Source organism: Acuticoccus yangtzensis, assembly GCF_001927245.1.
GTDB classification, from domain to species: domain Bacteria; phylum Pseudomonadota; class Alphaproteobacteria; order Rhizobiales; family Amorphaceae; genus Acuticoccus; species Acuticoccus yangtzensis.
In genome coordinates, this window is sequence record NZ_MJUX01000002.1 from 230,282 (window position 1) to 345,624 (window position 115,343).

The 115,343-nt window shown below is 68.7% G+C and carries 99 protein-coding genes and 1 tRNA gene (2 of these 100 running past the window's edge); 55 read left to right on the top strand and 45 right to left on the bottom strand.

Annotated features, from left to right (window positions below; translation table 11 throughout):
* The 3 genes from mmsB to chvE all read right to left on the bottom strand — a co-directional run.
* Positions 1-64 carry the 5' end (the start) of a multiple monosaccharide ABC transporter permease gene (gene mmsB, locus BIX52_RS07245; RefSeq protein ID WP_075220376.1) on the bottom strand. 1,163 nt of this gene lie to the left of the window's left edge, so 64 of the gene's 1,227 nt are visible here — the first part of the coding sequence; the start codon lies at positions 62-64; its stop codon lies beyond the left edge, outside the window.
* Positions 61-1,608, bottom strand: coding sequence for a multiple monosaccharide ABC transporter ATP-binding protein (mmsA, locus tag BIX52_RS07250; RefSeq protein WP_075220377.1), 1,548 nt, complete (start codon positions 1,606-1,608; stop codon positions 61-63). Before mmsA ends, mmsB begins: the two co-directional genes overlap by 4 nt.
* A 93-nt stretch (positions 1,609-1,701) precedes the next feature.
* Positions 1,702-2,778 (bottom strand): multiple monosaccharide ABC transporter substrate-binding protein, encoded by a 1,077-nt coding sequence (chvE, locus tag BIX52_RS07255; protein WP_075220378.1) that lies wholly within the window; start codon positions 2,776-2,778, stop codon positions 1,702-1,704.
* Between the two features lie 148 nt (positions 2,779-2,926).
* On the opposite strand from chvE, the gene BIX52_RS07260 reads away from it, so the two are divergent.
* The 3 genes from BIX52_RS07260 to BIX52_RS07270 all read left to right on the top strand — a co-directional run bounded on the left by BIX52_RS07260 (position 2,927) and on the right by BIX52_RS07270 (position 5,939).
* On the top strand, positions 2,927-3,916 hold the full coding sequence (locus BIX52_RS07260) for a LysR family transcriptional regulator (protein WP_075220379.1): 990 nt from the start codon (positions 2,927-2,929) through the stop codon (positions 3,914-3,916).
* 27 nt (positions 3,917-3,943) lie between these two features.
* Positions 3,944-4,360 (top strand): hypothetical protein, encoded by a 417-nt coding sequence (locus BIX52_RS07265; protein ID WP_139312730.1) that lies wholly within the window; start codon positions 3,944-3,946, stop codon positions 4,358-4,360.
* Positions 4,361-4,505: 145 nt separating this feature from the next.
* Complete coding sequence (locus tag BIX52_RS07270; protein ID WP_075220381.1) at positions 4,506-5,939, top strand: glycosyltransferase family 39 protein; 1,434 nt, start codon at positions 4,506-4,508, stop codon at positions 5,937-5,939.
* 68 nt (positions 5,940-6,007) lie between these two features.
* On the opposite strand, the gene BIX52_RS07275 is transcribed toward BIX52_RS07270, so the two are convergent.
* Positions 6,008-6,916 (bottom strand): heme-dependent oxidative N-demethylase family protein, encoded by a 909-nt coding sequence (locus tag BIX52_RS07275; protein WP_083660097.1) that lies wholly within the window; start codon positions 6,914-6,916, stop codon positions 6,008-6,010.
* Between the two features lie 105 nt (positions 6,917-7,021).
* Complete coding sequence (locus tag BIX52_RS07280) at positions 7,022-8,884, bottom strand: M3 family oligoendopeptidase (protein ID WP_075220382.1); 1,863 nt, start codon at positions 8,882-8,884, stop codon at positions 7,022-7,024.
* A 112-nt stretch (positions 8,885-8,996) separates the two neighbouring features.
* Here BIX52_RS07280 and BIX52_RS07285 point away from each other — a divergent pair, with 112 nt between their 5' ends.
* Together BIX52_RS07285 and BIX52_RS22800 are read left to right on the top strand one after the other, a co-directional pair.
* Positions 8,997-10,679 carry a L,D-transpeptidase family protein gene (locus tag BIX52_RS07285; RefSeq protein ID WP_139312731.1) on the top strand — a complete coding sequence of 561 codons (1,683 nt, stop codon included), beginning with the start codon at positions 8,997-8,999 and terminating at the stop codon, positions 10,677-10,679.
* A gap of 229 nt (positions 10,680-10,908) precedes the next feature.
* Entirely contained in the window at positions 10,909-12,672 is a 1,764-nt protein-coding gene (locus BIX52_RS22800) for a peptidoglycan L,D-endopeptidase MepK (protein ID WP_075220384.1), read from the top strand.
* Between the two features lie 113 nt (positions 12,673-12,785).
* Here the strand turns inward: BIX52_RS22800 and BIX52_RS07295 are convergent, their stop codons facing one another.
* Positions 12,786-13,061, bottom strand: a complete 276-nt coding sequence (locus BIX52_RS07295) for a DUF2312 domain-containing protein (RefSeq protein WP_075220385.1) — start codon at positions 13,059-13,061, stop codon at positions 12,786-12,788.
* Between the two features lie 725 nt (positions 13,062-13,786).
* On the opposite strand from BIX52_RS07295, the gene BIX52_RS07300 reads away from it, so the two are divergent.
* The 3 genes from BIX52_RS07300 (at position 13,787) to BIX52_RS07310 (ending at position 17,989) form a co-directional block, all read left to right on the top strand.
* Complete coding sequence (locus tag BIX52_RS07300) at positions 13,787-14,245, top strand: DUF1036 domain-containing protein (protein ID WP_075220386.1); 459 nt, start codon at positions 13,787-13,789, stop codon at positions 14,243-14,245.
* Positions 14,242-15,672 carry a pyruvate kinase gene (gene pyk, locus BIX52_RS07305; RefSeq protein WP_075220387.1) on the top strand — a complete coding sequence of 477 codons (1,431 nt, stop codon included), beginning with the start codon at positions 14,242-14,244 and terminating at the stop codon, positions 15,670-15,672. The genes BIX52_RS07300 and pyk overlap by 4 nt, the downstream gene beginning before the upstream one ends.
* A gap of 241 nt (positions 15,673-15,913) precedes the next feature.
* Complete coding sequence (locus BIX52_RS07310) at positions 15,914-17,989, top strand: glycosyltransferase family 2 protein (RefSeq protein ID WP_075220388.1); 2,076 nt, start codon at positions 15,914-15,916, stop codon at positions 17,987-17,989.
* A gap of 16 nt (positions 17,990-18,005) precedes the next feature.
* Here BIX52_RS07310 and BIX52_RS07315 read toward each other — a convergent pair whose 3' ends face one another.
* Entirely contained in the window at positions 18,006-18,314 is a 309-nt protein-coding gene (locus tag BIX52_RS07315) for a YrhK family protein (RefSeq protein WP_245803148.1), read from the bottom strand.
* Between the two features lie 193 nt (positions 18,315-18,507).
* Between BIX52_RS07315 and BIX52_RS07320 the strand changes: the two genes are divergently transcribed.
* From BIX52_RS07320 to BIX52_RS07330, 3 genes are all read left to right on the top strand, one after another.
* Positions 18,508-18,996 (top strand): YtoQ family protein, encoded by a 489-nt coding sequence (locus BIX52_RS07320; RefSeq protein ID WP_075220389.1) that lies wholly within the window; start codon positions 18,508-18,510, stop codon positions 18,994-18,996.
* Between the two features lie 123 nt (positions 18,997-19,119).
* Positions 19,120-19,344: a hypothetical protein gene (locus tag BIX52_RS07325; protein ID WP_075220390.1), complete on the top strand. Its 225-nt coding sequence runs from the start codon at positions 19,120-19,122 to the stop codon at positions 19,342-19,344.
* A 115-nt stretch (positions 19,345-19,459) separates the two neighbouring features.
* The gene (locus tag BIX52_RS07330) at positions 19,460-20,602 is read left to right on the top strand and encodes a DUF3095 domain-containing protein (RefSeq protein WP_075220391.1); all 1,143 of its coding nucleotides are present in this window, start codon (positions 19,460-19,462) and stop codon (positions 20,600-20,602) included.
* A gap of 20 nt (positions 20,603-20,622) precedes the next feature.
* Here the strand turns inward: BIX52_RS07330 and BIX52_RS07335 are convergent, their stop codons facing one another.
* Positions 20,623-21,717, bottom strand: a complete 1,095-nt coding sequence (locus BIX52_RS07335) for a calcium-binding protein (RefSeq protein WP_075220392.1) — start codon at positions 21,715-21,717, stop codon at positions 20,623-20,625.
* Between the two features lie 314 nt (positions 21,718-22,031).
* On the opposite strand from BIX52_RS07335, the gene BIX52_RS07340 reads away from it, so the two are divergent.
* The gene (locus BIX52_RS07340) at positions 22,032-22,331 is read left to right on the top strand and encodes a hypothetical protein (protein WP_075220393.1); all 300 of its coding nucleotides are present in this window, start codon (positions 22,032-22,034) and stop codon (positions 22,329-22,331) included.
* 40 nt (positions 22,332-22,371) lie between these two features.
* Here BIX52_RS07340 and BIX52_RS07345 read toward each other — a convergent pair whose 3' ends face one another.
* The 19 genes from BIX52_RS07345 to BIX52_RS07435 form a co-directional block, all read right to left on the bottom strand.
* Positions 22,372-23,490, bottom strand: coding sequence for a pyridoxal phosphate-dependent aminotransferase (locus tag BIX52_RS07345; RefSeq protein WP_075220394.1), 1,119 nt, complete (start codon positions 23,488-23,490; stop codon positions 22,372-22,374).
* Positions 23,491-23,721: 231 nt separating this feature from the next.
* Complete coding sequence (ahcY, locus tag BIX52_RS07350; protein ID WP_075220395.1) at positions 23,722-25,134, bottom strand: adenosylhomocysteinase; 1,413 nt, start codon at positions 25,132-25,134, stop codon at positions 23,722-23,724.
* 90 nt (positions 25,135-25,224) lie between these two features.
* Positions 25,225-26,034, bottom strand: a complete 810-nt coding sequence (locus BIX52_RS07355; protein WP_083660100.1) for a class I SAM-dependent methyltransferase — start codon at positions 26,032-26,034, stop codon at positions 25,225-25,227.
* Entirely contained in the window at positions 26,031-26,873 is an 843-nt protein-coding gene (locus tag BIX52_RS07360; RefSeq protein ID WP_075220396.1) for a metal-dependent hydrolase, read from the bottom strand. Before BIX52_RS07360 ends, BIX52_RS07355 begins: the two co-directional genes overlap by 4 nt.
* A gap of 207 nt (positions 26,874-27,080) precedes the next feature.
* Positions 27,081-27,548, bottom strand: a complete 468-nt coding sequence (locus BIX52_RS07365; protein WP_075220397.1) for a hypothetical protein — start codon at positions 27,546-27,548, stop codon at positions 27,081-27,083.
* 60 nt (positions 27,549-27,608) lie between these two features.
* On the bottom strand, positions 27,609-28,001 hold the full coding sequence (locus tag BIX52_RS07370) for a F0F1 ATP synthase subunit epsilon (RefSeq protein WP_075220398.1): 393 nt from the start codon (positions 27,999-28,001) through the stop codon (positions 27,609-27,611).
* Positions 28,001-28,231, bottom strand: a complete 231-nt coding sequence (locus tag BIX52_RS07375) for a hypothetical protein (RefSeq protein WP_075220399.1) — start codon at positions 28,229-28,231, stop codon at positions 28,001-28,003. Before BIX52_RS07375 ends, BIX52_RS07370 begins: the two co-directional genes overlap by 1 nt.
* Positions 28,232-29,650, bottom strand: coding sequence for a F0F1 ATP synthase subunit beta (gene atpD / locus BIX52_RS07380; protein ID WP_075220400.1), 1,419 nt, complete (start codon positions 29,648-29,650; stop codon positions 28,232-28,234).
* A 127-nt stretch (positions 29,651-29,777) separates the two neighbouring features.
* Positions 29,778-30,533 carry an FkbM family methyltransferase gene (locus tag BIX52_RS07385; protein ID WP_075220401.1) on the bottom strand — a complete coding sequence of 252 codons (756 nt, stop codon included), beginning with the start codon at positions 30,531-30,533 and terminating at the stop codon, positions 29,778-29,780.
* Between the two features lies 1 nt (position 30,534).
* Complete coding sequence (locus BIX52_RS07390; protein ID WP_108676457.1) at positions 30,535-31,536, bottom strand: FkbM family methyltransferase; 1,002 nt, start codon at positions 31,534-31,536, stop codon at positions 30,535-30,537.
* A 252-nt stretch (positions 31,537-31,788) separates the two neighbouring features.
* Positions 31,789-32,682 carry a F0F1 ATP synthase subunit gamma gene (locus tag BIX52_RS07395; protein ID WP_075220403.1) on the bottom strand — a complete coding sequence of 298 codons (894 nt, stop codon included), beginning with the start codon at positions 32,680-32,682 and terminating at the stop codon, positions 31,789-31,791.
* 27 nt (positions 32,683-32,709) lie between these two features.
* On the bottom strand, positions 32,710-34,266 hold the full coding sequence (atpA, locus tag BIX52_RS07400; protein ID WP_075220404.1) for a F0F1 ATP synthase subunit alpha: 1,557 nt from the start codon (positions 34,264-34,266) through the stop codon (positions 32,710-32,712).
* 1 nt (position 34,267) lies between these two features.
* Entirely contained in the window at positions 34,268-34,822 is a 555-nt protein-coding gene (locus BIX52_RS07405; RefSeq protein WP_075220405.1) for a F0F1 ATP synthase subunit delta, read from the bottom strand.
* Between the two features lie 289 nt (positions 34,823-35,111).
* On the bottom strand, positions 35,112-36,815 hold the full coding sequence (locus BIX52_RS07410; RefSeq protein WP_083550123.1) for a methyl-accepting chemotaxis protein: 1,704 nt from the start codon (positions 36,813-36,815) through the stop codon (positions 35,112-35,114).
* Entirely contained in the window at positions 36,812-37,333 is a 522-nt protein-coding gene (locus tag BIX52_RS07415) for a hypothetical protein (RefSeq protein WP_245803149.1), read from the bottom strand. The genes BIX52_RS07410 and BIX52_RS07415 overlap by 4 nt, the downstream gene beginning before the upstream one ends.
* A 325-nt stretch (positions 37,334-37,658) precedes the next feature.
* Positions 37,659-38,621, bottom strand: coding sequence for a DMT family transporter (locus tag BIX52_RS07420; protein WP_083660101.1), 963 nt, complete (start codon positions 38,619-38,621; stop codon positions 37,659-37,661).
* Between the two features lie 42 nt (positions 38,622-38,663).
* Positions 38,664-39,497 (bottom strand): alpha/beta fold hydrolase, encoded by an 834-nt coding sequence (locus BIX52_RS07425; protein WP_083660102.1) that lies wholly within the window; start codon positions 39,495-39,497, stop codon positions 38,664-38,666.
* Positions 39,494-40,309 carry an ion transporter gene (locus tag BIX52_RS07430; RefSeq protein WP_075220408.1) on the bottom strand — a complete coding sequence of 272 codons (816 nt, stop codon included), beginning with the start codon at positions 40,307-40,309 and terminating at the stop codon, positions 39,494-39,496. Before BIX52_RS07430 ends, BIX52_RS07425 begins: the two co-directional genes overlap by 4 nt.
* 167 nt (positions 40,310-40,476) lie before the next feature.
* On the bottom strand, positions 40,477-41,343 hold the full coding sequence (locus BIX52_RS07435) for a hypothetical protein (RefSeq protein WP_075220409.1): 867 nt from the start codon (positions 41,341-41,343) through the stop codon (positions 40,477-40,479).
* A 235-nt stretch (positions 41,344-41,578) separates the two neighbouring features.
* Here BIX52_RS07435 and BIX52_RS07440 point away from each other — a divergent pair.
* Positions 41,579-41,663 (top strand) — tRNA-Leu (locus BIX52_RS07440).
* 162 nt (positions 41,664-41,825) lie between these two features.
* Here BIX52_RS07440 and BIX52_RS07445 read toward each other — a convergent pair.
* The gene (locus BIX52_RS07445) at positions 41,826-43,190 is read right to left on the bottom strand and encodes an MATE family efflux transporter (protein WP_075220760.1); all 1,365 of its coding nucleotides are present in this window, start codon (positions 43,188-43,190) and stop codon (positions 41,826-41,828) included.
* Positions 43,191-43,387: 197 nt separating this feature from the next.
* Here BIX52_RS07445 and BIX52_RS07450 point away from each other — a divergent pair, with 197 nt between their 5' ends.
* The 4 genes from BIX52_RS07450 to BIX52_RS07465 all read left to right on the top strand — a co-directional run bounded on the left by BIX52_RS07450 (position 43,388) and on the right by BIX52_RS07465 (position 50,029).
* A complete protein-coding gene (locus BIX52_RS07450) occupies positions 43,388-44,455 on the top strand; it encodes an ArsR/SmtB family transcription factor (protein WP_083660104.1) in 1,068 nt (355 codons plus the stop codon).
* Complete coding sequence (gene metF / locus BIX52_RS07455; protein WP_075220411.1) at positions 44,452-45,318, top strand: methylenetetrahydrofolate reductase [NAD(P)H]; 867 nt, start codon at positions 44,452-44,454, stop codon at positions 45,316-45,318. Before BIX52_RS07450 ends, metF begins: the two co-directional genes overlap by 4 nt.
* An 11-nt stretch (positions 45,319-45,329) precedes the next feature.
* Positions 45,330-49,031: a methionine synthase gene (gene metH / locus BIX52_RS07460; protein WP_075220412.1), complete on the top strand. Its 3,702-nt coding sequence runs from the start codon at positions 45,330-45,332 to the stop codon at positions 49,029-49,031.
* 158 nt (positions 49,032-49,189) lie between these two features.
* A complete protein-coding gene (locus BIX52_RS07465) occupies positions 49,190-50,029 on the top strand; it encodes an isopenicillin N synthase family dioxygenase (RefSeq protein WP_075220413.1) in 840 nt (279 codons plus the stop codon).
* Between the two features lie 33 nt (positions 50,030-50,062).
* On the opposite strand, the gene csgH is transcribed toward BIX52_RS07465, so the two are convergent.
* Both csgH and BIX52_RS07475 read right to left on the bottom strand, forming a co-directional pair.
* On the bottom strand, positions 50,063-50,497 hold the full coding sequence (gene csgH, locus BIX52_RS07470) for a curli-like amyloid fiber formation chaperone CsgH (RefSeq protein ID WP_075220414.1): 435 nt from the start codon (positions 50,495-50,497) through the stop codon (positions 50,063-50,065).
* A 4-nt stretch (positions 50,498-50,501) separates the two neighbouring features.
* Entirely contained in the window at positions 50,502-51,014 is a 513-nt protein-coding gene (locus BIX52_RS07475) for a hypothetical protein (RefSeq protein WP_075220415.1), read from the bottom strand.
* Positions 51,015-51,228: 214 nt separating this feature from the next.
* Here BIX52_RS07475 and BIX52_RS07480 point away from each other — a divergent pair, with 214 nt between their 5' ends.
* From BIX52_RS07480 to glmM, 11 genes are all read left to right on the top strand, one after another.
* Complete coding sequence (locus BIX52_RS07480) at positions 51,229-52,245, top strand: BMP family lipoprotein (protein ID WP_075220416.1); 1,017 nt, start codon at positions 51,229-51,231, stop codon at positions 52,243-52,245.
* 9 nt (positions 52,246-52,254) lie between these two features.
* Complete coding sequence (locus BIX52_RS07485; RefSeq protein WP_075220417.1) at positions 52,255-53,844, top strand: ABC transporter ATP-binding protein; 1,590 nt, start codon at positions 52,255-52,257, stop codon at positions 53,842-53,844.
* On the top strand, positions 53,841-54,947 hold the full coding sequence (locus BIX52_RS07490) for an ABC transporter permease (protein ID WP_075220418.1): 1,107 nt from the start codon (positions 53,841-53,843) through the stop codon (positions 54,945-54,947). The genes BIX52_RS07485 and BIX52_RS07490 overlap by 4 nt, the downstream gene beginning before the upstream one ends.
* A gap of 12 nt (positions 54,948-54,959) precedes the next feature.
* On the top strand, positions 54,960-55,382 hold the full coding sequence (locus tag BIX52_RS07495) for a VOC family protein (RefSeq protein ID WP_075220419.1): 423 nt from the start codon (positions 54,960-54,962) through the stop codon (positions 55,380-55,382).
* Positions 55,383-55,407: 25 nt separating this feature from the next.
* A complete protein-coding gene (locus BIX52_RS07500; protein WP_075220420.1) occupies positions 55,408-56,382 on the top strand; it encodes an ABC transporter permease in 975 nt (324 codons plus the stop codon).
* 160 nt (positions 56,383-56,542) lie between these two features.
* The gene (pal, locus tag BIX52_RS07505; RefSeq protein WP_075220421.1) at positions 56,543-57,022 is read left to right on the top strand and encodes a peptidoglycan-associated lipoprotein Pal; all 480 of its coding nucleotides are present in this window, start codon (positions 56,543-56,545) and stop codon (positions 57,020-57,022) included.
* 60 nt (positions 57,023-57,082) lie between these two features.
* A complete protein-coding gene (locus BIX52_RS07510) occupies positions 57,083-58,000 on the top strand; it encodes a tetratricopeptide repeat protein (protein ID WP_157956214.1) in 918 nt (305 codons plus the stop codon).
* Between the two features lie 123 nt (positions 58,001-58,123).
* Complete coding sequence (gene tilS, locus BIX52_RS07515; protein ID WP_211098158.1) at positions 58,124-59,344, top strand: tRNA lysidine(34) synthetase TilS; 1,221 nt, start codon at positions 58,124-58,126, stop codon at positions 59,342-59,344.
* A 97-nt stretch (positions 59,345-59,441) separates the two neighbouring features.
* Positions 59,442-61,364 carry an ATP-dependent zinc metalloprotease FtsH gene (gene ftsH, locus BIX52_RS07520; RefSeq protein ID WP_075220424.1) on the top strand — a complete coding sequence of 641 codons (1,923 nt, stop codon included), beginning with the start codon at positions 59,442-59,444 and terminating at the stop codon, positions 61,362-61,364.
* 273 nt (positions 61,365-61,637) lie between these two features.
* A complete protein-coding gene (locus tag BIX52_RS07525; protein WP_075220425.1) occupies positions 61,638-62,222 on the top strand; it encodes a hypothetical protein in 585 nt (194 codons plus the stop codon).
* 70 nt (positions 62,223-62,292) lie between these two features.
* Entirely contained in the window at positions 62,293-63,636 is a 1,344-nt protein-coding gene (glmM, locus tag BIX52_RS07530; protein WP_075220426.1) for a phosphoglucosamine mutase, read from the top strand.
* Between the two features lie 188 nt (positions 63,637-63,824).
* Here glmM and BIX52_RS07535 read toward each other — a convergent pair whose 3' ends face one another.
* A complete protein-coding gene (locus tag BIX52_RS07535; RefSeq protein WP_075220427.1) occupies positions 63,825-64,535 on the bottom strand; it encodes a DUF429 domain-containing protein in 711 nt (236 codons plus the stop codon).
* Positions 64,532-65,368 (bottom strand): PfkB family carbohydrate kinase, encoded by an 837-nt coding sequence (locus BIX52_RS07540; protein ID WP_157956215.1) that lies wholly within the window; start codon positions 65,366-65,368, stop codon positions 64,532-64,534. The genes BIX52_RS07535 and BIX52_RS07540 overlap by 4 nt, the downstream gene beginning before the upstream one ends.
* A 99-nt stretch (positions 65,369-65,467) precedes the next feature.
* Here BIX52_RS07540 and BIX52_RS07545 point away from each other — a divergent pair, with 99 nt between their 5' ends.
* Together BIX52_RS07545 and BIX52_RS07550 are read left to right on the top strand one after the other, a co-directional pair.
* Positions 65,468-66,295: an HpcH/HpaI aldolase/citrate lyase family protein gene (locus BIX52_RS07545; RefSeq protein WP_211098159.1), complete on the top strand. Its 828-nt coding sequence runs from the start codon at positions 65,468-65,470 to the stop codon at positions 66,293-66,295.
* A 107-nt stretch (positions 66,296-66,402) separates the two neighbouring features.
* Positions 66,403-67,224: an exodeoxyribonuclease III gene (locus tag BIX52_RS07550; protein ID WP_075220761.1), complete on the top strand. Its 822-nt coding sequence runs from the start codon at positions 66,403-66,405 to the stop codon at positions 67,222-67,224.
* Positions 67,225-67,356: 132 nt separating this feature from the next.
* On the opposite strand, the gene BIX52_RS07555 is transcribed toward BIX52_RS07550, so the two are convergent.
* Positions 67,357-68,673 (bottom strand): NAD(P)H-dependent oxidoreductase, encoded by a 1,317-nt coding sequence (locus BIX52_RS07555; protein WP_075220430.1) that lies wholly within the window; start codon positions 68,671-68,673, stop codon positions 67,357-67,359.
* Between the two features lie 259 nt (positions 68,674-68,932).
* Positions 68,933-70,282 (bottom strand): esterase-like activity of phytase family protein, encoded by a 1,350-nt coding sequence (locus tag BIX52_RS07560; protein WP_075220431.1) that lies wholly within the window; start codon positions 70,280-70,282, stop codon positions 68,933-68,935.
* A gap of 232 nt (positions 70,283-70,514) precedes the next feature.
* Here BIX52_RS07560 and BIX52_RS07565 point away from each other — a divergent pair, with 232 nt between their 5' ends.
* The 7 genes from BIX52_RS07565 (at position 70,515) to uraD (ending at position 78,553) form a co-directional block, all read left to right on the top strand.
* Positions 70,515-71,486, top strand: coding sequence for a sialic acid TRAP transporter substrate-binding protein SiaP (locus BIX52_RS07565; protein WP_075220432.1), 972 nt, complete (start codon positions 70,515-70,517; stop codon positions 71,484-71,486).
* A 1,106-nt stretch (positions 71,487-72,592) separates the two neighbouring features.
* On the top strand, positions 72,593-73,168 hold the full coding sequence (locus BIX52_RS07570) for a TRAP transporter small permease (RefSeq protein ID WP_075220433.1): 576 nt from the start codon (positions 72,593-72,595) through the stop codon (positions 73,166-73,168).
* A 5-nt stretch (positions 73,169-73,173) separates the two neighbouring features.
* Entirely contained in the window at positions 73,174-73,773 is a 600-nt protein-coding gene (locus BIX52_RS07575) for a methyltransferase family protein (protein ID WP_083660106.1), read from the top strand.
* Between the two features lie 119 nt (positions 73,774-73,892).
* Positions 73,893-75,173, top strand: a complete 1,281-nt coding sequence (locus tag BIX52_RS07580; protein ID WP_075220434.1) for a TRAP transporter large permease — start codon at positions 73,893-73,895, stop codon at positions 75,171-75,173.
* 64 nt (positions 75,174-75,237) lie between these two features.
* Positions 75,238-76,047, top strand: a complete 810-nt coding sequence (gene xdhC, locus BIX52_RS07585) for a xanthine dehydrogenase accessory protein XdhC (RefSeq protein ID WP_075220435.1) — start codon at positions 75,238-75,240, stop codon at positions 76,045-76,047.
* The gene (locus tag BIX52_RS07590) at positions 76,041-77,084 is read left to right on the top strand and encodes a guanine deaminase (protein WP_075220436.1); all 1,044 of its coding nucleotides are present in this window, start codon (positions 76,041-76,043) and stop codon (positions 77,082-77,084) included. Before xdhC ends, BIX52_RS07590 begins: the two co-directional genes overlap by 7 nt.
* The gene (gene uraD / locus BIX52_RS22420; RefSeq protein ID WP_170126408.1) at positions 77,081-78,553 is read left to right on the top strand and encodes a 2-oxo-4-hydroxy-4-carboxy-5-ureidoimidazoline decarboxylase; all 1,473 of its coding nucleotides are present in this window, start codon (positions 77,081-77,083) and stop codon (positions 78,551-78,553) included. Before BIX52_RS07590 ends, uraD begins: the two co-directional genes overlap by 4 nt.
* A 33-nt stretch (positions 78,554-78,586) precedes the next feature.
* Here the strand turns inward: uraD and BIX52_RS07605 are convergent, their stop codons facing one another.
* From BIX52_RS07605 to BIX52_RS07615, 3 genes are all read right to left on the bottom strand, one after another.
* Positions 78,587-79,333, bottom strand: coding sequence for a 2OG-Fe(II) oxygenase (locus BIX52_RS07605; RefSeq protein WP_083660108.1), 747 nt, complete (start codon positions 79,331-79,333; stop codon positions 78,587-78,589).
* Positions 79,326-80,498, bottom strand: coding sequence for a bifunctional transcriptional activator/DNA repair enzyme AdaA (locus tag BIX52_RS07610; RefSeq protein WP_075220437.1), 1,173 nt, complete (start codon positions 80,496-80,498; stop codon positions 79,326-79,328). Before BIX52_RS07610 ends, BIX52_RS07605 begins: the two co-directional genes overlap by 8 nt.
* A 120-nt stretch (positions 80,499-80,618) precedes the next feature.
* A complete protein-coding gene (locus BIX52_RS07615; protein WP_170126409.1) occupies positions 80,619-81,761 on the bottom strand; it encodes a sensor histidine kinase in 1,143 nt (380 codons plus the stop codon).
* Positions 81,762-82,721: 960 nt separating this feature from the next.
* Between BIX52_RS07615 and BIX52_RS07620 the strand changes: the two genes are divergently transcribed.
* From BIX52_RS07620 to cysN, 4 genes are all read left to right on the top strand, one after another.
* Positions 82,722-83,486: a sulfite exporter TauE/SafE family protein gene (locus tag BIX52_RS07620; protein WP_075220439.1), complete on the top strand. Its 765-nt coding sequence runs from the start codon at positions 82,722-82,724 to the stop codon at positions 83,484-83,486.
* A 134-nt stretch (positions 83,487-83,620) separates the two neighbouring features.
* Positions 83,621-84,430, top strand: a complete 810-nt coding sequence (cysQ, locus tag BIX52_RS07625) for a 3'(2'),5'-bisphosphate nucleotidase CysQ (protein WP_075220440.1) — start codon at positions 83,621-83,623, stop codon at positions 84,428-84,430.
* Between the two features lie 128 nt (positions 84,431-84,558).
* Positions 84,559-85,464: a sulfate adenylyltransferase subunit CysD gene (gene cysD, locus BIX52_RS07630; protein ID WP_075220441.1), complete on the top strand. Its 906-nt coding sequence runs from the start codon at positions 84,559-84,561 to the stop codon at positions 85,462-85,464.
* A gap of 1 nt (position 85,465) precedes the next feature.
* Complete coding sequence (gene cysN, locus BIX52_RS07635; RefSeq protein WP_075220442.1) at positions 85,466-87,367, top strand: sulfate adenylyltransferase subunit CysN; 1,902 nt, start codon at positions 85,466-85,468, stop codon at positions 87,365-87,367.
* A 49-nt stretch (positions 87,368-87,416) separates the two neighbouring features.
* Here the strand turns inward: cysN and BIX52_RS07640 are convergent, their stop codons facing one another.
* Positions 87,417-88,019 (bottom strand): 2-hydroxychromene-2-carboxylate isomerase, encoded by a 603-nt coding sequence (locus BIX52_RS07640; protein WP_075220443.1) that lies wholly within the window; start codon positions 88,017-88,019, stop codon positions 87,417-87,419.
* 267 nt (positions 88,020-88,286) lie between these two features.
* Between BIX52_RS07640 and BIX52_RS07645 the strand changes: the two genes are divergently transcribed.
* A complete protein-coding gene (locus BIX52_RS07645) occupies positions 88,287-89,507 on the top strand; it encodes an MFS transporter (protein ID WP_157956216.1) in 1,221 nt (406 codons plus the stop codon).
* A gap of 32 nt (positions 89,508-89,539) precedes the next feature.
* Here BIX52_RS07645 and BIX52_RS07650 read toward each other — a convergent pair whose 3' ends face one another.
* The 3 genes from BIX52_RS07650 to BIX52_RS07660 all read right to left on the bottom strand — a co-directional run bounded on the left by BIX52_RS07650 (position 89,540) and on the right by BIX52_RS07660 (position 92,546).
* On the bottom strand, positions 89,540-90,343 hold the full coding sequence (locus tag BIX52_RS07650) for a carboxymuconolactone decarboxylase family protein (protein ID WP_075220445.1): 804 nt from the start codon (positions 90,341-90,343) through the stop codon (positions 89,540-89,542).
* Between the two features lie 238 nt (positions 90,344-90,581).
* Complete coding sequence (locus tag BIX52_RS07655; protein ID WP_075220446.1) at positions 90,582-91,346, bottom strand: SDR family oxidoreductase; 765 nt, start codon at positions 91,344-91,346, stop codon at positions 90,582-90,584.
* Between the two features lie 3 nt (positions 91,347-91,349).
* Positions 91,350-92,546: a mandelate racemase/muconate lactonizing enzyme family protein gene (locus BIX52_RS07660; protein ID WP_075220764.1), complete on the bottom strand. Its 1,197-nt coding sequence runs from the start codon at positions 92,544-92,546 to the stop codon at positions 91,350-91,352.
* Between the two features lie 155 nt (positions 92,547-92,701).
* Between BIX52_RS07660 and BIX52_RS07665 the strand changes: the two genes are divergently transcribed.
* From BIX52_RS07665 to BIX52_RS07680, 4 genes are all read left to right on the top strand, one after another.
* Positions 92,702-93,526, top strand: a complete 825-nt coding sequence (locus BIX52_RS07665) for a GntR family transcriptional regulator (RefSeq protein ID WP_205647730.1) — start codon at positions 92,702-92,704, stop codon at positions 93,524-93,526.
* A gap of 56 nt (positions 93,527-93,582) precedes the next feature.
* Positions 93,583-94,605, top strand: a complete 1,023-nt coding sequence (locus BIX52_RS07670) for a TRAP transporter substrate-binding protein (RefSeq protein WP_075220447.1) — start codon at positions 93,583-93,585, stop codon at positions 94,603-94,605.
* 116 nt (positions 94,606-94,721) lie between these two features.
* Positions 94,722-95,297, top strand: a complete 576-nt coding sequence (locus BIX52_RS07675) for a TRAP transporter small permease subunit (RefSeq protein WP_075220448.1) — start codon at positions 94,722-94,724, stop codon at positions 95,295-95,297.
* Positions 95,294-96,616, top strand: coding sequence for a TRAP transporter large permease (locus BIX52_RS07680; protein ID WP_075220449.1), 1,323 nt, complete (start codon positions 95,294-95,296; stop codon positions 96,614-96,616). The genes BIX52_RS07675 and BIX52_RS07680 overlap by 4 nt, the downstream gene beginning before the upstream one ends.
* 80 nt (positions 96,617-96,696) lie before the next feature.
* Here BIX52_RS07680 and BIX52_RS07685 read toward each other — a convergent pair whose 3' ends face one another.
* Together BIX52_RS07685 and BIX52_RS07690 are read right to left on the bottom strand one after the other, a co-directional pair.
* Positions 96,697-97,011 carry a hypothetical protein gene (locus tag BIX52_RS07685; protein ID WP_075220450.1) on the bottom strand — a complete coding sequence of 105 codons (315 nt, stop codon included), beginning with the start codon at positions 97,009-97,011 and terminating at the stop codon, positions 96,697-96,699.
* Between the two features lie 393 nt (positions 97,012-97,404).
* Complete coding sequence (locus BIX52_RS07690) at positions 97,405-98,055, bottom strand: GntR family transcriptional regulator (RefSeq protein WP_075220451.1); 651 nt, start codon at positions 98,053-98,055, stop codon at positions 97,405-97,407.
* A 187-nt stretch (positions 98,056-98,242) separates the two neighbouring features.
* Between BIX52_RS07690 and BIX52_RS07695 the strand changes: the two genes are divergently transcribed.
* From BIX52_RS07695 to paoC, 9 genes are all read left to right on the top strand, one after another.
* Positions 98,243-99,433 carry a CaiB/BaiF CoA transferase family protein gene (locus BIX52_RS07695; protein WP_205647731.1) on the top strand — a complete coding sequence of 397 codons (1,191 nt, stop codon included), beginning with the start codon at positions 98,243-98,245 and terminating at the stop codon, positions 99,431-99,433.
* 63 nt (positions 99,434-99,496) lie between these two features.
* Complete coding sequence (locus BIX52_RS07700) at positions 99,497-100,480, top strand: Bug family tripartite tricarboxylate transporter substrate binding protein (protein ID WP_075220453.1); 984 nt, start codon at positions 99,497-99,499, stop codon at positions 100,478-100,480.
* The gene (locus tag BIX52_RS07705) at positions 100,477-100,902 is read left to right on the top strand and encodes a tripartite tricarboxylate transporter TctB family protein (protein ID WP_075220454.1); all 426 of its coding nucleotides are present in this window, start codon (positions 100,477-100,479) and stop codon (positions 100,900-100,902) included. Before BIX52_RS07700 ends, BIX52_RS07705 begins: the two co-directional genes overlap by 4 nt.
* A gap of 15 nt (positions 100,903-100,917) precedes the next feature.
* Positions 100,918-102,429 carry a tripartite tricarboxylate transporter permease gene (locus BIX52_RS07710; protein ID WP_075220455.1) on the top strand — a complete coding sequence of 504 codons (1,512 nt, stop codon included), beginning with the start codon at positions 100,918-100,920 and terminating at the stop codon, positions 102,427-102,429.
* A 53-nt stretch (positions 102,430-102,482) separates the two neighbouring features.
* Positions 102,483-103,424 carry a hydroxymethylglutaryl-CoA lyase gene (locus BIX52_RS07715; RefSeq protein WP_075220456.1) on the top strand — a complete coding sequence of 314 codons (942 nt, stop codon included), beginning with the start codon at positions 102,483-102,485 and terminating at the stop codon, positions 103,422-103,424.
* Positions 103,425-103,585: 161 nt separating this feature from the next.
* Entirely contained in the window at positions 103,586-105,586 is a 2,001-nt protein-coding gene (locus tag BIX52_RS07720) for a methyl-accepting chemotaxis protein (protein WP_075220457.1), read from the top strand.
* A gap of 688 nt (positions 105,587-106,274) precedes the next feature.
* Complete coding sequence (paoA, locus tag BIX52_RS07725; protein WP_075220458.1) at positions 106,275-106,949, top strand: aldehyde dehydrogenase iron-sulfur subunit PaoA; 675 nt, start codon at positions 106,275-106,277, stop codon at positions 106,947-106,949.
* Positions 106,946-107,893 carry an FAD binding domain-containing protein gene (locus tag BIX52_RS07730; RefSeq protein WP_075220459.1) on the top strand — a complete coding sequence of 316 codons (948 nt, stop codon included), beginning with the start codon at positions 106,946-106,948 and terminating at the stop codon, positions 107,891-107,893. Before paoA ends, BIX52_RS07730 begins: the two co-directional genes overlap by 4 nt.
* A gap of 5 nt (positions 107,894-107,898) precedes the next feature.
* A complete protein-coding gene (gene paoC / locus BIX52_RS07735) occupies positions 107,899-110,100 on the top strand; it encodes an aldehyde oxidoreductase molybdenum-binding subunit PaoC (protein ID WP_075220460.1) in 2,202 nt (733 codons plus the stop codon).
* A 109-nt stretch (positions 110,101-110,209) separates the two neighbouring features.
* Here paoC and BIX52_RS07740 read toward each other — a convergent pair whose 3' ends face one another.
* Complete coding sequence (locus tag BIX52_RS07740; protein ID WP_075220461.1) at positions 110,210-111,286, bottom strand: NAD(P)-dependent alcohol dehydrogenase; 1,077 nt, start codon at positions 111,284-111,286, stop codon at positions 110,210-110,212.
* A gap of 157 nt (positions 111,287-111,443) precedes the next feature.
* A protein-coding gene (locus BIX52_RS07745) for a cadherin-like domain-containing protein (protein ID WP_139312732.1) crosses the window boundary here: on the bottom strand, positions 111,444-115,343 show its 3' portion. It continues 936 nt past the right edge of the window; 3,900 of the gene's 4,836 nt are visible here — the last part of the coding sequence; its start codon lies beyond the right edge, outside the window; the stop codon is at positions 111,444-111,446.

The window sequence follows — 115,343 nt, forward strand, 5'->3', positions numbered from 1 at the left end:
GGAAGGCGCCCATGGAGCCGCCCGGCTTCGCGCCGAGGCTCGCGGGGGCGGTGGTCTCGGTCATACGCGCTCTCCGGAACGGATGATGGTGGCCATGATCTTCTCCTGGCTCGCCTCCGCGGTCGGCATCTCGCCGACGAAGCGCCCTTCGTTCATCACGTAGAGACGGTCGGTGATGCCGAGGAGCTCAGGCAACTCGGAGGAGATGACGATGACCGCCTTGCCGGCCGCGGCAAGGCTTTGAATGACGGTGTAGATCTCGAACTTCGCGCCGACGTCGATGCCGCGCGTGGGCTCGTCGAGGATGAGGATGTCCGGGTCGGCGAACAGCCACTTCGACAGCACCACCTTCTGCTGGTTGCCGCCCGACAGGTTCACCGTCCGCTGCTCGATCGACGAGGATTTGATGGAGAGCCGCCCGCGATAGGTCTCCGCCACCTCCCCCTCGCGGTGGGTGTCGACGATTCCGCGATCGGCGATCGCCTCAAGGTCGGCGAGAGGAACGTTGCGGCGGATGGTGTCGTCCAGCACCAGGCCGAAGGTCTTGCGGTCCTCCGTGGCGTAGGCGAGGCCGGCGTTGATTGCGGCGCGCACGGTGGAGAGGTCCGCCGGGGCACCGTTGATGGCGACGGTGCCGGAGATGTCGCGCCCGTAGGAGCGGCCGAACAGGCTCATGGCAAGCTCAGTCCGCCCCGCCCCCATCAGCCCGGCGATCCCCAGCACCTCGCCATGGCGCACGTGGAAGGACACGTGGTCCACAACGCGCCGCTCGGAATGGAGCGGGTGGTGAACGGTCCAATTGCGGACCTCCATCGCCACCTCGCCGGGCACCCGATCGCCCTTCGGCGGATAGCGGTCCTCCAGCGACCGGCCGACCATGTTGCGGATGATGTCGTCCTCGTCGACACCGCCGCCCGGCTCGGCCCGGCGGCAGTCCATCCGCGCCACCGCCGCGCCGTCGCGCAGCACGGTGATGGTGTCGGCCACCTTGGAAATCTCGTTCAGCTTGTGGGAGATGAGGATCGAGGTGATCCCCTTCGCCTTGAAGTCGAGCAGCAGGCCGAGGAGCTTTTCGGAGTCCGTCTCGTTGAGCGACGAGGTCGGTTCGTCGAGGATCAGAAGCCGCACGTTCTTCGACAGCGCCTTGGCGATCTCGACCAGTTGCTGCTTGCCGAGGCCCAGATCGTCCACCAGCGTCTCTGCGTTCTCCTTCAGGCCGACGCGGGCCATCAGCTCGGCCGCGCGGTCGTGCGTCTCGCGCCAGTCGATGATGCCGCGGCGCGCCCTCTCGTTGCCGAGGAAGATGTTCTCCGCCACAGACAGAAGCGGGATCAGCGCCAGCTCCTGGTGGATGATGATGATGCCGACGTCTTCCGTATCGCGGATCTTGCGGAAATGGCGGACCTCACCGTCATAGACGATGTCGCCGGTGTAGCTGCCCGCGGGGTAGACGCCGGACAGCACCTTCATCAGCGTCGATTTACCGGCGCCGTTCTCGCCGACGAGGGCATGAATCTCGCCCTCCGCAACCGACAGGGTGACGTCGTTCAGCGCCTTCACACCCGGAAATTCCTTGGTGATCCCGCGCATCTCCAGAATGACGGACATCAGTCCCTCCAAAAGCGCCCGCCGGCGGCGCAATGGCACCCGGCGGGCGAAGGGGCCGGCTCCGCGCATGGGCGTGCCGGCAGGGAGGTTCGATTATTCGATCTGGCTCTTCTCGTAGTAGCCGCTGTCCACGAGCCGCTCTTCCCAGTTGGCCGCGGTCACCGGCAGCGGCTCCAGCAGGTAGGAAGGAACCACCTTCACGCCGTTGTCGTAGGTCTCGGTGTCGTTGATCTCGGGTTCGGAGCCTTCCAGCAGCGCATCGACCATACCGACGGTGACGCGGGCGAGCTCGCGCGTATCCTTGAAGATGGTCGAATATTGGTCGCCGCGCAGGATCGCCTTGACGGACGGCACCTCGGCATCCTGGCCGGTGATGATCGGCATCGGCATGTCGCCCGAACCGTAGCCGACGCCGGTCAACGAGGAGATGATGCCGATGGAGAGGCCGTCATAAGGCGACAGGACGCCATGGACCTTCGCGTCGGTATAGTTGGCGCTGAGGAGGTTATCCATGCGCGCCTGGGCGACCGAACCGTCCCAGCGCAAGGTGCCGACCGTGTCCATGCCCATCTGGCCGGAGGGGATGGCGATGTCGCCGCTGTCGATCATCGGCTGCAACACGCTCATCGCGCCGTTGTAGAAGAAGTAGGCGTTGTTGTCGTCGGGCGAGCCGCCGAACAGCTCGACGTTCCAGGGCTTCACGTCCGGGAAACGCTCCTTCAGCCCCTCCACCAGCGTGTTGGCCTGCTGCACGCCCACCTTGAAGTTGTCGAAGGTCGCATAATAGTCGACGTCGCCGGAATCGCGGATCAGCCGGTCATAGGCCACGACCTTGATGTCCGCCGCCGCCGCGTTGGCGAGCGCGGAGGTCAGCGTCGTCCCGTCGATCGCCGCGATGACGAGGACGTTGACGCCCTTGGTGATCATGTTCTCGATCTGGGCGAGCTGGTTCGGAATGTCGTCTTCGGCATATTGCAGGTCGGTCTCGTAGCCCGCCTCCTGGAACTGCTTGACCATGTTGTTGCCGTCGTCGATCCAGCGGGCCGACGACTTGGTGGGCATGGCGATGCCGACGAGACCCTTGTCCTGCGCCATGGCACCGGCAAAGGGAAGGGCCGCCAATGTGAGGGCGAGCGCCGTCGCGCCCAGAGCGCGCCTGGTGAAGTTCATGTCGTTCCTCCCTGGCCGGCGCCGTGTCTCGCCGCTCGGCTCATCATTCTTGTCCCCGCAGTGCGCGGCACGCCGACCCTGCGCCCTTGCGCTATATCAATCAAATGCGAAATCTGAGCGCAGATATGGCTTTTCCGGTATAACCCTCATGCCTGATCGATCGGCTTTCGCGCTCTCGTCCTCCTCACGCGCGCAGGGGCAGCGCGATGAACTGATCCGCCGTGGCCTGCGCCTGCCGCAACTCCGCCTCCTGGTGGCGCTGTGCGACACGGGACAGGTCTCCGGCGCGGCGGCGCAGATGGCGATGACACAGCCCGCCGCCTCCCGCCTCCTCGCCGAACTGGAACGCACCGTCGAGGCGCGGCTTTATGATCGGCATCCGCGCGGCATCAGCCTCACCCCTGCCGGGGAGGCGCTGGCCGCCCGCGCGCGCGACGTTCTCTACCGGCTCGACCAGGCGCACGAGGAGATTGCAGCCCTCACCAGCGGCGTGCGCGGTCCGGTGCGCATCGGCTCGGTGACAGGCCCCGCGGTGGAGATCGTTCTGCCGGTGGTCCGCCAGCTGAGGGCCGACTATCCCGAGATCCAGCTCTCCATCGAGGTCGGCACCAGCGACAAGCTGGCCGATTCCGCACTCGCCGGGAACCTCGACTTCTACATCGGCAGGGTACCGGACGGTGTGGACCCGCGCCCGTTCACGCTGGAGGAGATCGCGCCCGAGCCGGTCGCCCTGGTGCTGCGTTACGGCCACCCTCTTCTGGCGCGGGACGACGTCACCATCGCCGACTGCCTGGCGTTCGACTGGGTGATGCAGCCCGAAGGGTCGGTGCTGCGGCGCACGATGGAAGATTATCTGATGAAGAGCGGCTTTCGTCCGCCGCAGCATGTGGTGGCGACGGCGTCCATGCTGATGACCCTCGCCATCGTCTGCGAGACCGACGCGATTGCGCCCATGGCCCAGTCGGCGGCCAATTTTTATGCATCGGAGCAGGCGTTCGGCGGGCGCATCCGCCGGCTCGGCGTGGCCGAGGACATGGTGGTGGCGCCCTTCTCCCTCGTCGGCCTGCGGGACAGGGAGCACTCCCCGGCAATCCTGCGCGTGCTGGACCTGATCCGCGGCAAATTTCGGCGCGCCTGACTCCGGCGCGCACCAAGCGGCGGGAGCGTGACGGGCGTCACTGCCGAAATCCTCGACCAGCCCGATCTTCTGGATGTCGGCGGGACACACCGCCTCAGCCCAGAAGGAAACGCCAACATGAAGTCCATCGTCGCCATTTTCACGGCTGCCGCCATCGCCACCACAGCAATCGCCGCCACCGGGACGGCCCAGGCCGCGCCGCTCACCGCCCCCTCCGTTGTCCAAATGCAAGACAGCGCGCCGGCCGTGGAGACCGTCGGCTACCGCCATCGCCGCCGTGTGGCCGCCGGCACCGCCGCGGGCATCGCCATCGGCCTCTCGGCGATCGCCATCGGCAGCGCGCTCGCCACCCCTCGCCCGCGCCGCTGCTACATCGAGCGGGTGGAGGTGTGGAGCCCGCGCCGCCAGGCCTTCATCATCCGCGACCGCGAGGTGTGCCGCTAAGGCCGCCGAGAGCCGCCCCCGCCGGGGCGGCTCGTCACGTCTCCCGGCAGCCCACGGCCGCGCACCCTGTCGGCAGGCTGACAGGGTGCCACGGGTTGACGTTTTCCCTCCATTCCGGTTCGTCACCCGCGGACCGGAGAGCATCATGGACAACCCACCCGCAGCCGGCCGCGCGACCCCCGCCGGGGCATGGTGCGCAGCCGCCGCGATCCTTCTCTACGTCGCCCTTCTCATGGGCGTGCGGCTCGGCCTGTCGCCGTTCCTGGAGATCGACGAGGCGCAATTTGTCGGCGCCGTGGACCTGAGGCTGGTCTACGCCAACTCCCATCCGCCGCTCTATAACTGGCTGGTCCGCGGCGCGCTGGAGCTGTCCGGCGGCCACTGGGCCATCGCCGTCACCGCGGTGAAGGGCGTGCTCCTCGCCGCCACCTACCTCCTCGTCTTCGACGCGGCGCGGCGCCTCGGCGGCCTCACCACCGGCCTTCTCGCCGTCGCGCTGATGGCGTTCATGCCGCAGATCTCGTGGATGTCGGCGCATACCCTCGCCCACTCCGTCCTCGTCATGGCGGCGGCGGCGGGCGTGGTGAACGGCGTCGTGCGGCTCGCCACCGGGCCACGCTGGAGCGCGTTCGTCATCATCGGTCTCGCGACGGCGGTGGGCGCGCTCGCCAAGGCCAACATCTTCATCCTCGTCATCCCCATGGCGCTCGCCATGCTCACCGACCGCTTCTGGACGCAGCGCCTCGCCTCCCTGTGGGCGATGGCGGTGCCGCTGATCGTCGGCGTCCTCGCCGGACCGGCCGTATGGGCGATGAGCCAGGCGCTGCAAAGCTCCACCGAGCGCATCGAGAAGCTCTACCGCGTCGGCCCCTTCGCCCCGTTCGACGTTCCCGTGCTCGGGCTGGACGGCCTCATCTCCCTCGCGGTCGCCTTCATCGCCTCCGCCGGCATCGTCGCCGCGCTCACGCTCTGCTACGGCCGCCGCACCCCGGCGCTGGACGAGGCGGCCGGGGCCGTGCGCCGGCTCCTGTGGCGCACCCTCGCCCTTGCCCTCGGCCTCAGCGCCGCCGCCATCTTCGCCACCGACATCTCGTCCGTCCACGAGCGCTATCTGACGCCGGTGCTGATGCCGCTGCCGGTGGTCGCCGCGCTGCATCTGGCGCCGTGGCGGCCGTGGCGGATCATCGGCGTCGCGGCGGCGATCTTTCTCGCCGTCCCCATCGGCATGAGCGCGATGAAGGCGTTCGACAACCACCGCTTCGCCCGGCCCTACGACGTGCTTGCGGCGGTGATCCTGCCGCATGTTCCGGGAGACCGGGTGTCCATCGCCGCGGGGCGCGAGTCGCTGGCCGCCAACATGGCGATCGCCTTCCAGCGCGCCGGGCGTCAGGCCTGGGTCGAGAAGGACCGCCACGCCCCGATGACCCCTCATGGCCTCGACCTCGAGCCCGGCGAGGGCGACCCCGTGCCGCCGCGCCCCGGCTTCTGCGCCCTGGAGTCCCTCACCGTCACCGCGCCGATGCAGAACCAGATGGGCCGGCCGATGACCGTCCGCGCCACGGTGTCCGAACGCTGCTAGAGCCCGCGCGGATGAGATCGGCGCGTCGTCAATCCGGCGAAGGGGCATCGCGGGACATCGGCGCCGCCTTATGACGCGACGAGCGCCCGCAGCCGTGCAGACAGCGTGTCGCGCACCGCCGAAAGTCCCTTGTAGGCCAGTTGGGCGGGGTCCAGCCGGTCGATCTGATCGGCGAGGCTCCAGGCGAGGTGCCGCCCGTCCGGATGCCGCGCGAAGGCTTCCACCGGGTCCACCATCACCTTGATCGTGAAGAGGAGGTCGCCGGTCCGAAGGCGCCGCAGCGTCTGCCGCTCGACCCGCACCAGCGTGTCGGCAACCCGCTCGGCAGGCGGGCGCACGTGCTTGTCGGCCGGGATCGCCAGCCCGCCGCCGAACTGCACCGACCAGTTCAGCCGCCAGACTGGCTGATCCACCACGAGATTGTCGAAGATCCGGGCGACACGTCGCGCCATCGGCCCCTCCCAGCCGGGCACGGAGCGATGGATCGCGTCCATCGGCTGGCCGAACTTTTCAGGCAGAAGCCACGCCGAGGGAAAGGCGACCACCCCCGCCGCGAGGTGCCACGCGTCCGCGCCGCGCCGCATGATGACGAGATCGTCCGGCACCATCATCGCCGCGGCGGCAAGGGGGGAGGCCGCGAGGGGTGTCCCATCCGCCAGCGCCGCCGGAGGCGCCACCGGGAAGAGCGGCACGCCCTGGCGGGTCAGATCACCGCCGATCAGGCCGTGCACCTCCGCGGCCGCCTCGTCCGTTCCCGGCATGATGCACACCGCGGCGGGATCGGTCGCCAGGATCGCGGCCTTCTCGGTAAGGTCCGCCTCGCGCCGCGGGTCCAGTTCCAGCCAGTCCTCCAGGGCGATGGGGGACATGGCGATCGAGAAGGGCCGCTTGCCGTCGGCCCACGGCGTGTGCCGCAACGGCGCGCCTCGTTCTTCCATGTCGGCTGGGTGGCTCGTCAGGTCGGATGCGTTGGCCATCGTCGCCCACAATCGGATCGGTGGAAGGGGGTCGAAAGGGAGGAACCGCCGGCGCGCTTGCCGGCGGTTTTCCCGTTCGCGTCTCGTGTATCGAGGCCGGCGGGGTCAGCCCGCGGCCTTGTCCGCCGCAGCAAGCTCGTCGATCAGTCCTTCGATCACCGCGAGGCCCGTCTGCCAGAAGGCGGGGTCCCGCGCGTCCAGGCCGAACGGCGCCAGAAGCTCCGAGTGGTGCTTCGTCCCGCCCGCCGACAGGAGCGCGAAATACTTGTCCTGGAACCCCGCCGGCTCGCGCTCGTAGACGCCGTAGAGCGAGTTCACCAGGCAGTCCCCGAACGCGTAGGCGTAGACATAGAAGGGCGCGTTGATGAAGTGCGGGATGTAGGACCAGAAGATCTCGTACCCGTCCTGCAGCCGCACCGAAGGGCCGAGCGAGTCGCGCGACACCTGCATCCAGATCTCGCCGAGCTTCTCGGCCGTCAGCTCACCTTCACGCCGGGCGATGTGAACGTGGCGCTCGAACTCGTAGAAGGCGATCTGGCGGACGACCGTGTTCAGCATGTCCTCCACCTTGGAGGCCAGCATCACCCGGCGGGTACGCGCGTCCGGCGCCTCGGCGAGAAGCTGGCGGAACGTCAGCATCTCGCCGAACACGGAGGCGGTTTCGGCCAAGGTGAGCGGCGTCGGCGCCATCAGCGCGCCGTTCGGCCCGGCGAGGATCTGGTGGACGCCGTGGCCCAGCTCGTGCGCCAACGTCATCACATCGCGCGAGCGGCCCTGGTAATTCAGGAGCACGTAAGGATGCGCGGACGGCACCGTCGGATGCGCGAAGGCACCCGGTGCCTTGCCGGGGCGCACCGGCGCGTCGATCCACGGATTGTCGAAGAAGCGCCCCGCCAGCTCGGCGAGCTTCGGCGAGAAGCCGCCGAACGAGGTCATCACCGTCTTCTGCGCGTCGTCCCAGGAGATGGTGCGGTCGTCCGCCTCCGGCAGCGGGGCGTTGCGGTCCCAGGTGTCGAGCGCGTCCTTGCCGAACCACTTCGCCTTCATCGCATAATAACGGTGTGACAGGCGCGGATAGGCCGAGGTGACGGCCGACACCAGCGCGTCCACCACCTCGGTCTCGACCCGGTTGGCGAGGTGGCGCGAAGCGGCGACGTCGCCGAACCCGCGCCAGCGGTCGGACACTTCCTTGTCCTTCGCCAGCGTGTTGGTGATCAGCGTGAAGGTGCGCTCCTCGCTCTTCAGCGCCTGGCCGATGCCGATGGAGGCCGCCTTCCTCACCGCCTCCTTGGGGTCGAGCAGGCGGTTCAGCGCCTCTTCCAGCGTCACCTTCGTGTCGCTGCCGGCCAGCTCCACGCGCAGGCTGGCGATGGTATCGTCGAACAGCCGCGTCCACGCGGTGCGCGAGGAGGCCGACTTGTCGAGAAAGAGGCGCTCGATCTCGTCCGACAACTGGTGCGGCCGCTCCTTGCGCAGGTCCTCGATATAAGGCCGGTAGTGCGCCGCGGGGGGGTCGGCGAGCGCGCCGGCCATCACCTCGTCGCCGATCCGGTTCAGTTCCAGATTGAAGAAGAGAAGGTGGCTCGCGAGCCGGGTGAGCTTGTCCGACACGTCGCCATAGGTCTTGGCGTACAAGGGGTTGGTGGTGTCGGTCGCGTAGAGCAGGCCCGCGAAAGAGGCGATGCGCCCGGCCCGGTCCTCCAGCGTCTCGTAGGTCTTCAGCATCGCGGCCAGCGCGGCGCCGCCCTTCGGCCCGGACAGCGTCTCGGCGAGCCGGCCTTTGGTGGCCGCCTCGAACGCGGCGGCATCCTCGCCGAGGCTCGCGATGTCGGCGGCAAGCTTAGGATCGTCCGGCCCGTTATAGAAGTCGCCGAGGTCCCATTCCGGCAGCCCCTCCAGAGGGGCGCCGGACGCCCCGCGCTCGGCGGTCTCGTGTGGCAAATATGCGCGTGTGGCGGTCAAACTCATCAATGCGGGCCTTCAAGGGTACGTGATGACGCTCTCGGACGGGAGAACGCGATGTTATCTCATCAGACTTCAGATGGCCCCTCGGTTTGAGTGTGAAAGGGCGCACCCCGCAATGACACGTCCGGCCCCTCTCTGGCGACCCGTGCGGTTCGCCTTTGCGATGCTTCTTCCGCTGTCCCTCGGTCTCCCGCTCGCCGCCGCCTTCACCGCAGGTCCCGCCGCCGCCGAGGTGCCGATCCCGCGCCTGTCGCCCAACACGCTGCGAATTCTCCCGTCCACGGTTCCCGCGGCCAGCATCGCGCCAGGGGCCGACACCTTCGAGGCGATGGCCGCGCCCGCCACCGTTGCGCCCTCCACCATCGAAGTGGCGATCGCCCGCGAGGTCGATACCGACGTGTGGAAGTCGGTCGCCGAACTCTACCGCCTGCGCCGGTACGAACCGGTGTGGACCGAGACGCGGGCCGCGACCCTGCGCGCCCGGCTCGCCGAGGCGGCCTATGACGGCCTCGACCCCGCCGACTATGCCGTTCCGGAGTTCGGCGACAGCATTGCCGAGCGCGCCCGCGAGGACGTGGCGCTCACCGAGGCGGCCCTGCGCTATGCCCGCCACGCCCATTCCGGCCGCATCAAGCCGGCCGACGTGTCGCGCATCATGACGATGCACCCGCCGCAGTTGAAGGAGCTGCGCTTCCTCGTCCGCCTGTCGCGCGCCGAGGACGTCGCCAAGACGCTGGAGAGCGTCCACCCGCAGCACGCCCAATATCAGCGGCTTCGTACCGCTCTGCGCAGGCTGATCGACGAGGGTGCGGAGCGTCCTCCCGTCGTCGGCGCAGGTCCGGCGCTGAAGACCGGCGTCCATGACCTGCGCGTCGCCGTCCTGCGCACCCGCATCGGCGCCCCGGCCGCCGACGGCACCCCGGCCGAGCTGTTCGACGCAAGCCTCGCCACCGCCGTCGCCGCCTGGCAGCGCGACAACGGCCTCGGCGCGGACGGCATCGTCGGCCCGCGCAGCCTCGCGGTGCTGGACGGCGTGCACGCCGCCGCCGACAAGGACGCGATCATCTCCAACATGGAGCGCTGGCGGTGGATGCCGCGCTGGCTGGGACTTCACCACGTCTACGTCAACGTGCCGGCTTACCGTGTGCAGGTGGTCGACGCGGGCGAGCCGACCTATACCGGCCGCGTCGTCGTCGGCACCCCGTCCAACCCGACGCCGATCTTCTCCGACGAGATCGAGCACGTCGTCGTGAACCCTTATTGGAACGTCCCCTACTCGATCGCCAAGAACGAGATGCTGAGCGGGATCCGCGCCAATCCGTCCGGCTACATGGCCCGCGGCAACTACGAGGTCGTCTTCAACGGCCGCGTGGTGAACCCCGCCACGGTGAACTGGAACGAGGACACGCTGCGCCGCGTGCGCATCCGCGAGAAGCCGGGCCGCGGCAACGCCCTGGGCTCGGTCAAATTCCTGTTCCCGAACGAGCATGCGGTCTACCTGCACGACACGCCGTCCAAGCACCTCTTCAGCCGCGACCGGCGCGCCTACAGCCATGGCTGCGTGCGGGTGGAGGACCCGTTCGACTTCGCCGCCGCGCTGCTCGCGCGGGAGCCGAAGCTGTCCGGTCCCGGCATCCAGCGGCTCGTCGGCGGCGACCAGAAGTGGCTGAACACCGAGACGCACATCCCGGTCCATCTCGCCTACTTCACCCGCGAAGTGACCGACACCGGGCGCCTGGTGATCCTGGACGACGTGTACGGATTCGACGCCCGCACGCAGCGCAAGCTGGGCCTTTGAAATGGTCCACAGCCATGCGCTGCCGGGCGGCATATGGTGAAAAACTGTGTTCTAACGGCCACACCGCGAGGTGGTGACATAACGGCTCTTCCGAAGTTCGCCGCAATTCGTTAAGCCTCCAGCAAGCGTTGGGTCTTAATTCCGAACAGCTACGTCGAATTCCGGCGTATCCCTGATGTGTCCGACAGGGGGCGGCCGCTTGACACGCCAACGAGTCCAGAGTTCCGCCATGCCACGATGCGGTGATCACACGCGGCGCCTGCAGCGCCTGCGATCCGCAGGCCTCGCCGCCATTCTCTCGGCGGTGATGCTCGGCACCGGCGGTGTGTCCGAAGCCAGCGCCCAGGCGCGCACGCTGAAGCTCTATTTCACCCACACCCGAGAAAGCATCGAGATCGTCTACAAGCGGAACGGCAGCTATGTCGGCTCCGCCCTGCGCGACCTCAACCGCTTCCTGCGCGACTGGCGCCGCAACGAAGCCACCAAGATGGACCCCGAGCTGTTCGATCTCCTGTGGGAGATGCAGCAGGAATTCGGCGGCGGCACCATCAACGTCGTCTCCGCCTACCGCTCTCCGGCCACGAATGCGATGCTTCGCAGCCGTTCTCGCGGCGTCGCCAAGACCTCGCAGCACATGGCCGGCCGGGCGATCGACTTCTACATCAAGGGCGCCAACCTCGCGAAGCTGCGGGCCGCCGGCATGAAGCGGCAGGTCGGCGGCGTCGGCTATTATCCGACCTCCGGCAGCCCCTTCGTCCACATGGACACCGGCAGCGTGCGCGCCTGGCCGCGCATGTCGCGCGCCGAGCTCACCCGCGTCTTCCCCGACGGCAAGACGCTGCATCTTCCGTCCGACGGCAAGCCGCTCGCCGGCTATGCCGAGGCGCAGCGCCTCGAAAAAGAGGGCAAGCTCACCAAGCTGCGTGACGGCGGCGGTGGCGGCGGCAACATCTTCGCCGCGCTGTTCAGCGGCGGCTCCGGCGGGGCCGACGAAGAGGGCGACGACGAGACGATCACGCCCGCCGCGCGCACCCGCCGCCCGACCGAGACGCGCCGCCCGACCCAAGTGGCCGCCGTGCGCCGTCCCGATCCCGCACCCGCCGCACCGTCGCGTCCGGCCAACAACGGCAACGACGGCAACAACAGCGGCAACGAAGGCGGCGGCTTCTTCCGCCAGCTTCCCAGCGTGTCGCTGGGCGGGCTGATCGGCCGCTCGCGTGACGAGACACCGGCCGAGCAGCCCTCGGTCCAGCCCGTCGCCCTGCCGGACAATCCGCTCACCGCGGTCGCGACCGAGCCCGCACCGGCGCCCGCCGCCGTGCCGACGCCGCCGCCCGCGCCGACCCCGGCCCCTCCCCCGGAGGTCGCCGAGCCGGTCGAAGATCGCCCGATCATCGTCGCCGCGCTGCCGCCGCAGCGTCCCGCGCCGCGCCGCACCCCGGCGGAGGCTCCGGCCGGCATCGCCGCCCGCGAGGCGAGCGGCACCGCGGACGACGGCCTCGGCGCCGCCGCCACCGCGCTCGGCTATGCGCGCGACGAGGGCACCATCGGGACGAGCGCCTCGCCCCAATCGGCCGTCGCCGCGATCATCCCGCGCCCGGCCGACGTCGGCGCACCTTCGCGGCGGCCGGAGTTGAGGGCGGCCCCCACGGGCGGCGCGCCGGCCACCGGCGCCGCGGCACCCGCCGCCACGCTGGCGGCGGCCCCGTCCGAGCCCGCGCCCCAGGGCCTCACGGGTGACGCCGTCGCCGCGCTGATGACGCCGATCTACGATGCGGACCCCGTGCTGATTTCCAATCGGAGCGACCTGTCCGGCCAGGACTTCGCCGATCTGGTGGCGCCCGACCGGCGCACCGCCGCGGCCGACGGCGTTCTCCTCGCCCAAGGCTTCCTCGGCTCCGCCAAGCCGATCGGCGAAGGCGGCACCGACTGGCTCGACACCGACCGCTTCACCGGAACCCGTGTGACGGTGTTCGCCAGCCCGAGGTCTTGAGCACCACGCCCCTCTGAGCCCTACGAAAAAGCCCCGCACAGCGATGCGCGGGGCTTTTCATCGTTCGGGAGCCGCACCGCCGGGCGCGGCACCCCGTTGGCCGTGCGGCCCTGTCAGGCGGCCTCGCGCTCGATGCGCTCGCCGGTGAAGCGCATGCCGAGCGCCTCCATGTAGAGATCGAGGATCGCCTCGAACTCGGTGCGCTCGTTCGGCTCCTGCTTGCGCAGTTTCACGATCTGGCGCAGCACCTTCGTGTCGAAGCCGTTGGCCTTCGCCTCGGCATAGACGTCCTTGATATCGTCGGCGATGCCCTGCTTCTCTTCTTCGAGACGCTCGATCCGCTCAACGATCGTGCGCAGCTGGTCGCCAGCCACTCCTTCGTCGACCATCAGTCCCTCCACTCAATTGACGCGATCGAGTTTCATGCCAGATGGCTAACGATCAATTGCGCCGATCGAGTCATCCCCACTGTCCGCCCAATTCATCCCGTTAACGTTGCGGATATCTTAACGAGCGTGTCCTCGACGCCGCGACGGGCCGGGTTTGCGGCGCGATGGGATGGCAAGCCCTTCCGTGTCCCGCTCATGCATTGCAGGGCTGACCGCCGACGGGTCCGGCGCGGCCAGATTTTTGGCCGCGCGGGGTTTCATGGCGATGCAAAGATGGTACAGCGGGGCACAAAATAGGTGGAATGCAAAAATATATTTCCGCCTCGTGATGCACGACCGGTCGCTGGGGCTGTGGCCTTTCAAGGTAGTTCACAAATGTTTCCTGCCCTATATGCCCAGCTTCAAAGGATGGATCATGGCTCAGAAGATTATTTCGCGTCAGCCCCTAGAAACAATTTGCAGTGTTGCCGATAATCATGTGTCAAGGATAATGAGAGAACCCTGTGGACATATCAGCCTGACGAAAGCCTGATGGACTATCTACGAGTAAGATTCAGTTGCGGTGGTGATTCGGGGCACTTAACCCCCACGCTTAGACGCTTGGGCCGCCGGAGCTGGCGCTCGGCGCCGGCAATTGACAAGCCGCGAGCAAGCTCGCATGAACACCGCGGTCAAGCGCCGCGAACCAGTTTATGATGAACGAAAAATAGGACGGCTCGCTGCAGATGTTTCGACTTCCCCGCCGCGTCTTGACGGGCTCGCTCGTCTTCCTCCTCACGACTTTCGCGGCCATCGTCTCCGGTACGACCGACGCTTCCGCTGAGCTTCGTCTCTGCAACAAGACTCCGGTCCAAGTCGGTATCGCCATCGGCTATCGGAACAACGAAGAGTGGGTCAGCGAAGGGTGGTGGAACCTCGACGCTGAGTCATGTCAGGTTGTGGTCGACGGCCCTCTCCCGTCCAGGTATTATTATCTCTACGCCCTCGACTATGAAGAGGGTGGCGCCTGGGGAGGGACGGCCTTCATGTGCACCTCGGATAAAGAGTTCACCATCCAAGGCACCAACAATTGTGTAGCACGCGGTTACGAACGCCGCGGTTTCGTCGAAGTCGACACAGGTGACCGACTGTCTTGGACCGTTCAGCTGACTGAACGCCCGAAGGCCGGTATCGGCGGCGAATGATCCGGGCGCGGCGGGTCCGCGTCGTCGCCACTCTAGGTCCGGCATCTTCTGAGCAAGCTCAGATCGAAGCTCTCCACCGGGCCGGAGCCGACGTGTTCCGGATCAATATGAGCCACTCCGACCATGCGCTCCTGCGCACAATGGTCTCCCGCATCAGAGCGGTCGAGACCGCGGTCGGCTCTCCCATCACCATCCTGGCGGACCTTCAAGGCCCCAAACTGCGCGTCGGCACATTCGCCGACGGTCCGGTCACCTTGACCGAAGGCGCCACATTCACCCTCGACTCCGACAAGTCCCCTGGCGACGACACGCGGGTCCACCTCCCCCATCCGGAGATCCTGCGCGCGCTCGCCCCCGGCCACCGCCTGCTGCTCGACGATGGCAAGATCGCCCTCAAGGTCACCGAGGCGTCGGCGGATAAGGCCGTCACCGTCGTCACCGTCGGCGGCAAGCTGTCCAACCGCAAAGGCGTCAGCTGCCCCGACACGCTGATCGCCCTCGGCGCGCTGACGCCGAAGGACCGCTCCGACCTCGAAGCCGCGCTGGATGCCGAGGTCGACTGGATCGCCCTCTCCTTCATTCAGCGCCCGGAGGACCTCGCCGAGGCCCGCAAGGTCGCCCGCGGCCGCGCCGGTATCCTCGCCAAGATCGAGAAGCCCCAGGCGATCGAACGGCTGGACGAGATCATCGAGCTGTCCGACGCGCTGATGGTTGCCCGCGGCGATCTCGGCGTGGAGATGCCTCTCGCCGAGGTGCCGATCCTGCAGAAGCGCATCATCCGCGCCTCGCGCGCGGCCGGCAAGCCCGTCGTCGTGGCGACGCAGATGCTGGAGTCGATGATCACCGCCCCGGTGCCCACCCGCGCCGAGGTGTCCGACGTCGCCAACGCCGTCTACGAAGGCGCCGACGCGGTGATGCTGTCCGCCGAATCCGCCGCCGGCCAGTACACGGTCGAGGCGGTGACGACGATGGACCGCGTCGCCCGCTCGGTGGAGGCGGACGACTCCTACCCCGCCATCCTCGCCGCCCAGCGGATCGAGCCTGACGCGACAGGGGCGGACGCCCTTGCCGCCGCCGCCCGCCAGATCGCCGAGACGCTGAGCGTCAAAGTCATCGCCTCCTACACGTCGTCCGGATCCACCGTGATCCGCGTCGCGCGGGAGCGGCCCGCGGCGCAGATCCTGGCGCTTTGCCCGCAGATCGCCACGGCGCGGCGGCTCGGCATCGTCTGGGGCGTCACCTGCGTCGGCGCCTCCACCTCGCGCGAGCTGGAGGACTTCATCGCCGAGGCGGGCGCGCGCATCGTCGAGCTCGACATGGGGCGCACCGGCGACAGGCTGATCGCCGTGGCCGGCGTCCCGCTGGACGTTCCGGGCGTCACCAACCTCCTGCAGCTCGCCTTCGTCCGCTCGCCGGACGAACGCTGACACGGACCCGCAACTCAATCTCTGATTGAAATACCGTCATAAACGCGATTTACTGCGGCGTCCCGACATGCGGACAGGGAGCCCGCCGCGGATGCGTTCCTCACTCGCCCTGCCCCGGCGCCTCGTCCGCCGCCCCGCCCAGCGGGACGATGCCCACCGGCGCCCCTTCCCCGCCGCACCTGATCCGGCCGACTTAACCGCAGACGACGCCGGCCGCCACCGGACCGCCAGGACGGTACCGTTGGACGCGCCTCTCGCCGCCTTCTTCGCCGCCCAGCCCGGTGCCGCGGGGGAGCCGAACGCCCGCGCCAATGCGGGCACAAGGGCCGGCGCGCCCGGGGACACAAGCGCCGGTGCGCAGACAACCGACGGTGCCGCGGCGCAGTCCCGGCCGCCCCCGCGGCCGACACCTAGTCCCATCCTGTCGCCGCGGGCAGCCTGCTTCGCCCTCGCCGCCGCCAACCGGACACCCGGCGCCCGCCAGCGCCGCACCCCGCTGGAGGACATCGCCGCCGTCATCGCCGATGCCGAGCCGCAAGACTGCCTGGACGCCGCCTTCGCCAGCGAGAGCCACCGCCCGTCCGGCGTCCGCCGCGCCGCCCGGCGGGCCGAAACCAGCCCGCCCCCCTTCCGCGACGTCGACTATTTCGCCGCGCTGGCCCGCTGGCTCGGCTGCGGCTTCGAGCGCGGCCCCGCCCTCACCGAACTCGCCAAGCGCCAGCGCCTCGCCATGACGACCAGCGACGACGGCATCGTTGTGCGCGGCTACCGCGGCACGAAACCCTTCGTCGCCATCGTCCCGGCACCGACCTGGCTACCTCACCTCGCCGCGCTCATCGCCGCCAAGCCGGAGCTTGCCGGGCAGGTGGTCATCGTGCCGCCCCAAGCCATCGTCGAGGCGCTGGGCGGCGACGGACCCACCGTGTCCTACGGCCGCCTCACCCCGCTCCACGGCGTCGCCGACCGTGACCTTGCCGACCGCGTCATCACCCCGGCCCAGGCCGCCGTGCTCGGCACGGTCGGGGCGGTCCTGCTGCTCGCCCTCCTCACCCAGCCGATCGCCAGCCTCTTCGCCCTCCTCATCGCGATGACGGTCATCCTCATTTTCTACGCCTCCAGCCGGGCGATGGCGCTGGCGGTCTCCGTCAGCGGTGCCCCGCTGCGCCGCCGCCTCCGCGCAGGCGAGCTGCCGGACTATTCGATCCTCATCCCGCTCTACAAGGAGGACGACGGCCTCAAGCACCTCGTCACCGCCCTCACCCGGCTCGACTATCCGCCCGACAAGCTGGACATCCAGTTCCTGGTCGAGGCGGACGATACGCTCACCCAGCGCGCCATCCTGCGCGACGCGGCGGCGCTCACCTGCCGCATGACGCTCGTTCCGGCGGGTCATCCGCGCACCAAGCCGCGCGCGCTCAACGTGGGCCTGCGCCAGGCGCGCGGCAGCCTCGTCACCATCTTCGACGCGGAGGACCGGCCGGACCCCAAGCAGCTCAGGATCGCCGCCGAGACCTTCGCCGCCGCCTCGCCGAGCCTCGCCGCCGTACAGGCCCACCTCACCATCGACCACATCAGCGACAATTGGCTGACGAAGATGTTCGCCATCGAATATGCCTGCCTCTTCGACCACATCTTGCCGATGGTGGCGGCGCAGGGCCGGCTGCTGCTGCTCGGCGGCACCTCCAACCATTTCCGGACCGACGCGCTGATCGAAGCCGGCGGATGGGACCCCTACAACGTCACCGAGGACGCCGACCTCGCCGTGCGCCTCTGCCGCAAGGGCTACCGCATCGCGATGATCGACAGCCACACCTGGGAGGAGGCGCCCGTCACCGTGCAGGCGTGGCTGAAGCAGAGGTCGCGCTGGTTCAAGGGCTTCATCCAGACGTGGCTCGTCCACAACCGCCACCCGCTCGCCTTCGTGCGCGAGGCGGGCCTCGCCGACGCGCTGGTGTTCCACGTCTTCATCCTCGGCGCGCTCACGGCGGCGGTCGCCCACTGCGCCTTCGTGCTGCAGCTCGGCCTGCTGCTCTTGGGCGAGCCGGTGCTCTACGGCCAGTCCATCTGGCTCGGCGGCCTGCAGACGCTCGCCATCGCCGTCGGCTACGGCACCAGTTTCATCCTCGGCATGCAGAGCATTCAGCGGCGCCGCAGCGGCGCCATCAGCCCCTTCGCCGTCGCCTGGTTTCCGGTCTACTGGGTGCTGATGGGCGCCGCCGTGCTGATCGCCATCCACGATATCGTGCGCATGCCGCACCACTGGCGCAAGACGACGCACGGTGTCGCCGCACGCCCGCGCCGCGTCGCGTCCCCATGACGCGGCCCGGCCACGCTCAGTCGGCGGCCTTGCGGGCCACCTCGCTGGTGCGCCCGTGGCCGAGCTTGCGCAGCTCCCGCGCCAGCCGGATCGACGGTTTGGCCGCAAACAGCACCGAGCCCACGAGGAACGCCCATGTGCCGGCCACCATCGTCGCCTCCCAGAAGAACAGCACCGATCCGACGACGAAGCAGAGCGCGGCCCCGAAGTCGACCAGCGTGTAGGCGATCTCGAACGCCGCGTAGGCCCGCCGCTCGCGGTGCGACAGGCCCTCGTTGGAGTGCGGCTCGAACATGTGCCGCCGTTCGTGCGCTTTGGTCGCCATCTCAGCCTCCTGAAGTCACCGGTGAACATGACCGGGGTGCGACAGCGGGCCGCCCGATGCAACCCCGGCCCCTCCCCCACCCGGCCGCAGCCCCGCACGCCGTCTCCCCGCGGCAAAAGTGGCTCTCCCGGTGTCGCCATCACCGCCACGGCGCCTATCATTCCCCCAACGACCAACGCGACAGGACTCGATCATGGACGTCGAACTCACCGTCTACCTCGCCGGGGAAATCCATTCCGACTGGCGCGACCAGATCGCCGACGGCATCGACGAGCACGACCTGCCCGTCGACCTGACCGGCCCTGTGACGGACCACAGCGCGTCTGACGATTGCGGCGTCACCATCCTCGGCGCCGAGGAGAACCCGTTCTGGAAGGACCACAAGGGCGCCAAGTTGAACGCCATGCGCACGCGCACCCTCATCAACGAGGCCGACCTCGTGGTGGTCCGCTTCGGCGACCAGTACAAGCAGTGGAACGCCGCGTTCGACGCCGGATATGCCGCAGCCCTCGGTACCCCCTACATCGTCCTCCACGCCAAGGAGCACACCCACGCCTTGAAGGAGGTCGACGCCGAGGCCATGGCCGTGTGCGAGACGACCGAGCAGGTGGTGGCGATCCTGCGCTACATCACGCGTGGCGAATTGGTGCGACCGAGCCCCACACTTTCCGTGGTACGCTGACCACGCGCGCCCGGCTTCTGACGGACCCGCGCGGCGCGGCCGGGTTCGGCCCCGTCTTGCCCGCCCCTTCCTCCGTCGCGCGACACCGGCGGCCCACCCCTCGCCTCGCCGGACTGCCCCGTCATGACCAAGATCATCTCGACCATCGTCATCCTCGCGATCATCGCCCACATGATCCGCCCGCTCGGCCTTCCGGGGCTGAAGCGTCGGGCGGATGCGTGGAAGCTCGTTCTCATCGCCTTCGCGGTGATCGCCATCACCATCCTCGTCCGGCCCGAGCCGTCGGCTGACCTCCCCGCCGGAGCAGGACCCGCCGTCGCTCTCCCGGCGCCGCTTCCCGCCGCTTGAGCCGGACGGCGCCCCGCGCCACGGGAATTCGCCGCATCCGCCGCGCCCTGGAAGTTCCGCCCGCGCCCCCTCACCTATCATTGCAGGATAAGGTGAAGCGCGACGGAGACCTTTCATGACTGAGCCATCGCGCATCGACGCCTTCCCGGCCTTCGCGGAGTTCGCCCGCGTCTCCGAGCCCGGCCTCTACGCGCCCCTGCCGGACGACTGGTTCCTCGGCCTCACCGACGTGGTGCGGTCCACCGGCGCCATCGCCAAGGGGCAGTACAAGGCCGTCAACGTCGCCGGGTCCGCGGCGATCTCCGGCATCATGAACCACTTCGCCACGCGCCATTTCCCGTTCGCCTTCGGCGGCGACGGGTCGGTTTTCGCGCTCCCCGCCGCCGACGAAGCCGGCGCGCGCGACGTGCTCGCCCGTACCGCCGCCTGGGCGCGCGACGACCTCGGCCTCACCTTGCGCGCGGCCATCGTCCCCGTTGCGGCCGTCCGCGCCGCGGGGCGGGACGTGCGCGTCGCGCTCTTCCGCCCGTCCCCCCACGTCTCCTACGCGATGTTCGACGGCGGCGGTGTCGCCTTCGCGGAGGCCGAGATGAAGGCCGGGCGGCACCATGTCGATGCCGCCGCCCCCGGCGCGCGCCCCGACCTTTCGGGCCTCTCCTGCCGCTGGCAGCCGATCGCCCCGCGCAACGGCGCCATGGTGTCGCTGATCGTCGTGCCCGGCCGCGCGGGCGAGGCCGCATTCCACGAGGCCACGCGCCGGGTGATCGACACGCTGGGAGACCCCGGCCGCTTCAACCCCGTCGACGAGACGACCTTGCGCCCGGCCCTTTTGTCGCGCGGCCTGTGGCTGGAGGCGCTGGCGAGCCGCAACGCCCGTGCCCGCCTTCGCGCGCTCCTCGGTGTGGCCGCGCACAACGCGCTGGGCTGGGCGCTGTTCACCTCACGCCTGAAGGCCGGACGCTTCAATCCGTCGACCTACCGCGCCATTGCCGCGGAAAATGCCGACTACCGCAAGTTCGACGACGCGCTCTACGTCATCGCCGATTGCGATCCGGCGCTGGAGGGGGAGGTGATGGCGCTGCTCGCCGCGGAGGAGGACGCGGGCCGCATCCTCTACGGCACCCACCGCCAGGACGCGGCGCTGATGACGTGCATCGTGCCCTCGTTCCAGGACAACGAGCACTTCCACTTCATCGACGGCGCCGGGGGCGGCTACGCGGCCGCCGCGGCCTCGCTGCGCGCCAAGCGCGGCGGCTGACACCCGGCGCAGCGCCCCGATCAGGGCGCGAAGGTGATCAGGCTGATATCGTCCAATGTGGCGGTGTAGGCGGTGAAGTAGCGCGTGTCGTCGTCGACCGTCACGCCGATCAGCCCCGCCCCCGCGTCGACGATCTCGACCGTGATGTCCTCCTCCCCGACGAAGAAGGGGAAGGCGATCTCGATCGTGTCGCCCTCGGCGGCGTCGAAGTCGGCGATGCTGTCGCCGCCGATCTCGCCGAAGTTGAAGCGGAAGGTGTCCGCCCCGTCACCGCCGATATAAACGTCCGCGTCACCGTCCATCGTGGTGACGTACTCGGTGCCGCCGTTCAGCGTGTCGTCACCTGCGCCGCCCATCACCGTGTCGTCGCCGGTGCCGCCGAAGAGGATGTCGTTGCCCGCGCCGCCGTCGATCATGTCGTTTTGCGAATCGCCGTAGCCCACGTCGTCCCCATCGCCGAGCAACAGCGTGTCCGAGCCGACGCCGCCGAACACGGAATCGTCACCGCCGCTGGACGAGATGAAGTCCTTGCCGTCGTCGCCATAGAGCGTATCGGAGCTGTCGCCGGTGAGGATCCGGTCGCCGCCCGCCCCGCCGTGGACCTCAGTCCGGGTGAGGGACGTCATGTTGGCGAGGCTGACCACGTCGCGCTGGGCCGTCGTGGTCACCGAAAACTGCTCGACGTTGCGCACCAGCGTGCCGTCGCTGACCCGGATGAACTGCGACTCGGCCAGCGAACCCGGCGTCTCGCTCGCCGCGTCCTGACCGAAGACGCGCAACCCGCGCGCCCCGCTCGCACGGTTGACGATGACGATGTCGCCCTCGACCTCCTCGCCGGAACCGGCGTCGATGTAGTCCCGCCCGCCGACGCTGACGAGGATGTCGTCACCCGTCCCGCCGAGCATGATGTCGTCGTCATAGTCGACGAAGTTGTTGTCCGACCCGTCCGGCGCGGCGCTGCCGCCGATGATGGTGTCGTTCCCCTCGCCGCCGTCGATGAAGTCGCCGCCGCCGCCGCCCAGCAGAAAATCCGGGCCGCCGCGGCCCAGCATGACGTCGGCGTCGTCCGAGCCGATCAGCGAATCGAAAAAGTCCCGCCCGCGAAAGAACGGCATGGCTACATCCCTCACAGCGCCGACAGACGGCAACTTATCGCGCGCAGCCCGGCGGCACGCGCCTCATTCCTCAAATGGACCTACCGTTAATTGTCCTTACCATAAAGCCGCAGTGGTCATAAAGTTCAGGTGACCGGTGCGCGATCGTCATCGCGGCCCGCGGCGCAGGACCTCGTCGGCGCAAACTATTTCGCCGATTCCAGCGTTTTGTGGGATAAGCTGACCTAACACTTTCATCAGGGTTTCAGCATAACGTGACCACCGGCGGCGCGAGGTGTGCTCCCGTGCCGGGTGTGTGAGTGGGAGTTGAGTGGATGAAGCCTCTTCTGATCGGCGGCTTGGCCGCAATGGCGGCGTTGGCGAGCCTCGAGGCCGCGGCGCAGAGCTTCGGCGATACGCAGACGAGCTATCTGAACGGCGTGGTCTATGACGACGACCTGGTGCCCGGCCGCGGCCCCAACGTCACCTATGACGGCGGCGACACGGTGCAGGACTCGCTCTATGGCGCGACCAGGAACGCCTACACCGGCCGCTACGCCACCGTGGAGCGGTACAACCGGCGCCAGAACTCGGCGAACCTGATCGGCCGCGACGGGCGCCTGACGAACGACTGACAGGCGGCGGGCGACGTCACGCCCGCCACCGGGAAGCACCTTATTCGGCGGCGGCCACCTGTGCCGTCGCCTCGGCAAGTGCGGGGCCGAGCGCGGCCTCGAACACGTCAAGCAGCCGTTCCGGGCCCGCGGTGACGCGGATGCAGCGGTCCTGCGGCGCGACGAAGGGCATGCGCACGAACACCCCGCGCGCCGACAGCGCCGCCACCAGAGCGCGCGCCACCGTCCCGTCATAGCCGGTGTCGATCGCCACGAAGTTGGTGGCGCTCGGCACCGTGGTCAGGCCGTGTGCGGCGGCGATGGTCTCCATCCGCGCCTTCGCCGTCTCGACGTTCGCCAGCATCGCCTCGAGGTAGGCGGTGTCGGCCAGCGCCGCCAGCGCCGCCGCCTGGGCGATGCGGCTGACGCCGAAGTGGTTGCGCACCTTGTCGAGCGCGGTCACCATCTCTGCCGACGCGACGATGTAGCCGAGCCGCAGCCCCGCCATCCCGTAGGCCTTGGAGAAGGTCCGCAGCCGCACCAGGCGCGGGTGCTCCACCGCCATGGAAAGCTGCGCGGAGGCGGGCGCGAACTCCATGTAGGCTTCGTCGAGCAGCAGGATCGTCCCCTCGGGGATCCGCGCGATCAGATCCGCGATGCGGTCGGCGTCCCACCAGGTCCCCATCGGGTTGTCGGGGTTGGCGAGGTACATCAGCGCCGCATTCTCGCGCTTCGCCGCTTCGACCAGCGCGTCGATGTCCTCGTGATCGTCCCGGAAGGGCACGGTGACGAGGCGCCCGCCGAACCCGTTCACGTGGTAGTTGAAGGTCGGATAGGCCCCGGCGGAGGTCACGACCGCCGTCCCCTCGCCCACGAACAGGCGGCTGATCACCTGCAAAATGCCGTCGATCCCCTCGCCGATGCCGACCCGCTCCGGCGCCACGCCGTGGTGGGCGGAGAGCACACGCTTCAGGTCGTAATTCTCGGGATCGCCATATTGCCAAACATCGCCGGCGGCAGCGGCAATCGCCTCGGCCACGCGCGGCGAGGCGCCGAAGCCGTTCTCGTTGGCGCCGAGCCGGGCGGCGAACGGGCCGCCGCGGGCGCGTTCCTGCGCCTCGGGGCCGACGAAGGGGACGGTGGACGGCAGCGCTGCCGCAAGCGGGGTGAAGGGGGGCATCGGGGGCCTCGGACTTTCCGTTGAGGGGCCATGGGTCAGGGCCGCCGAGCGCGCGACGGCCAGATGCGAAAGCGCGGCCCGCCGGGAGACGAGCCGCGCCTGAACCGGGCCGGCAAAGCCGGTCCGGATGACGTGGGGGCCGGGGCGAACCGGCCCGAAGGAGCACCGGCCCGCCGGGAGCGTGCCGAAGGTTCAGGCTGCCACCTTTCGCGGCGGCGGCCGAACGGTCCTTTAGTAGCGGTACTGGTCGGTCTTGAACGGACCGTCCTGGCCGACGCCGATGTAGGCGGCCTGCTCGTCCGACAGCTTGGTCAGCTTGGCGCCCAGCTTGGCGAGGTGCAGCTCGGCCACCTTCTCGTCCAGGTGCTTGGGCAGCACGTAGACCTTGTTCTCGTACTGGTCGCCGTTGTTCCAGAGCTCGATCTGCGCCAGCGTCTGGTTCGAGAAGGACGCCGACATCACGAAGGACGGGTGGCCCGTCGCGTTGCCGAGGTTCACCAGACGGCCTTCGGACAGAAGGATCATCCGCTTCTCGTCCGGGAAGGTGATGAGGTCGACCTGCGGCTTCACGTTCTTCCACTTCATGTTCTTCAGGCCGGCGACCTGAATCTCATTGTCGAAGTGGCCGATGTTGCACACGATCGCCATGTCCTTCAGGGCGCGCATGTGGTCGACGGTGAGGACGTCCTTGTTGCCGGTCGCGGTCACCACGATGTCGGCGCGCGGTGCGGCGTCTTCCATCGTCACGACCTCAAACCCGTCCATCGCGGCCTGCAGAGCGCAGATCGGGTCGATCTCGGTCACCAGAACGCGCGCGCCGGCGCCGGCCAGCGAGGCGGCCGAGCCCTTGCCCACGTCGCCATAGCCGCACACGATGGCGACCTTGCCGGCCATCATCACGTCCGTGCCGCGGCGGATGGCGTCCACCAGCGACTCGCGGCAGCCATACTTGTTGTCGAACTTGGACTTCGTGACGGAGTCGTTGACGTTGATCGCCGGGAAGGCCAGCTCGCCGCGCTTCTCCATCTGGTAGAGGCGCAGAACACCGGTGGTCGTCTCTTCCGAAACGCCTTTAATGTTGGCCTTGCAGCGCGAATAGAAGGTCGGATCCTTGGCGAGGCGCGCCTTGATCGTCTTGAAGAGGTATTCCTCTTCCTCGTTCTTCGGATTCGCCAGCACCGACGGGTCGGACTCGGCCTGCGTGCCCAGCATGACGAGCATGGTGGCATCACCACCATCGTCGAGGATCATGTTGCAGGTTTCGCCGTTGCCCCAGTCGAGGATCTTGTCGGCGTAGTCCCAATATTCTTCCAGCGTCTCGCCCTTCACGGCGAAGACGGGCGTGCCGGAGGCGGCGATCGCGGCGGCGGCATGGTCCTGCGTCGAATAGATGTTGCAGGAGGCCCAGCGCACATCGGCGCCGAGCGCGACCAGCGTCTCGATCAGCACGGCGGTCTGGATCGTCATGTGGAGCGAGCCGGCGATCTTCGCGCCCTTCAGCGGCTGCGCGGCGCGGTTCTCCTCGCGCACGGCCATCAGGCCGGGCATCTCGACCTCGGCAATCTCGATCTCGGTCCGGCCGTAGTCGGCCAGACCGATGTCCTTGACGATGTAGTCGGCGGCGGGAGCGTCTGCGAGAGCCATTCTCGATTTCCTTGTCTTCCGTTACGGGGGTCTATAGGCCCCCCGGCCCGGCGGATCAAGGATATAAAGATATCGTTATCTCCCAATGGCTCAGATTTTGCGGTATCTCCGGGCGAGATAGAGCACGTCCCGCTTGCGCAGGCCTTTGTGAAGCGTCGACCCCTTCACCCCCGCGAATTCCTGCAACACCTTGCCCGCCCAAGGGTATCGCGACAGCCGCGCCCGCTTCTCGGCGTCGGTCGCGTTGAGCGCGGCGACGACTCCCTCCGTCAGATCCGTATCGCTGATTTGCGTCAGGCCGGGTGCGGCGAAGTCCCGCTCCAGCGCCGGGAGCATCGCCGGATTGCGCATGTCGGCCCAGGTGAAGACGCCGCCCGGCTTCAACACGCGCGCCGCCTCGGCCACGAAGGCGGCCACGTTCGCGTAGCAATGCGAGGACTCGATGTTGATGACGACGTCGAATGACGCATCCGGGAAGGGGAGCGCCTCGGCATCGCCGGTCTTGAAGGTGAGGTTCGGCACATCCGCATGGAAGCGGCGTGAGCGGCGCACCGCGGTCGCCGAAAAGTCGACGCCGACGACCTCGGCCGGCTTGAACGCGCGGGCGATGTAGGCCGCGCCGCCGCCGCGCCCGCTGCCGACCTCCAGCACCCGCAGCCCCTCGACGGGAACACCCGCCAGCGCCTGATGATAGAGGCCGATGAACGCGCGGTTCGGCTCGTCGGCCGCCTCCAGCGGCACCGGCTCGGGCGGCAGATAGCCGTAGTTCATGAAGGCGAAGGCGCGCTCGGACGACACCAGCGAGATCGCCTCGTACCAGCGCTTCCAGATGAACTTCAGCGTGCGCGGATACTCGCCGCGCTCGGCCGCCTTCAGGACGCGGTCGAAGGTCTTGCTCACGCGGCGGCCTTCTGCGGCAGAGGTGTCGTCTCCAACAGCGCATCCAGCCGCTTGCGGCCGGCGGCCAGCAGCCCGGCATCCTCCGGCGCGACCGGGTCGTAGAAGGGCAGAAAATAGCGCGCCAGGCCGGTGGAGGTGCGCCGAAGAAGGCCGGGGCTGATGAACAAGAGGTAGACGATGCGCCCGTACAGCTTCATGTCCCGCTTCCGCCCGTTCGCCACCGCGATCCGCACCGTGTGGCTGATCCACAGCTTGTAAAACAGCGCCAGAACACCCGCCATGGTCACCGTGCGCAGGATGTAGCGCTTCAAGCCGGACATTTCGGGCGTCGCGGCCTCCAGAACATGAGGGGCCACGGCGGAATGCTCCAGCTCCTCCACCGCGTGCCAGATCCACAGGCAGGCGTAGTGGCCGGCGGAATTGGCGAACAGGTCCGGCGTCTTCAGCATCATCTTGGACGTGCCGTAGGTGATCTGCTCGATCGCGCAGGTGACGAGCAGCCGGTCCAGAGGACGCTTGACCCGACCGAGGACGTGGCGAACCGTCGCCTCCATGCCGTCGATGTCGTAGCCGAGCTCGCGCAGGGCGACGTTATAGTCCTCGTGCTCGCGCGTGTGGTAGGCTTCCTGAACGGCGTAGCCTTTGATCTCCGCGTCGAGCTCTTCGTTCGCCAGCTTGCCGGAATAGTGGCGCAGGGAGCGAATGAAGAAGCGCTCCCCCTCGGGCAGGAAGATCGAGAAGGCGTCGACTGCGGCGGTCTTGACCAGATCATCATCGAACCAGCGCCGGCGCGGCTCCGCCGAAATCCCGAAGTGGATGTTACGCGGGATGATGTCCATGGGCCCTCCGGCATCAGATCGCGCGACCCAGCGCCGGCCGACCGTTTGGCGAGCACTCAACGTGTCGTGGAGCCGCAACTTAAGCGAAAGGCGTCATGCCTTTTCGATCGCCATCGCTCTAACACGGCGTGTGAGGGGGACGAAACAGGCGCGCGAACGCATTGCTGCCATTCGCCGCGCACATGACGCCGAGAGGATTTTATGGGATCAATCGCCCGCGGGAACGGCCGGTAGGTCTGGCGCGGCGGGCGCCTCGGCCTCACCCGGTTCGGCTTCGGCACCCTCCAGATCGGCGATGCGGCGCTGCAGACTCTCCAGCCGCAGATCATAGTCGAGGAAGCGGGCATCGTAGTCGGCGAAGCGGGCGTTGTAGTTCGCCTGCAGCTCCTGGACGGAGATCGGCGCCTCGGTCGCCGAAGTCGCGGGGGTGGGGATCGCCTCGTCGCGGGACACCTCGGCGGCGTCCTCGATCGCCTCGGCCGTTTCAGCCGCTTCGACGGCGGCCTCGGCATCCTCGCGTGTGGGCGGGCCTTCTTCGGGCGGCGCCACGTCGGCCGGGACGAAGTTTGAGTTTTCCGGAGGGGTCACCGCAGGGTCGGTGACCACTTGGGTCTGCGCTCCAGCCGAGGCGGTCATCATGATGACGCCGGCCGCGGCGACGATGAAGCGGATCATCCCGCACTCCCGGTCACGATGAAGCTGTAACGCACGCGGGCCGGAATGGTTCCGAACTTTTTAGAGCTGCGAGTGGACCATGTGCAGCACCGCGACGCGGCGCATGGCCTCGTCGTGGTCGGCCGGCTCCAGATCTTCGGCGCCCTTGTGGGCGGCGTCGATCATCGCCTTCATGTCATCCGAGCTGAGCTGGTCCAGCGGGGTCGCCGCCTCGGCCAGCACCGTGCAGGTGACGCCGTTCATGTCGCAGAAGCCGCCGTCGATGAAGAGCTTCTCGCCCTTCGACTCGCCGCCGGTGACTTCCATCACGCCGGGGCCGAGCAGCGCCAGCAGCGGGGCGTGGCCGGCCATCACCTGAAACTCGCCCTCGGCGCCGGGGAGCTTCACCGCCTCGACCTCACCGGAGAAGAGGAGCCGCTCGGGGGACACGATCTCGAAGGGGAAGGTGGCCATCAGCTGTCAACGCCTTGCGCTTGATTGTCTTGGATGCGCTGCGCCGCTCCGCAGAACGGGCAGTAGGAGGCGGTCTTGTCAAAAAAGCCAAGGCCGCCGGGAGTGGGAAGCGTGGCGACGACAATCGCCAGCGCTCCGTCCTCGTCGAGGAACAGCGCCGGCTCCGCCCCCTCGCCCGGTCCTTTAAGGACCGCGGCCAGGGTGTCGCAGCAGGCGCCAGCGACCGCCACTTACGCGGCTTCGGCGAGTTCCTGCGCCTTCTCGATCGCCTCGTCGATGGTGCCGACCATGTAGAAGGCGGCCTCCGGCAGATCGTCATAGTCGCCGTTCACCAGGCCCTTGAAGCCCTTGATGGTGTCGGCCAGTTCGACGAACACGCCCGGCTTGCCGGTGAAGATCTCGGCCACGTGGAACGGCTGCGAGAAGAAACGCTCGATCTTGCGGGCGCGGGCGACGGTGAGCTTGTCCTCTTCGGACAGCTCGTCCATGCCCAGGATCGCGATGATGTCCTGCAGCGACTTGTAGCGCTGGAGGATCTCCTGCACCTGACGGGCAACCGTGTAGTGCTCTTCACCGATGATCTGGGCGGAGAGCATGCGCGACGTGGAGTCGAGCGGGTCGACGGCCGGGTAGATGCCCTTTTCCGCGATGGAGCGGTTCAGGGTGGTCGTCGCGTCCAAGTGGGCGAAGGACGTGGCCGGCGCCGGGTCGGTCAAGTCGTCGGCGGGCACGTAAATGGCCTGCACCGAGGTGATCGACCCCTTGGTGGTGGTGGTGATGCGCTCCTGCAGGCCGCCCATGTCGGTCGCCAGCGTCGGCTGATAGCCCACCGCCGAGGGAATGCGGCCGAGAAGCGCCGACACCTCGGAGCCCGCCTGCGTGAAGCGGAAGATGTTGTCCACGAAGAAGAGCACGTCCTGGCCCTGATCGCGGAAGTTCTCGGCGATCGTCAGACCGGAGAGCGCCACGCGGGCACGCGCGCCGGGGGGCTCGTTCATCTGGCCGTAGACCAGGGCGCACTTGGAGCCCTCGCCGCCGCCGGCCTTGTTCACGCCGGACTCGATCATCTCGTGATAGAGATCGTTGCCCTCGCGGGTGCGCTCACCGACGCCGGCGAACACGGAATAACCGCCGTGCGCCTTGGCGACGTTGTTGATGAGCTCCTGGATGAGCACGGTCTTGCCGACGCCGGCGCCGCCGAACAGGCCGATCTTACCGCCACGCGCATAAGGCGCGAGCAGGTCGACGACCTTGATGCCGGTGACGAGGATTTCCGCGTCCGTCGACTGGTCCGTGTAGGACGGGGCCGGGGCGTGGATCGGGCGCGTCTCGGTGTGGGCGATCGGGCCGGCCTCGTCGATGGCCTCGCCGATCACGTTCATGATGCGGCCGAGCGTACCGTCGCCGACGGGCATCTCGATCGGCGAACCCATGTCCTTCACCGGCGTGCCGCGGGACAGACCCTCGGTCGCGTCCATCGCGATGCAGCGGACGGTGTTCTCACCGAGGTGCTGTGCCACCTCGAGAACCAGGCGCTGCCCGTTGTTGTCCGTCTCGAGCGCGTTCAAAATCGAGGGCAGATGGTCCGTGAACTTCACGTCCACGACGGCGCCCATGACTTGCGTAACTTGTCCGGTAGCTTCTGCCATATCCTCTGCCTTCGCGCGTTCGCTCGCGCGTCTCTTTAACTGGTGGTGCGCTGATGTCCAGATCGAGCGCGCACTTAAGCGCGCTCAAGGGCGAAGAAAACGGCCTCTGAGGCGACATTTGCGCCCGTCATGCCGCTTCGCCCTGTTGTCGCATCTCCCGAACGAGCGGGAGGATGGTCTTTTTGTCCGCCGGAGTCGCCCAGACGAAGATGCCCGGCAGACGGCCGGAGCGGCGATAGCCGAGCCCCTGAAGGAATTCGTCGCAGGCCCGCTTGTTGTCCTCGACGAGGATCACGGGCTTGGACGCCTCGATGGTCTTCACCGCGCCCTTCAGCGCCGCCAGCTCGTGACCCTCGACGTCGAGCTGCAGAACGGAAAGGCCCTCGATGGCGAAGGAGTCGATGGTCGTCACCATCGCCGGCTGGCCCCACTCGGCGAGCCGCGACGCTCCGCCGCGGTGCTTGTCGCCGTCGCCGGTGTCCATGAACGCGACCTCGATGGAATCGCTCAGCCCCGCATTGGTCAGGAGCACGTTCGTCAGCCGGTTCGCCTCGATGCACTTCTTGGCGAGGACGTAATTCTCCAACACCGGCTCGAACGCATAGAGCCGCGCCGGGCAGGCCCGCGAGAAGGACGGCAGCATGTCGCCGAAGAAGGTGCCGGCGTGGACCATCGGGCCCGGCCGCATCTCCATCAGCTTGGCGACGAGGGCGTGGGTCAGCGGCTCGAAATGCTCGCCCCGCAGGACGCGCACCGCCGCAGGACGCCGCAGCGCATAGGCGGGGACGAAGTGGATTTCGTCGCCGACCCGCGCCTCGCGATAGTCCACCTGGTAGCTGGTCGCGCTGGCCTGTTCGGTCATGGTGGTGGTATCCGCTTCCATCTCAGCCGCGCTCGCCCTTCGGGCGGGAGGCGCCCTTCCGCTCGCCTGCGAGACGGCCTCCGGCAGGACGGCCGCCGCCGTGGCCCGGCGCGCGTGCCTTGCCGCCGAGGCCCAGCGCGCGCTTGATCCGCTTCAGGAGGCCGCCCTTGCGCTTGGGCTCGTCGTCCTTGACGCGCACGCGCCCGGTTCCTGGCGCCGCCTGGCCCGCAGGCACGTCGGTCGAGAAGATCTGGTTCTTCTCCCAGGCCCCGAACCGGGTATAGCCCTGCTTGGGGAACGCCTTGGCGAGCCACGCCTCGGTGGTCTTGCGGCCCTCGGTGACGAGTTTGGGGTGGTTGCGCCGCACGATCGCCGCCGCGCCGCGCAGGGCGTTCTGCTCGAACCCCTCGATGTCGAGGTGAAGGACGGTGATTTTGCGCGCCGGGCCGATGAGATCGTCGAGCCGCACAACGTCGACGGCGGTGTAGCCGGGATCGTCGGTCTTGGCGCGGTTGTTCAGCGCGCTCTGGGCCGCGGCCGGCTCGCCCTTCTCGAAATCCTCGACCCTGAGCGCCATCGTCGCCGTCTTGTGGCCGACGGCGACCTGGTGCAGCCGCACATTGGTGAGGCCGTTGATCTCAATCGTGCGGCGGCACGCTTCGTGGCAGAGCGGGTTCGGCTCGAAGGTGTGGATCAGCGCGCCCGGTGCCATCGCCGCCGAAATCGCGGGGAGGAAGTCGCCGATGAAGGCGCCGCCGGTGATGACGTCACCGTCCCCCGCATTGTCGCAGATATACTGGATCGTGCGGCGCTCGTAGACGAGGCCCTGTGCGAGGATCTTCGGCAGCACCCGCATGTGGTACGCCTTGGGAATGACGTAGCGGCCGAACTTGTTGCTGTAGATGTCGAACGTGTCGTCCATGGAGACGACGGGGTTGGCCGCGGCACGTTTGGCCCGCGCGTCCGCCTTCGACGGCCGTCCCACACGCTTGTCAGCGCCGGTCTTGGGTTCACGCGTTGCCACAGGGGCCTCTTCTCAACACGGCCGGCGGTACGGTACGTCACCTTCCGACCAGAACAATTCAAGCGACACTAAAGGGATGCAGCCCTCGGCTGCAATGAGCGCCGCCGTTGCGGATGCGGATCCGCGGGTGCGCCCGATCATCGTCGTCTCGATGAGATATGGCGGCCGGCCTGCCGATCGCCAGAACCGGCCCGCAAAACGGTTCGGCCGGACGTCCGGTCCCGCAGGACACCGGACGCCCGGCCGTGCGACTTAGAGCGACTCGGCGCCGGAGATGATTTCGATGAGCTCGGTGGTGATCTGCGCCTGGCGGGTCCGGTTGAACTCCAGGGTCAGGCGGTTGATCATCTCGCCGGCATTGCGCGTCGCATTGTCCATTGCGGTCATGCGGGCGCCCTGCTCGGACGCATCGTTCTCCAGAAGCGCGCGGAAGATCTGCACGCGGATGTTGCGCGGCACGAGCGCGTCGAGGATCTCGGCCGCCCCCGGCTCGTACTCGTATACGCCGCCGCCTTCCGCCTTCAGCTCGGTGTCCTCGTCCTCGCCGATCACCGGCGCGGCCGGGATGAGCTGGAGGCCGGTCGGCACCTGGCTGATGACGTTGCGGAACTCGGCATAATAGAGCGTCGCCACGTCGAATTCGCCGGCCTCGAAGCGGGCGACGACCTTGTCACCCACGAGTTGAGCCTCGGTGAAGCCGATCTTGCGCACGGACTTGAAGTCGATCAGCTCGACGATCTTGTCCATGTGGTTGCGCTTCAGAATGTCGTAGCCCTTGCGGCCGACGCAGAGGATTTTGACATCCTTGCCGGCCATCATCAGGCTCGTCAGGTCGGCCAGAGCCTTCTTGACGATCGACGAGTTGAAGCCGCCGGCGAGACCGCGGTCGGCGGTGCAGACGACAAGCAGGTGCTTCTCGTCCTTCCCGGTGCCGGTCATCAAGACCGGCGCATCCGGGTCGCCTTCGGTCATCTGGGCGAGGTTCGCGAGAACCGCGGCCATGCGCTCGGCATAAGGCCGTGCCGCCTCCGCCGCTTCCTGCGCACGACGCAGTTTCGCGGCGGCGACGAGCTGCATCGCCTTCGTGATCTTTTGCGTCGCCTTCACGGAGGCGATGCGGACTTTGAGGTCCTTCAGAGACGCCATGATTCGATCCTGATGTGTCGGCGGGGCTTACGCAGCCTTCGCCGGCACCTCCTGGCTCTTGAACTGCTTGGTGTAGCCTTCGACCACGCCCTTCAGTTTCTCGGTCAGCTCGTCGGTCAGCGCCTTCTTCTCCCAGATACCGTCCAGGATGTCCTTGTGCTGGCCGCGGATCAGCGTCAGCAGACCCTGCTCGTACGCACCGACCTTGTTGGTCGGGATCTGGTCGAGGTAGCCGTTCACGCCGCAATAGATCACGCAGACCTGCTCGGGCGTCGTCAGCGGCGAGAACTGCGGCTGCTTCAGAAGCTCGGTCAGACGGGCGCCGCGGGCCAAGAGGCGCTGGGTCGAGGCGTCGAGGTCCGAACCGAACTGGGCGAAGGCGGCCATCTCGCGGTACTGGGCAAGCTCGCCTTTGATTTTGCCCGCGACCTGCTTCATCGCCTTGATCTGCGCGGACGACCCCACGCGCGACACCGACAGGCCGACGTTCACCGCCGGACGGATGCCCTGGTAGAACAGGTCCGTCTCGAGGAAGATCTGACCGTCGGTGATCGAAATCACGTTGGTCGGAATGAAGGCGGACACGTCGTTGCCCTGGGTCTCGATGACCGGGAGAGCGGTCAGCGAACCGTTGCCGGCCGCATCGCCCATCTTGGCGGCGCGCTCGAGCAGGCGGGAGTGCAGGTAGAAGACGTCGCCCGGGTAGGCTTCGCGGCCCGGCGGGCGGCGCAGCAGAAGCGACATCTGACGGTAGGCGACGGCCTGCTTGGACAGGTCGTCATAACCGATCACGGCATGCTTGCCGCTGTCGCGGAAATATTCGCCCATCGCCGTCGCGGTGAACGGGGCGAGGAACTGCATCGGCGCCGGGTCCGAGGCGGTCGCGGCGATGACGATGGAATATTCCAGCGCGCCACGCTCTTCGAGCGCTTTCACGAACTGCGCGACGGTCGAACGCTTCTGACCGACGGCGACGTAGATGCAGTAGAGCTTGTTGGCTTCGTCGTTCGCGTCGTGGATCGGCTTCTGGTTCAGGAAGGTGTCCAGAATGATCGCCGACTTGCCGGTCTGACGGTCGCCGATGATCAGCTCGCGCTGGCCGCGGCCGATCGGGATCAGCGCGTCCACGGCCTTGAGGCCGGTCGACATCGGCTCGTGCACCGACTTGCGCGGGATGATGCCGGGCGCCTTCACGTCGACGCGGCGGCGCTCCTCGAACATGATCGGGCCCTTGCCGTCGATCGGGTTGCCGAGCGCGTCGACGACGCGGCCGAGCAGACCCATGCCGACGGGCGCGTCGACGATGGCGCCGGTGCGCTTCACCGTCTGCCCCTCGGAGATCGCACGGTCGTCGCCGAAGACCACGACGCCGACATTGTCGACTTCGAGGTTCAGCGCCATGCCGCGGGTGCCGTCTTCGAACTCGACGAGCTCGCCGGCCTGCACCTTGTCGAGGCCGTAGACACGGGCGATGCCGTCACCGATGGACAGCACCTGGCCGACCTCGGAAACCTCGACGTCGGAGCCGAAGTTGGCGATTTGGTCCTTCAGGATGGCCGAAATTTCGGCGGCGCGTACGTCCATCTTATGCGGCTTCCTTCATGGCCTGGCGCAGCCCCAACAGACGGGTGCGCACGGAGGTATCGATCATTTGGCTGCCGAGACGCACGATCAGACCGCCGATCAGCGACGGGTCGACCACGGTCTCGAGCTTCATGGTGCCGCCGGTCTTTTCCGACAGCACCTGGCGCAGCGTTTCGAGCTGCTCGTCGTTCAGCGGGGAGGCGCTGGTCACCACGGCGAGCGTCTCGCCACGGTGCTTGGCCATCAGCCCGGCAAAAGCCTTCAACATGTCGCCCAGCGCGAAGAGGCGGCGGTTCTTCGCCGTCAGCTTGGCGAAGTTGGCGACCAGGCCGCCGACGCCGTGCGAGGCCATCACCGCGTCGAGCGCGCGGATCTGATCCTCCGCCTTGAAGACAGGGCTGTCCATCAGGCGGCGCAGATCGTCGCTCTCGGCGATCATCTGGCGGAGATTGGAGGCGTTGGACTCGACCTCGTCCAGCGCGTTCTGCTCGCGCGCGAGGTCGAACAACGCGGATGCGTAGCGTTCTGCAACGCCGGATGATTCGGATGTAGCCAAGGCGTTCTTTCTGGTGTTCGTCTTGCCCGTCCGCGGACTGCGCGGCGCTTAGCATACGCGTTTTTTTGGCGCAACGCCGCTCGGGCCCGTTCGAGCCCAAAGTTGCGCTGCGCCGGGGCCATTTCGCGCACCTTGCCCCCGGATCGCAAACAAAAAGAGAGACAAACCTGTCGGTCTGCCTCTCTTGCTTCTTTATAAAGCCGCCCTGCGGTACGCGACCATCCGGCAGCATAATTCCGGCAGGCGGGCCCGGCGCGGCGCCCTGCCGCACCCGGCCCGGGTGCGCGCCTCACATCGCCGAGCGCGAACCGACGTCGTCATTCGCCACCGCCGAAATGAACGTGTCGATGCTGCCCGACAGATCCGCGCTCGACGCCTGCAGCGCCTTGGAGAGCTGGCTCACGCTGCCCGCCACCTCGCGCGTTTCGCCGACCTTGTTCTCGACACCCTGAACGTTGGTGGCGACGCCGTTGGTCTGCGCCGACACCTCGTTGACGTTGCGCGAGATTTCGCCCAGCGCGGCGGACTGCTCTTCCACCGCCGCCGCCACCGCCGCGGAGTTGGCGTTGACGTCCGAAATCGAGCCGGAGATCACGCTGATCGCCGACACCACCTCGTCGACATCGCCCGACACCTGGCCGATGACGCGGCCGATATCCTCGGTCGCCTTCGCGGTCTGGTCGGCGAGCTGCTTCACCTCGTGCGCCACCACGGCGAAGCCCTTGCCGGCATCGCCCGCCCGCGCCGCCTCGATGGTGGCGTTGAGCGCCAAGAGGTTGATCTGCCCGGCGATGCCGTTGATGAGGTCCACCACCTGGTGGATCTCGTCCGACCGCGCCTTCAGTCCGGCCACCTTCTTGGTCGCCGTGTCGGTCGCGTCCGTGGTCGTCTGCGTCAGGTGCGACACATTCTGCAGCTGGCTGGAAATATCTTGGATGGAGGCCGTCATCTCCTCCACCGCGGCCGCCACCGAGCGCACGCTGTGTCCCGTCGCCGACGCCGCGTCGTTCACCGTGCGCGTGTAGGTGAAGCTCGCCCCGACCACGCTGTCGAGCGACGTGGCCGCGCCGTTCAGCTTCAAGCCGGCATCCGAAAGCTGCTTGAGCAGCGCGCTCGAATGGCCGCGGAATCCGCGGACGGCCTCGGTGATCGCTTCGGCGCGGCGGGCCTTCTCCTCCGCGTCACGGCGGTGCTCGGCCTCCACCTCGTCGTTGTGCTCGCCTTGGTCGCGGAACACCTCCAACGCGCGCGACAGCTCGCCGATCTCGTCGCCGCGCTGCGTCCCGTCGATGGCGACGGACCAATCGCGGTCCTTCAGACGCGCCGTCGTTGCGGCGAGGCGGCGCACCGGCAGCGACACGCTCTGCCGCATGATCATCGCCATCGACACCGAGACGACGAGGATCAGCGTCGCGGCCACCAGAGCCACGATCGAGAGCATGTTGAGGTCCTTGAGCTGCCTTGCCCTGCGCGCCTGCAGGTCGGCACGTCCGGCCTCGGTGATCTCGGAGAAGCCCCGGTTCATCTCGTCCCACAGCGCGACGTTGCGCGGCGACAATTCGCGCAGTCGGGCCATGTCGAAGGTCAGCGGGTCGGTCATCTCGGCGAGCTGGAAATCGGCGACGTCGGCCTTCCATTGGTCGATCTTCGCCGCCAGCGCGGTGACCATGCGCCCGAGATCGGACTCCATGTCCAGCGTGTCGGTCACGTTCGCATAGGCAGACGTGATGGAGCGGAAGCCGGCCTCCACCTCCTCGGCCACCGCCACGTCGCCGCTGTTGATGTAGAACAGCAGCCGCGAATGGGTGCGCGTCGCGCTATCGCGCCAGCGGCCGATGTCTTCCATATCGGCCTGCATCCGGCCCGCCTCGCGGATCGAACCGATGACGTACTGCGAATCGTAGAGGTTGTAGGCGGCGGCCACCATCGTCACCCCGATGATGGAGGCGAACGCCACCCAAAGCTTCTTGGAGATCGAAAGATTGTCCATCATCGGTCGAAGGCCCGGCGCTGAAGTTCGGTGAGGTTGAGTTCGATCGTCGCCGCGCCGATCGCCTGGCCCGTGTCAGGGTCGGCGACCGACAGCGACACTTGGGCCCGCCAGGTGCGGGTTTCGTCATGCCATTCGGCATCGTCGATGAAGACCGTGTAGGCGCCGACCGGATAGGTCCTCTGCCACTTGGCCTCGTCGCCTTGCCAATAGTCCGACGTGATGGCCGATTGGCCGACGTTGAGACCGTAGGAATCCATCACGATCATCTCGGCATAGAGGCCGAGTGAGCGCGCCTGGACACGGGTCAGATAGATGGACAGCGGGCTCGAGAGCGTCGCGGCGATCAGCGGCTTGCGCCTATTATCGCGCTCCTGAACCCATGTGGCGTCGAGCGCTTCGATCTGCGCCTGGGTGATGCCGCGGCGCTTCTCGTTCTGCATGGCGATCGACGCCGCCACCAACGGATTGGCCAGCGCGTCGCGCAGCTCCGCGACCACCTCCTGGGTGATCAGAGCCACCGTTATTCCCTTGGCGGAATCCTGTCCCTTCTCCGCCTGGACCGCCCGCGAGGGGGTCGCATATAGTCCGCCTGAAAGGACCGCAAGCGCGGCCAACAGGGCCAAATTCAGTCGACGCAAGGCCGTCCTCCCTATGGAAAATCTCGGGCACTCCGGGTCTCACCGGGCATGTTCCGTCCACAGGGCGTTGTAGGGCTGCGTGCTTGAACGAGGCTGGCGCGAACCTCACTTTCAGATTTCTACCGGGAGCCGGAATGGGCCGAGCCTTGCCGACCGAGCGATGGCGGCGACGCGCGGTCGCGACATCGCCGAGGTGCGGCGACCGTCAGGCAGGAACGCGCCGCCTCGTCGCCGCCCGCCAGAGCCGCCCGTCGATCACCGAAAGCCCCAGCGCGATGAGGCCCATGCCGGCGAGCTGCCGCCCCGTCACCGGCTCGCCCAGGTAGAACGCGCCGACGAACAGCGCCACCACCGGCACCATCACCGTGACGAGCACGGTGTTGGTCGCCCCCGCACGGCGGATGATCGCGAAATAGAGCACGTAGGCGAGCACCGTTCCCGGCAGCGCATAAGCGAGCATGGCGAGGACGACCTCGCGGTCCGGCATCGGCAGGGAGAGCGGCGCGTCGATCGCGAAGGCGGCGGGCAGCATCACGAGCGCCGCCGACGTGGTCTGCCCCGCGCTCATCACCAGCGGGCTGAGCGCGAACCGGCCCATGCGCCGCGCGAAGACCGACGACACCGCGTAGGACACCGCCGCGCCGACGATCGCGAGCTGGCCCCAAAGATCCTCGCCGATTCCGCCGAGGACCTGCGGCCCCACGATCAGCGCGACCCCGCCGATCCCGAGAAGGATGCCCCCGACACGCTGCCCCGTCAGCCGCTCCTCCGGCAGCACCACCCCGGCGATGAAGGCGGCGAAGAGCGGCGTCGTCCCGTTGAGCACGGCGGCGAGGCCGGAGGTGATCTGCGTCTGCCCCCAGACGATGAGCGAAAAGGGGATGACGTTGTTGGTGAGCCCTAAGAGCGCGAGGCCCAGCCACGCCGCCCGGCCACGCGGCAGCGCGGCGCCCATCGCGGCGATGATGGCCCAGAGGAACACCGCCGCCAGCGACACGCGAAGGGCGACCAAGGTGACGACCGGCAGCCCGCGCAGCGCGATCTCGACGAGGGGGAAGGAGAGGCCCCAAAGCACCGCGAGCGACAGCAGCATCGCCCACGAGACACCGTCCAGCCGAATGGCAGCGCCGGGCACCACGGGGGTGCCCGCAGCATTCACCGCAGACATGGATCGCCTTTCATCATGCCGGGCGCAGCGGCGCCGCAAAGGTCAGTCGAGGTGGCGGCTCAGCGCCTCGAGGCAGGGGTCCGGTAACACCTCGTGGACAAAATGCCCTTCGCCCTCGATCTGGACCACCCTGACGCCGAATTCGGCATCAAGCCGCCGGACCTCGTCGGCCGTCAGCACGCTCGATTGGGCGGGATCGCCGGCGATGAGCGTCACCGGCACGTCCAGCGCGCGCAGCAAGGCGGCGGGGTCGAAACCGTCGCCGATTGACAGGTCGATCAGGCCGTCCAGCACACGGTGATCGAACGCCGCCATCTGCCGCGCCCGGCGCGCGACGCCGTCCGGGCCGAACCTGTCCATCGTGCTGGTGCGCCCGTGGCCTGAGCCCCACCCGGCGACCTCGTCGCGCCACATCGCCTCGCTGTGGGCGGCGAGAGGCCCGGTCATCTGCTCCTTCAGGCGCACGAAGCCGCGGTGGAAGGCCCCCGTCCCCCCGTCCCCTTTCGACAGCGCGAAGAGCGGCGGATCCTCCAGCACCAGCGCGCGGATGGCGCCAGGCCGCGCCGCCGCGAAGGCGAGCGCGACGCAGCCGCCGAGCGAGTGGCCGTAGAGCACCGGCGGCGGCCCCTGCGGCAGAACGACGTGCTGCGCCATGCCGACCGCGGTATAGGCGCCGAGCCTCGGCCCGTCCCCGTGGCCCGCGAGGTCCAGCGCCGCCGACGGCCGGCCGAGTGCCACGCGCAGACAGTCGAAATCGGACCGGTCGCGCGTGACGGCATGGAGGAAGACCACGGCGGGCGCAGGATCGTCCGGCACCGCGGCCGGCCCCGGCGTCCCACTCGCGACGGGCGCAGCCGCTTCGGCTGACGGCCTCACGCGCCCGGTGCCTTCGGCCCGGCGAGCTTCTCGACGGCCTCCGCCAGCGCACGCACCTCGCCGCGCAGCGCCTTCACCTGATGCGCGACATGGTGCTGTTCCTCCATCATCGCATCGCGGCTCGCCGCCGCCTCCGCCTCGACGTCCTGCTGCATGCCCGACACGATGATACCGATGAAGAGGTTCAGCACCGTGAACGACGTCACCATGATGAACGGCACGAAGAAGAGCCACGCCTCCGGGTGAACCTCCATCACCGGCCGCACGATGCCCATGGACCAGGATTCCAGCGTCATCACCTGGAACAACGTATAGGCCGAGGTGCCGATGGAGCCGAACCAGTCGGGGAAGGTCGGCCCGTAGAGCGAGGTCGCCATCACCGAGAAGACGTAGAAGATGATCACCATCAACAGGATGATGGACGCCATGCCAGGCAGCGCAGCGATCAGCCCGCCGACCACCCGGCGCAAGGTCGGCACCACCGAGATGAGGCGCATCACCCTGAGGATGCGCAGCGCCCGCAGCACCGAGAAGCCGCCGGTGGACGGCATCAACGCGATGCCGACGACGAGAAGGTCGAACAGGCTCCACGGATCGGTGAAGAACCGGGTGCGGAAGGCGATCACCCGCAAGAGGATCTCGACGACGAAGACCGCGAGGATCAGCCGGTCGAGCGCGCTCAGCACCGGGCCCGCCGCCGCCATCGCCTGCGACGACGTCATCAGGCCGAGGATGATCGCGTTCACCACGATCAGGACGACGATGAAAAACTCCCACCGCTGGGAGAGAAGGAGACGTTGAAGGGCTTGCACCGCTGACTCCGGAACACGTGACGCGCCCTCGTGGCCGACACGCGGCGCACCCGTCAAGGCGGACTGTCGCGGGAGGTGCCATGCGGCGCGCCCCCTGCCCCGGAGCGCGTCACCGCGCCGGCCGTCCGCGGCGTCAGGAAGAGCGCCGCCCCTGGCTCCCCCGCGTATCATTTGAAGATGGACTGCAGCGACTTCTGTTCCGCCGTGTGCGCCGCGAGCCGGGCCTCCGCCTCGGCCACCGCGACGGGCTTCTTCTTCGGCATCACCCACCAGAAGTCGACGTGCCCGCCGAGCTCCTGCACCGCGCTCCGCCCCGCCACCGTCGCGATACCGCCGACGCCCACGCGCAGATTTTCCGTCACCTGCCGCACCACCATCGCCGAAAGCTTGTGGTGGCTGGCATCGCCTCCGACCTCGAAGGTCGAGAAGCTCTGGGCGATCACGTCCCACTTCGGCAGCACCTTGGCGCCCACGGTGAGGTCGAGCTTCACCTCGTCGGGCTGGTCGGCATCGAACCTCTTGCGGTAGGCGGCCTGCGCATCGGCATAGACCGGCTTGCCGAGCACCGTGCCCGAAACGCCGCCCAAGGCGCGGATTTCGACCGCCGGCCCGTCGCTCGGTTTACCGTCACCCGCCGTGGTGAAGCCGCCCGACAGCGCGGTGATCTGCGTCGACGCGACCCAGAAGGGGCCCTGGTAGAGCCGCACCCGCGCCCCGCCCGCCACCGAGGCGAAGGTCTGAGATTGCGGGGCGATCAAGGTCGGGCTCACCTCGGTCTCGATGGATTCGTCGGTCAGCTCCCCCGCGACCACCGCCGTCAGCCACGGGCGCAGGCCATATTCCAGCGCCGCCGACAGCGTCATCTTCTGATATTCGGGCACGGTCACGAGGTCGCCATTCTCGTCGAACCCGTGATCGCCATAGGTGAATGTGGAGGTGACGTAGGTGCGGGTTTCGCCGCGCTCGATCGTCCAGGCGCCCGCCAGTGCGGACGACGCGCATCCGGCCAACAGGACACCGAGGACCCACCGCATCGCTCACCCCCAACACGAACGCCGCATGATGCGCAATCTATGATTTAGATCTACAACAACCCTTCATTGAGCGCTACCCACAGTTTCGCACTCTGTGATCGTCCTTGAGCCGCCGTGCCGCGCCCTGTTGTTAGTCATCGCGCGCGCGCCTCTTGTGCGCCATCGGCGAGGCTGTATGGTGCGCCGCCTGGACCGGCCCATGGCGGTCCGGCAACCACCCGCCCCGCGCGGGCTGGCGAGAGTGGCGGAATCGGTAGACGCAGACGACTCAAAATCGTCCGCCGCAAGGCTTGGGGGTTCGAGTCCCCCCTCTCGCACCATGGGTTTTCTCTTCACGCTGCCGCGGCCCTCTGGGCCGCTTCGCTCCAGAGGGGGCGCCGGTCCCCGGCGGCGCGCGGTCGCGCTTGCGAACCCCGCTGGGGTTCGAGCGCGGTTCGTGTGGGCCGCCGCGGACCTGAGGGCGGCTGCTCCTGCCCCCGCTTCTAGGCCGCGCCGAGCGGGGTGGGGCCGAAGGTGGCGCGGGCGCGGGGCGGGGTCGCCGCCAGAAGCGTCACGCCGCGGGCGCCGAGGAACACCAGAAGCGCCAGCCACAGGCCGTGATTGCCCATCAGCGGCGCCGCCACCGCCCACACCGCGAAGAAGGCGAGCGCCGACAGAAGCATCATGTTGCGCATCATCGCCGACCAGGTCGCGCCGATATAGACGCCGTCCATGATGAAGGCGAGCACGCCCGACACCGGCGTCAGCGCCGCCCAGCCGATGTAGACCAGCGCCGCCGCCCGCACGTCCGGCGCGGTGGTGAGCGCATAGATGAGATGGTCGCCGAAGAGGAGCGCCAGCAGGCTGAGCCCTCCCGCCAGCGCGCCGCCCGTGACGAGCGAGAACCTCACCGCCCTGTCGAACGCCGGGCGGTAGTTGGCCCCCACGGCGCGCCCGGCGAGCTGCTCCGACGCGGTCGCAAGACCGTCCAGAAAATAGCCGCCGATGAGGAAGAAGTTCATCAGAAGCGCGTTCGCCGCCAGGATCACGTCGCCATAGCGCGCGCCCATGGCGGTGAAGAAGGAGAACGTGCCGAGAAGCACCATCGAGCGGATGAGGATGTCGCGGTTGACCGTCATCATGCGCAGGAAGGCCGCGCGCTCCATCACGTCGGCCAGCGCCGGACGCGGCCGCCGCCCCAGCGCGCGGGCGACCAACACCCCGCCGGCCGCCAACGTCGCCGCCTCCGCCAGCACCGAGGCGGCCGCAACGCCGCCCATGCCGTAGCCGAGGCCCATCACCAGCCCCATCGACCCCGCGACGTTGACCAGCGCCATGATGAGCTGCAGCACCAGCCCCGCGCGCGCCCGGCCGAGGCCGAGCAGCCAGCCGAGGATCGCGTAGTTCGCGAACATCAGCGGCATCGCATAGACGCGCACGGTGTAATAATCGCGCGTCGCCGCCGACACCGCGTCGGACGCGCCCATCAGCGCCAGGAAGCCTTCGAGGATCGGTGTCTGAAGGGCGACCATCAGCGCCCCCGCCAAAGCGGCGACGATGAGCGCGCGCCACAGCACCATCGCCTCCGCCTCGCGGTCCTCCGCCCCCATCGCCTGGGCGACGAGCCCGGTCGTGCCGGACCGCAGGAAGTTGAACGTGGCGCCGAAGAAGTCGAACAAGAGCGCCCCCAGCGCCACCGCGCCGATCAGCGCCGCATCGCCGAGCTGACCGATCACCGCGACGTCCGTGATGCCGATCAGCGGCGTCGACAGGTAGGCGAGCGTCATCGGAACGGCGATCGCCACGACGGTGTGCAGCGTGACGGGAAATGGCCGGGGCGTCCGGCGCACCTGCGGGGGGAGGCTCATCGTGTGGTTTCCATGGCCGGCCGCAACGACGGCCTCCGGGCGGGCGGGACGGCCGGTGAGGCCCCCCGAGGCCGACATGGGGCCGCGGCCCCCCTTCCGGCAAGCCCGGCGTGTCGCGTGGCAGTCCAATCGCCGCCGGACGGTTGACAGCCCCGCCCAGCGACCGCATAATCCTATAAAGATTTCTTTATGTGGAAATGCGAACGATGGATGCCGGAGCCGCCGGTACGGGACACAACACGCTCGTCGCAGCGCTCCGCGCCGCGGGCGAGACGACGCGCCTGCGCATCCTCTCCCTCCTTTCCGATTCCGACCTCACGGTGAAGGACCTGACCCTCATCCTCGGCCAGAGCCAGCCGCGCATCTCGCGCCATCTGAAGCTTCTGGCCGATGCTGGTCTGGTCGGCCGCTCGGCGGAAGGGGCCTTCGCCTTCTACCGGCTAGCCGAAAGCGGCGCCGGAACGCGGCTTGCCGAGGCGCTTCTCGCCCAGCTCGACCCCGACGACCCGATCCACACCCGCGACCGCGAACGCCGCGCCTCCATCCGCGCCGCCAAGGCCGCCGCCGCGGCGGATTATTTCGCCGCCAACGCCGAGGCCTGGGACCGCATCCGCTCCCTCCACGTGCCGGAGGACGAGGTGGAGGCGGCGATGCTGCAGCTCCTCGGCCCCCGGCCGATCGCCAACCTGCTCGACGTCGGCACCGGCACAGGCCGCATCTTGGAGCTGATGGCCCCGCATGCCGAGCGCACCTTGGGGGTGGACGCGTCCGCCGCCATGCTCGCCGTGGCGCGCGCCAACCTCGCCAAGGCCGGTATCGCCAACGCGCGGCTCGCCCAGGACGACATCTACGCCCTGTCGCTGGGCGAAGACCGGTTCGACGTCGTGATCATCCACCAGGTGCTGCACTATCTGGACGATCCGGGACGCGCCCTCACCGAGGCGGCGCGCACCCTCGCCCCCGGCGGCCGCCTCCTGGTGGTCGACTTCGCCCCCCACAGCCTGGAAGAGCTCAGGACCAACGACCAGCACCGCCGCCTCGGCATCGCCGATGCGGACATGGACACCTGGCTGCGCGAGGCGCGGCTGGAGCTGGCCGGCACCCTGCGCCTTTCGGGCACCGGCCCCGCCGACGACGGCCGCACCGCCGATGCGGGCGCTTCGGGCGCCGCCCCGGCCGACACGCTCACCGTGTCGCTGTGGCTCGCCACGGATCCCCGCATCCCGTCCCACGACATTCGCCAAGAGGAAGGCGCCTTCGCATGACCCGGGTTTCGTTCGAGTTCTTTCCGCCCAAATCCGACGCCATGGAAGAGACTCTGTGGGCCACCATCACCAAGCTGGAGCCGCTCAACCCGGACTTCGTCTCGGTGACCTACGGCGCCGGCGGGTCGACGCGCGAGCGCACCCACCGGACCGTGAAGCGGATCGTCGATGAGACGAACCTGCGCGCGGCCGCCCATCTCACCTGCGTCGCCGCCTCGCGCGATGAGGTGAACGCGGTCATCAAGGACTATTGGGACGCCGGCGTGCGCCACATCGTTGCCCTGCGCGGCGACATGCCCGAAGGCCCCGGCACGCCCTACGCGCCGCACGCCGACGGCTACCAGAACGGCGCCGATCTCACCGCGGGCATCAAGGCGATCGACCCGTTCGAGGTCTCGGTGACGGCCTATCCCGAAAAGCACCCCGATTCGCCGGATTGGGACACCGACCTCGACCAGCTCGCCCGCAAGGTCGACGCCGGGGCCGACCGCGCCATCACCCAGTTCTTCTTCGACAACGACCTTTACGAGGCCTACCTGGAGCGTGTGGCCAAGCGCGGCATCAAGGTGAACATCGTCCCCGGCATCATGGCGATCCACTCCATGAAGCAGGTGAAGCGCTTCGCCGGGATGTGCGGCGCCTCCGTGCCGGACAGCCTCGCCTCGCGCTTCGAGGGGCTGGACGACGACGCCGAGCAGCGTCTCCTCGTGTCGGCCGCCGTCGCCGCCGAGCAGGTGCTGGACCTGCAGTCGCGCGGCGTCGACACCTTCCATTTCTATACGATGAACCGCGCCGAGCTCGTTTACGCGCTGTGCCGCCTCATCGGCATCCACCCGGCGACCGAGCCCGCCGCCGCGGCCTGACCGGAGCTTTTATGTCTCATCCCATCCTGAAGGCTGCGCAGGAGCGCATCCTGATCATCGACGGCGCCATGGGCACGATGATCCAGAAGGAAAAGTTCGACGAGGACGCCTTCGTCGGCACCCATGCCGGCCACGGGAATGGATGCGGCTGCCACATCCATTCCGACCACCCGCAGTCGGGCAACAACGACCTCTTGTCGCTGACCCAGCCGGAGACGATCGAGAAGATCCACCGGCTGTACCTCGAGGCGGGCGCCGACATCATCGGCACCAACACCTTCTCGTCCACCCGCATCGCCCAGGCCGATTACGGGCTGGAAGAGCGCGTCTACGACCTCAACGTCGCCTCCGCCAAGCTGGCGCGGGCCGCGGCGGACAAGGTGACGGCGACCGACCCCACGCGTCCCCGCTTCGTCGCCGGCGCCATGGGGCCGACCAACCGCACCCTCTCCATCTCGCCGGATGTGAACGATCCCGGCTTCCGCGCCGTCACCTTTCAGGAGGTCGTCGCGTCCTATGAAGAGGCCGCACAGGGCCTGCTGGACGGCGGCGTCGACACGCTGCTGGTCGAGACGATCTTCGACACGCTGAACGCCAAGGCCGCCATCTTCGCGATCGAATCGCTGTTCGCCCGCGGCGCGCGGCGGGTGCCGATCATGATTTCCGGCACCATCACCGACCGGTCCGGCCGCACCCTGTCGGGCCAGACGCCGACCGCCTTCTGGCATTCGGTGATGCACGCGCGGCCGCTGTCGGTCGGCCTCAACTGCGCGCTCGGCGCCAACGAGATGCGCCCGCACATCGCCGAGATCGCCAAGGTCGCGGACACGCTGACCTGCGTCTACCCGAACGCGGGCCTGCCGAACGAGATGGGCGAATACGACGAGAGCCCGGCCTACATGGCCCGGCAGATCAAGGAATTCGCCGACGAGGGGCTGCTCAACATCGTCGGCGGCTGCTGCGGCACGACGCCCGAGCACATCGCCGCGATCGCCGACATGGTGGCGAGCTACACGCCGCGGAAGGTGCCGGAGCGCAAGCCGCTCCTCAGCCTGTCGGGCCTGGAGCCGTTCGTTCTTACGGAGGAGATCCCCTTCGTGAACGTCGGCGAGCGCACGAACGTCACCGGCTCGGCGCGCTTCCGCAAGCTGATCAAAGAGGGCGATTACGCGACCGCCCTCGACGTCGCCCGCGACCAGGTGGAGAACGGCGCCCAGGTCATCGACGTGAACATGGACGAGGGCCTGCTCGACTCCAAAGAGGCGATGGCGACCTTCCTGCGCCTCATCGCCTCCGAGCCGGACATCGCCCGCGTTCCGATCATGGTCGATTCCTCCAAGTGGGAGGTGATCGAGGAGGGGCTTCGCAACGTCCAGGGCAAGGCGATCGTCAACTCGATCTCGCTGAAAGAGGGCGAGGCGCAATTCCTGGAGCAGGCCGACCTCGTGCGCCGCTACGGGGCCGCCGCCGTCGTCATGGCGTTCGACGAAACCGGCCAGGCCGACACCTTCCAGCGCAAGATCGAGATCTGCGAACGGGCCTACAAGCTCCTGACCGCAAACGGCTTCCCGCCGGAAGACATCATCTTCGACCCGAACATCTTCGCCGTCGCCACGGGCATCGAAGAGCACAACAATTACGGCAACGACTTCATCAACGCGACGCAGTGGATCGCCGAGAACCTGCCGCACGCCCACGTGTCGGGCGGCGTGTCGAACCTCTCCTTCTCGTTCCGCGGCAACGAGCGGGTGCGCGAGGCGATGCACTCGGTCTTCCTCTACCATGCCATCAAGGTCGGCATGGACATGGGCATCGTGAACGCGGGCCAGCTCGCAGTCTACGACAACCTCGACGCCGAGCTGCGTGAGCTGTGCGAAGACGTGGTGCTGAACCGGCGCGACGATGCGACCGAGCGCATGCTGGAGGCCGCCGAGCGCTGGAAAGGCGGCGCCGGGGCGAGCCGCGCCAAGGACCTCACCTGGCGCGAGGGCACGGTGGAAGAGCGCCTGTCCCACGCCCTCGTCCACGGCATCACCGAATACATCGAGGCCGACGTGGAGGAGGCGCGGGCGAAGGCCGAGCGGCCGCTCCACGTCATCGAAGGCCCGCTGATGGACGGCATGAACGTCGTCGGCGACCTGTTCGGCTCGGGCAAGATGTTCCTGCCGCAGGTGGTGAAGTCGGCCCGCGTGATGAAGCAGGCCGTCGCCTATCTGATGCCTTACATGGAGGCCGAGAAGGCCGGCGCGCGGCAGACCGCGGGCAAGGTGCTCCTCGCCACCGTGAAGGGTGACGTTCACGACATCGGCAAGAACATCGTCGGCGTCGTCCTCCAGTGCAACAACTTCGACGTGATCGACCTCGGCGTCATGGTCCCGTCGCAGAAGATCCTGGAGACGGCGAAGAACGAGAACGTCGACATCATCGGCCTGTCCGGTCTCATCACCCCGTCGCTGGACGAGATGGTGTCCGTAGCGGCCGAGATGCAGCGCGGCGGGTTCGACGTGCCGCTTCTGATCGGCGGCGCCACCACGTCGAAGATCCACACCGCGGTGAAGATCAACCCGAACTATTCCGCAGGACAGACGGTCTACGTGACCGACGCCTCGCGCGCGGTCGGCGTCTGCTCGCGGCTGATGGGCGACCGGGCGAATTATGCGGCCGAGGTGCGGTCCGACTACGAGCGAACCGCCGAGCGCTATCTGAAGGGTCACGGCGAGAAGCAGCGCACCCCGCTCGCCGATGCCCGCGCCAACGCCTTCGCCACCGACTGGACCGCCGTCACCCCGCCCGCCCCGGCGGAGCTCGGCCTGCGCAACATCGAGGTGCCGATCCAGACGCTCGTCGGCTTCATCGACTGGACTCCCTTCTTCTCCGCCTGGGAGATGAAGGGGATCTATCCGGCGATCCTGACCGACGACCGCTTCGGCGAGCAGGCCTCGAAGCTGTTCGAGGACGCGCAGAAGATGCTCGCCAACATCGTCTCCGGCGGCTGGCTGACGGCGCGCGGCGTGGTCGGCGTGTGGAAGGCCAACGCGGTTGGCGACGACATCGTCATCACCGACGGCGCGGGCGAGAAGCACACGCTGCACACCCTGCGCCAGCAGATGCCCAAGTCGGACGGGCGCGCCAACGTCGCCTTGTCGGACTTCATCGCGCCGGAGGGCGGGCCGCAGGATTATATCGGCGGCTTCGCGGTGACGGCCGGCATCGGCGAGGACGACCATGTCGGCCGCTTCGTCCAGCAGGGCGACGACTACGGCAAGATCCTGTTCCAGTCGCTCGCCGACCGTCTGGCGGAGGCGTTCGCCGAATATGCCCACATGCGCGTGCGCCGCACGATCTGGGGCTACGCGGCGGACGAGACGCTGACCCCGGCGGAGATGATCGCCGAGACCTATCGCGGCATCCGCCCTGCGCCGGGCTACCCCGCCCAGCCGGACCACACCGAGAAGGCGACGTTGTTCCGCCTTCTGGAGGCCGAGGAGCGCACCGGGGTGAAGCTCACCGAGAGCTTTGCCATGTGGCCCGCCTCGTCCGTCTCCGGGCTCTATTTCGCGCATCCGGAGAGCTACTATTTCGGCGTCGGCAAGATCGAGAAGGATCAGGTCGAAGACTACGCCAAACGCAAAGGATGGGACCTCGACACCGCCGAGCGGTGGCTGGCCCCGATCCTCGCCTACGTCCCAGGCTCCGTCCAAGAGGCGGCCTGAGACGGGCGCGGCGGAACGGTCCGCCACGGTCCGCCGCGCTCCCCTCCTTCCGCCCGGCCGCCGCTCTTGCGCGGCGCGCCGGGCGTTTCGTTGCCGCACGCCCGTTGTATCGCGGGCGGCGCGCGGTAGGTTACCCGGCAAACCTGGAACCTCGCGTCATGTTCGCCATCAAAGCCGTCAGCTACACCGACCCCGGTGCGCCCGCCCTCTTCGCCCGCTCGCTGCACGAGACCGGGTTCGCGGTCCTGAAGGATCATCCGATCGCGCCGGAGCGGATCGACCGCGCCTACGCCGAATGGGGCGGCTTCTTCGCCGATGAAGGGAAGTTCGGCTTCAAGGTGAAACCGCCCTCGCCGGAGGGCTATTTCCCCTTCCGGTCCGAGAACGCCAAGGGCGCGACGGCGAAGGATCTGAAGGAGTTCTTCCAGGTCTATCCGGCCACCGCGCTGCCGGGCGCCGTGGAGGAGACCACGCGGGCGCTTTATGACGACCTGACCGATCTCGGCATCACGCTGCTGGAGTGGATCCAGGCGAACACGCCTCCCGAGGTGGCGAAGACCTTCGCCGAGCCGCTGCCGGACATGCTGCGCGGGTCTCAGAATTCGATGTTCCGCATCCTGCATTATCCGAGCCAGGCGGGCGAGCCGCCGGAGCCGGGCGCGACGCGGGCGGCCGCGCACGAGGACATCAACCTCATCACGCTGCTGCTCGCGGGGTCGGCGCCGGGCCTTCAGGCGCAGGACCGCACCGGGGCGTGGCACGAGGTGCCGTGCGACCCCGGCATGATCGCGGTCAACATCGGCGACATGCTGCAGCTCGCGTCGGGCGGCTATTACCCGTCGACGACACACCGCGTGGTGAACCCCGCCGTGGGCGACGGCGGGGCCCGGTTCTCGATGCCGATGTTCATGCACCCGCGCTCCGAAGTCGCGCTGAGCCCGGAGAAGACCGCCGGCGCCTACCTGCAGGAGCGACTGCGCGAAATCGGCCTCGCCTGAGCCGCGCGAGGATTGCCCGGCCGGGCCATCGCGTCACAGGGTCAGAGATGAGGCGGTGCAGCGTGTTGCGCCGCCGGACCAGTCGACCAGCAATGTCGCGGTGAAGCGGCCGGACAGGCTCGTTTCGGACAGCACCTCAGTCACGCCCGCCGTCGCCGCGAAGGCGCCGCCCTGGCGGATCGTGCTCGTCCCGCCGCTCCCCCCGCCCTCGACGGCGAAACTGTAGCGGCCGGCGACATCACCGTCCGCCTCCACCACCGCGACGAGCCGGGTGCCGCCGCGGGTGGGGGCGGCGTCGATCCGGCAGCGCAGCGGCGCCGCGCCGGACGCGGCGAGCGTGGTGGCCGGCGTCGCCGCGACCGGGGCGGCGTCCGACGACGAGGCGAACCAGGCGCCGATGCCGGCTTGCGCGCCCCCCGCCGCCGCGACGACCGCGGCGGCACAAAAGATCATGCCGATGGGCTTCATGGTCTTACCAGCCTCCCTGGATGATGACCGAGATGTTGCCGTTGCCGCGCTGGATGACGCGCGTATCGTTCCCCGCCCCGGCCTGGATGACGGCCGCCGCGTTGTTGCGCCCGCGCTGGGTCACCGCCGCGCCGTTGGCATCGCCGAACTGGGCGACACCGGCGATGTTGCCGCCGCCGCGCTGGATCACCTCCTGGTAATTGTAGCGGCCGACCTGGCCGGAGACGATCTCGTTGCGGCGCCCGCGCTGGTCCTGCAGCGCCCGGTTGCGGAGCCCCTCCTGCGATGCGGTGACGCGGTTGCGCACGCCGGTCTGGCGGGTCTGGATCTCGTTCTCGCGGCCCGACTGGCGGTGAAACGCGCTGAGCTTGTTGCCTTCGTGGCCGATCGCCGAGGCATTGTAGGAGCCGGACTGCTCGAGCTTGATGCTGTTGCCGGCCTGAGCCTCGACCGCGCCGATGCCCGTCACGAGGCTGAAGGCGACACAGGTGCTGGCGATGAACATGCGGGTCTTCATGGAAGGTCTCCTCGTTTGCTGTGAGAGGAGATCTACAGACCCTCAGCTGATCGGCGCATGAAGGGACGATTCTATTTCCGTTCATCGGCCTAACCGCCAGATGAACGGCCGGAGAGCGGGCGCGCTGCTGCTGCTTTTTTGCCCCTGGTCAAATCCCGCGCGCTCGCTCTAAGTTGAGGCACACGGCATCATTTTTCGTCTGCGGAGAACACCCATGCCCAGCCTCACCCGGCGGTCCGCCCTCGCCACCGCTCTCACGGCGGCGGTGGTCGCCGTCAGCGTCCCGGCCGCCGCGCAGGACTTCAAGCCCGCCGTCGTGTTCGACATGGGCGGTAAATTCGACAAGTCGTTCAACGAGGGCGTCTGGAACGGCGTGAAGCGGTTCATGGACGAGACCGGCGTGGAGGTGATGGAGTTCGAGGTCACCAACGAGACGCAGCGCGAGCAGGCGATCACCCGCATGGCCCAGCGCGGGGCCGACCTTGTGCTCGGCGTCGGCTTCGCCCAGGCGGATGCGATCGACAAGGTGGCGCAGGACTATCCCGACACCAAGTTCGCCATCATCGACGTCTATTGGCTCGACCAGCCGAACCTGCGCCAATACCGCTTCGAGGAGCATGAAGGCTCCTACCTCGCCGGTGTCGCGGCGGCGCTGGCGTCGGAGTCCGGCACGGTCGGCTTCGTCGGCGGGATGGACGTTCCGCTCATCCGCAAATTCGCCTGCGGCTACGTTCAGGGCGTGATGGACACCAAGGCCGACGCCACGGTGCTGCAGAACATGACCGGCACAACCCCGTCGGCCTGGAACGATCCGACCAAGGGCGCCGAACTCGCCCAGAGCCAGATCGACCGCGGGGCGGACGTCGTCTACCACGCGGCAGGCGGCACCGGGCTCGGCGTCATCCGCCAGGTGGCGGACTCCGGCAAGCTCGCCATCGGTGTCGACAGCGACCAGGAGAGCGTCGCCCCCGGCTCGGTGCTGACCTCGATGCTGAAGCGCGTCGACAATGCCGCCTACGACACGATGATGGACGCCATGAACGGCGAGTTCACCCCCGGCATCGTCTCGCTGGGCCTGGAGGAAGACGGCGTCGGCATCGTCGAGAACGAGGCGAATGCCGAACTTCTGACGCCCGAGATCCGCGAGGCGGTCGAGGCCGCGAAGGCCAAGATCATCTCCGGCGAGATCGAGGTTCACAACTACGAGGACGACCAGGCCTGCCCGTCCTGATCCGTCCCGATGACTGAGCCTTCCACGGCCGGCGCCGTCCACCCGGATCCGGCCATCGAACTCATCGGCATTTCCAAGCGCTTCGGCCAGGTGCAGGCCAACGACGACGTGTCGCTGAGTGTGCGCGCCGGTGCCGTCCACGGCATCATCGGCGAGAACGGTGCGGGCAAATCGACCTTGGTCTCGATCCTTTCCGGCCACTATCAGGCCGATTCCGGGACGATCCGGCTGTTCGGCGAGGAGGTGAAGCTCGCCTCCTCCGCCGATGCCATCCGCCTCGGCATCGGCATGGTGCACCAGCACTTCATGCTGGTGCCGAACTTCACCGTCATCGAAAACCTGATGCTGATGACGGCGAAGGCGCCCTTCCTGACGGCGAGCCGGAAGGAGGTGCTGTCCCGCCTCGCCGAGATCGGCGAGAAATACGGCCTCACCGTCGATCCTCAGAGGGTGGTGGAGACGCTTCCGGTCGGGCTACAGCAGCGGGTGGAGATCATCAAGGCGCTGTTGGCGGGCGGGCGCATCCTCATCCTCGACGAGCCGACCGGCGTTCTGACGCCCGACGAGACCGACCGCCTCTTCGAGAGCCTCGCCGTCCTGAAGGCGCGCGGCGTCACCATCCTCCTCATCACCCACAAGCTCCGCGAGATCATGGCCGTGACCGACGACGTGTCGGTGATGCGCCGCGGCCGGATGGTCGCCGGACGCCGCACCGCGGACACCGACCGGCAGGAGCTGGCCGAGCTGATGGTCGGCCGCACGGTGACGATGGTGACGAACGAGACCGCCCGTCCTGCCGGGCCGCCGGTGCTGACCGCCTCCGGCCTCTCGCTGACGGACGCTGCGGGCGTGGCGCGCCTGTCGGACGTCTCGTTCACGCTCCACGCGGGCGAGATCGTCGGCGTCGCGGGTGTCGCGGGCAACGGCCAGTCGGAACTCTTGAACATCCTCGCCGGGCTCGACGTGCCGACCGCCGGTCAGTTCACCGTGGCGGGACGGACGGTGAGCGCCGCCGCGCCCGCCGACCCACGCGCGATGCGCCGCCTCGGTGTCGCCCATGTGCCGGAGGACCGGCGGCGCGAAGGTCTCGTCCTGCCCTTCGCCATGAGCGAGAATTCCGTTCTCGGCTATCTGGACGAGGCCCGCGGCCGGCGCCCGTGGCTCCTCGAGACCCGCCGCATGCGCGCCCGCTGCCAATCCCTCATGGACCGGTTCGACGTTCGGCCCGCCAACCCCCGCCTCGCCGCGTCCGGTTTTTCCGGCGGCAACCAGCAGAAGCTCGTCATCGCGCGCGAGCATGGGGCGGGGCCGGCGGTGCTCCTCGTCGGCCAGCCGACGCGCGGGGTGGACATCGGCGCCATCGAGTTCATCCACCGCGAGCTTCTGGCGCTGCGCGACGCAGGCTGCGCGATCCTCCTCGTCTCGGTTGAGCTCGACGAGATCCTGGCCCTGTCGGACAGGGTGATCGGCATGAACGGGGGCCGCATCGTCGGCACGCTGGCGGCGGCGGAGGCGGACCGGCGGCGCGTCGGCCTTCTGATGGCCGGCATCGGCGGCACTGCCGAGATCGCCGCCGGGGCGCAGGAGCTGAGCGCATGAGCGGCCCCCTTCCCCGCTGGGCCGACGTTCTCGTCATCCCCCTCATCAACGTCGCGCTCGCCTTCCTGGTGGCGGGCGGAGTGGTGGCGCTGATCGGCGAGAACCCGCTGGCGGCGCTCAGGGTGATGATCGAGGGCGCCTTCGTCTACCCCGGAAGCCTCGGCTACACGCTCTATTACGCAACCAACTTCGTCTTCACCGGGCTCGCGGTGGCGGTCGCCTTCCACGCGCGGCTGTTCAACATCGGCGGTGAGGGGCAGGCGGCGATCGGCGGGCTCGGCGTCATGGCCGTGTGCCTGACGCTGGACCCCTATCTTCCCGGCGTCCTCGTCATCCCGCTGGCGATCCTGGGGGCGGCGCTGTTCGGCGGGGCGTGGGCCTTCCTGCCGGGCTTCCTGCAGGCGACGCGCGGCAGCCACGTCGTCATCACCACGATCATGTTCAACTTCATCGCCGCGGGCATCCTCGTGTGGCTCCTCACCGGGCCTTTGATCCGCCCCGGCCAGTCGACGCCGCAGACGCGCAACATCGCGCCGGATGCGACGATCCCGACGGTCCACGAGATCGCCCGCGCGCTGGGGTTCGAGGCGTCGTCCTCGCCGCTCAACCTGTCGATCCTTCTCGCCGCCGCGGCCGCCTTCGGGGTGTGGGTGCTGATCTGGCGCACCCCGTTCGGCTTCCGGCTGCGCACTTTGGGCGAGTCGGAGCCGGCGGCGCGCTATGCCGGTGTCCCGGTGCCGTCCATGGTGGTGGCGACGATGGTGATCTCCGGCGCGCTGGCCGGGCTGATGGCCACCAACGCCGTGCTCGGCGCGCAGGAAAAGCTCGTCAACAACTTCACCGCCGGGTTCGGCTTCACCGGCATCGCGGTGGCGTTGATGGGGCGGGCGCATCCGGTCGGCATCGTGATGGCGAGCCTGCTCTTCGGCGCGCTCTACCAGGGTGGGACGGAATTGTCGTTCGCCTACTCCACGCTGGACCGCAACATGGTGCTGGTGCTGCAGGGGCTCATCATCCTCTTCTCCGGCGCGCTGGCGCACATGCTGGACGGACCGTTGTCGCGCCTGTTCGCGCCGCGGCGTCGGCTGCCCTCGACACCCTAGCGGAGGCGCACCATGCAGCAGCAGATCTCGGTCATCACGTTGGGCGTCGCGGATCTCGCCCGCTCCGCCCGCTTCTACCAGGACGGGTTCGGCTGGGCGCCGGTGTTCCAGAACGAAGAGATCGTCTTCTACCAGATGAACGGTGTCATCCTCGGCACCTTCCTGAAGGACTCCCTCGCCGCCGACATGAACCGGCCCGGATTTTCTGGCCCCGCGGCCTTCGCGCTCGCCCACAATGTCGCCACCGCCGAGCCGGTGGCGCCGGTGATAGACGCGCTGATCGCCGCAGGGGGCCGCCTGCTGCAGCCGGCCTCGGCGCCGCCCCACGGCGGCCTGCGCGGCTACGTCGCCGACCCCGACGATCACGCCTGGGAGATCGCCTTCATGCCCGGCATCACCATCGCCGAAGACGGCCGCGTGAGCTTCGACCTGTGACGCGGGCGCTCGCGGAGGATACGGCATGACCGAAGCGTGGATCGACGCCATGCAGATCCTCGCCAGCACGTTGAGGCTGGCGACGCCGCTGATCTTCTGCGCCATGGCGGGGATGTTTTCCGAGCGCGCCGGGGTGGTGGACATCGGCCTCGAAGGCAAGCTCCTGATGGGCGCCTTCGCCGCGGCGGCGGTGGCAAGCCTCACCGGATCGCCCTGGGCGGGGCTCGGCGCGGCGATCTTCGCCTCCGTCGCCCTGGCGCTGGTGCATGGTTTCGCCTGCATCACCCACCGGGGCGACCACATCGTGTCGGGCGTCGCCATCAACATCCTCGCCTCGGGGTTGACGGTGGTGATCGGCATCGCCCTCTTCACCATGGGCGGACAGACGCCGCCGCTGGACCGGGCCGAGCGGTTCCGGCCGATCACGCTGCCCTTCGCCGACCAGGTGGCGGACATTCCCGTCCTCGGCCCGCTCTACGCCGAGCTTCTGTCCGGCCACAATATCCTCGTCTATGCCGCACTCGCCGCCGTGCCGCTCGCGTCGATCGTGCTCTTCGCGACCAGCTTCGGCCTGCGCCTGCGTGCGGCCGGCGAGGCGCCCGAGGCGGTCGACAGCGCGGGCTATTCGGTCACGTGGCTGCGCTACCGCGCGGTGATCATCACCGGGGTCTTGTGCGGCATTGCCGGGGCTTATCTTTCGACCGCACACGGCGGCGGTTTCGTGCGCGAAATGAGCGCGGGCAAGGGCTACATCGCCCTCGCGGCCCTGATCTTCGGCAAATGGCGGCCGGTGCCGACGCTGTTCGCCTGTCTTCTTTTCGGCGTTCTGGAAAGCTCGGCGGCGCGGCTTTCGGGCGTGTCGCTGCCCGTCGTGGGCCAGATCCCGATCGAGGTGATCCTCATCGCGCCCTACGTGCTGACGGTGATCCTGCTGGCCGGATTTTTCGGTCGGGCGATCCCGCCGCGAGCGCTCGGCGTGCCTTATGTGAAGGAGCGGTAAGGCGGTTTCGCGGCGCACAAAAATGCCGCTTGAAGATGACCCGCAGCCGTGCGTATAGCGGGCCCGGCGCATGACCTGCAAAACGGATGCGTTCCGCCAAGAATCCGTTAATGGTAACTTGGTAATCCACAATTGAACGAATTGCGTCGGAGTCGCGTGAATGACTGAGTTCCGAACCAGGCGTTGGTTTGCCAAGGGCGCGGGCGCCATGGTGATCGCCCTTGCCGTGGCAGGGTGCGCCCAGAAGCCGGCGAACACCGGCGCGGCCGGCGCCGCCACCCCCGGCTCGCCGCAGGACTTCGCGGTGAACGTGGGCGACCGCGTGTTCTTCACGGTCGACTCCTCGGCGATCAACGCACAAGCCGCGGGCACGCTGGACCGGCAGGCCGCCTGGCTGCAGCGTTATCCGCAGTACCAGATCACCGTCGAGGGCCATGCCGACGAGCGCGGCACCCGCGAGTACAACATCGCCCTGTCGGCCCGCCGTGCCGAGGCGGCGCGCAGCTACCTCGTCAGCCGCGGTGTCCCGGCGAGCCGTCTGCGCACCCTGTCGTTCGGCAAGGAGCGTCCGGTTGCGGTGTGCGACGCGGAGTCGTGCTGGAACCAGAACCGCCGCGCCGTGACGGTTCTGGGCGGTTAACCATATTCACCATGGCAGGGGCGCGTTATAAGCGCCCCTCACGTCATGATGGAGATGCCCATGCGCCTTATCCTGACCGTTGCGATCGCCGTGCTCGCGACCCCCATGCTCGCGAACACTGTGCTGGCTCTGCCGCGCGCCGTTCCCGCGCCGGAGGCCGCGCCGTCGGTCACCATGGTGCAGAACCGCTTCCTGCCGGGCATTTTCGGCGGCGGGAACAACCAGAACGAGCCCGCCGGTGCGGATGCCGAGCTGCGCCTGCAGCAGCTTGAATCCCAGGTGCGGATGCTGACCGGCCAGGTGGAGGAGCTGACCTTCACCGTGCGGCGGCTGCAGTCCCTGTTGGAGCAGTCCGGCGGGACGGTGCCGGCCGGCGCCCAGCAGCGCGGTGCGGTTCAACCGGCGCCGGGTGTCGGCGCACCGCCGCGCGATCTCGGCCAGCTTCCGGTCGGTGGCGGGGCGGCCCCTGCGACCAACCACACCTTCAACCAAGGTGCGTCCAACGGGCCGGTGGACCTGTCGGCGCTGAACGGCGACCTGTCCGGAACCCCGGCTCCGTCGCCGTCCTCGCCGGCGGCGCAGAATGCCGCGCCGACGTCGAATTCCGCGCTCGACAATGTGCGCAACCTGCAAGTCTCCGGCCGTTATGCCATGGCCGCCGATGCCGCCCGCACCGTTCTGACCGACAATCCGACCGGAGCGGTCGCGGGTGAGGCGCGCTACCTCCTCGGCGAGGCGCTGCTCGCCCAGCGGGACTATCGTGCCGCCGCGAACCAATTTCTCGAGAATTATACGGCCGACCCCAACGGCGCCCGCGCACCGGACAGCCTGCTGAAGCTCGGCACCGCGCTGAACGGGCTGGGCGAGCGCGAGGCCGCCTGCTCCTCGCTCGAGGAGTTCTTCGGCGCCTATCCGAACGTGTCCGGCAGCTTGAGGGCCCAGGCGGAGGCCGAACGGCGCGCCGCCAACTGCGCCTGACGGCCCGGCCGGCCCGCCGGCATGGCCGACCATCCCGCAGGCCCGGCCCGTTGCACAGGCCCGGCGGTTGAAGCAGGGACGGCTTGTCCCGCGCCCGACCTCGCCGCGCTCGATCTCGACCTCGTGGACCGCATCGACGGTCCGATCGGCCTCGCCGTCTCCGGCGGCAGCGATTCCGTCGCTCTTGCGCTGCTGCTGACCGAGGCGCGCCCTACCCGCGACTTCACCCTCCTCACCGTCGACCACGGGCTGCGCGCGGAGGCGGCGGCCGAGTGTGCGGCCGTCGCAGCACTTGCCGCGCGCCTCGGGCGGCCGTGCATTATCCTGCGCGTGACGGGCACGCCCCGCGGCTCGGTGCAGGCATGGGCCCGTGAGGCGCGCTACGGCCTCTTCGCGGAGGCGGCCGCGGCGCACGGCCTCGCCGCCGTCGCCACCGGCCACACCATGGACGATCAGGCCGAAACGCTGCTGATGCGTCTGGCGCGGGGCAGCGGGCTGCGCGGCCTCGGCGCCATGCGGCCCGACACCCGCCACCACGGCGTACGCATCGTCCGCCCGCTCCTGTCGCTGAGGCGCGAGGCGCTCAGGCAGATGCTCCACGCCCGCGGCGTCACCTGGACGGACGATCCGTCCAACGCGGATCCCGCTTATGAGCGCATCGCCATGCGTCGCCTCGCCGCGCCCCTCGCCACCGCGGGGTTGACGCCGGAAAGCCTCGCCGCCGCGGCCGCCCACCTCGCCCGCGCCTCCGCCTTCGTCGACGGCGAGGCGGAAGCGCTGCTGCAACGCTGCGTCCGCACGGCGCGCACCGGGGGCCTCGCCGTCGACCGCGCGCTCTGGTGCGCCGCCCACGAGGAGGTGCGGCTTCGTGCCCTCGCCCACGCCGTCGCCGTCACCGGCGGCAGCGCTGCGCCGCCCGCCTTCGCCACCTTGGCAGAGGCCGACCGCGTGATCGCCGCCGGCGGCACGACGACGCTCGGCCGCGTCGTGGTCCGGTCCAACGCTCGCGCGGCGCAGATCTGGCGTGAGCGGCGCGGCATCGTCCCCGTCACCCTCGCACCCGGCGCTACGGCGGAGTTCGACGGGCGCTACCGCGTCACCGCCGCGCAGGACGGAGCGCCGGTGCGGGTCGCGGCCGCCGGTCCCGCAGCGCGGCGCTGGGTGTGCCCGGCCGACATTCCCGCCGCCGCCGAGACCATGCCCGCCCTGTTCGATGCGTCCGGGCTCGCGGCCTATCCGCTGATCGGAGTGAGGCGCCGCGATTGGCCGCAGCTCTCTGTGGTTGTAGAACCCTTGCGCGAGGCTGCGCGGTTTGGTCCACTGCGTTACATAACGGGTCAGTAGTTGGCACCCGGCTCCGGAGTTCCTATGTTGAACCGATCTTCCGGTGGGCCACTCACCCCGGCGCGTGCCCAGCGATGGGCGCCAAGCAAGGTATGACATGAGCAACCATTTCCGCAATTTCGCACTGTGGGTCGTGATCGCACTGTTGTTGATCGCGTTGTTCCAGCTTTTTCAAAACCCTGGACAGCGCAGCAACACGGCTGACATCTCCTTCTCCCAGTTTTTGACTGAGGTCCGCCAAGGCAACGTCCGCGCGGTGACCATTCAGCAGCGCGATATTTCGGGCACGTACAATTCCGGCGGCCGCTTCTCCACCTACGCGCCGGAGGGGGCCAACAACTATATCGACACGCTGGACGCCCAGGGCGTGACCATCCGTGCCGAGCCGCCGAACGACGGCATCTCGATCTGGGGCATCCTCGCCACCTGGTTCCCGATGCTGCTGATCCTCGGCATCTGGCTGTTCCTGATGCGCCAGATGCAGGGTGGCGGCGCCGGCAAAGCGATGGGCTTCGGCAAGTCGAAGGCCAAGATGCTCACCCAGGAGCACGGCCGCGTCCTGTTCGAGGACGTCGCCGGCGTGGACGAGGCGAAGGAAGACTTGCAGGAGATCGTCGACTTCCTGAAGGATCCCTCGCGCTTCCAGAAGCTCGGCGGCAAGATCCCGCGCGGCGTGCTCCTCGTCGGTCCTCCGGGCACGGGTAAGACGCTGCTCGCCCGCGCCATCGCAGGTGAAGCCAACGTCCCCTTCTTCTCCATCTCGGGTTCGGACTTCGTCGAGATGTTCGTCGGCGTCGGCGCCTCCCGCGTGCGCGACATGTTCGAGCAGGCCAAGAAGAACGCCCCCTGCATCATCTTCATCGACGAGATCGACGCGGTCGGCCGTCACCGTGGCGCCGGTCTCGGCGGCGGTAACGACGAGCGCGAGCAGACCCTGAACCAGCTCCTGGTCGAGATGGACGGTTTCGAGGCGAACGAGGGCATCATCCTCATCGCCGCCACCAACCGGCCGGACGTTCTGGACCCCGCCCTGCTGCGTCCCGGCCGCTTCGACCGTCAGATCGTCGTGCCGAACCCCGACCTCATCGGCCGCGAGAAGATCCTGAAGGTGCACGTGCGCAAGGTGCCGCTGGCGCCGGACGTGAACCTCAAGGTGCTCGCCCGCGGCACGCCGGGCTTCGCCGGTGCGGACCTCGCCAACCTCGTGAACGAGGCCGCGCTTCTGGCCGCGCGCCGTAACAAGCGTCTGGTCACGCATCAGGAGTTCGAGGACGCGAAGGACAAGGTCATGATGGGTGCCGAGCGCCGCACCCTCGTCATGACCGAGGACGAGAAGAAGCTGACCGCCTATCACGAGGCCGGCCACGCTCTGGTGGCGATCCACATGCCGGCGTCGGACCCGATCCACAAGGCGACGATCATCCCGCGCGGCCGTGCGCTGGGCATGGTGATGCGCCTGCCGGAGCGGGACCAGATCTCGCTGACCCGCGCCAAGTGCAAGGCGGACCTCGCCGTCGCCATGGGCGGCCGTGTCGCCGAAGAGCTGATCTTCGGCCACGAGAAGGTGACGTCGGGCGCCTCGGCCGATATCAAGATGGCGACCAAGCTGTCCCGCGCCATGGCCACCCAGTTCGGCATGTCGGACGAGCTCGGCCCGCTGCTCTACTCGGAGAACGAGGACGAGGTCTTCCTCGGCCACTCCGTTGCCCGCAGCCAGACCGTTTCGGAGAAGACCCAGGAGCTGGTCGACAGCGAGATCAAGCGCTTCGTCAACGAGGGCTATGACACGGCGATGGCCGTCATCAAGACCAACCTCGACGATCTGCACACGGTCGCCAAGGGCCTGCTCGAGTACGAGACCCTGACCGGCGACGAGATCCGCGATCTTCTGAAGGGCAAGCCCCCTGTGCGCGAGAGCGCCGACGACGAGCCGCCGCGGGCCTCCACCGTGCCGCCCACCGGCGCGCCGAAGCCCCGCCCGCCCGCCAACGAAGGCGGCTGGACCCCGCAGCCGTCCTGATCCGGCAGCACCACCGACTGGCGCCGGCTCGGGCACACCGCGCCGACTGCAACGCGAAGCCGCCCCCCGGGGCGGCTTTTTCGTTTCATCGCCCCTCTTTCGGCCTTTCTTGCCTGCCGCCGCACGCGCGCCACCGCCCGCGCACCGTCCCCGCGAAGCCACACCCGGTGCAGCAAGGCGCCCGCCCGCCGTCTGCCGGGTTGATCCACCCGCACCGATCACCCAAGAGACGGGGCGGCGCCCGCGCGAACGGGCGCGTTGCGAGGCCACCTCTTGTCCATCTTCTCCACGCTGCATGCGCCCGCACCGCATGACGCCGGCACCGACGGCCGGGACGGCGTGCTCGGCGTCCCGCCGCGCCCCATCGTCATCCGCCAGGACACCTTCGGCCCCGCCCGCCCCGACGCCGCCACCGCGCACCGGCACGGCTCACGCACCTGGAGACGCATCATGTACCTCGTCGGCTTCGCCACGCAGGCGGTCATGCTCGGCGCGGTCGTCGCCGCCGTGCTCACCTACGAAACGCCGATCCGCGAAACGCTCGGCCTCGGCACCCCCGAGGCGGGACGCATCGAGACCGCGATCGGCGACATCGACCGCCGCCTGACCACGCTCACCGGAACCGTGGACGCGCTGACCGCCACGCTGGGCACCCTCGCCGACCGGCAGGCGGAACTCGGCGCAGAAGTCACCCGCCTCGCCGCCGAGGCATCCGGCCCGGCGGACGCGGCCGCCATCGACGCCCGTCTCGCCGCGCTGGAACGCCAAATCGGCACCATCGCCGCCAAGATGGACGAGGCCGACGCCATCCGATTCACCGCGCGCGGCAGCCGCGTGCGCAACGTCACCGAGAATTGACGCCACTCGTCATCCCGCTTTATCGCTAGAGGACGAGTGTGTTGCGTCATGGGTGGGAAGAGGCCATTGAATGTCCCGTAAATATTTCGGCACTGACGGAATAAGAGGGCCCGCCAACGGCGCCAACATGACGCCCGAGATTGCGATGCGCGTCGGCATGGCGACCGGCCTTGTACTTGCCACCCGCGAAGGCAGCCAGCGCATCGTCATCGGCAAGGACACGCGTTTGTCCGGCTATATGCTGGAAACCGCGCTGTGCGCCGGATTTACCGCGGTCGGTGCCGACGTCTTCATGCTCGGCCCGATCCCCACGCCCGCCGTCGCCATGCTCACCCGCTCGCTCCGGGCCGACATCGGCGTCGTGATCTCCGCCTCGCACAACGGTTATGCGGACAACGGCATCAAGATCTTCGGCTCCGACGGCTTCAAGCTCTCCGACGCGGTGGAGCAGGAGATCGAAGAGCTGATGGACTCCGACATGAGCCGCCAGCTCTCCCGCAACGGCGACATCGGCCGCGCCACCCGGCTCGACGCCGTGCGCGACCGCTATGTCGAGTTCGCCAAGCGCACCTTCCCGCGGCATTTGTCGCTGGACGGCATGCGTGTGGTGGTGGACTGCGCCAACGGGGCGGCCTACCGCGTGGCGCCTGCGGTTCTGTGGGAGCTGGGCGCCGAGGTCATCTCCATCGGCGTCACCCCCAACGGCACCAACATCAACCGCGATTGTGGCTCAACGAGCCTCGACGCCATCCGCGCCAAGGTGCGCGAGGTGCGGGCCGACATCGGCATCGCGCTCGACGGCGACGCGGACCGGGTCATCGTGATCGACGAGAACGGCCAGGTGGTGGACGGCGATCAACTCCTCGCCGTGATCGCCCGCTCGTGGCAGGAAGGCGGGCGCCTCGCCCACAACACCGTCGTCTCCACCGTGATGTCCAACCTCGGCCTGCAGCGTTATTTCGACCGCTGCGGCATCGCGATGGAGCGCACCAAGGTCGGCGACCGCTACGTGGCCGAGCGGATGCGCGAAGGCGGCTTCAACATCGGCGGCGAGCAGTCGGGCCACATCATCCTGACCGACTATACGACCACCGGGGACGGCCTTCTCGCGGCGCTGGAGCTTCTCGCCGTGGTAGTGGAGAGCGGCCGGCGCGTGTCCGAGGTGTGCCACAGGTTCGAGCGTGTGCCGCAGATCCTGAAGAACGTGCGCTTCAATGGCGGCAAGCCGCTTGAGGCGGAACCGGTGATCGAGGCGATCGACGGGGCGAAGGCGAGGCTCGGCGCCGGCGGGCGCATCGTCATCCGCCCATCCGGCACGGAGCCGCTCATCCGCATCATGGCCGAGGGCGACGACGCCGCGCTGATCGACACGCTGGTCGACGAACTGGCCCTGGTGGTCAGCGCCCACGGCTGACCACCCGCGAACGCGTGGTCAGCGCCCACGGCTGACCGCCCGCGAACGCCTGGTCAGCGCCCACGGCTGACCGCCAGCGGACGCGTGGTCAGCGCCCACGGCTGACCGTCCGCAGACGCCCGGTCAGCGCCCACGGCTGACCGGGTGCCGCACCGCTCGGCGGCGCGGGACGCCTCCCGCGGCGAGCGTCAGGCCCAGATCGCGATGCGGAGGCCGCGCTCGTCCATGGCGGGCGGGTCGGGGAAGGGTCGCGCGTCGCCGTGCGCACAGCGGCGGGCGATCAGCGCAACCGCGGCCGCGTCCACCGCATCCACCAGCGGCATCCCCTTGGGGCGCGCGTCGAACAGTGCCGGGGCGATGCCGTGCGCGGCCAGCAGCGCGATCCGCTCGGCCAGCCCCTCGCGCGTCGGCACCGACTTCACGCGCTTGGCGGTCGGCATCGGCGCCTCGCCGTTGAGGCGCCAGAAGGCGACCTCGGCATGAACCTCGAAGATGCGCGCCTGGTTCTCCGGCGTCACCAGAGCGTCGAGCGCGCGCACGGCCGGGAAGAGGTGGAAGCCCTGGCGGCTCACCTTGCGCGGCGGATCGGACGTGGCGAGCGCCGCCTCGCACGCCGCGCGGTAGTCGGCAGCATAGACCGCAGCGCGCCCCGGCATGGAGAAGACGCTGGACTGGCGCGGCCCCAGAAGCGGCCGTACAGCCTGCTCGGCGGGGCGTCCCGGCCCGGAAATGCGCTCCGGCAGGCCGATCGGCATGTCCACCGCCACCACCTCGCCGCCCGCGATCAGCTTGGCGAGCTCGCCCTCGTAGGTCAGCACAGGGTCCGGCGGCCCGTCCGCAGCGATGGACACCACGGCCCAGCCACCGCGGCAGCCGTCCGCGCCGTGGACTCGGCTCATCCCCCGGGGGTTGCCGTGAAGTCCGCCGCGAGATCCGCCGGGCCGAGCGAGAGGCGGGCACGGTCCGGCGCCGCGATCGCCGCCGCCGCACTGGAGTAGGCGAGCATCGAACCCGTCGAGGCGAGCACGGCGGCCAGCGTCGCGGCGGCGGCATCGGCCAGCGCCTCGGCGGGCGGGTTCGCGAGCACCGAGGAGAGGTAGACCGCGGAAAAGAGATCGCCGGTGCCGCGCGGCGCATCCGCTACCGCCTCGTGGGTGACGAGGACCCCCTCCCCCGCCGTGAGCAGCAGGGTGCCGAGGCGGCCAGGCTCGGCCACCGCCGACGTCACCACCACCTGGGGCACGCCGATCGCGCGGGCGGCGGCGGCGAGGTCGTCCGTGCCGCCGAGGTCCGAAAGCTCGAACGCGTTGGGGGTGACGATGTCGGCGCGCGGTACCAGCAGCGCCCTGATCGCCTCGGCGATGGCGTCGGGCACATAGCGGCCGCGGTCGTCGCCCATCACCGGGTCGACCAGCACCACGGCGTCCGGCCGGGCGGCGCGCACGGTGTCGATGAACGCCGCCGCCGCCTCCACCTGGGCGGCGCTGGCGAAGTAGCCCGTCAGCACCGCGTCCACCTCGGCCGCGTGGGTGCCAAGGTCGGCGAGATGGCCGGCGAAGTCCGGGTTCGCGGTGCGGGTGGAGGGGCCGAGGCCCGGATGCCACGGCAGCAGCACGGTCGGCACCGTCCACACGAAGGCGCCGCGATGCTCCAGCGCGAAGGTGATCGGTCTGAGGCCCACGGCCCCGCGCATCACGGTGGACGAAATGGCCACCACCGTTTTCCCCGGCATCGACATCCTCATCGCTTCGTCCGCCCCTTGCTTCAGCGGACGGCGAAACGTTAGCAGGGACTGCCGTAACTTTCGCGGCCGGAGAAGAAAATGCCAAACTTGCGCCGAACGATCCTCTACATTCCGGCCGACAATGCGCGGGCGCTGGCGAAGGCGGCGACGCTGGCGGCGGACGCGGTGATCGTCGATTTGGAAGACGCCGTGGCGCCCGAGCGCAAGGAGAGCGCGCGCGAGGCAGCCCGCACCGCCGTCGAAACGCTGAAGGGCCTCAAAGAGGTGGCGCTGAGGGTGAACGGTGCCGACACGCCGTGGCATGCGGACGACGTGGCGCTGGCGGCGACGCTCGGCGTGCCGGTGGTGCTGCCCAAGGTGAAGTCGGCGGAGGACGTGACCGCGCTCGCCGCCCATGTGGGCACCGTGTGGCCGATGATGGAGAGCGCCGAGGGCGTGTGGAACGCGCTTCCCATCGCCAAAGCCGCGGCGGCGACGGGGGAGACGGTGCTCATCGTCGGCACCAACGATCTGGCGCTGGAGCTCGGCGCGGAGCCGGGGCCGGGGCGGGCCAATCTGGCGTTCGCGCTGCAGGCCATCGTGCTCGCCGGGCGAACGGTGCGGGCCGACATCGCCGACGGTGTGATGAACGATTTCCGCGACGAGGCCGGGCTGATCGCCGAGGCGGAGGCCGGCCGGGCGATGGGGATGACCGGCAAGACGGTGATCCACCCGTCGCAGGTGGACCCGGTGAACGCCGTCTTCACCCCGTCGGCCGAGGCGGTTGAGGCGGCGCGCGCCACAGTGGCGGCGATGGATGCCGCGGAGGCCGAGGGCCGCTCCGTCGCCACCTTAAACGGGCGCATGGTGGAGCGGCTCCACGCCGACGCCGCGCGCCGCGTCCTCGCGATGGCCGACGCGGCGGCGGGCCGGTGAGCGCGGACCAGACGAACGAGACCGAGACGGGGATCGGGACCGGTATCGGGACGGGGATGGAGACGGCACCGGCGGCGCCCGGCGGCGCTGCGCCGGACCCAGGCCCGCTGCCGCTCACGGTGGTGACCTGGAACGTCAACTCCATCCGCGCCCGCATGGACCTCTTCGCCAAGATGGTCCGCATGGTGAAGCCGGATGTCGTGCTGCTGCAGGAAACCCGCTGCAACGACGATTCCTTCCCGATGAAGCCGATGAAGCGGCGCGGCTTCAAGTACAACGCGCTGAACGGGTCGGGCGGTCACCACGGCGTCGCCATCCTGTCCAAGGTGCCGATCCTCGACGTGAAGGTCGACGTGATCGGCGGGATCGACCATCCGCGTCACATCTCGGCTGTGGTGGACCATGGCGGGCCGATCCGCCTCCACTCGCTCTACATCCCCGCTGGCGGTGACGAGCCGGACGTGGCGATCAACCCGAAGTTCGCCCACAAGCTGGCCTTCCTCGAGGAGATGCTGACCTGGGGGCAGGCGCAGGTGGCCGAGCCGTCGCTGTTGACCGGGGACTTCAACATCGCGCCTTACCAGGACGACGTGTGGTCCCATAAGCAGCTTCTGAAGGTGATCAGCCACACGCCGGTGGAGACCGAGGCGCTGGAGCGGGTGCGTGCCGAGCAGGGGTGGGTCGACATCGTGCGGCGCGACAAGCCGATCCCCGAGAAGGTGTTCACCTGGTGGAGCTACCGCAACCCGGTGTGGCCGGGGAACAATCGCGGCCGGCGGCTCGACCATGTGTGGGCCTCGCCGCACGTGGCGTCCCGCGTCTCGACCTCGATTTTGACCGAGGCGCGCGGCTGGGAGAAGGCGTCCGACCACGTGCCGATCGTCGCCCGCATCGCGCCGCCGCCCTCCCCGGAAACGGGCACCGCCTGAGCGGCGCCCCTTCACCTCGGGCGGCGTATGCCAGCGCGCTGCCGCGAAGGCGGCGGCCTTTAAGGCCCCGCAGCTCAGGCGGCGGCCTCCACCGGGCGGCCGCTCAGGCGGCGGCCTCCACCTCCCGGCCGCTCAGGCGGCGGCCTTGGGGCGCAGCGAGTCTTCCATCGCGCGGCGGTAGGCCACGGTGGCGTCGCCCTCCTGGAAGGACACGTCCGCCCACGAGACGACCTCGCCCGCGCTGATCGCCCGCTTCAGCGTCACGTTCTGGGCGAGGCCGATCGGCAGCGCGCCCATCTTCAGCGACCGCTCCGCCGGGACGAGCTTGCCCCAAACGCAATAGCCGCCCTCACCGTCCAGCGTCTCGCCCGCGGCGAGGTCGCGCTTGGCGGTCGCCACCGCATCGCCGCGGAATTCGCGGGTGGAGCCGGTGGCCTTCCCCTCCAGCGCCGCCATCAGCACCGACATGTTGAGCTCCAGCCCGATCATGTGGAACGGACGGTACATGCCGGCATATTGGCCGGTCGCGTCCGTCGGCATGCCGTATTGGCGGAAGCAGGCGGCGGCATAGTCGTTCGGCGCCTTCACGACGACGTAGACGCCCCACCTGAGGTCGTTCATCACCGCGCGCCCGTCGCCCTCCATGGAGCTGACGACCTCGGTGATGCCCTCCTTCTCGAGCACGCCGCCGATGGAGCGCGGGCGCAGCACGTGGGCGAGATCATGGGCGCCGGCGGGCGGGAAGAGCAGCCCGTCCGACGGCACGTCCAGCCCGCAGGCATTGGCGATGGCCGCCATTTCCAGGCCGGACTTCGTACCGTCGACGAAGGAGTTGAACATCTTAGGGTTCATCCCCGCCGCGCGCGCTGCCTCGTCGGTGATGTTGTAGTGCGTCCAAACCGTGTCGGGCGTCGACTGGTGGTAGTGCCGCATGTGCTTGGTGCCCTTGCCGGCGGCGGTCACCTCGAACCCGCAGCAGCGCGCCCACTCCACCAGCTCGGCGGCGATGGCCGGCTGGTCGCCATAGGCCATGGTGTAGACCACACCGGCGGCCCGCGCCTCGCGCGCCAAGGCGGCCCCGGCGAGAACGTCCGCCTCCACGTTGACCATGACCACATGCTTGCCGGACCGGAAGGCGGCCCGCGCATGGGCGACGCCCGCGGCCGGATGGCCCGTCGCCTCGATGACGACGTCCACGTCGTCGCGGGCGATGGCGGCGGCGGTATCGTCGGTGAATGTGGTGGCGGCGACGAAGCTCTGGTCCCAGCCCACGGCGCGGCAGGCGGCCTTCGCACCGTCCGGCTTTAGGTCGGCGATGACGACGACGTCGAGCCCCGGCGTGGTCGGCACTTGGGAGAGGAACATGGAGCCGAACTTGCCCGCGCCGATGAGGCAGACGCGCACCGGCCGCTCCAGCGCTCGCGCGAGGAGCTTTTGGTAAAGAAACATCGATTTCCTCCGGACGTATATTTTGCCGGAAGCTTATCCCTTCGACGGCGCGCCGCACAGACCTATCCGCAGGCGCAATTGCGGCGCCGGCCGGGCACGAAAAACGCCGAACCGGGGTCGGACCGGTCCGGCGGCGCATGTGCCCCGCGGCGGCACACGGGCAACGGAGGCCGGACCCGAAGATCCGGCCGAGACCGACATGAGGTGTCGCAAGTCAGGTCGTCGTGTCGCCGCACCGTGCGGCGCGGCGGGTCATCGCTCAGCGGGCGGACAGAAGTTCCGGCACCGACAGGAGGATGAACTCGTTGGCCGCCGGGGCATCCAGCTCACGGCCCGAGGAGAAGGGCAGGTTGTTGTCGCTGCCGACGATGATGTGGCTGTCGTCCACCATCATCACGTCCTCGATGGTGAAGAAGGGGAAGGTGAACTTGCCCGTCAGGTCACGGTCCGCCACCGTCTGAAGCCGCGCGACGCCGTCCGGATCGGCGATGTCCATCAGGTCGATATGGCCGATGCGGCGCACGATGCCGTTCTCGTCACGGTCGGCGGTGTCGATGAGGACGATGCGCTTCACCATGGCGGGGTTCGGGAAGCACTCGGCGGTGGCCTCGCCCTCGCACTTCAGCGACGGGTCGCCTTCGCCATTGTCACGCTCGATGACGAGGGCGCGGGTCTCGTCGATGAAGTTGAAGTCACCGATGGCGGTTGCGCCTTCGGCCAGCGGGAAGAGGAAGGAGTCGCCGGTCCACTCACGGCTTTCGGGATCGAACGCCATGACGGTGAGCGCGGGGATCTCGGCGCCTTCCAGCGGCTTCTCGAGCATCGCCCACAGGAGGCCGGTGCCGGGCTGAAGCGCCATGCCCTCGTAGCCGCCGGAGCGCTGGGACTGGTAGTCGGTGCCCGCCGTCGCCGGAACGCGCACGGCCGGATGGTCGGGCGAGCGGATCTCTTCGCCGTTCAGCATGGTCGAGAAGACGCCCTTCACGACACCGTCCATCCCGGCCTCGATGAGGTAGGGGCCGAACTCCTCGCCGATCCAGAGGGAATCGCCGACGCGCTGGATGGACTCGAGGTCGAAGTCGGCGCCGGTGAGGTAGCGCTCCTCGGTGGCCTCGGTGACGATGTGGAAGGGCACCACCTTGTTGGGGTCCTTCAGGAAGATCGTCTCGCGGGCGACCTCGCCGGTCTCGAAGTCCGGCTTGATGAGGTGGAAGAAGAGCATCGCGTCGGGCGAGTTCGCCTTGGAGCCGAAGCCGTTGTCGGTGAGGGCGATGATGGACCCGTCGTCCGCACGCTCCATCGCAAAGCCGGAGAAGCCCTGCGCCGGCTGACCCTCGAACGGGAAGGACAGGCCGGTCCCGCGGTTGCCGTGGTAGCCGCCGGTGGTGCCTTCGATCGTGCCGACCTCGTCGACGCGAGCGGCGCCGGCCGCATATTTGCCGGACACCTTCAGCGAGGCCGGCGCGTCTTCGGGCGCCGGGATGATGGTGTTCGGCGCAATGACCGCATGCCCGGCGAGGGTGGCCGGGAAGGTCTGGCCGACGACATCGGCCTGAGCGACGACGGGGGCGGTCATGAGCGCAATCAGCGCGACGGACATGCGAAGCATGATGAAACCTCGGAGGGTTGAACGGTGCCCGCGAGGTAGCGTCCGCCCAAGACGGTTGGATGAAGTCTTGTTGACGTTTCTCTGACACACGCGGGCGGCGACGTTCGCCCCGGCGTCGAATGCGCCGCACGCATGGCACCCATCCGAAAATGGTTGAGCGCAGGTGCGGGAACGCCTAATGTCTTCAACGAAGAACGGTTCCAACCGTCAATTAAAGGGAGGATGCAATACGATGATGATCCGCACGATTCTCGCGGCTTCCGTGGCGACTTTTGCGCTGTCTTCGGGCGCTGCGTCGGCGCAGACGATGCTGAAATTCGCTCACGTCTACGAGGCGAGCGAGCCTTACCACACCTGCGCCGTCGCCGCGTCCGACAAGCTCCTCGCCGCGACCGACAACCGCTACGGTATCGAGGTCTTCCCGGCCTCCTCCCTCGGCAAGGAAGTCGACATCAACGAGGGTCTCGGCCTCGGCACGGTGGACATCATCTACACCGGCCAACTCTTCGCCGGCCGTGCCTACGGGCCGATCGCCATCGGCGGCTCGCCCTTCATGTTCCGCGACTATGAGCACTGGGACGCCTACCGCAACTCCGACCTCTTCAAGGAGCTGGCCCAGGGGTACTCGGACGCGACCGGCAACCACATCGTGTCCCTCACCTATTATGGTGCGCGCCATGTGACGTCGAACAAGCCGATCCTGGTACCGGCCGACATGGAAGGGCTGAAGATCCGCGTGCCGAACGCGCCCCTCTACATGATGTTCCCGCGGGCCACCGGCGCGAACCCGACGCCGATCGCCTTCGCCGAGGTCTATCTTGCGCTGCAGCAGGGCACGGTGGACGCGCAGGAGAACCCGCTCCCGACCATTCAGGCCAAGAAGTTCTACGAGGTGCAGAAGGACATCAACCTGACTGCCCACATCACCGACGCGCTGCTGACCATCGTCGGCGGGCCGACCTGGAACCAGCTCTCCGAGGAGGACCAGGAGGCGCTGACGACGGTGCTGAAGGAGACCTCCGACTGCGCGACCGAGCAGATCATCCAGGCCGAGGCCGATCTGGTCGAGTGGTTCAAGAACGAGGGCGTCACGGTGAACGAGGTCGACCGCGGCCCCTTCATCGAGGCGACGAAGAAGATGCACAACGGCGACATGGCGACCTGGGACCAGGCCACCTACGACCGCCTGCAGGCGATCCAGTAAGCCGCGGCGCCCCTCTCACGCGGGGTCTTCGGCCCGTGGCGCGGCACCTCCGGGCGGCCGCGCGCGGCCACGGACCCGCGAGGGAGGAACCCGCGACGGAGAGGGTCGCGCCGGAGGGACTCGCGACGGAGGGACTCGCGCCGGGAGGGAAAGGCACCGGGAGAGACCCGCGGCCTTGGGAACAAAGCCGAGGGGACCTGCGGCGGCGGGACCAAAACCGTGGAACCCGCGGCCATCCGTATACGGCCACCGGATCGCGGCTCAGGCCGATCTCAGTCGGGTGTAATCGCAACGGCCGCGGCGAGGCTGAGATGGCCTTGCGGGGCATCAACGCTCCGCCCGGCATCGACGCCCCCCGAACTGCCGCGCCCGCCCATGAAGTGGCACGGCTTGGCATGACGGGGAGCGTCCCGCAGGAGCCTCCGCACCGTGCAGCCGCATGACCTCTGGTCACGCGGCGCCGGTCCACCGCGGCGGCCGCGGATGGGCAAGATCGATCCTCGGGTCTGCCCACCCGGTCCGGCCCATCCCGGCGGGCCGGCGGAGCGGTGGAGCGGGCAGGCCTAGCCAAAATGAGGCCACCGCGACCCGCCCGCCTCGGCAGGCATCACGCTATAGGCCGTCCTCCGAGCCGGCCATGTGATACCGGCCTCATGCGTACGGGCCTCATGTTCTGGCGCCTCATGCGGAAGGGCCGCACGCGCAAAGACCCCACGCACGAGGGGGGCCTTACGCAGATGGGCACCATGCAAGAGGGTCCCAAACTCAGCGGCCCCATGTGCAGGGGCCACACAAAGGGCCTCATGCATAAGGCCCCTCACGCAGCGGTCCCACGCGCAGGGACCACACACCTAGGGCCCCACGCAAATGGGGCTCATCCGCAGGGGACCCATGCAAATGGGACTCACCCGCGGGGGCCCCATGCAGACGGGGCCCACACTCAGCGGTCCCACGTGCAGGGGCCACACACGTGGCAGGCCGCCGAACGGGCCGGCCAGCGCCATCCGGACCCGCGCGGGCACCCGCACCGCCGCGGGCTCCGACCGTCTTCAGCCTCGAGGGCCCGCCGGGACACCCGGACGCCCCGCCCCAGCCGATAGAGCCCGATGACCCAAGCGCCGACGGACACCTCGCCCGAGCCCCGCCCCCAGGACGCGACACTCTTCCAGGACGAAGAGATCAGCCTGTCAGACCTGCAATGGGACGACGCACCGGTCCTCATCGTCTTCTGGCTGCTGGCCTTCGTCGTCTTCCTGCAGTTCTTCACCCGCTACGTGCTCAACGACTCGCTCGGATGGACCGAGGAGATCGCCCGCTATCTCCTGATCGCCGTCACCTTCATCGGCGCCATCATGGCCGTGCGCAAGACGAGCCACATCGCGGTCGAAATCCTCTACCGCTGGTTCCCGCGGCCCTTCCGCAAGGTGATGCAGACGGTCGTGGACCTCACCGGCGTCGTCTTCTACGGCGCGCTCACCTGGTTCACCTACCAGCTCGCCGGCCGCACCTTCCAGAAGATGGTGTCGATCGACGTGCCGAAGTCCTGGCTCTATTACGGGGTCGCGGTCTGCTTCGCGCTGATGACCCTTTATGCCGTCATCGTGCTGGTGCAGCACCTCAGGGCCGGGACCAGCCGGCTGATCGACCCGGCGCTGCACGAAGCGACACCGTCGATGGAGTGAGCCGCATGGCCGCCCCACCGCGCCCCGACACCTCGCCCCGCCAAACCGCGTCGCCCCACGGCAGCGCTTCGCCCGCGCCCGGCACCGCGGGCGGCGCGACGCAAGCCCGCGGCACGGCGACCGCCACAGCAGGCGATAACGCCGCCGTGGGCACGGCCGGGGTGATCGCCCCGCCGCCGCTGATCCTCGCCGCCACGCTCGGCGCAGGGCTCGGCCTCGATCACGCGGCGGACCTGGCCTTCCAGGGCGCTGCGGCGGCACGGCTCGCGGCGGGCGGGGCGCTGGCGGCCGCGGCGATCGTCCTCGGCATCGCCGCGCTGTGGCGGTTCCTGCGCACCGGCACCGCGGTGGAGCCGTGGCACCCCACCACGGCGCTCATCACCGACGGGATCTTCGCGTACACGCGCAACCCGATCTACCTCGCCTTCTTCCTCGTCCAGGCGGGCGCCGGCATCGCCTTCGGCGGCCCCCTCACGCTCGCCCTCCTCGTCCCTCTCGCCGCCGCCATCCACCTCGGCGTCGTGCGGCGCGAGGAGCGCTATCTGGGCCGCCTCTTCGGCGCGGCCTACGCCGACTATCGCCGCCGCGTGCGGCGCTACCTGTGACCACCGCGATGACCCGCCACCCCGATCCCGCATCCTCCGGGCCGCCGCTGCCGAGCGGACGCCCACGCCCCCCGCAGCCGACCGCGGCCACGCCCAAAACCAAGACTTAGGAGACCCCCTTGGACCTCGTCCTTCTCTTCGGCGTCCTTTTCGGCGCCATCGCGCTCGGCTTTCCCGTGGCCATCGCCCTCGCGGGGTCCTCGGCGATCTTCATCATCGTCACCGGGCAGGTGCCGTCCATGGTGGTCGCCCACCGCATGATCAACGGCGTCGACTCCTTCCCGCTGCTGGCGGTGCCGTTCTTCATCCTCGCCGGCAACCTGATGAACACCGCCGGCATCACCGAACGCATCTTCGACTTCGCCAAGGCGCTCGTCGGCTGGGCGCGCGGCGGGCTCGGCCACGTCAACGTCGGCGCGTCGGTGATCTTCGCGGGCATGTCGGGCGCGGCGGTGGCGGACGCGGGCGGCCTCGGCGCCATCGAGATCAAGGCGATGCGCGACGCGGGCTACGACCCCGGCTTCTCCGTCGGCGTCACCGCGGCGTCGTCCACCATCGGCCCGATCATCCCGCCCTCGCTGCCCATGGTCATCTACGGCGTCGTCGCGGGCGCCTCCATCGGTCAGCTCTTCGCGGCGGGCTTCATTCCCGGCCTCGTCATGGCCGTCTCGTTGATGGTGATGGTCTTCTATTATGCCCGCGTGCGGAACTATCCGCGCGATGCACGGTTCTCGATCAGCCGGTTGGGTTCAGCGTACCGGCGCGCTTTCCTGTCGCTGATGACCCCGGTCATCATCGTCGGCGGCATCCTCACCGGCGCGTTCACCCCCACCGAAGCCGCCATCGCCGCCTGCGTCTGGGCGCTCTTCCTCGGCCTCATCGTCTACCGCACCCTCACCCTCAAGCGCTTCCTGCGCGTCTCCTACGACACGATCGAAACCACCGCCGTGGTGCTCTTCATCGTCGCCGCCGCATCGATCTTCGCCTGGGTGCTGACGTCCAACCGCGTGCCGGAGCACTTCGCGTCCCTGCTCCTGTCGGCGTCGGACAACCCGATCGTCATCCTCATCCTCATCAACCTCATCCTGCTCATCGTCGGCTGCTTCATGGAGACTGTGGCGGCCATCACCATCCTTGTGCCCGTGCTGCTGCCGATCGCGGTGAAGGTCGGCGTCGACCCGGTGCACTTCGGCGTCATCATGGTGCTCAACCTGATGCTCGGCCTTCTGACCCCGCCCATCGGCATGGTGCTCTACGTCCTCTCCCGCGTCTCCGGCGTTCCGTTCGAGCGATGCGTGACCGCGACGGCGCCCTTCCTCATCCCGCTCGGGCTGGTGCTGATCCTCATCACCTTCGTTCCCGCGGTGACGATGTGGCTGCCGACGTTACTTTATCGGTGATGCAATCGGTTGACGCCGCGCCCCTCACGCCCTGATCTACCGTTGGACGGGGGATGGACCAGCGATGACGGGAACGGGCGAGGCGTCGCTCCAGGTGCTGCGGGAGATGCTTGCGGACGGGCCGGTGGTCGTCGCGGCGATCACCGCCAAGGCCGGGTCCAGCCCGCGCGGGGTGGGTGACTGGCTGATCGCCGCGCCCGGACGCGCCGCCGGGACGGTCGGCGGCGGCGAGGCGGAGCGGCGCACCATCGCCGCCGCCCGCGCCATGCTGGCGGACGGTCGCACGCAGGAGGTGCTGGACATCCCGCTTCACGGCGCGCTCGATGAAAGCTGCGGCGGCCATCTCACCCTGGCGCTCCGCCGCCTCCACACCGCGCCGGACGGCCCCTTCGCGATCGCCGAGGGTGGCCCGGTGCTGGCCGACCCCGCCGCCCGCACCATCGTCGTCTACGGCGCCGGCCATGTCGGCCAGGCGCTCGTGCGCGCGCTCGCCCCGCTCCCCTTCCGCCTCTCCTGGGTCGACGCGCGGCCCGAGGACGCCTGGCCCGTCGCCGGGCCCGTCCCCTGCCGACGCGCGCCCGCGCCCGAGACCACCGTGGCGGACGCGCCGGACGACGCCTTCCACGTCGTCATGACGCACAGCCACGCCGTCGACCTCGCCATCGTCGCGGCGGTGCTGGCGCGGCCCTTCGGCTTCCTCGGCCTCATCGGCTCGGCGGCGAAGAAGGCGGCGTTCTTGCATCGCCTCGCCGAACGCGGCCTCGACACCCAACGCCTCACCTCACCCATCGGACTGAACATTCCAGGCAAGGAGCCCGCCGTGATCGCAGCCTCCGTCACCGCGCAACTTCTCATGCTCGACCGGCCATGCTGATCGAGCGCGGGCGGCTGCGGCCTTTCGACGGCACCATCACCGGCGCCGACCCCTTCGCCGTGATCGAGAACGGCGCGCTGGTGACGGACGACGGCGAGGTGGTCGACTGCGGCACCGCGACGGCGATGATCGAGGCCTATCCCGATGCCGCCATCGTCGACTCCTCCGACCTTCTGACGCCGGGGCTGACCGACTCGCACATCCACTACAGCCAGACCCGCATCATCGGCACTTTCGGCGGCGGGCTGCTCGAGTGGCTGGAGTCGGTGACCTTCCCCGAAGAACAGAAGTTCGAGGATCCGGCCTACGCGCGCGAGATCGCGAAGGAGTTCTTCGACACGCTGGAGGCGGTCGGCACCACGGCGGCGACGGTCTATTGCACGTCGAACCCCGTCTCTGTCGACGCGCTGTTCGAGGAGGCGTTGACGCGCAACATCCGCGTGTCCGCCGGCCTGGTGATGATGGACCGCAACGCGCCTTCGCCGCTGTTGACCCCCGCCCAGGAGGCCTACGACCAGAGCCGCGCGCTGATCGAGAAGTGGCACGGCGCCGACAATGCCCGCCTGACCTACACCATCACGCCGCGCTTCGCGCCGACGTCGACGCCCGCGCTGCTGGAGGCCGCCGCCGCGCTGTGGGACGAGTTCCCGAGCTGCGGGATGCAGACGCACCTGTCGGAGAACACCGCCGAAGTGGAGTGGGTGCGCCGCCTCTTCCCGAAGGCGCCGGACTATCTCGGCGTCTACGAGATGTTCGGCCTCGTGGGACCCGGCGCGATCTTCGCCCACGCGATCCACCTGACCGACCGCGAGGTGGGGCTGCTCGCCGAATCGGGATCGGTGGTGGCGCACTGTCCGACCGCGAACCGCTTCCTCGCCTCCGGCCGCTGCGACGTGGCGCGGCTCCTCAAGGCCGGGGTGAGGGTGAAGCTCGGCAGCGACATCGGCGCCGGCACCACCTTCGACATGATGGAGGTCGCCGAGGAGGCCGAGGGCGTGCCCAAACGCGGCAGGCCACCTGCGGGAGCGCTCTCGTGAGCGGGGCGCGCGAGGCGTTCGTCGCCCGCTATGGCGGCGTCTACGAGCACAGCCCGTGGGTGGCCGAACGCGCGTGGGACGGCGGCATTGCCGAGGCGGGTGATGTGGTGCCGGTGCTCGCCCGCGTGGTGGAGCGCGCGGGGCATGAGGCGCAGCTTGCCCTGCTGCGCGCCCACCCGGACCTCGCCGGCAAGCTCGGCGTCGGCGAGTTGACGCCGGAGTCGGCGCAGGAGCAGGCGGGCGCCGGGCTCGACCAGTGCAGCGCCGAGGAGTTCGCCGAGTTCACCGCGCTCAACGCGCGTTATGTGGAGCGGTTCGGCTTTCCCTTCATCATCGCCGTGCGCGGGCTGGACCGGGCCGGGATCCTCGCCGCCTTCCGCACCCGCGTGGAGGGGACGCCGGAGGCGGAGTTTCGCACCGCGCTGAACCAGGTCCACCGCATCGCCGCCCTGCGCATCGCCGCGATGACGGCGCCCAAACCCGTCGCCCGCACGCCGGTGGAGCGGGACGACCTGATGCGCCTCGTCGGCACCGCGCTCGCTCGCAGCGGGGCGAGCGCCGCCAGCGCCACCGCGATCGCCGAGACTGTCGTGGCCGCGGAGGTGGACGGCGCGCACTCGCACGGCGTCTTCCGCGTGCCGGCCTATGCGCGGGCGCTCGCCAAGGGCGGGATCGACGGCGCCGCGGTGCCGAAGCTGATCGCTCGCGAAGGGGCGGTCCTGCGCTACGACGCGAACCGCTGCGCCGCACCGCTCGCCTACCAGATCGCACTGCCGGAGCTGGCGGCGCTCGCCAAGGCATCGGGCGTCGGCGTCCTGTCGCTCGCCAATGTGGCGCATTTTCAGGCGATGTGGCCGGAGACCGAGTGGCTGGCGGGCGAGGGCCTCGCCGCCTTCGCGTGTACGGCGAACCTTCCCTACCTCGCCCCCGCGGGCGGCACGAAGCCGGTGTTCGGCACCAACCCGCTCGCCTTCGCGCTGCCGGGCGACCCTCCTGTGGCGATCGACATGGCCACCTCCACCATGGCGCGCGGCGACATCATGCTGGCCGCGCGCGAGGGGCGGCCGGTGGGCGACGGTGTCGGCCTCGGCCCGGACGGCCTTCCCACCACGGACGCCGCGGCGATCCTGGCGGGCGCGCAGCTCCCCTTCGGCGGCTACAAGGGCTCGGCCATCGCGCTGATGGTGGAGCTTCTGGCGGGCCTGTGCGGCGGGCCCTACAGCGACATCGCCGAGGACGCGGCGGGGGCGGGCGTCCCGGTGGGCGCGGTCTTCGTGCTCGCTTTGTCGCCCGAGGCGCTCGGCGGGCCGGACGCGCTGGCCGAGGCCGCTGCGTTCGTCGCGCGCCTGCGCCAGATGCCCGGCGTGCGGCTGCCCGGCGCCCGGCGCCACGCCAACCGCGCGAAGGCCGGGCCGATCATGGTGGAGGACCAGATCCTCGCCGAAGTGCGCGGCCTCGCAGGGGCCTGACCAGCGGGAGCCTGACCAGCCGGGGGCCGAGGCTCAGGCGGCGTCGTGGAAGATGATGCCGAGCGTGTGCCGCGTGCCGGAGCGCAGGCGGCTGACACCGTGGCGCATCATCACGCGGTGGTCCCCCTTGGTGCCGCGGCGGGGGCGGATGGAGGTGGTGAAGAGCGCCCCCTCGCCGCGGCGCAGCGTCACCACTTCCGCGCGGGACTGCATGCGCGGGCGCTGCTCGGTCAGCACCAGCTCGCCGCCCGCGAACTCGGCCGGGTCCGTCAGCAGCACGACGAGCTGCAGCGGGAAGGCGACGGCGCCGTAAAGGTCCTGATGCAGGCAGTTGTAGTCGCCGGGTCCGTAGCGCAGCATCAACGGGGTCGGCTTCTCTTGGCCCGCGGCGTGGCAGCGGGCCAGCATCTCCGGCAACGTCGGCGGATAGGGATCCGTGCCGAGCCGCTCCGCCCAGGCGTTGGCGATGGCGGCCGCGTGCGGGTACATCGCCGCGCGCAGCTCCGCCACCGGGTCCGGCAGAGGGTGGGCGAAATACTTGTACTCGCCCGAGCCGAAGCCGTGCCGCGCCATCACCACGCGGCTGCGGAAGCGGTCGGTGTCGTAGAGCGCGGCCAGCGCCTCGCAGGCGGCGGGGGACAGCAGCGGCCCCGTGTTGGCGACGCCGAACGCGTCCATGTCGGCGGCGATGCGCGGCCAATCGAGCGCCGCCACACGCGCGGCTGCCTCGCCGCCGGCGTCGGTCCCGGCCGCAGCGTCGGCGTGTTTGTCGTCAGCCATCGTGCTTCGCCTCCGTCCGGGTGGTCCCGTGTGCGCCGGGGCCAGCGCGCTCCGGTGCGGCCTCGGCGGCGATGAGGGCACGTTTGCGCTCCACGCCCCAGCGGTAACCGGCGAGCGAGCCGTCCGCCCGCACCACGCGGTGGCAGGGGACGAGAACGGCGATGCGGTTGGCGCCGCACGCCTTGGCGACGGCCCGGTGGGCGCCCGGCGCGCCGATCGCCGCCGCCACCTCAGCGTAGCTCGCCGTCGTGCCGATCGGGATCTGCCGCAACGCCGCCCATACGCGCTCTTCGAAGGCGGTGCCGCGAATGTCCAGCGGCAGCTCGGCCGCGAGCGCGGGCTCGCCCACGGCGGCGATCACGTCCGCCAACAGCGTCGCGAAGGGCGGGCCGCCGTCGATGAGGATGGCGTCCGCGAACTGGGCGGCGATCTCGGCGCGTCCCTCCGCGGCCATGTCGGTCAGCCGCACGGCGGCGATGCCGGAGCGCGAGAAGGCGGCGGTGACCATGCCGAGCGGCGACGGCCCCGCGGCGGCGACGATGACTTCGCCGCGCCCCTTGCCGGCCAGCGCGGCGGGGGCGAGGGCGAACCGCTCTGCCGCCTCGTCATAGAAGCGCGACAGGCTGGCGAACCCGGCGGCGAAGGCGGCGCCCGCGGGCCGCTCCCCCGCGGCCAGCGCGTCGCTCGCGCGGCGGGCACGCAGGGCTCTGGCATATTGTGCCGGCGTCGTCCCGGTGTGCGCCTTGAAGGTGCGGTGGAAGTGGTGCGCGCTGACCCCGGCGGCAGCGGCCAACTCGTCCAGCGGCAACGGCCCGTCGGCGAGGCGGGCGCATGCCGCCTCCACCATCGCCGCGTTGCGCTGGGCGGTGGAGAGTTCGGTCGGCTTGCAGCGGCGGCAGGGGCGGTATCCTGCGGCCTCGGCCTCGCGCGGCAAGTCGAACAGGGTGACGTTGCGGCGCAAAGGGCGGCGCGAGGGGCAGCTCGGCCGGCAGTAGACGCCTGTGGTGGCGACGGCATAGACGAACGCGCCGTCCGCCTCGGCGTCGCGCGTGCACAGCGCGGTCCAGCGCGCCTCGTCGGCCGGAACGCCGCTGGTGCGCAACGCGGCGGCTCCGCCACCGGGCGGGGTGCGGGCCGGGGATTTGACGGTTTCGCTCATGGCCATGATTGGGGCTCCACTCCGGGGGAACTGCAAGCCCTTGATGGCGGATCCGCGCCGCGCCGTCGTCGCCCGGCTTGATCGCAAATTATCGGCCGGCATCTGGCCGCACGCGGACCCGGACCCTCAGCAGAGGGCCGGGATGGGGCGCTTGGTGGCCGCCGCGGCGGATCCGCCGAGCATCGGGATCGTCAGCGTGAGTGCGATGCCTGGGCCTTTGGTGTCGAACTCGAGCCGGCCGGAAACCTGATTGGCGGCGGCGTCGATGATGCGCATGCCGATGCCGTTGCCGGTCAGCGGCCCGTCGGTGCCCACGCCGTCATCGGCCATGCGGATCGTCAAAAGACCGTCCGACAGGGCGCCGCGTACGGTGATGGTGCCGGAACGTCCATCCGGGAAGGCATGTTTGAAGGCGTTGGTCACGAACTCGTTGACGATGGCGGCCACGGCGGATGCCTGCGTCGCGGTGACCGCGACGGGCTCGATCACCAGGTCCACGGTGACGTTTTCGGGCGCGGAGGCCGCGACGAGCCGCGCGAGCCGGTCCATGTAGCGACCGAGGCCCACCTCGTCGCCGCGGTCGAGCGAGTAGAGTTCCTCGTGCAGCAGCGCGGCGGCGGACACCCGGTGCGACACCTCCGACAACGCCTGCCGCGTCGCCGCATTCGCCGTGCGCCCGGCCTTCAGACGGACGAACGAGGCGACCGACTGGAGTTGGTTTTTCACCCGGTGGTCGATCTCGCGCCGCAGAACGTCCTGGACGCGCAGCGCCATGCGCAGGTCGAGCTCGCGCACGACTTGCCGGGCGAGCACCTTCAGCGTCTGACGCTGCACGTCCGTCAGCTTGCGGGGTTTGGTGTCGAGGACGCAGAGCGTGCCGATGGCGACACCGTCCGGCGAGCGCATGACCGCCCCGGCATAGAAGCGCACGTGGGGCGCGCCCGTCACGAGTGTGTTGAAGCTGGAGCGCGGATCGAGCCGCGTATCGGGGATTTCGAGAAGCTCGTCCTCGTTCAGGGCGTGCACGCAGATCGACTGCTCGATCGGCGTTTCGCGCTGACCGAATCCGACCTCGGCCTTGAACCACTGGCGGTCGACGTCGACGAAGCTGACGAGGGCCACGGGGGCATCGCAGATCGACGCGGCGAGAGCGGCGATCTCGTCGAACTCTTCCTCGCGGGCGGTGTCGAGGATGGCGTATTGGCCGAGCACCTCGTGACGGTGCGCGGCCGTGAGATCGTCCTGTGCCGTCACTGTATTCGCACTCATCTGCACCAGGCCAGCATCGCATCGGGTCATCGGCAGCGCCAGCATTCACGCCTCACGGGTTTCGAGAAATTTGTAAACAGCGGGTTAGTGCCATCACGCTAGCCCGGTCCCGGCCGGCGTGGCGCGGTCCCGGAGGCACAGTTCCCTGCGCATTGGGCGCAGCGCACATACTTTCGGCGCCAATCATCTGACGAAACGGCTGAGAAGCGTGGAACCGCAGAGCGGTGCGACGCGGATCGTCCCGCTGCGCCGGCGCGGTTCGGCGGCGAAACCGCGGAATCAATACGATGCATTTCTGATCATGTGCCAAAATGTCGCACCCTATTTTTGGATTATGAATCGCGGAAGCCGTCACGCGCCGCCGGCGGCCACAACCGCCCGAGTCCAGGGTGGTGCACGGGTGATACAGTTCCTGTCGCGCCGTTGGATATATGCAAAATTGTCAACACGATGCACGCCAGGTCTGCCATACGTGTAAATCGAACCACATCTGCCCCTTGCGCATAGCTCGGCAGATATGCCACACAGCAAATCAACGGTCGTTAGAACCGACTAGGGAGGAAGCCCGTTCGAACGGACATGTCTCCGCAGCCAATGGCGCGGCGATGTGGACCATAAAAATAAAGAACGTTTACGCGGTCGGCCTCCACGCCGACCGCGTTTTTTGTGCATCGCTCCAATGACGCAGCGCAATATCCCGCGCACCGCGCACACCTTTTGATTGCCGCGCCGGCTATCCGGACATTACAAAATCCGGCAACTTTCACGGAATCCGACAACCCAAGGCCGACAGGCCCCGTTGCTGCACTGCCGCAACGCGCGCCAGTCGACCGTCATCCTGGCGCCGATTTCGGCATACCGCGACACGTCCGAGGCCCGCGCCGACGACACCGCCTGCTCGGTCACCGCCCAATGGCGACGAACACTGACGCGGCGCCTTGCCACATGCCATAAGCGCACATGCTTGACCTCGACCTTCCCGCCTCTATCTGGCTCGCCGTCCTCGCCATCACCCTCCTCGCCGGCTTCGTGAAGGGCGCCGTGGGCTTCGCCATGCCCATGGTGATGATCTCGGGCATCGGCTCCCTCGTGGCGCCGGAGCTGGCGCTCGCCGCCCTCATCCTGCCCACACTGATCGCCAACACGGCCCAAGCGCTGCGCGGCGGGGTCGACGCAGCCGTCGCCGCAGCCCGCGCCCACTGGCCCTACGTCGCCATCGTCGCCGTCTTCATCGTCTTCTCGGCGCAGCTCGTGAACCTCCTCCCGGCGCGGGTTCTGTTCCTCGCCATCGGCGTCCCGGTCACCCTGTTCGCCGTGCTGCAGCTCGGCGGACGGCGCATCCGCCTGTCCGGCCACCATCAGACCGCGCTCAGCGTCGGCCTCGGCATCGTGGCGGGGCTCATCGGCGGGGTGTCGGGCGTCTGGGGTCCGCCCACCGTCATCTACCTCACCTCGCTCGACACGCCGAAGGACGAGCAGCTCCGCGTGCAAGGCATCGTCTACGGCATCGGCGCCGTGATGCTCACCCTCGCCCACATCGGCTCGGGCGTCCTCAACGCCACGACGCTCCCCCTGTCCGCGCTCCTCGTCGTCCCGGCGATGATCGGCATGCGCATCGGCATGGGCGTCTCCGGCCGCATGGACCAAAACCGCTTTCGCCAGGCGACGTTGGCCGTCCTGGTCATCGCCGGGCTCAACCTCGTCCGGCGCGGGCTGATGGGCTGACGCACGGCGATCCGCCCGCCGCCTCTTGGGTTGCACCCTCGCGACCCATCAACTGTGCGTATGGCGGGAATGCAGCGGTTGGATTGCACCCCACAATGCGGTCGTATAGGCGTCTCGTGAAATTGGATGCACCCATGACGTCACGCTTGTCCGGCCACGACCTCGTCTCGATCGCCATCGAAGCAGGGGCCGCCATTCTCCCCTTCTACGATCCGAACGGCCAGGAGGCGCGCACCAAGGGCGACGGCTCACCGGTCACCGCCGCCGACGAGGCCGCCGAGGCGATCATCCTGAAGCGCCTCGCCGAGCACGGCATCACCGCCGTCCTCGCCGAGGAGTCGGTCGCCGCCGGACGCATCCCCGATGTCGGCGCCGAATTCTGGCTGGTCGACCCGCTGGACGGCACCAAGGACTTCATCAACGGCTCCGGCGAGTTCACCGTGAACATCGCCCGGATCGTCGACGGCGCGCCGGTGGACGGCGTCGTCCTCTGCCCCGCCCTGGACGAGGTCTACTGGGCCGACGAGACAGGCGCCCACTACGCCAAGCTGGTGGACGGCAAGGTGGCGGACCCGCGCCCCATCGCCGTCGCACCGGCCGGCGGCGCGCTGAAGGTGGTCGCCTCCAAGTCGCACCTCACGGACGAAACGAAAGAGTTCATCGACCGCTTCGACGTCGACACCTTCCTGTCCTTCGGCTCCTCGCTGAAATTCTGCCGCGTCGCCGACGGGACCGCCCACCTCTATCCGCGCATGGGCCGCACGATGGAGTGGGACACGGCGGCGGGCCACGCCGTCCTGAAGGCGGCGGGCGGCGAGGTCTACACCCTCGACGGCACGCCCCTTGCCTATGGCAAGTCGGAAACCCCGACCGGCCCCTACGCCAATCCGCACTTCGTGGCGGCCGGCGCGTTCGACCCCTTTGCGCTGGCGAAAGCGTCCTGAGACCCTTTCGCCCCACGCGAAAGTGTTTCAAACAATGCGACATTGCACCACATAACAGACGTTAATGCGCGGACGGCCACAACCACGGCATCTTCCCGCGTGCAGCTTGATGAAGATGGAGTAGCGTTATGGCCGTTGATCGCGGCTCGCACCTGAAGCGGCTCGAGGACGAGTCGATCCACATCATCCGTGAGGTCGCGGCCGAGTTCCGCAATCCGGTGATGCTCTACTCGATCGGCAAGGACTCGGCAGTCATGCTGCACCTTGCCATGAAGGCCTTCTACCCCTCGAAGCCGCCCTTCCCGCTGATGCACGTCGACACCACGTGGAAGTTCCGCGAGATGATCGAGTTCCGCGACCGCAAGGTGAAGGAGCTCGGCCTCGACCTCATCGTGCACACCAACGAAGAGGGCGTGAAAGCCGGCGTCGGCCCGTTCACGCACGGCTCGTCCTACCACACCCAGGTGATGAAGACGGACGCGCTGAAGCAGGCCCTCACCGCGCACGGCTTCGACGCGGCCTTCGGCGGCGCCCGTCGCGACGAGGAAAAGTCCCGCGCCAAGGAGCGCGTCTTCTCCTTCCGCACGCAGAACCACGGCTGGGACCCGAAGAACCAGCGGCCCGAGCTGTGGCACCTTTATAATTGCCGCGTCGCCAAGGGCGAATCCATTCGCGTCTTCCCGCTGTCGAACTGGACCGAGCTCGACATCTGGCAGTACATCATGATGGAAGGCATCGAGATCGTGCCGCTCTACTTCGCCAAGGAGCGCCCGGTGCTCGAGGTCGACGGCCAGCTTCTGATGGTCGACGACGAGCGCTTCCCGCTGGACGGCCGCACGCCCGATATGAAGATGGTCCGCTTCCGCACCCTCGGCTGCTACCCGCTGACCGGCGCCGTCGAAAGCCCGGCCGCCACGCTGGAAGAAATCGTCGCCGAGATGCTCATTGCCCGCACCTCCGAACGGTCCGGCCGCCTCATCGACAAGGACGAGGAAGCGTCCATGGAGAAGAAGAAGCGCGAGGGTTATTTCTAAGATGTCCGTTGCTGAAAACCTCACCCCGGAAGCCTTTTCCGAATACCTGGCAAGCCAGGAGCGGAAATCCTTCCTGCGCTTCATCACCTGCGGCTCGGTGGACGACGGCAAGTCGACCCTGATCGGCCGCCTGCTCTATGAGACCAAGCTGATCTTCGAGGACCAGCTTGCCGCCATCGAGCGCGATTCCAAGAAGCACGGCACCACCGGCGAGGACATCGACCTCGCCCTTCTCGTCGACGGCCTGGAGGCGGAGCGCCAGCAGGGCATCACCATCGACGTCGCCTACCGCTTCTTCACCACCGACAAGCGCAAGTTCATCGTCGCCGACACGCCCGGCCACGAGCAGTATACGCGCAACATGGCGACCGGCGCCTCCACCGCCGATCTCGCCGTGCTCTTGGTCGACGCGCGCAACGGCATCCAGGTGCAGACCAAGCGCCACGCCTTCCTGGTGTCGCTGCTCGGCATCCGCCACGTCGTCCTCGCCGTGAACAAGATCGACCTCGTCGACTTCTCCGAAGAGAAGTTCAACGAGATCAAGGCCGCGTTCGAGACCTTCGCCCACGGCTTCGACTTCGACACCATGCAGGCGATCCCGATCTCCGCCCGCTATGGCGAGAACGTCGTCGGCCAATCGGAGAAGATGCCCTGGTACAAGGGCCCGACGCTGCTCGACTATCTGGAGTCCGTCGAGGTCCAGTCCGACCTCGAGGATCGCCCCTTCCGCATGTCGGTCCAGTGGGTGAACCGGCCGAACCTCAACTTCCGCGGCTTCTCCGGCACCATCGCGTCCGGCAAGCTGCGCCCCGGCGATCCCGTCGTCGTCGCCTCGTCCGGTAAGGACGCGGTGGTGAAGCGCATCGTCACCATGGACGGCGACCTTCCCGAGGCGGTCGCCTCCGAGGCCGTCACCGTGGTGCTCGACCGTGAGATCGACGTGTCGCGCGGCGATATCCTGGTTCCGCCGTCGCACCGGCCGGAGGTGGCGGACCAGTTCGCCGCTCACATCGTCTGGATGGCCGAGGACAAGCTCTATCCGGGCCGCCCCTACATCCTGAAGATCGGCAACAAGACCGTGTCGGCCCAGGTCACCGAGATCAAGCACCAGATCGACGTGAACACCTTCGACCACCTGGCCGCCAAGGAGCTGCACCTCAACCAGGTCGGCTTCTGCAACGTGTCCCTGTCCGAGCCGATCGCCTTCGACCCCTACGAGGCCAACCGCGAGACGGGCGCCTTCATCCTGGTCGACCGCCTGACCAATGCGACGGTCGGCGCGGGCATGGTGTGGTTCGCGCTGCGCCGCGCCACCAACATCCACTGGCAGGCGACGGACGTCACCAAGGACAGCCGCGCGGCCATGAAGGGCCAGAAGCCGGCCATCCTGTGGTTCACCGGCCTGTCGGGCTCGGGCAAGTCCACCATCGGCAACCTGGTCGAGAAGAAGCTGTCGGCGATGGGCCGCCACACCTACATTCTCGACGGTGACAACGTGCGTCACGGCCTCAACCGCGACCTCGGCTTCACCGATGCGGACCGCGTGGAGAACATCCGCCGCGTGGCCGAGACGGCGAAGCTCTTCGTCGACGCGGGGCTTCTGGTGGTCGTCACCTTCATCTCGCCCTTCCGCTCCGAGCGGCGGATGGCGCGCGATCTGGTGGAGGATGGCGAGTTCCTGGAAGTCTACATCGACACGCCGATCGAGGAGTGCCGCCGGCGCGATCCGAAGGGCCTCTACAAGAAGGCCGATTCGGGCCAGCTCAAGAACTTCACCGGCGTCGATTCGCCCTACGAGGCGCCCGAGGGTGCCGAAATCTCGATCGACACCACCACCGGTGATCCCGAGATGCACGCCGAGCGCATCGTCACGCTTTTGAAGGAGCGCGGCATCATCGACTGATGCCACGCCGCCCGCGCTTGAGAAGGCCGCCTTCGGGCGGCCTTTTTCGTTATTCCGCCAGCTTGCCGGTGGTCTCCCAGGCCAGCGCGTCGGCAAGCTGTGCGTCGCCCCAGAAGCGGTTGCCGTCGCTGGTGACGAAGGTCGGCGCGCCGAAGACGCCCGCCGCCTGCGCCGCCTCGGTGTTGGCGAAGAGCCCGGCCTTGGCGGCGTCGCTCTTGGCGCCCGCGGCGACCTCGTCCGGGTCGAGCCCCGCCGCCGTCGCCGCCGCGGCGATCACCGCCGCATCGGCGATGTCGTGCCCCTTGCCCCACTCCTCGGTGAAGACGGCGCGTGTGAAGGCCGCACGCTCAGCGCCCGACAGCGCCAGCGCCGCGCGCCCCGCCGTCACGCTGCGCTGCGGGAACACGGCGGGCTTCACGAAGGGCAGGCCCCGATGCGCCGCGCGGCGGGCGATGTCCTCCCACATGAAGGCGCCCTTGTCCTCCGACGCGACATTGGGGGACGAGGCATAGCCCGCCGCCGCGAAGATCGGGCCGAGCAGAAAGGGCGTCCACTCCACGGTGACGCCGGCGGCCTCCGCCGCCGCCTCCATGCGCATCGCCGAAAGGTAGGAGTAGCTGGACGAGAAGTCGTAGAAGAAGCGGAAGGCCATGGCGTTTTCCCTGGGTGGAGCCTGTCTCGAGGGCGGTGCGGCTCCGGCCCCGCCCCTTGCGCCGCCCGCTTGATACGCGCGGCGAATGCACGTTCGGCGCAATTTCGCGGCGGATCAACAGCGCGCCGCAGCGTGCCTCGGCCAAGGCCAGAGCCCGCACCTATGGCACCGCACGCAAAATTTGAATGACGCGGCGCGATGGTGCAGCGTGGCCGTCCTATCGTGCGGGACCGGCCCCTGCCGCCCCGCCGCCTCCGGGACATCGTTTTGCCTCTCCGCCTCTCCTTGCGCACCTCCGTCCTGGGTGGACGCCCGCAGCTTGCCATCCTCCTCGTCCTCATCAGCCTGGTGATGGCGGGCAACGGCATCGTCGCCCCCGTGCTGCCGCTCTACGCGATGGAGTTCGGCGTGGGCGGGGCGCTGGTGGGCATGCTGATCACCCTGTTCGGGGTGGGGCGGCTGGTGGCCAACATTCCCGCCGGCATCCTGTCCGAGCGGTTCGGGCGGCGGCCTTTCCTGTCGCTCGGCCCGGCGCTGATCGCGGTGGGCGCGGTCGGCGCGGCCATGGCGACGACGTTCGAGATGCTGCTCTTCTGGCGCTTCGTCCAAGGCATCGGCTCGGGCATCTACATGACCACCTCCGCCGCCGTGCTGGTTCAGCTTTCGACGCCCGGCAGGCGCGGCTACGTGATGGCGCTCTACCAGGGCTTCCTGCTGCTCGGCGCCGGCGTCGGCCCGGCCTTGGGCGGCGCGCTTGCCGCCCGCTTCGGCAGCGCGGCCCCCTTCTGGGGCTACGCGGTGGTGGCGGTGGCGGCGCTCCTTCTGGTCCTCTTCGCCTTTCGCGAGCCGCAGGAGGCCGAACCCGACGAGGAGGAGACCACCGGCCCGCCCGTCACCATGCGGGAGTTCTTGCGCAACCGCGCCTACGTGCTCCTGTGCACGATCACGTTCTGGATCTTCTTCACCCGCACGGCGGGCCAATGGCTCGCCATCCCTCTGGTGGGCAACCAGCGCTTCGGGCTGACGGTGGACCTCATCGGCCTCGCCCTCACCTCCTCCGCGGTGGCGAACGCGGCGATGCTGCCGCTCGTCGGCCCGGCCACCGCCCGCTTCGGCGCGGTCACGGTGGCCGCGCTTTCAACGGCGCTGGTCGCGGGGGCGCTGATCCTGGTGGCCTTCGCCGAGGCGGTGCCGGTCTATTGGGCGGCGCTGGTGATGCTGGGCATCGGTTCCGGCTTCAACGGCCCCTCCGTGGCGGCGGCGATCGCCGACATCACCCCGTCCAACCTCTTCGGCCCGGCGATGGGCACGCAGCGCGCCATCGCCGACACCGGCTTCGTCTCCGGGCCGATCATCGTCGGCCTCGTCCACGACCTGACGCCGTTCGGCTACTCCGGTGCGCTCGCCGGCAACGCGGTGATGCTGGCCGGGGCGGGCGTACTGGTGTGGATCTTCGTGCGCACCCCGCGCCGCGCCGGGCCCGGCTGACCGGACACTCTGGCGATACCTATGCGGGACCGCTATTCGCCCCGGCTTGCGAACACCGCCTCGGCGACGGGCATCGCCGATAACACGTTCGGCCAGCCGGCGTAGAAGGCGAGGTGGGCCAGCGCCGCGGTCGCCTCGTCCTTGGTCAATCCGTCGTCGATCGCCCGCGAGAGATGGAAAGGCAGCCGGTCGACCCTGCCGGTGGAAACCAGCGCGGCGACGGTCACGAGGCTGCGGTCCCGCGGGGCGAGCGCCGGGCGCCGCCACAGGTGGAGAAGGAGCCCTTCCGCGGTGTCGCCGGCCGCCTGCGGGTCGACGCCGCCGAGCCGCGCCTCACCGAAGGACCGGCGCAGACCCTCCGCCGCCTGGTGGAGCGGCAGCATGTCGGCCGGATCGGCGGCGGGCAGATCCGCCAGCGCGACGCCATGCGCCTGGAATACGGGGGCCGCGGCTTTGGCGCCCATCATCGCGTTCGGCCAGCCGGCGTAAAAGGCAAGATGCGTCAGCGTTTCGGAGACCTCGGCCGCGGTGACACCGTTTTCCAAAGCGATGTCTATGTATTCAGACAGGCCCTCGTCCTCGCTGCGGGCGACCAGCGCGGCAACGGTGAGGAGACTGCGATCGCGCAAGGACAAGGCCGCGTCGGCCCACACGCGCCCGAACAGAACCTCATCGGTATAAAGGCCGAGCGCGGGGGCGACGGTGGCGAGAGCCGGGTTCGCCGGCGCGTGGACGGGCGCGTCGTGGGCCGTTGCCGTGGGCGCCATCGCCGCGGAGGCGACAACGGCCGCGGCGGTCACGGTAAAGCAGGTGGCGAGGACGGCGATCGTGCGCATGATGGCTCCTGTCCCGTGGGATGGCCCGTCCGGCGTGGTGCGCCGGGCCGAGGGTCTTCGACCGTGAGGCAGCGGCGCAAGACGGGCCCGGACTTCCCTTGAAGGAGGCCATGATGTCGGCACGGGCCGCTCACGGGCGCCTGGCATAATGTCGCGGGCCTCCGGCGCAGCGGCGCACGTCCGCCACCGCCCGCCGCCGCCACCGCCACCGCCACCGCCGGTCCGCCCGCCGCGCGCGTCAGAGGACCGAGATCATCCCGCCGTCGACGAAGATGAGCTGGCCGTTCACGTAATCGGAGGCCGGGGCGGCGAGGAAGACCGCCGTGCCCACCAGCTCCTCCGGCTTACCCCAGCGGCGTTGCGGCGTGCGCCCCTTCACCCAGGCGTCGAAGGTCGGGTTGGCGATCAGCGCCTCGTTCATGTCCGTCAGCATGTAGCCGGGGCCGATGGCGTTGGCGTTGATGCCGTGCTCGCCCCACTCGGCGGCCATGCCCTTGGTGAGGTTTTTGATGCCGCCCTTGGCCACCGTGTAGGGGATGACCGTGGCGCGGGCGAGATCGGACGTCAGCGAGCCGATGTTGATGATCTTGCCCGCCTTGCGCGGGATCATCCGCTTCGCCGCCTCGCGGCCGACCACGAAGGCGCTCGTCAGGTTGGTCTCGATCACGCGCGACCAGTCGGCGGTGTCCAGCTCCACCATCGGCTTGCGGTATTGGATGCCGGCGTTGTTCACGAGGATGTCGACCGCCACGCCCTCGGCGTCGAGCGCCTCGAAGGTGGCGACCACCGCCGCCTCGTCGCACACGTCGAACGCCATGGCGCGGACGCTGTGGCCCTTGGCGGCGAGGTCCTCGGCCGCCGCCGCCAGGCGATCGGCGTTGACGCCGTTGAGGATGACGGAGGCGCCCGCCTCGGCCAGCCCCTGGGCGATGGCGAAGCCCAGTCCGCGGGAGGAGCCGGTGACGAGGGCGGTCTTGCCCGAAAGGTCGAAAAGGCCGGTCATCGGTCAGATCTCCGAGCGGCGGACGGTGAGGTCCGGGCGGTCATAGACGGCGGGCAGAAGGTCGACGCCGAGGCCCGGACCCTCCATCGGGTAGACGTAACCGTTCTCGATATGCGGCACGGTGTCCACCAGCTCCGTGTACCACCCGCGATAGAAGGCGCGCACCGACTCCTGGATCAGCGTGTTCGGCTGCGAGAAGGACGCATGCACGGCGGCGGCGAAGGCGACCGGGCCGGTGCAGTCGTGCGGCGCGAAGGGGCGGTGCCAGGTCTCGGCCAGCGAGGCGATCTTGCGCGCCTCGGTCAGCCCGCCGGCCCACACGATGTCGACCATCGCCACCGACATGGCGTTCCTGTCCAGCATGTCCTTGAACGGATAGCGGCTCCCCATCGTCTCGGACGCGGTGATCCACACGTCCGTATGCGCGGCGAGCTCGGCCAGCGCCTGCGGGCTGTTCATGCGGATCGGGTCTTCGTACCAGTAGGGCTTGTACTGCTCCAGCTCGCGGGCGATCAGCTTGGCCGTCGGCAGGTTCCAGAGCGAGTGCAGCTCGACCATGATGTCCATCTTGTCGCCGACCGCCTTGCGGATCTTCTCGAACGGCTCGCACGCGCGGCGCATCTGCGCGGCGTCGATGGAGAGGCCGTGCGTCTCGTGGGCGATGGGGTCGAAGGGCCAGATCTTCATCGCCGTGATGCCTTCGGACAGAAGGTCTTCGGCCAGTTCGTCCGCACGGTGCATGAAGCCGTCCAGGTCCTCGTAGCGGCCGCGGGCCTGAGGATCCCAATTCTCTACCGGCTTGATGTTCTTGGACGACACGTAACGCGTGCCGGCGCAGGTGTTGTAGACCTTGATCTTGTCGAAGCAGAGGCCGCCGAGAAGCTGGTGGACCGGCTGGTTCGTCAGCTTGCCGAATGCATCCCACAGGGCGAGGTCGATTGCCGACGCGGCGCGATATTCGACGCCGGTGGACGACTGCGCCATGGGCAGATTCACCATCTCCTTGTTGTGCGCTTCGATGGTGAGGGCGCTCTTGCCGAGCAGGCGGCCGGCGAGCGTGTCGTGGATGTGGGATTCCACGGCACCGGCCCCGTAAAACGTTTCGCCGAGGCCGACGATGCCGGCATCGGTGTGCACCCGGACCCAGACGACGTTGGCGAACTCTTCGGTTCGCAGGGTCTCGATGGCGGTGATCTTCATGTGGTCCTGCCCTTGGCGCGTTTTTATGCTCGGCATGGTGATCGGCACTTGCCAGCATGCCTCATCGTGAAATATCACGATGTAACAAGACGAGTACACGACGTATCTCTTGCAACGCAACGCCGAATTTGGATTGTGCTGCCGGACGATCGGACGTGGACCAAATCAAGGGGGAAGCGCCGCAAGTGGACCTGGCGAGCGTGGGCGAAACGGACGTCTTCGACCTCAATTGGAACCTGGGCGGGGCCAAGCCGAGCCTCGCCGAGCGGGCCTATGAGCGCATCGAGGCCCTCTTCGTCGATACGACACTGCCGCCCGGCGCCTTCGTGCGCATGCAGGACCTGCAGGACCTCATCGGGCTCGGGCGCACGCCGGTGCATCAGGCCGTGCGCCGCGCCGGCGCCGAAACGCTGATCATCATCCGCCCGCGCGACGGCCTCACCATCGCGCCGATCGACCTGACGCGCGAGCGCCGCCTCGCGGAACTGCGCCGCGGGATGGACCGGTTCGTCATCGAAGAGGCCGCCAAGCGGCTGACGCCGAACCACAAGGCGGGCTTCATGCACCTGCGGCGTGCCTTGGCGGACTGCGGCGACGCTATCGACATCGACACCTTCAACCGCTTCGACCGCGCCTTCGACACGCTGCTGATCGCCGCGGCGGGCGAGCCCTTCCTGCAGCGCAGCCTGCGCCCTCTGCACGCCTTCGCGCGGCGCTCCGGCTACATCGCCATCGTCAAGCTGGCGAGCGGCGGCGGGGTCGCCGAGAGCCTGAAGCGCCACCTCACCATTTTGGATGCCGTCGTCGCCGGGGATGTCGACCGTGCGACGAAAGCGTCCGATGCGCTGATCGACCTGTCGCAGTCCTACTTCGCCGACCTGACGAACAGCGTCGATCCGCTCCTGCTCGATGCGGGTCTGGGGCGTCATGCGGGCGATCGTCCCGCCGCGCCCCCCGCGTCCGGTCCCTCCGGCCCTTGAGCACCCGATGGCCGAGAGACCGCAAGACCGTTTCCATACAACCTGGAGGAATCCCCATGACCTTTAAATGGTCCGCCCTGGCCGGTGCTGCGATCGGCCTCATCATGGCCAGCGGCGCGAACGCCCAGGACTACACCTTCCGCTTCCAGTCCTCCGACCCGGCGGGTAACCCGAACTTCGAGTATCAGAAGGGCTGGACCGACCTCGTCAACCAGCGCTCCGAAGGCCGCGTGAAGATCGAGCTGCTGCCGGTCGGCTCCGTCGTCGAATACAACGAGACGCTGGAGGCCGTCGGTGCCGGCATCCTCGACGGTCAGATCTGCGACACGTCCTACTGGGCAGGCCGTGACCCGGCGTTCGGCCTCATCGCCAACCCCGTCGGCGCCTGGTCTGATCCCGAGCAGATGATCGACTTCGTCGAGAATGGCGGCGGCAAGGAGCTGATGGCCGAGCTGCTCGAGCCCTATGGCCTCCACTTCATCGGCGTCTCCACGCCGGGCCTCGAGGCGTTCGTCTCGCGCGTGCCGCTCGACGGTGTGGACGACCTCAAGGGCGTCAAGGTGCGTGCGCCCGAGGGTCTGATCGGCGCCGTCTTCGCCGCCGCCGGCGCCGCGCCGGTGAACCTGCCGTCGTCGGAAGTCTACACCTCGCTCGACAAGGGCGTGGTCGACGCGGCCGACTATTCGGTGTTCTCCGTCAACCAGGCCCAGGGCCTCAACGACGTTGCGCCGAACCCGGTCTATCCCGGCTTCCACTCCCTGCCGCTGGTCGAAGTGTCGATCAACAAGGCCAAGTGGGACGCGCTGCCGGAAGACCTGCAGACGATCCTCACCGAGACGGTGAAGGAGTTCCAGCAGACCCAGGTCAACGGTCTGAAGGAGCGTGATGCCGCGGCCGTCGCCGAAGCCGAAGAGAACCCGGACATCACCATCCACAACTGGTCCGACGAGGATCGCGCCCGCTTCCGCAGCATCGCCCAGGGCGAATGGGAGAAGGTCGCGGCCAACTCGCCGATGTCGCAGAAGGTCTACGACACGCTGAGCACCTATCTCACCGAGAAGGGCCTTCTGGCTCAGTAACCGGACCATGACGGCGCCGGGCGCGACACTGCGCCCGGCGTTTCCAATGGTGGCGTGCCCGCCGGTCCCGCGGGACCGCGCCGCGCATCTTTCGACCTTCACGGGAGACGGCGATCATGAATGAAGCCGAGCGCGAGGCCATCGACCTTGCGTCCACGAGTGAGACTATGGCGCCGCGCACGGTTCATCCCGCGGCGGGGGTGATGGGGCGGGTGATCGACCGGCTCGGATACGTCTTCGCCGCCGGCATCGTCGTCGGCGCGATCATCCTCCTCGTCGAGGTGTTCCTGCGCTACGTCTTCAACAGTCCGACGATCTGGGCGCATGAGACGACGATCTTCCTGACCGGAATGTCGTTCATCTTCGGCGGGCTCTACTGCACCGCGCGCGACACCCATATTCGCGTCGTGCTGATCTACGACCAGCTCGGCCCGGCCGCCCGCCGTGTGGCCGACGTCATCATCTTCCTCGTCTCGGCGGTCGCGTCCGGCTTCTTCGCCTACGCCGCCTATCAGATGGCCTCGCGCGCCGTGTTCTCGCCCTCCGGCGGCTTCCGGCTCGAGACGACGGGCTCCGCCTGGTCGCCCCCCACGCCCGCCCTCATCAAGTCCTTCATCTTCATCGTGATGGTGCTGCTCGCGATCCAGTTCGTGATCCTCGCCGTCAACACCATCCGCCGGACGACCCGATGAACGATTTCCTCTCCCTCGGGATCGACCTCAGCCAGCTCGGGATCGAGTACGGCACCCTCGTGATGTTCGCGATGCTGGTGCTGCTTCTCGTCACCGGCATGCCGCTCGCCTTCGTCACGCTGCTCGTGGCGCTGATCTTCGCGCTCGGCTGGTTCGGGCCGATGTCGATCCCGCTGATCACCAGCCGCGTCTACTCCTTCGTGTCGAACTTCGTGTTCGTCTCGGTGCCGATGTTCGTGCTGATGGCGGCGATCCTCGACCGCTCCGGCATCGCCCGCGACCTGTTCGACGCGATGAAGCTCTTCGCCGGGCGCATCCGCGGCGGCGTGGCGGTGCAGACGATCTTCGTCGCGGTCATCCTGGCCGCCATGTCCGGCATCATCGGCGGCGAGATCGTGCTCCTCGGCCTCATCGCCCTGCCGCAGATGCTGCGCCTCGGCTACGACCGCAAGCTCGCCATCGGCGTCGTCTGCGCGGGCGGCTCGCTCGGCACGATGATCCCGCCCTCGATCGTCCTCATCGTCTACGGTCTGACCGCGAACGTCTCCATCGGCGAGCTCTTCACCGCGTCCTTCCTGCCCGGCTTCATGCTGGCGATGTTCTATGTCGCCTACGTCCTGTTCACGGCCTATTTCCGCAAGGGCCTCGTGCCCGACCCTGATCCGGTGCCGATCGCGGCCGCGGAGAAGATGCGCCTCCTCAAGGGGTTGGTGCTGCCGATCCTGGTCGTCGCCATCGTGCTCGGCTCGATCTATGGCGGCATCGCGTCCGTCACGGAGGCGTCCGCCATCGGCGTCGGCGGGGTGATCCTGTCGACCATCCTGCGCGGCGAGTTCACCTACACGCTGATGCGCGACTCCGCGCTGCAGACGCTCGCCACCGTGGGCATGATCGTGTGGATCGGCATCGGCGCCACCGCCATCGTCGGCGTCTACAACCTGATGGGCGGCGTCACCTTCGTATCCGGCCTGCTCACCGGCATTTCGGACGAGCCGATCATCATCATCCTGGTGATGATGGGGATCCTGTTCTTCCTCGGCGCCTTCCTCGACTGGGTGGGCATCGCGCTGCTGACGATGCCGATCTTCGTGCCGATCGTGAAAGACCTCGGCTACGATCCGGTGTGGTTCGGCGTGCTCTTCTGCATGAACATGCAGGTGTCCTTCCTGTCGCCGCCCTTCGGCCCGGCCGCGTTCTATCTGAAGAGCGTGACGGACATCCCGCTCGGCGTGATCTTCAGGGCGCTGCTGCCGTTCATCGGCCTGCAGATCCTCGCCGTGGGGCTGTTGCTCTTCTTCCCCGGCATCACCGGCCGCTGAGCCGGCCGGCCCCCTTCCGACGCGAAAAAGGCCGGCACCTTCAGGGTGCCGGCCTTTTTCATCTCGGGCGCAGGGTGCCGTCAGTGCCGCTTGCCGGACCGCGCCAGCCGCTTGGCGTTGGCGGTGGCGCTGGCGCTGATGGGCTTGATCCCTGCCGCGACCACCGCGCCGATGCCCTTGTTGCCCGCCATGGCGCGCATCGTCATCTCGGCCGACTTGGCGAAAGCGGAGGGTTTCTCCATCAACATGCGGGCGGCCTCGTCGGCGCGCATGGTGCCGGTCATCATCTGTAGGGTGCGCGTCTGGATCACGCTGGTGGCCGACATCCACATCTGGGCGCCGCTCCAGGCCGCATCGTTCCAGTCGTAGGCCGCCTGGAAGAACTCTTTATACATAGCCGTCTCCGCTCCAGATGGGTCGCGCAGCCTTGCCGCTGCGGGATGAAGAAGCGCCGCGCCCCCTCCCCGGTTCCCCCGGATTTCGCCGGGGCTGGACTGAAGCTTGCGCTGAAGAAGACTAATGTTTTTAAGCGTTCCAGCAATCTGCCACCGAACGATCTATCCGGCGATGTGTTCTAAATGTGGACGCAAAGTCACGCACTTTGGTCGGGCTCGTCGCGCTGCGGGGCCTCATCGGGGCGCAAGAAAAATCCTATGACGGCTGACGGCGGGATTGGGCGGCCCTATCCCGCCGGACCGTGAACCCCAGCGGCCGGGCGCCGCGCCCACGCCGACGGAACGCGGCCTCACCCGATGAACCGGCCGGTCGCGCGCCCTCTGCCGTGCCGCTCAATGGCGCGGCGGATGGTCGATCAGGCTGTTGCGGGCGCCGAGAATATGCGCACGCATCAACGCTTCCGCCCACGCCCCGTCGCGCGACCGGATCGCGGTCAATAGCTTGCGGTGGTCCGAAACGCTGCGGTCGATCTCGCTGGCATCGAAGCTGGCATAGGTGTTGATCAGAAAACCGATGTCCATCAGCCGGTTGGCGGAGTCTTTCAGCGTCGGATTCCCGGCCGCGTCGAGGATCGCCTGGTGGAAGCCGAGATTGAGCGATGACAGCGCGTCGACCGCATCCTCGCGCTCGCCGCGACGCGCCGCGGCGGACAGCTCTTCCAGCTCGGATTGTATCCCATCCAGCCGGGCGAGATGGTGCTCCTCGTGCCGCTCCGCCGCCAGCCGCGCGGCGAAACTCTCCAACATCGCCCGCACGTCGTAGATCTCGGCGATCTCGTGGCGCGCGCGCGATTTCACCGCCGTGCCCGAATGCGGCGTCATGTCGACGAAACCGTCGCTCGCCAGGCGCACGATGGCGCTGCGGACCGGCGTCCGGCTCGCCCCGAAGCGGTCGGCCAGAACCTCCTCGGTGATCCTCTCGCCGGGCTTCAATTCGCCCTGCACGATGGCGCGGCGGATGTCCTCATAGACCCTGTCCGCCATCCGCGGCCCGGACTTAATCCCCCGCTTAACCACCAGCGATGCCCTCGTTGAACACAATTGTCGCCCCTTTCAGGCATTTTCGACTTCTTACTTGACCCATTGGATACAATGAGCGAGATAACCACTCATTGAATTACATCAGCGCCCGATGGCCCCGTCCAGACGGGCGCACTGCGGGAGGGTCACTTTGAAGCCGCTGTCCGGAATTCGCGTCCTCGAAATGGGGCAGTTGATCGCAGGTCCCTTCTGCGGTCAGCTCCTTGCCGATTTCGGGGCCGATGTCGTCAAGGTCGAGCCCCCCAAAACCGGCGATCCGATGCGTCAGTGGGGCCGCGCCAACGACAAGGGGCAGCCGCTCTGGTGGCCCGTCATCGCCCGCGGCAAGCGCTCCATCACCCTCAACATGCGCCTCCCCGAAGCCCAGCAGGTCGTCCGTGAGCTCGCCGGAGAGGTCGATATCCTCATCGAGAACTTCCGCGTCGGCCGCATGGAAGAATGGGGTCTTGGATACGATGCGCTGAAGGCGATCAATCCGCGCCTCATCATGGTGCGCGTCACCGGCTTCGGCCAGACCGGGCCTTATGCCGACCGCGCCGGGTTCGCCTCGGTGTGCGAGGCGATGGGCGGCATGCGCTATATCGCCGGCTATCCCGACCGGCCGCCGGTGCGCGCCGGCATCTCCATCGGCGACACGCTGGCGGGGCAGTCCGGCTTCCAGGGCGCGCTTCTGGCGCTGCACCACCGCGACCGCACCGGCGAAGGCCAGATGGTCGACGCCTCCATCTTCGAGTCGGTGCTCTCGGTGATGGAAGCGGTCGTCTCCGAATATGACGGCGGCGGACATATCCGCGAGCGGTCGGGCAGCATCCTGCCGGGCATCGCCCCGTCCAACGCCTACCCGGCCAAGGACGGCAAGATGGTCATCATCGGCGCCAACGGTGACAGCCTCTACCGCCGCCTGTGCGAGGTGATGGGCCAGCCTGAACTCGCCACCGACCCGCGCTTCGTCAACCACCGCGCCCGCGGCGACAATCAGACCGAACTCGACGCGCTCGTCGGCGAATGGACCATCCAGCACGACGCGGGCGAGATCGTCGACCTGTTGTCGGACGCCGGCGTGCCGGCCGGCCTCACCTACACCGCGGCCGACATGATGACCGACCCGCACTTCGCGGCGCGCCAGTCGATCACCCGCGTGGAGGACCCCGAACTGGGGCCGATCGCGATGCAGAACGTCTTCCCGAAGCTGTCGGCCACACCCGGCGCGATCGAGAAGACCGGCCCCAAGCTGGGCGAACACACCGACGACGTGCTGTCCGGCTGGCTGAACTACGACGCTGAGCGCATCGCCGCGCTGCGCTCCGCCGGCGTCGTCTGAACGCGGCGCCGACCCGGCCCGCGGCCGGGGCGCGCCCATAGATTTCCGAAAGGGAGGAAACCGATGAAATTTCTGAAACTCGCCTCGCTCGCCGTGATCGGCACGGCAGCGGCGGCCGGCGGCATCGCCACGGCCACCCCCGCGCTCGCCACCGACTGCATCGCCCCGTCCGATCCCGGCGGCGGCTGGGACTTCACCTGCCGCACCATCGGCCGCCTCCTCACCGAAACCGGCGTGATCGACGAGACGGTGCAGACGACGAACGTCTCCGGCGGCACCGGCGCCGTGGCCTTCGCTCGCGTGGCCGGCAGCCGCGCCGACGACGAGAACCTCATCGTCGCCACCTCCTCGGTCGCCATCACCCAGATCGCCCAGGGCAAATATCCGGGCGGCACCGACACCATGCGCTGGCTCGCCATGCTGGGCGCCGACGTCGGCGTTCTGGTGGTGCCCGCCGACAGCCCGTTCCAGACGCTGGACGACTTCCTCGCCGCGGCGAAGGACAACCCGTCCTCCATGGTCGTCGGCGGCTCCAGCGCGGCAGGCGGGTGGGATCACCTGCGCCTCCTGATGCTGGCCGGTGAAGCCGGCATGGAGCCGGACGCCTACAAGTCCATGCGCTGGGTGAACTTCAATTCCGGCTCCCCGGCCGTGACGCAGATGCTCGGCGGGCAGGTCCAGGCCGTGACGACCGACATCGGCGAGATCGGCGGCTTCGTGCAGTCCGGCGACATCCGCATCCTCGTGGCGATGTCGGACGAGCCGATCCCCGCCTTCCCCGATGCGCCGACCACCGCATCCCTCGGCCTCGAGATGACCGGCTACAACTGGCGCGGCTTCTATGTCGGCGGCGACGTGTCCGACGAAGCCTATGACGGCTGGGTCGAGAAGATGAAGGCGCTCTACGACACGCCGGAGTGGAAAGAGGCGGCGCAAGCCAACGGCCTCATCCCGATCTGGCGCGGCGGTGCCGAATTCTCCGAATATGTCGACCAGCAGGCGGCCGATACCGAGGCGGTATCGCGCGAAATCGGCGTCATCAATTGAGCGATCGTATCCTCGGCATCCTCTTTCTGGGGCTGTCGATCTGGTACGGGTATACCGCGGGGTCCTATGAGGCGAGCTTCGGCGACCCTCTGGGGCCCTCGGCCTTCCCGCAGATCATCAGCGTCCCGGCGGCGCTCGTCTCGCTCGGCCTGATCTTCAGGCCGGACCCCGACCCGGCCTGGTCGCGGGGGACGGTGCTGCTGCGGCAGGTCGCGGCCCTCGTCCTCTTCGTGGCCTACGCGCTCACGCTGGTTCCGCTCGGCTTCGTCCTGTCGACCTTCCTCGCCGTGTCGCTCTTCGCCAAGCTCATGGGTGCGCCCTGGGTGAAGGCGGGGGTGGCGGGCCTCATCCTGTCGCCGGCGCTCTTCGTCCTGTTCGACGTGCTGCTCGGCCTGCCGCTGCCGCTGGCACCGTCGCTCTGAGGAGCCCCCGCTCGCATGGACACTCTAGCCTTCCTCGCGCAAGGTTTCGCCGTGGCGATGACGCCCACGAACCTGCTCCTCGCGCTGTTCGGCTGCATCGCCGGAACGATGATCGGCTCGCTGCCCGGCCTCGGCCCGGTCAACGGCGTCGCCATCCTCATCCCGCTCGCCTTCACGCTGGGCCTCGACCCCACGTCGGCGCTCATCCTGCTCTCGGCCGTCTATTATGGCGCGATGTATGGCGGGCGCATCTCCTCCATCATCCTCAACATTCCGGGTGACGAACCGGCGATCATGACGACGCTGGACGGCTACCCGATGGCCAAGAAGGGCAAGGCCGCCGAGGCGCTCGCCATCTCCGGCGTCGCGTCCTTCATCGGCGCCACGGTCGCGACGCTCGGCCTGACGCTGTTCGCCCCGCTGCTCGCCAAGGCCGCCATCTATTTCGGCCCGGCCGACTACTTCGCGCTCTACGTGCTGGCCTTCGCCACCATCGGCGGCGTGTCGGGCATGAACCCGATGAAGACGCTGCTGGCCGCCTGCATCGGCCTGATGCTGGCCACCGTCGGCCTCGACCCCAGCACCGGCACCGCGCGCTATACCGGCGGCTCCTACGACCTCTACGACGGGTTCGACCCCATCGTCGCCATCGTCGGCCTGTTCGCCATCTCCGAGATGCTGATGCTGTTCGAGGGCAACCTCGGCGCAACCGCGATTCCGTCCGTCGGCCGCGTCGTCCCGCGCATGAAGGACATCCTGTTCAGCCTCGGCGCCACGCTGCGCGGCTCTGCGGTCGGCTTCATCGCCGGAATCCTGCCGGGCGCGGGCGCCTCGCTGGGTGCGGTGATGTCCTACTCGGTCGAAAAGCGCGTCAGCGACAAGAACAAGACCTTCGGCACCGGCGACCCGCGCGGCGTCGCAGCGCCCGAGGCGGGCAACAACGCAGCCTCCGGCGCGGCGCTGATCCCGATGCTGACGCTGGGCGTTCCGGGCTCCGGCACGACGGCGGTGATGCTGGCCATGCTGATATCGTTCAACGTCCAGCCCGGCCCGCTGCTGTTCCAGAACCAGCCCGACATCGTGTGGGGCCTCATCGCCTCGCTCTACATCGCCAACATCGTGCTCCTGGTGCTCAACATCCCGTTCATCGGCCTCTTCACGCGGCTCTTGATGCTGCCGCAGTGGGTGCTGATGCCGTTCGTGCTGATCGTCAGCTTCCTCGGCGTCTTCGCCATCTCCAACTCCGTCCACGGCCTGCTCGTCATGATCGCGTTCGGCGTACTCGGCTATGTGCTGCGCAAGATGGAGATTTCGCTGATCCCGGTGGTGCTCGGCGTGCTGCTGGGGGGCGACATGGAGGACAACCTGCGCCGTGCGCTGTCGATCTCCGGCGGTGATCCGTGGATCCTGGTGCACAGCCCGATCTCGATCGGCCTCTACATCGCGACCGCGGCGCTCCTCGTGATCGCCTTCGTCTTCGCGGAGAGGTCGACCCCCGCACCCGGCACTTCGCATAACGTGAAATAAGCGGACGGGCCGTGCGGGCGATCGCGCGGCCCTTCGCAGCGAGAGGGAACGACATGATCCAACATGACCGCAGCACCGTGACGCTGATGGAGGTCGCCCCGCGCGACGGCTTCCAGTCGATCGCAGAGCCGCTGCCGACGGGCGACAAGATCGCCGCCATCCAGCTCCTCATCGATTCCGGTGTGAAGCGGATGGAGCTCGGCTCCTTCGTCAGCCCCAAGGCGATCCCGCAGATGGGCGACATGGCCGACATCGCCGCCCACTTCCGCGGTGAGGACCGATGCCGCATGTCCGTCCTCATCCCCAACGTGAAGGGGGCGGAGCTGGCGCTGAAGGCGGGGTATCCGGACCTCGTCTTCGTCTTCTCGGTGTCGGAATCGCACAACCGCAACAACGTGCGCCAGAGCGTGGACCAGTCGCTCGGCCAGCTCGCCGATGTGGTCGCCGTGGCGGGGCCGGACGCCAAGCTGCGTGTCGACCTCGCCACGTCGTTCGACTGCCCGTTCGAGGGGACGGTTCCGCTGGATGCCGTGCGCCGCGCCTTCGCCCGCGCGCTTCAGATCGCGCCGAACGCCGAGTTCGCGTTGTGCGACACCACCGGCCGGGCCGACCCGCTGACCGTGGCCGCCCGCTTCTGCGCGGTGATGGCCGATGCACCGGACGTCACCAAGTGGGCCTTCCACGGCCACGACACCTTCGGCATGGGCGTCGCCAACGCCCTCTATGCCCACGCCACCGGGGTGGACGTGATCGAGTGCGCGGCGGCGGGCCTCGGCGGCTGCCCCTTCGCCCCCGGCGCCACGGGCAACACCGCCACCGAGGACCTGCACTTCGCTTTCGAGCAGGGCGGCATTGCCACCGGCATCGACCGGGCGAAGCTCTTGGAGGCGGCCGACGCCGTTGCCGCGCTCCCCGGCGGCAAGGTGGCCAGCCACCTGCGCATCGTCCCGCGCAAACGCGCGACGACCGGCGAGGCGGTCGCACAGCTCGCCTGAGGCGATCCGGGCGCCGCAGAAGGTGCCCGCCTCGGTCAAGGCTTGTGCCGGAGGCCGCCCTTCGGCACGGGGCCGGCCCGCGCAAGTCCGGCCCCAGCATCGTCGATCACCGTCCGGGCGGTTCTGTGTCCGCCTGTTTGCGAGATTGATCGAGGCTCCTCATGATTGCGCGTCTGCCCGTTTGGCTGAAACTCACCGCCGTCAACGTCGTGGTGATGGTCTCCCTCATCGTCGCCCTGACCAGTTTCGCTGTGGTGACGATGAAAGCCAGTGTCAGCGACCGGCTTCAGGTCAACCAGGTTCAGAACCTGCGGCTCGCCGCGATGGAGCTTGCCGCCGCCATGGACGGCGTCACCATCGACATCAACGGCGGCGAGGTTCGGCGCATCACCGTTGAGACGTGGCCTGACTTCGCCACCGAGGCAGCGGCCGACCACGAGTTCATCGACCGCCTCGGCGTCATCACCGGCGAGACGGCAACCATCTTCGCCTACGATCCGGCGCAGAAGGACTTCGTCCGCCGCACGACCAACATCATCAAGGACAACGGCGAGCGCGCCGTGGGGACGGTGCTGGGCGCCAAGAGTGCGGCGATGGCGCCCATCATGGCGGGTAAGCCCTTCCTCGGCACCGCCGTCATCCTGGGCAAATCCTACCGCACGCTCTACCAGCCGATCTTCGCCGCCGACCCGTCCATCCCGCAGACGGCGGGCGGTGTCGCGGGCATTCTCTATGTCGGCGTGCGCGACGCCGTGCTCATCGCCGAAACCAACGCCTTCACCGGCAAGCTCAGCCTGATCGCCTTCGGTGTCGCCGCGGCGGGTATCGCGATCTCGGCCCTGTTCTGCTTCGGCCAGCTCCGCCCGCTGCGCCGCGCCGCCGACGACATGACCGCGCTTGCCCGCGGCGAGCATCTGGAGATGACACAAACCCGGAAGGACGAGCTTGGTGCCATGCAGGCCGCGCTGATCGAACTCGCCGAAGTGTCGGAGACCGCCACCAAGCGGGCGCAGATCATCGAGCAACTGGACCTGCCGATCCTCACCGTCGAGCCGGACAGCGCGCAGACGGTCACCTACGCCAACGCCGCGGCGCTCACCCTTTTCGGTCAGCTTGCGGGTTCCGGCGGCCAGGTCCCGGCCAACCCGGTCGGCCGTTCCGCGCGCGACGTTCATGCCGAGGCGCGCAACGCCGCCCAGTCGCGCCGCAACTCCAAGCCCGTGAAGATCGGCGAGGAGACGGTCATCTTCCACGCCGTGCCGCTGAAGAACGCGGGCGGGCGGGATGCGGGTGTGTGCCTGTCCATCGACGTCGTCACCCAGCGCGAGCGCACCGCGACGCAATTCGAGACCGACGTCGCCGATCTAATGACCAAGGTGTCCGGCGCCGTGACGATCCTGAAGGAGCGCACCCACGCGCTGGAGGATGCGGCCCACTCCGGCACGTCCGATTCCGGCGAGGCGGCGCGCGTGGCCGTGGAGGCGGCGGACGCGGTGCGCACGGTGGCCACCGCCGTGGAACAGCTCAACAGCTCGTTCGGCGAGGTGGCGGAGCGGATCGCCCGCAACGCCCAGCTCGCCAGCGAAGCGTCGACGACGACGCAGGGCGCGTCCCAGTCGGCCGAAGCGCTGGAGGTCGCGGGCAAGCGGATCCAGGAGGTGGTGAACCTCATCGCCGGGATCGCCGAGCAGACCAATCTCCTGGCGCTCAACGCCACGATCGAGGCCTCGCGCGCCGGCGATGCGGGCAAGGGTTTCGCCGTGGTCGCCACCGAGGTGAAGTCGCTGGCCGAGCGCGCCGCCAACGCGACGACGGAAATCACCTCCGAGATCGAGCGCTTCAATGCCGCCGGGCGCACGCTGCTGGACGCCATCCAGCAGGTGGCCGAATCGATCAAGAGCGTCGACGAGGTGTCCGCCGCCGTGGCCGCTGCGGTGAACGAGCAGCAGGTGACCACCACCGACATCGCCCGCACGGTACACGAGGTGGCGTCGAGCGCTGAACGTGTCCGCTCGCTGTCGCAGAACGTGAGCACGGTGGCCGGGCGCACCGGGGAGGCGGCCGGCGAGGTCAGCCGTGTGACGCTGGAGCTGGACCAGACCGGTCAGGAGCTGACGAAGCGTTCGGCGAACTTCCTCGCCTCCATCCGCACCGCAGCTTAGACCCTTTCGAAGCCCGCCCGCCGCTTCGCCCCCCCTCGGTTGGTGTGGCGCGCGGCGTGCGACCCGGCCTGCTGAGCCGCCGCGTCTCCGGTGACCGCCGCCCTGCGGCAGTGGCGCGCCCCCGCCGCCGCACCTTCGCGCCCCGGCTCCCCCCGAGGCGCGGGCGGCGCGTCAACCGCCATGCCAGCGCAGCCGGGCCGGGCGTCGGTCGCGCTGCACGCCTCGGACCGGCTGATGGCATAAGAAACGCGCGGTCACACGGCCTGATCGGCGCCGCCGCTCGCCGCGGCCGATGCGCGGGCGACCGCGACGTCAGCCCGCCGCCCTTCCTCCTGCAGCCGCGCACGTTGCGCCCCTCCGTCGAAGCCCGCCGGACGAGCCCGGCGGCTGCATGGCAGCATCCCCGCAGGCAAGCACCAGCGGGCGCTCCCAGCGCTTCCCCATCGCCAAACGCGCGGAAAGCTGCGGCACGCCGCCGCGGTTCTGGCCGCTCGCCCCAACGTTGCCGGGCGATTCGGCACCGTGACGTGCCCAGGCGACGAGATTTATGGGCCTTAGCACTCTTTCCGTCGAACCCATCGAAGTTAGATCTGTTCAAGATCCTAGGAGGCCGCCGTCGACACCCGGCCTCCTGCGTTTTGCCATGCCCGCCTTCGCCCGGCGCGCAGCAGCAAAGGAATGTATTTTAATGGCCAAAGGAAAGAGCATGAGCTTCACTCGTCGTGACGCCATGGTCGGCGGAGCGGCCGTGACCGCGGCTGCCATGTCCACTCAAGTTTTCGCCCAATCAGACAGATCAGCGGCCGCCGGCGCCGCCGCCGGAGCAGGTGTCGCCGCGCCGCGCGCCGCCGCCACCGACGTCGGCTTCACCGTCAACGGGACCGCGCAGAAGCTCACTGCCGCCGACAACCGCATGACCCTGCTGGACGCGCTGCGCGAAACGCTGCAGCTCACCGGCACCAAGAAGGGCTGCGACCACGGCCAGTGCGGCGCCTGCACCGTCATCGTCAACGGCCGGCGCATCAACTCCTGCCTGTCGCTGGCGGTGATGCACGAGGGCGACGAGATCACCACCATCGAAGGGCTCGGCTCTCCGGAAGAAATGGGGCCGATGCAGACCGCCTTCGTCGAGCACGACGGCTATCAGTGCGGCTACTGCACGCCGGGCCAGATCTGCTCGGCTACCGCGGTGCTGGAGGAGATCAAGGCCGGCATCCCGAGCCACGTGACCCGCGACCTCACCGCCGACATGCAACCCACCGCGGCCGAGATCAAAGAGCGCATGAGCGGCAACATCTGCCGTTGCGGCGCCTACGCCAACATCCTCGCCGCCATTCAAGACGTTTCGGAGAACAACGCGTGAGAGCCTTCTCCTACGAGCGCGCCACCTCCCCGCAGCACGCCGCAGCGCAGGCCGCGGAGACGGGCGGCAAATTCATCGCCGGGGGCACCAACCTCCTCGACCTCATGAAGCTCGAGATCGAGACCCCCACCCATCTCATCGACGTCAACGGGCTCGGCCTCGACATGATCGAGGACACCGCGGACGGCGGACTTCGCATCGGCGCCCTGGTCCGCAACACCGACCTGGCCGCCCATGAGCGCGTGCGCCGTGATTATGCGGTGCTGACGCGCGCCCTCGTCGCCGGCGCTTCCGGCCAGTTGCGCAACAAGGCGACCACCGCCGGCAACCTCCTGCAGCGCACCCGCTGCCCCTATTTCTACGACACCAACATGCCCTGCAATAAGCGCAATCCGGGTTCCGGCTGCGCCGCGCTCGAGGGCTTCTCCCGCCAGCTCGGCATCATCGGCACCTCGGAGGCGTGCATCGCCACGCACCCGTCCGACATGGCAGTGGCCATGCGCGCCCTCGATGCGGTGGTGGAGACGGTGAACGCGGCGGGCGAAACCCGCTCCATTCCGCTGGAAGACTTCCACCTTCTGCCGGGCGATCATCCCGAGGTGGAGACCGTCCTCGGCGAGGACGAGTTCATCACCGCGGTGACGCTCCCGGCCCCGGTCGGCGGCCGCCATTTCTACCACAAGGTCCGCGACCGCTCGTCCTACGCCTTCGCGCTGGTGTCGGTCGCGGCTGTGGTGCAGCCGGACGGCTCGGGCCGCGTCGCTCTCGGCGGCGTCGCGCCGAAGCCGTGGCGCCGGGCCGAGGCGGACGCCGCCCTGCCGAACGGCGCATCGGCGGTGATGTCCACGCTGCTCGACGGTGCCAACCCGACCGAAGACAACGCCTTCAAGGTCCGCCTGTCCGAGCGCACGCTCGCCGCGGTCCTCGCCGAGGCGCAGGAGTAAGTCTCATGGAATTCAACAATCCTGCGGGCAACAATCTCTTCGACAAGGCCAAGGTCGTCGGCCAGCCGATCCGCCGCCTGGAAGGGCCGCTGAAGGTCACCGGCCGCGCCGCCTACGCCTATGAGCGGCACGATGTGGCCTCCGGGCAGGTCTACGGCTACCCGGTGGGCTCGGCCATCGCCAAGGGCCGCATCACCGGCATCGACACCTCCGCGGCAGAGGCCGCGCCCGGCGTCATCGGCATCGTGACGACGCTGGAGCACGACCCGATCGAGGGCGTGTTCGACTACGATCCGGTGCGCCATTTCGGCGGCAACGAGGTGCTGCACTACCATCAGGCGATCGCGGTCGTGGTCGCCGAGACGTTCGAGCAGGCGCGCGCCGCGGCCAACCTCCTCAAGGTCGACTATGCGCGCGACGAGGGCGCCAACTTCACCCTCTCCTCCACGCCCGAGGCGGCCGGCGAGACCGATCCCGACCCCGCCCAGTCGACCGGCGACTTCGACGCCGCCTTCGCCAGCGCCGCCGTGACGCTGGACGAGACCTACACCACCCCCGCCGAGTCCCATTCGATGATGGAGCCGCACGCCACCATCGCCGCCTGGGACGGTGACCGGGTGACGCTGTGGACCTCCAACCAGATGATCGAGTGGGGCCGCCAGTCGTTCGCCAAGGCGTTCGGCGTTCCGGCCGACAATGTGCGCGTCGATTGCCCCTACCTGGGCGGCGGCTTCGGCGCCAAGCTGTTCGTGCGGTCGGACGCGGTCTTGGCCGGCCTTGCGGCGCGCAAAGTCGGGCGCCCGGTGAAGGTCACGCTGCCGCGGCCGATGATCGCCAACAACACCACGCACCGGGGCGAGACGATCCAGCGCATCCGCCTGGCCGCCGACGCGCAGGGCCGCCTCACCGCGATCGGCCACCACAACGCCACCAACGCTTTGACCGAGGCGGGCGGCGAAGACGCGACGCTGCCCACGGTGGCCTTCTACGCCGCGGCGAACCGCCAGGTGGTGAACGCCCCGGCGCACATGAACCTGCCCAACTCCAACGCCATGCGCGCGCCGGGCGAGACCGCGGGCCTGATGGCCTTCGAGATCGCGATGGACGAGATGGCCGCGAAGTGCGGCATGGATCCCGTCGCCTTCCGCATCGCCAACGACACTCAGGTCGACCCCGGCAACCCGGATGTCCCGTTCTCCGACCGGCATTTCGTCGAGTGTCTGGAGCGCGGCGCGGCGGCCTTCGGCTGGTCGAATCGCAACACCGCGCCCGGCGCCACGCGCGACGGTGCGTGGCTGATCGGCCACGGCGTCGCGGGGGCCTATCGCCCCGCGCCGGTGATGACGTCCGGCGCGCGCGTCGCCCTCACCCCTGACGGACGGCTGAGGGTCGAAAGCGACATGACCGACATCGGCACCGGCTCCTACACGGTGATGGGGCAGACGGCGGCCGAAGTGCTCGGTCTGCCGTTCGAGGCGGTGTCCGTCGAACTCGGCGATTCGGCCTATCCGGTGTCTGCCGGTTCGGGCGGCCAGTGGGGCGCCGCCAGCGCCACGGCCGGCGTCTATGCCGCGTGCGTCGCGCTGCGCGAAGCGATCGCCGAGCGCCTTGGCGTTCAGGAAGGCGACCTCACCTTCGAGGACGGCATGGTTCGGCACGGCAACACCTCCACCCCGCTCGGCGAGGTCGGCGGCGGCGAGGAGATCGTCGGCGAGGACTCGATCGAGTTCGGTTCCTTCCGGTCCGACGATGCGCTGGTGGCGACCTTCGGCGCGCACTTCGTCGAGGTCGGCGTGCATGCCTATACCGGCGAGATTCGCGTCCGCCGGATGCTGGCAGTCGCCGACTCCGGCCGCATCCTGAACCCGATGACGGCGCGCAGCCAGATGATCGGCGCCATGACGATGGGTGTCGGCGGAGCGCTCATGGAGGAGCTGGCGGTCGACGAGCGCTACGGCTTCTTCGTGAACCACGATCTCGCCGGCTACGAGGTGCCCGTCCACCTCGACATCCCCGAGCAGGAGGTGATCTTCCTGGAGACCACCGACCCCTATTCGACGCCTCTGAAGGCGAAGGGCGTGGGCGAGCTCGGCCTGTGCGGCGTGGCGGCGGCGTTGGCGAACGCCGTCACCAATGCCACCGGCGTGCGCGTGCGCGACTATCCGGTGACGCTGGACAAGATCATCGACGGTCTCCCCTCGGCCTGATCCGGCCGCACGGCGATCCGACGAAGGCGCGGCACTCCGGTGCCGCGCCTTTTTTCATGCAAGGCGCGGCGTTACCACCGCGGCTCCGGCCCATCCTGCCCGCCCTCGCTTACGGCTGGATGGCGATCTTCAACACGCCGTCGCGCTGGTGGGCGAAGAGGTCGTAGGCCGCCTCGATATCGTCCAGCTTGTAGCGGTGGGTCACGAGGGGCCGCGTGTCCAGCCGGCCGGAGGCGATGACCTCCATCAGCCGGCGCATGCGCTCCTTGCCGCCGGGGCACAGCGTGGTGCGGATCGTATGGTCGCCCAGCCCCGCCGCGAAGGGTCCGAGCGGCAACGACAGATCCCCCGAATAGACACCGAGGGACGATAAGGTGCCCCCCGGTCGAAGCACCTGAAGGGCGGCGCCGAAGGTCGCCTGCGTGCCGAGCGCCTCGATCGCGACGTCCACCCCGCGCCCATCGGTCAGCCGCATGATCTCCTCGACCGGGTCCACCGCCTTGAAGTCGACGATATGGTCCGCGCCCATCCGCTTCGCGATGGCGATGCGCGCCGGCACCGTCTCCACGGCGATGATGGTGGTGGCGCCCATCAGCCGTGCCCCGGCGGTCGCGCACAGGCCGATCGGCCCCTGGGCGAACACGGCCACCGTGTCGCCGATCTTCACCGTGCCCGACTCGGCACCCGAAAAGCCCGTGGACATGATGTCGGGGCACATCAGCACCTGCTCGTCGTCCAGCCCGTCCGGGATCGGGGCGAGGTTCGCCATCGCGTCCGGCACCAGAACATATTCGGCCTGCGTGCCGTCGATGGTGTTGCCGAAGCGCCAGCCGCCGAGCGCCTTGAACCCGTGCTTCGTCCCCGCACCGTCCTGCGAATGGCAGCCGCACAGACAGGCATTGCTGGTGCCAGACGGGGTGATGGCCCCGGCGATCACCCGCTGCCCCTCCTCGAACCCGGTGACGGCCGCGCCCAGCTTCTCGATCACCCCCACCGGCTCGTGACCGATGGTGAGGCCCTTCGCGACCGGATACTCGCCCTTCAGGATGTGAATGTCGGTGCCGCAAATGGTCGTCGTGGTGATCTTCACCAGCGCGTCCAACGGGCCGACGTCCGGCACTCTCTTGTCGTCCAGCACGATGCGGCCAGGCTCGACGAAGATCGCGGCTTTCATCATGTGCGGCATCGCATTTTTCCCCCAGGTGTCATTCGACGCTGAGGTGAGAATAGCGCGGGCACGGGGCCCGGAATTTGCCCGAAGTCAAACGCGGCAGCGGCAGCCCGCCGCGGCGCCGGTCGCACGAGAGACCCTCGGCCTCTCCGCCTCGCCGCGCGATCCGCCTTCAGAGGAAGAGGATGTCGCTCACCTCCAGCGCGCCGCTGCCGATCACCCGCACCTCGATCGACTGGCCGTTGTCGGTGTCGATGATCGCCCCGGTCACGGTCTGCGTCACCGTCACATCGTCCGCCGTGTAGCCGTCCATCGTGACCGTATCGCGGCCGAGCTCGTAGTCGGTGATCCGGTCGTCGCCGAAGAGGCCCGCGAACGCGAAAACGTCGGCTCCGGACGCCCCCGTCATCACGTCGTCACCCGCGCCGCCGTCCAGCGTGTCGTCACCGTCGCCGCCTTGCAGCGTGTCGCTGTCCGCGCCGCCGAACAACAGGTCGTCGCCGAACCCGCCGTCGATGTCGTCCTCGCCGACGTCGCCATGAAGGGCGTCGCCCCCGAAGCCGCCGCTGATCTCGTCGGCGCCGGTGCCGCCGTGGATCAGGTCGTCGCCCGCGCCGCCCTTCAACACGCCGTCGCCGGCGTCCCCTTGGATGGTGTCGTTGCCGAACCCGCCTTCGACGGTGTCGATCCCGTCGCCTCCGAACAGGGCGTCGTCGCCGGGCCCCCCGGCGATGCTGTCGCGCCCGCCGCCGCCGTCGAGGGTATCCGCCCCGGCGCCGCCGGTGATCCTGTCGCGCCCGCTGCCTCCGGTGATGGCGTCGTCGCCCAGACCGCCCGCGAGGGTGTTGTTTCCGCCGCCGCCCATGATCGTATCGTCGCCGCCGCCGCCATTGGCGCTGTCCGAGCCGGAGCCGAGGATGATGAGATCGTCGCCGAAGGTGGCGGCCGCGCTGTCGTCCACGTCCGTCACCGTGACCGTGATCGTCTGCGTGTCGCTGAGCGCCCCGTCCGACGCTGACACCTTGACCACGTAGGCGTTGTCCTCGTCCGCATCCGCCGGCGCTTCGAAATCGGGGCCGTCGCGGAAGGCGAGCGCGCCCGTCAGCGAGTCGACGTCAAACAGCGCCTGATCCGCGCCGCCGGTGATCGCGTAGGTCACGGCGTCGCCGTCCGCATCCGTCGCGCCGACCGTGGTCACGGCCGTCTGCCCCTCGCTGACAGCAACCACCACGGATGCGCCGCCGCCGTCCGTCACGATCAGCGGTGCATCGTTGACGGGGACGACCTGGAGCGTGATCTCGGCCGTCTGCGTCGACCCGCCGTCACCGTCGGTCACGGTGACGGCGACGGTCCGCTCACCGCCCGTCGGTGCGTCTCCGGCCGTGTTGACGTAGCTGAGGTGGCGCAGGATCAGCGTAATCGCCTCGGGCGTCGCCTGTGCCCCGCCAACCGCGATGACCAGATCCTGGCCGTTGGTGCCGCCATAGGCGGAGCCCACCGCCACACCGCCGACATAGATCGTGCCGTTCGACAAGAACACCTGACCCTGGCCGACGCCGGTGCTGCGGAGGCTGAGCGCGTCCTCGGCCCGGCCGTCCTCGGTGAATGACACGGTGATCCCGCCGCCGTCGAAATCGGCGCTGTCGGCATCGCTCACGGTGGCGTCCTGCGACATGTCGAGCAGCGCCGACACGTCGCCTTCGGTGAAGGTCACCTCGTCGCCGTCGAGCCCGTTGAGGACCGGGTCGTCGTTCACCGGCGTCACGTCCAGCGTGAAGGTCTGGGCGACCGGCGCGGACTCGTCCTCGTTCCCGTCCTCCACGCTGACATCGAACGAGGCCGTGCCTGTTTCCGAACCGTCATGCACGAAGCTGACGAGCCCGCCCGCGAGCTGGGCCGCCGTGAACGACGTCGCCGCGTCGTCGTCGACCCGCACTTCACCATTCGTCTCGTCGCTGACAGTGAACACCACCACCGTGTCGTCGATGTCGGTGAAATAAAGGTCGGCGGTGGTCAGCGTGACGCTTTCGCCTTCGACCACATCCGCCGCGAGGTCGCCGGTCAGCACCGGCGGCGCATTGGTGCGGGTGACCGTGATCGTCACCGTCGCCGTGTCGTCGCCGTTCAGCGTGTAGGTAAAGGTGTCGTCCTCCGGCGCGTAAAGCTCCAGATCCGGGAATGCGTCGGCACCGTCATAGGTGAAGGTCCCGTCCGCATTGACCGTCAGCACCGCGCCCGACGCCAGCGTGACGGCTTGGCCGACATTCGCCGCTTCGCCGTTGACCGCGGTGATCACGAGGTCGCTGTCGCGGTCGCTGTCGGCGGTGTCCGGATTGGTGCCGAACAGGCTGAGCCCGTCGCCGATCGTGGCGCCGTATGCCGCCTCGAAGGCATCGTCCACCGCATCTGCCGGATCGTCGGTGGGAGCCACCGTCACCGTGGAGGCGATGTTCAGCGTGCCGGTGTCCACCCCGCCGGCCGCCGTCCCGCCATTGTCGGTGATCGACGTCAGCCTGACGGTGCGGGTTCCGGCGGTCGGCTCCTGGCTGGTGTTCTGATAGGCGAGCCCTTCGATCAGCGCGTTCGCCTCCAGCCGCGTCGCCTCCAGGCCGGTGACGGTGATCGTCGCCGTGGTCCCCGCCACGTTCACCGTGACGGCGGATGCATCCGGCAGATTGACCGACTCCCCGTTCGTCAGCGGCACGGCCACGCCGCCGATGATGATCTGCTCGCTGCCGCCGTCCTCAAGGCCGGACACCGTCATGGTCAGGCCGCTGATGAGCTGGCCGGCATCGACCGTATCGGCCGAAACGCCCGCGAACAGCGCCACCGCTGTGCCGGCGTCGGCAGTGGCCGGCTCGGTAAAGGTCGGGTCGGTGGCGGTCGCGGTCACCGTCGGCGCATCGTTCACCGGGGTGACGTGGACGGTGATCTCCGCCGGGTCGGACGCCGCGCCCTCGCCGTCCGTGAAGACCATCGAGAGGGCACGTGACGCTTGCGGATCGTTCGACGTTGCGCGGAACTGCAGACTGGCGATCAAGGCGTTCACCGCCGCGATCGTCGCCGAGCCGTTCAGCGTGACGACGAAATCCGTGCCTTCGCCGCCGGTGAAGGTGCCGATCAGCGCCGCCGCATAGTAGACGTTGCTGGCGACCGTCGTCAGGCCCCCGCCGGCGGCGATCGAAACGCGGTCGCCGTCCGCCAGTCCCGAAACACTGAGAGACCCGTCGCCGTCATAGTCGGCGTCCCTCACGGAGACGGTGCTGTCGATCGCCAGCGCCACGTCCTCGTCGACCTCGGCCGTCTCGCGCAGGCCCTCGATGACGGGGACGTCGTTGACCGGAGTCACGGTGATCGAAAAAGTCTGTCCGGTCCGCACCACCCCGTCCTGCGACACCGCGAAGATGAAGTCGTCGGTGGTCGTTTCGGAGCCGTCGTGCACATAGTGAACGCGCCCCGCGGCGATGTCCGCCTCGGTGAAGGACTGGCCGAGTCCGAACTCCTCGTCCTCGGTCAGGTCGGAATTGCCGTCGGCGTCGAGATAAAGCGTGCCGCGGGCGGGCGCCTGGGTGATCGTATAGATCGGATCGGCATCGGCGGTGTCGGGATCGCTCGCGCCGAGCAGCGTGGAGGTGATCGTTTGGGCGCCGGCCTCGTCCACCGTGAGGCCCTGGTTGACGACGACATAAGGCGCACTGTCGCGCAGCGATGCGTTCACCGTGATCACCTCGGGCGTGATCGAGGCGCCCTTGTCGTCGGTGATCTCGATGGTGATTTTGCGCGTCGGCTCGGGTGTGTCGGACCCGAGCCGGATCAACACGTTGCGCAGGAGAAGCTGGACGTCTTCGGCCCTGGACTGCCCGTCCAGCACGAATTTCAGCTCCTGTGTTCCTTCGCCCGTGATGGTGCCGACGGCGACCCCGTCGATCGTCACCACACCGCTCGAGACCGACACGCCCGTGCGGGAGAGACCCAGCGTGTCCCCGGCCGTGCCGCCCGATATGGTCACGGTCCCGCCATACCAGTCCGGGTCGGAGAATTCGGCATTTTCGGCGAGCAACTGGTCGGTCCG

Bases quoted from the DNA above. Each gene is read 5' to 3' on its own strand.
- paoA (WP_075220458.1), top strand. From the start codon at position 106,275: ATGGCCAAAGGAAAGAGCATGAGCTTCACTCGTCGTGACGCCATGGTC.
- glmM (WP_075220426.1), top strand. From the start codon at position 62,293: ATGTCCCGTAAATATTTCGGCACTGACGGAATAAGAGGGCCCGCCAAC.
- cysN (WP_075220442.1), top strand. From the start codon at position 85,466: ATGTCCGTTGCTGAAAACCTCACCCCGGAAGCCTTTTCCGAATACCTG.
- BIX52_RS07260 (WP_075220379.1), top strand. From the start codon at position 2,927: ATGCCTGATCGATCGGCTTTCGCGCTCTCGTCCTCCTCACGCGCGCAG.
- BIX52_RS07660 (WP_075220764.1), bottom strand. From the start codon at position 92,546: ATGAAGATCACCGCCATCGAGACCCTGCGAACCGAAGAGTTCGCCAAC.
- BIX52_RS07710 (WP_075220455.1), top strand. From the start codon at position 100,918: ATGGACACTCTAGCCTTCCTCGCGCAAGGTTTCGCCGTGGCGATGACG.
- BIX52_RS07655 (WP_075220446.1), bottom strand. From the start codon at position 91,346: ATGACCGGCCTTTTCGACCTTTCGGGCAAGACCGCCCTCGTCACCGGC.
- atpD (WP_075220400.1), bottom strand. From the start codon at position 29,650: ATGGCAGAAGCTACCGGACAAGTTACGCAAGTCATGGGCGCCGTCGTG.
- BIX52_RS07605 (WP_083660108.1), bottom strand. From the start codon at position 79,333: ATGGCTGACGACAAACACGCCGACGCTGCGGCCGGGACCGACGCCGGC.
- BIX52_RS07445 (WP_075220760.1), bottom strand. From the start codon at position 43,190: ATGAGCCTCCCCCCGCAGGTGCGCCGGACGCCCCGGCCATTTCCCGTC.
- BIX52_RS07335 (WP_075220392.1), bottom strand. From the start codon at position 21,717: ATGCCGTTCTTTCGCGGGCGGGACTTTTTCGATTCGCTGATCGGCTCG.
- BIX52_RS07620 (WP_075220439.1), top strand. From the start codon at position 82,722: ATGCTTGACCTCGACCTTCCCGCCTCTATCTGGCTCGCCGTCCTCGCC.
- BIX52_RS07365 (WP_075220397.1), bottom strand. From the start codon at position 27,548: ATGATCCGCTTCATCGTCGCCGCGGCCGGCGTCATCATGATGACCGCC.
- BIX52_RS07320 (WP_075220389.1), top strand. From the start codon at position 18,508: ATGGACGTCGAACTCACCGTCTACCTCGCCGGGGAAATCCATTCCGAC.
- chvE (WP_075220378.1), bottom strand. From the start codon at position 2,778: ATGAACTTCACCAGGCGCGCTCTGGGCGCGACGGCGCTCGCCCTCACA.
- csgH (WP_075220414.1), bottom strand. From the start codon at position 50,497: ATGAAGCCCATCGGCATGATCTTTTGTGCCGCCGCGGTCGTCGCGGCG.
- BIX52_RS07435 (WP_075220409.1), bottom strand. From the start codon at position 41,343: ATGCGGTGGGTCCTCGGTGTCCTGTTGGCCGGATGCGCGTCGTCCGCA.
- BIX52_RS07670 (WP_075220447.1), top strand. From the start codon at position 93,583: ATGACCTTTAAATGGTCCGCCCTGGCCGGTGCTGCGATCGGCCTCATC.
- BIX52_RS07330 (WP_075220391.1), top strand. From the start codon at position 19,460: ATGACTGAGCCATCGCGCATCGACGCCTTCCCGGCCTTCGCGGAGTTC.
- metH (WP_075220412.1), top strand. From the start codon at position 45,330: ATGTCTCATCCCATCCTGAAGGCTGCGCAGGAGCGCATCCTGATCATC.
- pal (WP_075220421.1), top strand. From the start codon at position 56,543: ATGACTGAGTTCCGAACCAGGCGTTGGTTTGCCAAGGGCGCGGGCGCC.
- BIX52_RS07720 (WP_075220457.1), top strand. From the start codon at position 103,586: ATGATTGCGCGTCTGCCCGTTTGGCTGAAACTCACCGCCGTCAACGTC.
- ftsH (WP_075220424.1), top strand. From the start codon at position 59,442: ATGAGCAACCATTTCCGCAATTTCGCACTGTGGGTCGTGATCGCACTG.
- BIX52_RS07345 (WP_075220394.1), bottom strand. From the start codon at position 23,490: ATGCCCCCCTTCACCCCGCTTGCGGCAGCGCTGCCGTCCACCGTCCCC.
- BIX52_RS07385 (WP_075220401.1), bottom strand. From the start codon at position 30,533: ATGGAAGCGGATACCACCACCATGACCGAACAGGCCAGCGCGACCAGC.
- BIX52_RS07555 (WP_075220430.1), bottom strand. From the start codon at position 68,673: ATGTTTCTTTACCAAAAGCTCCTCGCGCGAGCGCTGGAGCGGCCGGTG.
- mmsA (WP_075220377.1), bottom strand. From the start codon at position 1,608: ATGTCCGTCATTCTGGAGATGCGCGGGATCACCAAGGAATTTCCGGGT.
- paoC (WP_075220460.1), top strand. From the start codon at position 107,899: ATGGAATTCAACAATCCTGCGGGCAACAATCTCTTCGACAAGGCCAAG.
- BIX52_RS07475 (WP_075220415.1), bottom strand. From the start codon at position 51,014: ATGAAGACCCGCATGTTCATCGCCAGCACCTGTGTCGCCTTCAGCCTC.
- BIX52_RS07575 (WP_083660106.1), top strand. From the start codon at position 73,174: ATGGCCGCCCCACCGCGCCCCGACACCTCGCCCCGCCAAACCGCGTCG.
- BIX52_RS07740 (WP_075220461.1), bottom strand. From the start codon at position 111,286: ATGCCGCACATGATGAAAGCCGCGATCTTCGTCGAGCCTGGCCGCATC.
- BIX52_RS07495 (WP_075220419.1), top strand. From the start codon at position 54,960: ATGCAGCAGCAGATCTCGGTCATCACGTTGGGCGTCGCGGATCTCGCC.
- BIX52_RS07675 (WP_075220448.1), top strand. From the start codon at position 94,722: ATGAATGAAGCCGAGCGCGAGGCCATCGACCTTGCGTCCACGAGTGAG.
- BIX52_RS07540 (WP_157956215.1), bottom strand. From the start codon at position 65,368: ATGCCGGGGAAAACGGTGGTGGCCATTTCGTCCACCGTGATGCGCGGG.
- BIX52_RS07490 (WP_075220418.1), top strand. From the start codon at position 53,841: ATGAGCGGCCCCCTTCCCCGCTGGGCCGACGTTCTCGTCATCCCCCTC.
- BIX52_RS07640 (WP_075220443.1), bottom strand. From the start codon at position 88,019: ATGGCCTTCCGCTTCTTCTACGACTTCTCGTCCAGCTACTCCTACCTT.
- BIX52_RS07610 (WP_075220437.1), bottom strand. From the start codon at position 80,498: ATGGCCATGAGCGAAACCGTCAAATCCCCGGCCCGCACCCCGCCCGGT.
- BIX52_RS07270 (WP_075220381.1), top strand. From the start codon at position 4,506: ATGGACAACCCACCCGCAGCCGGCCGCGCGACCCCCGCCGGGGCATGG.
- BIX52_RS07360 (WP_075220396.1), bottom strand. From the start codon at position 26,873: ATGGACATCATCCCGCGTAACATCCACTTCGGGATTTCGGCGGAGCCG.
- BIX52_RS07510 (WP_157956214.1), top strand. From the start codon at position 57,083: ATGCGCCTTATCCTGACCGTTGCGATCGCCGTGCTCGCGACCCCCATG.
- atpA (WP_075220404.1), bottom strand. From the start codon at position 34,266: ATGGACGTACGCGCCGCCGAAATTTCGGCCATCCTGAAGGACCAAATC.
- metF (WP_075220411.1), top strand. From the start codon at position 44,452: ATGACCCGGGTTTCGTTCGAGTTCTTTCCGCCCAAATCCGACGCCATG.
- BIX52_RS07280 (WP_075220382.1), bottom strand. From the start codon at position 8,884: ATGAGTTTGACCGCCACACGCGCATATTTGCCACACGAGACCGCCGAG.
- BIX52_RS07315 (WP_245803148.1), bottom strand. From the start codon at position 18,314: ATGGCGACCAAAGCGCACGAACGGCGGCACATGTTCGAGCCGCACTCC.
- BIX52_RS07565 (WP_075220432.1), top strand. From the start codon at position 70,515: ATGATGATCCGCACGATTCTCGCGGCTTCCGTGGCGACTTTTGCGCTG.
- BIX52_RS07535 (WP_075220427.1), bottom strand. From the start codon at position 64,535: ATGAGCCGAGTCCACGGCGCGGACGGCTGCCGCGGTGGCTGGGCCGTG.
- BIX52_RS07700 (WP_075220453.1), top strand. From the start codon at position 99,497: ATGAAATTTCTGAAACTCGCCTCGCTCGCCGTGATCGGCACGGCAGCG.
- BIX52_RS07715 (WP_075220456.1), top strand. From the start codon at position 102,483: ATGATCCAACATGACCGCAGCACCGTGACGCTGATGGAGGTCGCCCCG.
- BIX52_RS07410 (WP_083550123.1), bottom strand. From the start codon at position 36,815: ATGATGGACAATCTTTCGATCTCCAAGAAGCTTTGGGTGGCGTTCGCC.
- pyk (WP_075220387.1), top strand. From the start codon at position 14,242: ATGATCCGGGCGCGGCGGGTCCGCGTCGTCGCCACTCTAGGTCCGGCA.
- BIX52_RS07680 (WP_075220449.1), top strand. From the start codon at position 95,294: ATGAACGATTTCCTCTCCCTCGGGATCGACCTCAGCCAGCTCGGGATC.
- BIX52_RS07650 (WP_075220445.1), bottom strand. From the start codon at position 90,343: ATGCGCACGATCGCCGTCCTCGCCACCTGCTTTACCGTGACCGCCGCG.
- BIX52_RS22800 (WP_075220384.1), top strand. From the start codon at position 10,909: ATGCCACGATGCGGTGATCACACGCGGCGCCTGCAGCGCCTGCGATCC.
- BIX52_RS07275 (WP_083660097.1), bottom strand. From the start codon at position 6,916: ATGGCCAACGCATCCGACCTGACGAGCCACCCAGCCGACATGGAAGAA.
- BIX52_RS07395 (WP_075220403.1), bottom strand. From the start codon at position 32,682: ATGGCGTCTCTGAAGGACCTCAAAGTCCGCATCGCCTCCGTGAAGGCG.
- cysQ (WP_075220440.1), top strand. From the start codon at position 83,621: ATGACGTCACGCTTGTCCGGCCACGACCTCGTCTCGATCGCCATCGAA.
- BIX52_RS07325 (WP_075220390.1), top strand. From the start codon at position 19,120: ATGACCAAGATCATCTCGACCATCGTCATCCTCGCGATCATCGCCCAC.
- BIX52_RS07340 (WP_075220393.1), top strand. From the start codon at position 22,032: ATGAAGCCTCTTCTGATCGGCGGCTTGGCCGCAATGGCGGCGTTGGCG.
- cysD (WP_075220441.1), top strand. From the start codon at position 84,559: ATGGCCGTTGATCGCGGCTCGCACCTGAAGCGGCTCGAGGACGAGTCG.
- BIX52_RS07465 (WP_075220413.1), top strand. From the start codon at position 49,190: ATGTTCGCCATCAAAGCCGTCAGCTACACCGACCCCGGTGCGCCCGCC.
- BIX52_RS07485 (WP_075220417.1), top strand. From the start codon at position 52,255: ATGACTGAGCCTTCCACGGCCGGCGCCGTCCACCCGGATCCGGCCATC.
- BIX52_RS07480 (WP_075220416.1), top strand. From the start codon at position 51,229: ATGCCCAGCCTCACCCGGCGGTCCGCCCTCGCCACCGCTCTCACGGCG.
- xdhC (WP_075220435.1), top strand. From the start codon at position 75,238: ATGACGGGAACGGGCGAGGCGTCGCTCCAGGTGCTGCGGGAGATGCTT.
- BIX52_RS07690 (WP_075220451.1), bottom strand. From the start codon at position 98,055: ATGGCGGACAGGGTCTATGAGGACATCCGCCGCGCCATCGTGCAGGGC.
- BIX52_RS07295 (WP_075220385.1), bottom strand. From the start codon at position 13,061: ATGGTCGACGAAGGAGTGGCTGGCGACCAGCTGCGCACGATCGTTGAG.
- BIX52_RS07300 (WP_075220386.1), top strand. From the start codon at position 13,787: ATGTTTCGACTTCCCCGCCGCGTCTTGACGGGCTCGCTCGTCTTCCTC.
- BIX52_RS07685 (WP_075220450.1), bottom strand. From the start codon at position 97,011: ATGTATAAAGAGTTCTTCCAGGCGGCCTACGACTGGAACGATGCGGCC.
- ahcY (WP_075220395.1), bottom strand. From the start codon at position 25,134: ATGGCTCTCGCAGACGCTCCCGCCGCCGACTACATCGTCAAGGACATC.
- BIX52_RS07560 (WP_075220431.1), bottom strand. From the start codon at position 70,282: ATGCTTCGCATGTCCGTCGCGCTGATTGCGCTCATGACCGCCCCCGTC.
- BIX52_RS07615 (WP_170126409.1), bottom strand. From the start codon at position 81,761: ATGAGTGCGAATACAGTGACGGCACAGGACGATCTCACGGCCGCGCAC.
- BIX52_RS07285 (WP_139312731.1), top strand. From the start codon at position 8,997: ATGACACGTCCGGCCCCTCTCTGGCGACCCGTGCGGTTCGCCTTTGCG.
- BIX52_RS07590 (WP_075220436.1), top strand. From the start codon at position 76,041: ATGCTGATCGAGCGCGGGCGGCTGCGGCCTTTCGACGGCACCATCACC.
- BIX52_RS07500 (WP_075220420.1), top strand. From the start codon at position 55,408: ATGACCGAAGCGTGGATCGACGCCATGCAGATCCTCGCCAGCACGTTG.
- BIX52_RS07450 (WP_083660104.1), top strand. From the start codon at position 43,388: ATGCGAACGATGGATGCCGGAGCCGCCGGTACGGGACACAACACGCTC.
- BIX52_RS07420 (WP_083660101.1), bottom strand. From the start codon at position 38,621: ATGTCTGCGGTGAATGCTGCGGGCACCCCCGTGGTGCCCGGCGCTGCC.
- BIX52_RS07370 (WP_075220398.1), bottom strand. From the start codon at position 28,001: ATGGCCACCTTCCCCTTCGAGATCGTGTCCCCCGAGCGGCTCCTCTTC.
- BIX52_RS07570 (WP_075220433.1), top strand. From the start codon at position 72,593: ATGACCCAAGCGCCGACGGACACCTCGCCCGAGCCCCGCCCCCAGGAC.